Below are 113,789 nucleotides of genomic sequence, written 5' to 3'. Positions count from 1 at the left end.
GTAGGCGGCCTGGGCTTGCCAGAGCACGCCGTTGCGGCGGGTGAGGGCGGTGATCTCGACGGTGGCGCCGGGCGCGACGTGTTCGACGCGGATCTGGCGCGGGACGTCGATGAGGGCGTCCGCGGGGCTGATGTGCAGGGTCGGCGCCATGGCTTACTTGTCCGAGACCTTGGTGACCATCATGGCGGCCGTGCGGTCGCTGGTCATCGGGGTAACCTTCAGACCCTTCTTGGTGGCCCAGATGTTCTTGTAGTGGAACAGCGGAATGATGCCGACGTCGTCGGAGACGAGCTTGACGGAGTCGCGCAGGATGGCTTCACGCTTGGCCACGTCGAATTCCGAGGTGGATTGCTCCAGCGCGGTGTCGACCTTGGGGTTCGTGTAGTGGCCCCAGTTGGAGGCGCCCAGGCCCTTTTTGGCGTCGACGGTGGCCAGGATGTTGACCAGCGCGTAGCTGGCTTCGCCCGTGCCGTTGCCCCATGCCAGCATGCTGACGGCGAATTCGTTCTTGTTGGCGCGGCCCGAGTACACGGCCCACGGCACGACTTCCACCTGGGTCTTCACGCCAACGCGGGTCCAGAACTGCGCCACCGCCTGGGCCGTTTCCGGGCCTTGCGGGTAGCGGTCGTTGGGCACGTGCATGGTCAGCTTGAAGCCGTCGGGAAAGCCCGCTTCGGCCAGCAGCTTCTTGGCTTGCGCGACGTCGTTGGGGATGTCCTTGATCTCGGGGTTGTAGCCGAAGGTGCCCTTGGGCATCCACTGGTTGGCTTCGGTGGCGGCGCCTTGCAGGATGCGGTCGGCGATGGCCTTGCGGTTGATGGCCAGGTTCAGCGCCTGGCGCACGCGCACGTCCAGGAGCGGGTTCTTGTCCAGCGGCTTGCCGTTGTTGTCGGTGATGTACTGGTTGGGCGCGGGGTTGAAGCTGGGTTGCAGCAGCATGACGCGCAGGCCGTCGTACGGGTAGACCGAGATGTTGGCGGCCTTCTCCAGCTTGGCCAGATCGGACACCGACACCTTGTCGATCACGTCCACGTCGCCGGCCAAGAGCGCGGCGGTGCGGGCGGCGGCGTTGTTGATGTAGCGGTAGTTGACCTTCTCCCAGATCTGCTTGTCACCCCAGTAGGCGTCGTTGCGTTCCATCAGGACGCGGTCGCCGGGCGTGTAGGAGACGAACTTGTACGGGCCGGTGCCGACCATGGCCTTGCCCGAGTTGTAGTCTTCGGTCGAAGACTTTTCGCCGACGTGCTTGCTGACGACGTGGATGGACGCCAGGTTCAGCGGCAGGTCGGGGTTGGGGGCCTTGGTCTTGATGATGAGGGTCAGCGGATCCTTGGCGGTCATCGTGTCGATGGTGCGCAGGTAACCGGCGTAGGTGGCGACGCTGCCCGGCACGCCGCGGGCGCGGGTGTAGGAGTAGATCAGGTCGTCGGCGGTGAACGGCGTGCCGTCCTGCCACTTGACGCCTTCACGCAGCTTGAATTCCCAGGTGGTGTTGTCCAGCGGCTTCCAGCTCACGGCCAGGCCCGGCTGCAGCTTGTTCCACTTGTTCTCGATCAGGAGATCCCAGAAGTGCAGGGCCACCGAACGGTCGCCGGCGTGGTTGTTCAGCTGCGGGTCCAGCGACGACAGCGGGTCGGCAAAGCCGATCGACAGGTTGTCCGCGGAGGCGGCGGCCGAGGCGCCCAGGATGGCGGCGGTGAGGGTCGAGAGAATCAGGCGTTTCATTGTCCGGGATCCTTGGTGAAGGGGGAACGGTGTGGGTCCAGCGGCCGCGGCGGTCGTGCCGCGGCCAGTGATCGTCAGGCCATGTCGTTCAGGTGACAGGCGCTCAGGTGGTTGATGGCGATTCCCTTCAACGTGGGAACCTCGGTCTTGCAGCGCGGCATCGCGTGCGGACATCGCGGATGGAAATGGCAGCCGGTGGGCGGATTGAGCGGGCTGGGAATCTCGCCCTTGATCGCGGTGAAGATCTTGTGGCGCGATTTCAGGCTGGGGATTTCGGCCAGCAGGGCTTGCGTGTAAGGGTGGTTGGGACGGCGGAAGACTTCTTCCACCGTCGCCGTTTCCACGACTCGGCCCAGGTACATGATGACCACGCGATCGGACAGGTGTTCGACCACCCCCAGGTCATGGCTGATGAAAAGGTACGTCAGGTTCAGCTCTTCGCGCAGGTCCATGAACAGGTTCAGGATCTGCGCCTGGATCGAGACGTCCAGCGCGGCCACGGCTTCGTCGCAGACCAGCATCGACGGCTGCACCGCCAGCGCGCGGGCGATGCCGATGCGCTGGCGCTGGCCGCCGCTGAACTGGTGCGGGTAGCGCTGGCGCAGCGACGGATCCAGGCCCGCGCGTTCCAATTGCGCGCTGACGTAGTCGTCGAAGTCGCCGTTGCCGACCAGGCCGTGGATGCGGGCGGCCTCGCCCACGATCTCGTCCACGCGCAGGCGCGGGTTGAGACTGGCGTAGGGATCCTGGAAGATCATCTGCACCTTCAGGCGCGCGGCGTGGGCCTCGGCCGCATTCATGTCCGCAGGGCGCACGCCATTGATGCGGACCTCGCCGCCCGAGGGCGTGAGCAGCCCCGCCGCGATGCGGCCCAGCGTGGACTTGCCGCAGCCGGATTCACCGACCAGGCCGACGACCTCGCCGGGATTCACGATCAGATCGACGTGGTCCACGGCGCGCGTGATGGCGGGCGGCTTGGACAGGCCAAGCGACTGCATGGCGCGGCCGGCGGCGCCGACCTTGCGTTCGCCAAAGCGCTTGCTGACCTGACGCAGGTCGATCAGTGGCGTGGGGGCGTTGGCGGTGGAGGTGGCGCTCATGCCGCCACCTCGCGGTGGATCTGGATGGAAGGATGAAAGCAGCGCACGTTGTGTTGGGGTAAGGCTTCGGTGATGCCGGGTTGCTGGCCGCAGGCGGCGGTGGCGCGCGCGCAGCGCGCTGCGAAGGCACAGCCGGCCGGCAGGTGCAGCAGGTTCGGCGTCATGCCGGGAATCTGGCGCAGGCGCTGGCCGCGCGCATTGTTGCTGGGCAGGCTGTCGATCAGGCCCACGGTGTAGGGGTGCTGCGGACGGTCCAGCACGTCGTCGACCTTGCCGTGTTCGACGATGCGCCCGGCATACATGACGGCCACTTCGTCGGCAAGGCCCGCCACCACCGACAGGTCGTGGGTGATCCAGATAAGGCTGGTGCCGTGCTGCTGGGCCAGCTTCTGCACTTCGGACAGGATCTGCGCCTGGATGGTGACGTCCAGCGCGGTGGTCGGTTCGTCGGCAATGATGAGGTCCGGCCGGTGCAGCATGGCAATGGCAATCGCCACGCGCTGGCGCATGCCGCCCGACAGCTGGTGCGGATAGGCGAGCAAGCGTTCCTCGGGGCTGGGGATGCCCATCATGCCCAGCGTGTCGCGCGCCAGGATGCGGGCTTGGGCGCTGCTCATCTTGTTATGCGCGCGCACCGTCTCGATCATCTGCACGTCCACCCGCAGCACGGGGTTCAGCGTCATCATCGGATCCTGAAAGATCATGGCGATGCGGTTGCCCTGCAGGCGGCGCAGTTCGCGCGGGGGCAGCGTGGTCAGGTCGCGGCCCTGGAACAGGACCTGGCCGCCCACGATGCGGCCCGGCGCGTCGACCAGACCCATGATGGAAAAGCCCGTCACGGACTTGCCCGAGCCGGATTCGCCGACCAGACCCAGGATCTTGCCGCGTGGCAAGGTGAAGGAGACGTCGTCCACGGCGGGCAGCACGCCCGCGCGGGTGTGGAAGTGCGTGCGCAGGTTGCGCACTTCAAGCGTGGCCGGCGCGCCAGCCGAGGCAGAGCGGTCGGTCATTTGTGGGTCCTCGGGTTCAGCACGTCGCGCAGGCGGTCGCCAACCAGGTTGATCGCCACGATGGTGATGAGCAGCGCGATGCCGGGGTAGAAGCTGATCCAGTATTCGCCGGACAGCATGTATTGGAAGCCGTTGGAAATCAGCAGGCCCAGCGACGGTTCGGTCACGGGCACGCCCAGTCCCAGGAAGCTCAGCGTGGCTTCCAGCGTGATGGCGCGCGCAATCTGCAGCGTGCCGATGACGATCAGCGGCGGCAGGCAGTTGGGCAGGATGTGCTTCAACATGATCCGCCAGTTGGGAATGTCCAGGCAGCGGGCGGCTTCCACGTACTCGCGGCGGCGCTCGACCAGGGCCTGGCCGCGCGCGGTGCGGGCATAGTAGGCCCATTCCAGGATCACCAGCGTCAGCACCACGTTGCCCACGCCCTTGCCCAGATAAGCCAGGATCATCATCGCGACCAGGATCGACGGGAAGGACAGGATCAGGTCCACGAGACGCATGATGAAGGCGTCGACCTTGCCGCCGGCGTAGGCGGCCAACAGGCCCAGCAGCGTGCCGATGATGCCGGCGATCAGCGCCGAGCCCACGCCCACCATCAGGCTGATGCGCAGGCCATACAGGATGCCCGACAGCAGGTCACGGCCCTGGCCGTCGGTGCCCAGCCAGTAGTGGAACGTGTCCAGGCCATTCATGGAACCCGGCGGCAGGCGCGAATCCAGTACGTCGATCTGCAGCAGGTCATAGGGATTCTGCGGCGAGATCCACGGCGCCAGCACGGCGGCCAGGATCAGCAGAGTGGCGACAACCAGGCCCAGCACGGCCGTCTTGGACGACATGAACTCGGCAAGGTTGCGGCGCCACGGCGACTCGCGGCGCAGGGCGGGCGCCTGCGCGGTTTGGGATACGGAACTCATGCCGTGGCCTCCAGCCGCACCCGGGGGTCCAGCACTTTGTACAGAATGTCGACGATCAGGTTCAGCGTCACGAACAGGCACACCACCACGATCAGATAGGCCACGATCACGGGGCGGTCCAGCGCGTTCAGGCTGTCCAGGATCAGCTTGCCGGCGCCGGGCCACGCAAAGATGCTTTCGGTGATGACGGCAAATGCGATGGTCGAGCCCAGCTCCAGGCCCAGCACCGTCACCAGCGGAATCATGGTGTTGCGCAGCACGTGCACACAGACCACGCGAAACGGCGACAGGCCCTTGGCGCGCGCGAACTTCACGAAGTCCAGCGGCATCACGTCGCGCACGCCGGCGCGGGTCAGGCGGATCACCAGGGATATCTTGAAGAGCGACAGGTTGAACGCCGGCAGGATCAGGTGGCGCCAACCGTCTGCCGTGAGCCACGACCACTGAAAGCCCAGGAACTCCACCGTCTGGCCGCGGCCGCTGGCGGGCAGCCAGCCCAGCGACACGCTGAACGCCATGATGAGCATCAGCGCCACCCAGAAGGTAGGCAACGAGAAGCCGACGATGCTGCCCGCCATGATCATCTTGGCCGCGCGGCTGTCCGGATACAGACCGGCAAACAGGCCCAGCGGCAGGCCGATGATGACGGCGAAGGACAGGGCGGTGATGGCCAGTTCAAGCGTGGCCGGCAGGCGCTGGATCACCAGTTCGATCGCCGGAATGTTGTAGACGAAGCTGTTGCCCAGGTTGCCGTGCAGCGCGCCGTTCAGAAAGGCCAGGTATTGCTGCCAAAGCGGCTTGTCCAGCCCCAGTTCGGCGATGATGCGCGCGCGGTCCACCTGGTCCACGTCCTGGCCGATCAGGATGTCCACGGGGTTGCCGATGGCGTGCAGGCCCACGAAGACGATCAGCGTCATCAGGAACACGACCACCGCAGCCTGCGCCACGCGGCGTAGCAGCCATGCGGTCATTGCGCGGTCTCCGCCTGCGAAGCCGTGGCCGGTGCGGCGGCCGGCGTCCACTCGTCACCGAACACTTCGGGCTCCGAGAACGCTTCCATGTTGGCGTAGTGCGTCACCACGTCTTCGCGGTAGAACAGGCCGGCGATGCCTTGCGCCAGGCGCTTGGCGCCTTCGCTGATGGCGGGGATGTCGCCCGAGATCGTGCCGTGCGTCAGCGCGGCGGGGTACGAAAAACAGTGCACGCGGTCCAGGCCCGGGCAGGCGCCGGGGACTTTCTCCTGCAGTTCAAACACCGGTCCCAGATCGGGCGAGTCATGCAGTTCCTGGTCTTCCTCGCCGGGCGGCGGCGTGTAGCGGTCGCCCCAGGCGCGCACGTGAGGCGCCAGCGGCGCGAACTCCGGCCGCACGGTCCAATCGATGCGAAAGCCCGTGGAGAAGATCAGGAAGTCCAGCTTGAACACGCCCTTGGGCGTGGTGACATGGATCTCGTCATCGACCAGGGCCAGGTCCAGCACGCCACAGCCCAGGTTGAAGAACGCATTGGGATGGCGCGACACGCGCAGCGTGCTGCCGCGCGGGGGCGGCACTTGCGCGGCGTTGATGTAGTGGCGGATCTTCCACTTCCATTCGTCCGGCAGCGTCAGGTGGCCGTGGGTCAGGCCCGGGTTGCCCGCGCCCTTGCCCTTGTTGATGCGCGGGATGTCATGGCGGCGGATCAGCAGATCGACGCTGGCGGCGCCGGCTTCCAGCGCGGTCGCCGCGCTGTCCATGGCGGACGCGCCCGCGCCCACGACGCCAACGCGCTTGCCGGCCAGGGTGTTGTAGTCCATCACGTCGGACGAATGGGCCCAGCGGTCGCGCGGCAGCTTCTTTGCAAAGTCGGGCACGTACGCGCCGCCCAGGCCGTCGCGGCCGGTGGCCAGCACGACGCGGCGAGCCAGGACGGTCGTGCGTCCGGCGGGCGACTGGATGTCCAGCGCAACCAGCTGATCGGCGCGCGGCTGCACGGACAGGATGCGGTGTTCGTTGCGCACGTCCAGGTTCAGCACGCGGCGGTACCAGCGCAGATAGTCCATCCATTGCAGGCGGGGAATCTTGTCCAGCGCTTCCCAGGCCTCCTGGCCGAATTGCGCCTCGAACCAGGCGCGGAAGGTCAGCGCGGGCAGGCCCAGCGCGGGACCGGTCAGTTGCTTGGGCGAGCGCAGCGTTTCCATGCGGGCCGTCGTGGCCCACGGGCCTTCGTAGCCTTCGGGCGCCTGATCGAAGATCGGCGCATCGATGCCCAGGTGCTTCAGAGACGCTGCTGCGGCCAAGCCGGCCATGCCGCCGCCGATGATCGCCACATCCAGCACCTGCTGGCCGTCGACCAGCCGGGGCGTCACCCAGTTCTTGGCGGGAATTTCCAGCCAGGAGAGGTCTTGCCGAAGGCGCGCCTCCAGGGCGGGCAGGCCTTGCGGCGGGGTGGCGGTGGGCAGATTCATGATGCGGGTGTTTCCATGACAGGGGCGTCATCGCCGTAGATCGACTGCAGCAGCGCCGAATGCTCGGACGCGTCGTGCAGCACAAAGCCGGGCAGCAGGTCTGCGGCGGCTTCGGCCAACGCGTCGGCCATCGCCTGGCAGGCGGGCGACAGCGTTTGCGACTGCGGGGTGATGACCCCAAAGAAGAAAGGGATGTCCAGATCGATGGGACGGATTGCCACGCCCGCCATCGGCGAACCATAGGCGGTCACGGGTTCCAGCACCGATACGCCCAGGCCCGCGCGGACCGCGGCCAGGGCGTTGACGGACGAATTGGTTTCGATGGTGCCCAGCGCCTGCACGTTGTGCGCGAGGGCCGCGTCCAGCCGGCGGCGCAGGCGATAGGGGTTGGCCATGGTGATGAGGCGGCGTCCGGCCAGCGCCGATACCGGCACCACGGCGTGGCGCGCGGCGGGATCGTCTTCGGGCAATGCCGCCACGCAAGGCGCCTGTGCGATCCAGTGCACGGTCAGGCCGCGGTGCTCCAGCGGCAGGCTGGTCGCGCCCAACTGCGCGGCGCCCGACAGCACGGCGTGCACCACGCGCTCGGGCGAGGCGCTGCGCAACTGCACGCGGGCGGGTCCAAGCCGGTCTTCGATGCGTTTGAGGGCGGCCGGCACCAGGCCAGCGGCAAGGGCGGAAGTGGCCGCCATCAACAGCGGCTGCGCCTGACCGCGCGCAATTTCGTCGGCCCGGCTGCGGATCTGCTGCAGGCTGGACAACGCGCGTTCAACATCGTCGTAAAGCAGGAAGCCCTGTTCGGTGGGCGTCACGCGGGGACCGCTGCGGTTGAACAGGGGATAGCCGATTTCGGCCTCCAATTCCTGCAGCAACCGGCTGATCGCAGGCTGCGAGCGTCCCAGCAGCCGTCCGGCCGCGGTGACGCTGCCGGTGGACATGACGGCCGCGAAGGCCTCGAGTTGACGAAGTTCCATTGGTCTTGATTTATGCCAAGGACGAATTCTGGCCCGTCAAGTATGCGCCTTACAAATAATTAAAAGGCATAAGTAAATTCCCTAACTGGGAATTTCTTATGCCTTTTCATTACCTCGAGTTATTTCAAGCGCTTAGAGCGCTGGCGCTGGGTGCAACCCTTATTCGGGCTGAATGTTGGCGTCCTTCATCACCTTGATCCAGCGCGCGCTTTCGGCCAGGTTGAAGGCTTCGGCTTCTTGGTAGCTCATCGTGCTGGGCATCGTGCCCTGCGATTTCAGCGCGTCGACCACTTTGGGCGACTTCGAGGCCTGCACCATCGCCGCATTCAGCTTGGCGATGATCGGTTCAGGCGTGTCCTTGGGCACCCACATGCCATACCAGGTGACGATGTCGAAGTCGGGCAGGACGCTTTCGGCGATGGTAGGCACGTTGGGCAAGTCGGCCAGCCGGACTTTGGTGGTGACGGCCAGGGGGATGACCTTGCCGCTCTGGATCAGGGGCAGGGCGGGGGCAAGCGGCGCATACATCAGATCCACATGGCCGCCGGCAACGTCGGTCAGGGCCGGGCTGCTGCCGCGGTAGCCGACGTGCGAGATGGACGCCTTGGTGGAGGAATTGATCAGCTCGCCCGCCAGGTGAGGCAGGGTGGCAACGCCGGGCGACGCGAAGGTCAGCGTGCCGGGCTGCGCGCGGGCATGCTCGATAAGGTCGGCGAAGGTCTTGAACTTGGACGTGGGCGGGACGACGGCCACCATCGGCACCGTGCCCAGCACACCCACCATCCGGAAGTCTTTGATCGGATCGAAGCTCAGGCTCTTGAACTGGGCCGGATAGATGCCCTGGACCGACGGGTTCATCAGCACCGTGTAGCCATCTGCCGGCGCCTTGGCGACCTGCGCGGCGCCAATGGTGCCGCTGGCGCCTGCGCGGGTTTCGATGACCAGCGGCTGGCCCAGGATTTCACCCATTTGCACAGCGACGACGCGGCCGACGACGTCCGTCGGGCCGCCCGCCGCCCACGGCATGATCACGCGGATCGGCTTGTCCGGATAACTGCCCTGGGCCAGCGCCCCGGTGACCGGCATGGCGGCGAGGATGGCCGAGCAGGCCGCGGTAAGAAAGCTGCGCTTGTTCATCTACTGTCTTCTCCTACGAAGGTGAGGTTGGCCGAGGGCAGGGCGGCGTGCATCAGTGCCTTGACCTCTTCCAGCTGTTTTCCAGTGGTGGCTTCGTTCTTGAGCATGCGGCCCAGAGGGCCGGCCACCACGATGGCAAAGGGTTGTTCGTATGCGCGGAATCCGAGGGACATGGACATCACGTCTTCGACGTTCTCGCCGACCGAGCGCTGCCAGCCGCGCGCCACGCCCGCCTGCAGATCGCTGTCGAAAGCGGCGCGGGTGGTGATGGTGCGGTCGGTGAAAGCGGTAAATCCGCCATAGGCCTTGAACCATTTTTGGCGTTCTTCAGGCGACAGCACGGACAGCAGCGCCTTGCCCGAACTGGTGGCGTGGACGGCCTTGAAACCGCCGGGCTGGTGCGAGAAACGGATCGTCTGCTTGGATTCCGCCACGATCAGGTACACCACCTTGTCGTCCGCCAGTTTGGCCAGCAGGGCGGTTTCACCAGTCAGGTCGCGCACCCGTTCCAGCACGGGCTCGATCACGTCATTGAGCGGATCGTTGCGGCAAATCAGGGTGGCGACGTGGATCAGCTTCTGCGTCGGGTAATAGCCATGCTTCTTGCCGATTTCATACAGATAGCCGCGCGCCACCATGGTCTTGAGCAATCCGTGGCAACTGGACAGGGGGATCTGCATCTGCGTGGCGATTTCGCTGTACAGCAATGGCTTCTGCTCCTCGGCAAAGAGGTTCAGCACATCCAGAACTCGAGCTGCAGTTTTCACATCCATGATGATAGTATCCTATACGTGATAAATTTAAGTCAATCCGCTTTCAACGCCAAGGAGTTGCGACGCATGAGATGGAAGAACCGTCCCGAAGGATCGAACTGGGGGGACTTCGGTCCTGACGATCAGCGCGGTTGCCTGAATTACATCACTCCGGACAACGTGCTCAAGGGCATAAGCGAAGTCCGTGCGGGCGTGAGTTTTTGCCTGTCTCTGCCGCTGGACTATCCGGGCGGCAACGGCGTCAACGTCCGTCGCCATCCGCCCAAGCTGCGCCCCACCGAAAGAGACGGCGACCAGTACATGAATTTCCCGCTCGGCCGGTTGCGGCCGGGCTGCGTGGATGTGCTCAGCGACGACATCGTCGAGATGAGCTTGCAGTACTCGACGCAATGGGATTCGCTGGCGCACGTGGGGGCGCTATTCGATGCGAATGGCGACGGCCTGCCCGAGCGTGTCTACTACAACGGCTACCGGCCCAACGATCATGTGGTCGGGCCGGTGGATTACGACGTGGAGAATGGTTTCGCCAAGACAGACCTGGGCCACGGAGCCGCCTCCAACGCCAAGAAGCTGGACATCACGCACCTGGCCGAGTCCTGCCTGCAGAGCCGCGGCGTCATGGTGGATCTGGCCAGGCATTACGGCCGTGCGCAGAAATCGGTGGGTTACGACGACCTGATGCGGATCCTCGAGGCGGACAAGATCGAGATCGAGCAGGGCGACATCGTGCTCTTTCATACGGAATTCGGCGATGCCTTGCTGGAAAAGCAGCGCCAGCCGGACCCGCACACGCTGCATGAAATCTGCGCCGGCCTGGACGGCAGCGACGAGAAACTGCTGCAGTGGATCACGGACGCGAAAGTCGCGGCCATGGCGTCCGACAACCATGCGCTGGAGATTTATCCCACCCAGAAGCCCAATGCCTGCTGCGCGGCGCTGCCGCTGCACCATCACTGCATCTTCAAGCTCGGCATGCCGATAGGCGAGATGTGGTATCTGGGCAAGCTTGCCCGATGGCTTGAAGCCAACGGCCGAAGCCGCTTCCTGTTGACGGCCCCGCCCTTGAACCTGCCGGGCGCGGTCGGATCGCCGGCCACGCCGGTGGCAACCGTGTAAAGGGGCCTCACGCGAGCAAGTTCCGCCCCTTTTCCGTCAGCACCACCACCGCTTCCCCGCGCACCGAGCTTTCGCCCGGCGACATGTCGATCAGGCCATTCGCCGTGGCGTCTTCCCAAGCCGACAGCCGGGGGCAATTGGTGCGCCAGGCCTCCATCGTTTCGGCATAGGTGCGCGGCCGGGCGGCGATCCACATCAGGAATTGCACCAGGTTGCCCATCTGGGACGCGCCGGCTTCGATGTCTATTTCGGGTTTTTCAGTCATGGGCGCCTCCGTTCCTGGATCAGGGATGCGTCTTGACGATACTCCCGCGCCCGCCCGCGCTCCAGTCCTATCTGGGCGCCATTCCCTTGCGCAATCTGTTGGCGGGTTCCATGAGCGCGTCCTTCATGTCGTCGCGTTCCAGCACACAGGGTTCGTGGTGCAGGTCCCGCATGAAATCGTCGTAGAGCTCGCCGGTGATGCCAGCCGGACGCTTGAAATCGCCGGACAGCTGATACGCGCGCAAAAGAATCGAGCGCAGACGCTTGACCTCCCAGAGCAGGGCGATCACATCGGGATTCCAGGGCTGACGCTCGCGGATGGAGCGCAGGTCAGCGTGGGAGAGCGGGGTTTTGAACGGCATGGCGGAAAATACTGTTTATATATCCAGTATAATCCGCCAGCGTCCAAGGAGCGAGTGGGTGTTTTCCCAACTGCGCGCAGAATGGGCCACAGGGAGGTAGCGCAGGTCGCGCTGCGATCACACCACCCGCGTATGCACCTGGCCTTCGCGGAACCACGAATCCAGATTCGCGCGCATCAGATCCGCCATCGCGCGGCGCGTTTCGTGGGTGCCGCTGGCGATGTGCGGCAGCATCACCACGTTATCCATGGCGTTCAATTCCGGGGGCGTGGCGGGCTCATGTTCGAACACGTCCAGCCCCGCGCCCGCGATGCGCTTATTCTGCAGCGCCGCCACCAACGCGGCCTCGTCGACCACCGTGCCGCGCGCAATGTTGATCAGCCAGCCGTCGGCGCCCAGCGCATCCAGCACCTGCGCATTCACCATGTGCCGGGTGGCGCTGCCGCCCGGCACGGCCAGCACCAGGTAATCGCATTGCGAGGCCAGGTCCACGATGGTCGGGCAATAGCGATACGACTCCGGCGCGTCAGGGCGCGGCTTGCGGTTGGTGTAAAGAATTTCCATGTCGAAGGCCTGCGCGCGGCGGGCGATCTGCAAGCCGATGTTGCCCAGGCCGACGATGCCGCAGCGCTTGCCGGTCATGCGCGAACCCAGGCCGAATCCTTCGCTGGGCCAGCGGCCCGCGCGCACGAAGCGGTCGGCTTCGGCAATACGGCGCGAGACCGCCAGCATCAGGGCTAACGCGGTATCGGCCACGCAGGCGTCCAGCACGCCGGGCGTGTTGGTGACGACGACGTTGCGCGCCTTGGCGGCCGCGATGTCGATGGTGTCGTAACCCACGCCAAAGCTGAAGATGCCTTCCAGCGCGGGCAGGGCGTCGATCAGTTCCTTCGTCGCGCCAAACCGGCCGCTGGTGGCGATGCCGCGGATGGCGGCGCCGTGCTCACGCAGCAGCGCCGCCTTGTCCTGGGCCTCCCAGAGGCGATGGACGCGGTAGCGCGATTCCAGGTCGGCCACCAGGTCGGGCAGCAGGGGACCGACCATCAGCAGATCGGCGGCGGAAGCGGGAAGGGATGCAGTCATGGATACGGCTTATCTAATTAGAGGAAAAGGCCCGCCGAAGCGGGCCGGGACCGGAATCAGTTGGTCTGGATGTTGCGGGACTTGATTATCTGCCCATAACGTTCGCGCTCGCTGGCGGCCAGATCCTGCAGTTCCTTTGGCGTTGAGCCATGCGCCACGGCGCCCTGCGATTCCAGCTTGGCCTTGACGGCCGGATCGGCAGCGACGGCGCGGATGGCCTCGGAAAGCTTGTCGATCACGGCCTGCGGCGTGCCGGCAGGCGCCAGCACCGCCGTCCACGAGCCGCTTTGCGCGTTCTTCACGCCGGCTTCGTCGATGGTGGGCACGTCCGGCATGGCGGGCGAGCGGGTCGCACCCGTGACGGCCAGCGCGCGCAGCTTGCCGGCCGTGACGTACGGCATGGTCTCCAGAACCGACGCGAACAGCATGTCGACGCGGCCGGCCATCAAGTCGGTCATCGCCGGGCCGCCGCCCTTGTAGGGCACGTGCACCAGATCCACGCCCGTGGCTTGTTGGAAGATTTCGCCGGACAGATGGGGCGCGCCGCCCGTGCCCGAGCTGGCAAACGTGTGCTTGCCCGGCTGGGACTTGGTCAGCGTGACCAGTTCCGCGACGTTCTTGGCCGGCAGGCTGGCGGGCACCACCAGCACAAACGGCAGGTCCGAAAACAGCGATACGGGCGCAAACGCCTTCACCGGGTCGGAATGCAGCTTGTAGATCCAGGGGTTGATCGCCAGCATGCCCGAATTCGCGAACAGCAGCGTGTAGCCGTCGGGCTGCGAACGGGCCACCAGGTCGGCGGCGATCTGGCCGCCCGCGCCCGGCCGGTTGTCCACCACCACCGACGACGAGAATTTTTCACCCAGGGCCGCGGCCAGCAACCGCGCCGAGATGTCGGTGCCGCCGCCGGGCGAGAAGGGAACGATGAGATTGATCGGGCGTTCCGGATAGCCGGCGGCGCTGGCTGCGTGGGGCACGGCCGCGGTGGCGGCCAGGGCCAGCGCCGCGGCGAGGAGCCGGACGCGGATCCGGGCGGGGTTCTTTGTCTCCATGGATTTTCTCTTTTATGGCGTTGATGGCGGCGAGGCCGCAAAAAAAGGTGCTGCGGGTAAGGCTCCTGATGCTTGTCGGACCGGATTCGCGGCCCTGCAGGCGAGTATAGGGAGGCCTGTCCATGGATATCCGTTCGAGCTATAAATAGCATCAATCAATTCAAGGATTGAATCGATGGAATTCCGCCAGCTCGAATGCTTCATTGCGGTTGCCGAGGAACTGCACTTCGGCCGCGCCGCCGAACGGCTGTGCATGACGCAGCCGCCGCTATCGCGCCAGATCCAGTTGCTGGAGCAGGATCTGGGCGTCACGCTGTTCGAGCGCAACAGTCGTCAGGTCGTGCTAAGCGCCGCGGGCCGGCGCTTTCTGCGCGATGCTCGCCACCTGCTGGAGTTTTCGGCACAGGCGGCCGCCACCGCGCGCCGCACATCGGGCGGCGAGGCCGGCCACATTACGCTGGGCTTTACTGCCGTGGCGTCGTACCGCCTGATGCCGTCGCTCATCATGCAGGCGCGCAAGCTGCTGGCGGGCGTGGAGATCCAGCTTCGCGAAACCGTCACGACCGAACTCGCCCGTCTGCTGCTCGCCCACGAGCTGGACGCCATCCTGGCGCGCAGCGTGCCGCAGCAGGCCGGCATCGAATCGCGCCTGGTCGAACGCGAACCGCTGGTCCTGGCGCTGCCCGCCGATTCGCCGTTGTGCGAACACGCGACCGTGCCCCTGCGCTTGCTTCAAGGCCAGCCGTTCGTGCTGTATTCGCCGCGGGAAGGAAAGTACTTCTATGACCGCATCGTGGGCGCCTTCGGCCTGGCGGACGTGCAGCCGCAGTACGTGCAGCGCGCCGGGCAGACGCATACGCTGCTGGCGCTGGTGCGCGCGGGACTGGGCGTGGGCATCGTGCCGGATTCGGCGCGGGAACTGCGCTTTGAAGGCGTGGTGTTCCGGCCCATCGACCAGCGCAATCTGTACGCGGACATGTACCTGGCGTGGCACGCGCAGCACGACAACCCGGCGCTGGATGCGTTCCTGCAGCGCGTGGCAAAACTGGATACCCCGGACGCGGCCCGCCGCGGCGGACAGGGATGAACCCATCGGTTTTCTAGTGGTGGGGCGCGAGGTCCGGCGCAAATTGCATCGCCCCGTTCGCGTCGGCGCGGGCGCCTTGATCCTGCAACTGCTGCGCCTGGGTCGAGCACGCGGTCAGCACCAGCCTGCATTCGGATCCCGTCTTGTCGCGGCACAGGCCCAGAACGTACTCCCCGGTCCGCTGCCCGTCCCACGCACGCTCGCCAATGGCCACGACGTGCTGCGCGCCGTTCGCAGCCACCGCCACGCATTGGTTCTTGAAGCTGGCATACACCGCGCAGGTGGCGTGGGGCTCGTCTTCGCGGCAAGCGGCGAGCGCGCTGCCGCGAGCCGCTGCAGCGGAGCCGTACAGGATCGACGCGTAGTAGCGATACGTTGACGAGACGATCAGGGCGCCATGCAGATCGGGCGGGACCGGCTGTGCGCTGGCTGCGGTGGCGCATGCAGCAAACATGAGCAAGCCCGAAACAAGCCGTCGCGGCATAGGAATCCCCTGGGGTTCAAGACCACAGTAGCGGAGCGGCGCGCGCCTTGCCAGCATCAACGGGACCAGCGCGGATATATCAAGTTGAAACATCCATAGACCATCCAAGTGGATGGTTTATGATTCGATCCATGCCGCCTCGCACCTCACAACTCGCCTCCACCCCCAAACCTGCGGACGAGAAGATCACGATCAACCTGGGTTATGTCGACCTGGGCCAGATCGATCTGCTCGTCCAGGAAGGGTTCTATGCAAACCGTACGGACCTGATCCGAACGGCGATCCGCAATCAACTTGCCACCCATGGCGACGCGCTGCGTCAGGCCGTCAGCCGAAAAACGCTGGTGCTTGGCATCCAGCACTACACCGCCCAGGAGCTGCTGGCGGTTCAAGCCGCGGGCGAAATGCTTCAGATACGGGTGCTGGGCCTGGCGACCATCGCCTCCGATGTCACGCCCGAGCTCGCGCTTGCCACGATCGAATCTCTAACGGTATTGGGGGCGCTGCATGCCAGCCCCGCCGTCAAAGCCGCCTTGCGTCAGCGCATCCGCTGATCGTCCACGCCGCAAAAAGGTCACTCAATGCACCCTGAATTCCAACACCTCATGAACCGCGCCACCCAGCTCACGCAAGCCGGCGATCTGTCGGCTGCCACCGCCGCGATCCAGGCTGCGCTGCGCGGCTTGCCGGCCACTGCCGCGCCGAGCAACGACGATGCCGACGTCATCGACGTTGAGGCCTGGGAGGTTCCCGATTCCGGCCGGGCCTCTGGTGCGGCCCGGCCCGCGTTCGACGAAGCCGTCCCGCCCACGCACACCGCCGCTATCCCGGGCGATACGTTCACGTCGGGATCATTTCGCAATGCGTCCGGACAGCGCGGCTACAAGCTGTATGTGCCGCCCAACCCGGAGGGCGAGCCGCGTCCCCTGGTTGTCATGCTGCACGGCTGCACCCAGGACGCCGACGATTTCGCGGCGGGCACCGCCATGAACGACGCCGCCCGCGAACAGGGTTTTTACGTGCTGTATCCCGTGCAAGCGCGCGATGCCAATCCCCAGAAGTGCTGGAACTGGTTCAAGCACAACCACCAGCAGCAAGGGCGCGGGGAACCCGCCATCCTGGCGGGCATGACGCGCGAGGTCATGGCCACCCACAACATCGATCCGGCGCGCGTGTATGTCGCCGGACTGTCGGCGGGCGGGGCCATGGCCGCGATCCTGGCCGACGCCTATCCCGACCTGTATGCGGCGGCTGGCGTGCATTCGGGGCTGGCTGCTGGCGTGGCGTCGGATCTTCCGTCGGCGCTGTCCGCCATGAAGGGCGTGGGCCTGAAGACGGCCGCGCCGGCCAATGCCGGCGTGCCGGTCATCGTCTTTCACGGCGACCGCGATGCCACCGTGCACCCCGGCAATGCCGACAACGTGATCGCGGCCAGCGTGGGGCCCGGCGCGCGCGTTGAAACCGTGCGCGTTCCTGGCGCCGCCAATAAGCGGCACAGCACCCGGCATCTGTACCGCGACGCCACGGGCGACATCGTCGCCGAACGTTGGGACATTCACGGCGCCGGACATGCCTGGGCGGGCGGATCGGAGCAAGGGTCCTACACGGATCGGTCCGGTCCGGACGCCACGGCCGAGATGCTGCGATTCTTCTTCGTGCGCACCGCAAAGCAGTGACGTGCGATCCTGGCTGCCGGCGCTAAGCCGGCTGGCGAACCGCCACCGGCTTGCCGTAGAGGACCCGCGCGCACGCCAGGCCGGCCACCGCAGCGGGCAGGGCGCCCATGACCAACGGGAACCCCAGGGCCGCAAGGGACCGGTCGCGCGTGCCGAACGTCAGCAAGAAGACGAAGGCATACGCCGCGCCGATCAGACCCATGCGCAGGATTGCCAGCCAGGACGGCGCGGCAGGCTTGAGCGCGCCCGCGGTCATTCCGCAAAGCAGCGCCGGGATGCCGCCGAAAAAATAGGCCCACGGCAGCCCATAGAGACCGAACAAGAGCATCTCCGGATCCTGCGCACCGATGGATATGACGACGGCCATCACCACCATGCCGACGGCCGGCCCCATAAATGCAAAGATTGCCGCGCCCGCCAGCATGTCGCGGGACATGGCGCGGCCCGAGTCCGCGGGCCGGCGCTGCATGCGGCGATAGACGGCCGCGGCCAGCGTGCATGCGAGAAGCAGGGCGCCAACAAAGTAGATCATCAGGTCAGTTCCGGATTGATTGGATAAAACGGCGGGGCGGGCAAGCGTCCTGCCAGCAAAGCGCCGTTGCGAGGCCCGCGGCCAGCAGGCGTGGCCTTAGGGCGCGTAGCGTGTGCGAGTTGCGCGAGTTGCCTGGGTTGCGCGGCGCACGCATCAAGGCATCTTCTTCTTGCCCAGCAAGGCCAACGTCAGGCTGCGGCCCGTGCGCATGAACGGATATAGCGCCTTGGACAGGCAGGCGTTGCTGAAGATGGTGGCGTTCAGGCGGTTGAACACATCGCTGCCGGTACTGAGTAACGCCAGCCGGTGGATCGCGTCGGCGCCCCAGTAATCGCGACCGTCCAGGTGCAGGAGCATGCCCTGATTCAGGTCGTAGCCTTGCGCGCGATGGTGCGCGGCCAGCTCGGGATGGTCGCGCATGTTCAGCATGGCAATGGGCCCGGCGGCCTTGCGTAGCCGCATCATCCGCACGTAGTTTGAGCAGAAGGGGCAATCGCCGTCGTAGAGGAGGTAGTTTTCGTCGGACTGCATCGTGGGGATCCGTCGGGTGTTCCGAGAACATACCTCATAAATCCGGCGGGATGGTTGCGGGGCACGCCTTCGGCTTGCGCTGTAGTTTGCCGCGCGCGGGGGCGCCCATTGGCGCCGGGCAGCTCGCGGCCGGATTCAAACATCTTCGGCCGGCGCTTGGGCAGCGTCCCACGCCAGCGCCATTGCATAGCGCCGCACGTCGTGCGGCCATTGCCCCACATGCCGCGCGTAGGCGTCGCGATCGTTCGCGTAGAGCGCGCGCGTGGCTTCCTCGAAACCAGGCAGGTTGCCCGCGACACTGGTCATGAACCGGTACGCCGCCTCCTGGCGATGGCGTCGCGCGTCCTGCGCCTCGTTGTCGCGGCGGGCCTGCTCCACCAGTTTTCGCAGTGCCACGGAAGCGCCGCCTGGCTGGGCGGCCAGCCAATCCCAATGGCGCGGCAAGAGGGTCACCTCGCGCGGCACCACGCCCAGTCTCGGGCGGCCCCGGCCGCGCGGCGCCTCGTCGGGCTGCGTGTCTTGAACCACGGGGGCGGCAGTGTCCGTCCGGGCATACCGGTCAGCGATCTGCGCATCATCACCGCTTACGTCCAGATCGACCTGCTTGCCTGTCGAATCCTGGAACACCAGCACGGCGTCATTACGGCGCGCGGCCAGCGCCTGCTTGACCGCCAGCGCCACGTCGGCCAGCGAACCCGCCGCCAGCAGCCGATGGCCTTCGAAGGCGGTATGAGAGTCGGAAGGATTTGGAATCATTTTTTTGTCCGGGTAAATTTATGGAGTGGATTATTACCCCGTCAAAATTCCCTGTCAATATGACCCGGGTAAAAATAAGTCACTCAGGTTGTCGTGTCGTTGCGGTGTCATAAATATCCACCTCGACCTATGGTTAACACCTAGTCAAATCAGGCTGGCGGCGTATAATCTCGCTTTGCGCCCGGAGTTACCCATGCGTCTCGTACAAAAAGCGCTCACCTTCGACGATGTGTTGTTGGTGCCTGCGTATTCCGAGGTGTTGCCGCGCGACACCTCCCTGGCCACGCGCCTGACTCGCAACATCAGCCTGAATATTCCCCTCGTGTCCGCCGCCATGGACACCGTCACCGAATCTCGTCTGGCCATCGCCATGGCGCAAGAGGGTGGCATCGGGATCATCCACAAGAATCTCTCCGCCGACGCCCAAGCGCGTGAAGTGGCTCGCGTCAAGCGCCACGAATTCGGCATCGTGATCGATCCGGTCACCGTCACCCCCCAGATGAAAGTGCGCGACGCCATTGCGTTGCAGCGCCAGCATGGCATCTCGGGCCTGCCGGTCGTCGAAGGCCGCAAGCTGGTCGGCATCGTCACCAACCGCGATCTGCGCTTTGAAGAAAACCTGGATCAGCCCCTGCGCAACATCATGACGCCGCAGGAGCGCCTGGTCACCATGAAGGAAGGCGCCACGCTCGAAGAAGCGCAGGCCCTGATGCACAAGCACCGTCTGGAACGCGTGCTGATCGTGAACGACGGCTTTGAACTGCGTGGCCTGGCCACCGTCAAGGACATCGTCAAGAACACCGAGCACCCGATGGCCAGCAAGGACGGCCAAGGCCAGCTGCGCGTTGGCGCGGCCGTGGGCGTGGGCGGCAACACCGAAGAACGCGTGGAAAAGCTGGTCGCCGCCGGCGTCGACGTCCTTATCGTCGACACCGCGCACGGCCACTCCAAGGGCGTGCTCGAAGGCGTGCGCTGGGTCAAGCAGAACTACCCCAAGGTTGAAGTCATCGGCGGCAACATCGCCACCGCAGCCGCCGCGCGCGCGCTGGTCGAATACGGCGCCGACGGCGTCAAGGTCGGCATCGGCCCTGGCTCCATCTGCACCACGCGTATCGTGGCCGGCGTTGGCGTGCCGCAAATCCATGCCATCTCGCAAGTTGCCAAGGCGCTGGAAGGCACGGGCGTTCCGCTTATCGCCGACGGCGGCATCCGCTACTCGGGCGACGTCGCCAAGGCGCTGGCCGCCGGCGCGTTCTCGTGCATGATGGGCGGCATGTTCGCCGGCACCGAAGAAGCCCCCGGCGAAGTCGTGCTGTTCCAAGGCCGGTCGTACAAGTCGTACCGCGGCATGGGCAGCCTGGGCGCCATGACGGAAGGCTCGGCCGACCGCTACTTCCAGGACCCGGCCAACAACGCCGACAAGCTGGTCCCCGAAGGCATCGAAGGCCGCGTCCCCTACAAGGGCAGCGTGCTCGCCATCATTTACCAACTGGTCGGCGGCATCCGCGCCTCCATGGGCTACTGCGGCGCCGCCACCATCGACGACATGCGCACCAAGGCCGAGTTCGTGGAGATCACCTCCGCGGGCGTTCGCGAGTCCCACGTGCACGACGTGCAGATCACCAAGGAAGCGCCCAACTACCGCGCCGACTGATCCGCACAGTCAACTACAATGTCATGCATCACGCACCGGCAGAACCGCAACGATCAGCGGGTCTGCCGGTGCGGTTTTATTTCCAACGGGTAGAGTCTCCATGCACCAGCGCATTCTTATCCTCGACTACGGTTCGCAAGTCACGCAGCTGATCGCCCGCCGCGTCCGCGAGGCCGGCGTCTATTCCGAAGTCCACCCTGGCGACGTCGACGACGCCTTCGTGCGCGAACAGATGGCGCAGGGGCTGAAGGGCATCATCCTGTCTGGCAGCCACGCTTCGGCCTACGAAGAGGGCTCCATGCGCGTCCCGCACGCCGTGTTCGAGCTGGGCGTGCCCGTGCTGGGCATCTGCTACGGCATGCAGTCCATGGCGCAGCAACTGGGTGGCGTGGTCAGCTTCTCCGATCACCGCGAATTCGGCTACGCCGAGGTCCGCGCCCACGGCCACACCAAGCTGCTGGAAGGCCTGGAAGACTTCAGCACGCCCGAAGGCCACGGCATGCTCAAGGTCTGGATGAGCCACGGCGACAAGGTCACCGAGCTGCCCCCGGGCTTCAAGCTGATGGCGTCCACGCCGTCCTGCCCGATCGCCGGCATGGCCGACGAAGACCGCCGCTTCTACGCCGTTCAATTCCACCCCGAAGTCACGCACACTGTTCAGGGCAAGGCCATGCTGGCCCGCTTCGTGAACGAGATCTGCGAGTGCTCGGGCGACTGGAACATGCCTGACTACGTGTCGGAGGCCGTCGCCCGCATCCGCGAGCAGGTCGGCACCGACGAAGTCATCCTCGGCCTGTCCGGCGGCGTGGACTCCTCCGTTGCCGCCGCGCTGATCCACAAGGCCATTGGCGACCAGCTCACCTGCGTCTTCGTCGACCACGGCCTCTTGCGCCTGGACGAAGGCAAGCAGGTCATGCAGACCTTCGCCGAAAACATGGGCGTGAAGATCATTCATGTCGACGCCACCGCGCAATTCATGGGCAAGCTGGCCGGCGTCGCCGACCCTGAAGCCAAGCGCAAGATCATCGGCCGCGAATTCGTCGAAGTCTTCCAGGAACAAGCCGGCAAGCAAAAGAGCGCCAAGTGGCTGGCCCAGGGCACGATCTACCCCGACGTCATCGAATCCGCCGGCGCCAAGACGGGCAAGGCCACCTCCATCAAGTCGCACCACAACGTGGGCGGCCTGCCCGACACGCTGAACCTGCAACTGCTTGAACCCCTGCGCGAACTCTTCAAGGACGAAGTCCGCGAACTGGGCGTGGCACTGGGCCTGCCGCCGCAGATGGTCTACCGCCACCCGTTCCCCGGTCCGGGCCTGGGCGTGCGCATCCTGGGCGAAGTCAAGCATGAATACGCCGAACTGCTGCGCCGTGCCGACGCGATCTTCATCGAAGAACTGCGCAACACCAAGGACGAGGCCAGCGGCCTGACCTGGTACGAACTGACCTCGCAAGCGTTTGCCGTGTTCCTGCCGGTGAAGTCGGTGGGGGTGATGGGCGATGGCCGCACGTATGAGTACGTGGTTGCGCTGCGTGCCGTGCAGACGTTTGACTTCATGACGGCTGACTGGGCGCCGCTGCCGCATCCGCTGCTGGCTCGCGTTTCGTCGCGAATCATCAATGAAGTGCGCGGGATCAATCGGGTGGTGTACGACGTGTCGAGCAAGCCACCGGCGACGATTGAGTGGGAATGATCCTGCGATAGCGGGTTTCGCGAGGGCAAAAAAGGCGCTTCCGGCGCCTTTTTTCTATTGCATGACCCGTCCTGGAATTGGTTGACACCTTTTTGAGAGAAAAAAGGAGAGTCAATTGGAATCAAGGATCAAGCGAACCCAGCGGGACTACAGTCTGGCTTTTAAACTGTCGGTGGTCGAGCAGGTGGAAAAAGGCGAGCTGACGTACAAAGAGGCTCAGCGCCGCTATGGAATCCAAGGCCGGTCGACAGTGCTGGTGTGGCTGCGCAAACATGGCCGCCCGGGCTGGAGCGGCTGGAGCCTGCCGACGGTCAGAGGAGTGGACATGGATCGTCAAGGCAAAGTGCTTACCCCCGAGCAGCGGATCAAGGAACTGGAGATTCAGCTCAAGGAAGCCCGCGAGAAGGCGCAGTTGTTTGAGGCCGTGGTCAATGTGTTGGAGAAGGATTACGGGGTACGCGTCGTAAAAAAGCCTTTGGGCAAGTCCTCACGCAAAAGCTCGTCCAAGGGCTGAGCGTGGCAAGGGCTTGCCGTTACATGGGCCATAGCCGCCAGGCGTATTACAAGAGCAGGCACAGAGAGCGCGAGCGCCAGCAGCAGGCATGCCAAGTAGTATCGATGGTCACCGCGCTGCGGGTACGTCAACCGACGTTGGGTACGCGCAAGCTGCATCACATGCTGGGCCAGCCGCTACGCGAGGCGGGGATCAAGGCCGGGCGCGATGCGCTGTTCGACATTCTGCGCAGCGCCCGGATGCTGGTGCGGCCACGCCGGGCGTATCACAAGACCACCGACAGCCATCACCGCTTCCGACGCCACCCGAACCTGCTCAAGGAAGGCGAAGGCCAAGTGGTGCCGACGGGGCCCGAGCAGGTCTGGGTAGCCGATATCACCTACCTGCCGACCGCCCAACGGTGCACCTACTTAAGCCTGGTGACCGACGCCTACTCGCGCAAGATCGTGGGCTACCACGTGGCAGAGAATCTGCAGACCGAAGGGATGCGCCGCGCACTGGAGATGGCGTTGCGCTCGCGGCGCTCGAGCCAACCGCTGGTGCACCACTCGGATCGAGGCATCCAGTACTGCTCAACGTACTACCAGCGCCTGCACGCGCGGCACGGCATCCGTTGCTCGATGACTGACGGCTACGACTGCTACCAGAATGCCTTGGCTGAGCGGGTCAACGGCATCCTGAAGGGAGAGCTATTGCTCCACAAGCCCGCCGATCTGGCCCAAGCCCGGCTCATGGTCAAGCAGTCCGTCGAAATCTACAACACCGAGCGTCCGCACCTGTCCCTACAATGCAAAACACCCGATGAAGTTCACCGGGTGTTCAGTCCGTAGCCTGCTACGGATACCGTGCCGTAGGTGTCAACCTATGGCAGGACGGGTCAGCATCCTGCGTTAACCCTTGATGCTTGAGTGCATTAACGAAGGCCTAGCGCTACCAATATGTTATCGATCGTCGCGCGAAAGTCGGGCCTGGAAAAAAGCACTCCGCGCTCATCCCGGTTGTGCAATGGCTATTCGTCCGTCGTCGATGGGGCTCAGCGTCTGAGTTGCTAAAAGCACGCCTAACTGTGCTTCGATCCGGGCCGAGATATTCGCACTTGCGCGGTTAAATCCTAGCTGCCGAGCCACTTCAGCGATCAGCTGTGTGGACGATATTGAAAACGCAAGCAATGTCGTCTGAACCAACGCAGTTCGAATTTCCTCAGGAGCAATCAGTTCAATCTTCCGCTCAGCTGTCGGCAATGATGATCTATCTCGGACCGTAATCGGGGCACTTCCATCCAACTGCTCGGGCCGGATGATGAATCCTTCGTCCTGTAGCACGTATGCATGCTCCTTCATCGAGGCATCCACCGCTTCCTTGATGCGGGCAACAACTCTAGCCCCGGCTCTGCTGACGCCGAATGCAGCCATGAGCCGACGACCGATGATTTCTATGCTTACAGGCGCCTCGCCATCAACAACGGCCGATACCAATTCACGAAGGGTGTGCAGCGGCGCGGAGGCGATGTCGCTGCCGTTTTTTTGCACAGGCAGTTCGATCGAGACGTACCGAGTGGGGCGGAGGCTCTCTTCTGACAGGTCAGCAGCTTCTCGATCGAGTTCAATCCTTGCGGACGCTTCAGTCCGCTCGGGCGACGAGGCCTTAGACAATTGGGTGGATTCAGCCGCTGCTTTAAACGATTCTTGCGCCGCTTTGATTGCGTCTATGACGCGGTCCGTCTCGTGCCCTGCATTTCGGAACCAGTCCGTACTCCAAATACGATGGAAGCGCCATCCCAGGCCCTCGAGGACTCCTTGGCGAAGGCGATCTCGGTCTCGAGCTGATTTCGCGCTGTGATAAGCCGCGCCATCGCACTCAATTGCTAGCAAATAGCGCCCGGGAAGCTCAGGGTCGCGCACAGCAAGGTCGATGAAGTAACCGGCGGTGCCAACCTGGGGTTCGACACTGTAGCCCCGTTCCTGCAGGGCGCGCATAACCTGATCTTCAAAGGGGGAATCCGTCGCTTTTCCGGTTTCTACGCTGCATTCCAGTTCACGAGTTTCGGCGTACTTGAGCAAATTCTTCAATGCGCGCACGCCATGTTTGGCGCCTGCGTCGAGTTCGAGCTCGTCAGCACGGAAGTTGCTAAACACAGTCATGGCCATTTTGGCACGCGTAATAAGTACGTTAAGTCGACGATGTCCACCGTCTCGATTCAGCGGCCCGAACTCCTTCGCGATGCGACCGGATTCATTGCGGCCATAGCCGATGCTAATAAACATGACGTCTCGTTCGTCACCCTGAATATTCTCCAAATTTTTTACGAAGAATGGTTCATTGGGATGCGAAGCGAAAAATTCCTCGGTTTCAGGATGCGCCTTGCGCAGACGCTCCAGCTCTTCTTCGATACGATCTCGCTGCGCGACGCTGAAGGCTGCAACGCCCAACGAAAGATGTGGGGTAATGCGGGCGTGCTCAAGAACTGCGTTTGCGACTGCTTGAGCTTCGCCGGAATTGCTACGAGTCTTGCCGCGATCATATAGAGCATTGGGGTTGTGTCTGAAGGCAATACCCGTTGCATATCGGTTTTGACCAGCGGCGGGAAACACGACCAGCCTGCTGTCGTAAAACTCGACATTGGATACTGCGATTAGTGACTCGTGGCGGCTGCGGTAATGCCAGCGCAGGTACCGTTCGTTGCAGCCTTTGGCCTTAAACAGACTGAGAATGCTCTCGATGTCGGCAGTTTCCGTGTCTTCTTCCTGCTCAGCGTCTCGACTGAAGAAATCGGTGGGCGGCATCTGCCGCGTGTCGCCGACCACGATGACTTGCCGCCCGCGCAAAATCGCGCCCAGTGCGTCCACCGCTTTGACCTGCGACGCCTCGTCGAAGATCACTACATCGAAGGCCACTTTGGCCGGAGGGAGGAAGTTGGCAATTGACATCGGGCTCATCATGAACACAGGCTTTAACTGCTGGATCGCGCGTCCCGCACGGTCGATCAATTGGCGAATTGGCAGATGTTTACGCTTTTTATTGATCTCTCCTCTCAGTACGGCCATTTCACCAGGCTGATTTATCTGAGGCTTTCGTCTCCAAATGTCCGTAGCGAGTTTGGTCTGCGCATGTTCAATCGACGCGAGGTCTAGGCTCTTGAAGCGTTGAATTCTGTGCTCATGTTCCAGGCGATCAAACCCCGCTAACTCCGGGTGATCGGTATAGGCCTTTTGCACCAGAAAGTCGTACCAACTGATATCCAGCAGCGGACGCAGAGTGTCGGGTTGGTCGCAATTCTGGGCAACCTCCCGGATAGGCTCCAGCCCTGCCGCATTGAATCGCCCGGTCAGGGTGTTGAATCTTGCCATCTGGTGAAGTTGAGGCAACTGCTTAAGCCACGTGTTAAGGCGCTCACCGAGCTCCTGCAGAGGGTGTTCGGTCCAGGGGATTGGCTTCAGCGCCAGCGAAGTGGTTGCGGCCTCCACAGCGGTTTTGAGAGCACTAACGTTGGCTTCAGTGGAAGCTGCCAATTCTCCAAGACCACTTGCATCTTGATGTCCCGACAAGAAGTCTACGATGCCCTGAGGCATGTCGCCCTTGCCAACCTCATCGTGCAAGGTAATCACCCAACGCGAAATTCGGTCGAGCACGTCCCAATCAGACTTTTCGAATTGCCATTGCGCGCCGAATAGCGCTTCTCCTAGGGCCGCGTGAGAAATGTACGTCCTCTTATGCTGTTGATACGCGAGCACGCTATCCGCCAGCTCAACTAGATGCTGAGGATCGCTGGGCAAGTCGGATTTTGCAAGGCCCTGCATTTTTTTCTTTGCCGCACGCCATTCGCCCGCCAAGGATCGCCACCACTTGCTCCCATATCGGGCGAGGCTTTGACGGGTGGAAAGCAGATCCTCGTTCTCAGCCGCATCTATCAAACTCGTGGACCAGTGCAGCCGTGCCGAGCTCATTCCGGATCCAGCATCGGTCAACGCTTTTAATGCATCGCGGCGCGCTTGCCAGTCTCCTGTCGACAGGCGGATACCAGAAAGCTTGGGTGCCTCGGCTGCGCGCCTCGCGGCTCTGCAGACGACGTCGATATCATGCAGGCTCGCCGGCTCGGTAAGCTGCAGTCGTTGAGATAGGTCGTTCGAAGATTGCAGCAATGACTGGAGCGCCGCGCCGCCCCGGGTCAGCGCTTCGCTCGCTCGGCTCTCTTCGATTGGTGTGAAGACTGTGTGCTGGCTCCCCCACAATGCACTAGCTGTTGGACGACCCAGTGCGCCCAGCACCAGTGCCATGCTGTCTACGAGTTCTCGGGCGTCGATATGATCTTTCTCCTGCCACTTGGCCATGGCAGGCATCGCTAGCGCCGTCAGGTCGGGAAACTGCCGCTTCAGTGACAGCAGCCGCCCCAGCACTACAGAAAATGGCATTTTTGTTTTGCCCACAGGCGCTGCCACTGCTTCACAGTAAGCGTTCAGCTCAGTTTGGACCTTTCGCAACTGCTGCATTTCGCGCTCACCGCTCTCCACGACGGGCCGCCCTTGTTCCAGTGCGTTGGCCAGATCACGAAGTACGGCGGTTTTGGTGGCACGGTGGCTGTGCAGCTCAAGTACGGCATCGCCAAGATGGCATTCGTCTAGTCTGCGCTTTACCACCTCAAGGGCCGCCATCTTCTCAGCGACGAACAATACTGTCTTGCCTTGTCCAACGAGTTCGGCGATGAGGTTGGTGATAGTCTGAGATTTTCCTGTCCCCGGCGGACCTTGAATCACAAGATTGCGCCCCGCACGCACCTCGAGAATAGCCTGAGTTTGACTGCTGTCCGCATCCTTGACGAAATGCACTTCACCTGGGGTAATCACCTCGTCAATGTGCACGTCCTCGTGATACGCCGCGGATTCTCCTGCAAATCCCTCGCCGATCAGGCGGCGAACCACGGGGTGGTCGCTTGGTTGCTTTTCTTTAGGCCATGTTTCGGGATCCAGGTCCTTGTACATGAGGAATTTGCCGAAAGAAAAGAACCCGAGCATCACTTCGTTTGCGCACACGCGCCAGCGCGGCTGACGGGTGACAGCGCGCTCTACGGCTCCGAAATACTCCAGCCATGCAGCGGCATCCGATTCGGCCTCGGCATCGGGTGTTGGCAAGGTGATGCCGAAATCCGTGCGGAGCTTGGCGGCTAGTGACATATTCACTTGAATGTCATCACCGGTAGGCTCTAGGTGGAACGTCTCTTGGGCAGACTTACGCACTAAGTTGCACGGTACCAAGACCAGGGGCGCGCGCCTCGAATCTTTGGAAGAATCGCTCTCGTACCAATGAAGAAATCCGATAGCAAGGAACAGAAGATTTGCGCCTTGCTCTTCGACGAACGCCTGCGCGTCAGCGCGGATTTTCAAGAGTTGAAGAGAGAGCGAATCTTCGGTGCTGGCCACTTGCAGCTCGTGAGCGCGCTGACCAACGGTTTTGGTTTGGTGGTTCGGGAAGGGTTGTGCGTCTTCAAGTGCGGGGGAGCTGCCGGACGGCTTCGCCTCTAGACGTTCAACATTGCTGTCGGTAGCCTCGTCGCGGGAGCAGGCACGCGGAGCAGGCGTTTCCGCCTTCGTCTTTGCTTGAGAATCTGCGGCGTCTTGGGCGCTGTTTCGGCTGGATCCAATTGCTCGGAACGTGAGTGACTTTTGGTTATCCACCAGCGCAACTAGTAGGGACTCTGCCACTGCCGACTGAACAGTAATTGTTTTGCTAGTTTTTCTGGCGCTGATCAGATTATTGCGCAGCCCAATGTCTAATAATTCTTGGCGGCTTTGCAGCAACTTCGTATGGATGTCTGCGGTGGTTCCATCAATTACTGACATAACGGTGTTGGCTCAGGATGATATGGCTCGCATCAAGCGCGCTCTGTTTCGGAAACATGAACCAAACCCATGCCGGTGGTCCATCTGCACGTAAGGGGCGGCCGCAACGCCGCCGCGAACCTAAATACTACAATGGGTAACGATCATTAACGGGCAGGATCTGTTTTTTATCTTGATCTATTCCGGCGTTGGTAGCAGATTCGCGACAACGCTTTTCACCGATAGATGCAGGAATTCGGCTTATGCTCGGTTTCTAGAGAAGTAAACCGCCCCTTGCAGGGCTGTGCAAACGTATGCTTTTTTATTGGTGACCGACCATTGATATACTTCCCGGGCTTAGTTGAGCACCAACCCACGGGAGATATCGGATGCGCTTAAAGGCCCTTGCACTTGGCTTGATGACTGTTTGCGGTACGTCGATGGCAGCACAGGACAGCACGCAAACCTTGCAACAGGCCTTGAAGCAAGTACCGCAGGTGGTGTTGAGTGCCCCTGAAGCGATACAGATATCCTTCCTTGATGTGCAGGCGTGGCGCGGCCTTGAAAAAGATGGGCCCACCGCCGATGCGATGCGCCGATTGTCCATCGCGCAGGCGATCACGCCGCTGCAATCCATGGGCTACGGTCTGGATAAATGGTCCGACAGCGCGCATATCCCTCTCAATGATTTGTCCTATTTTGCAGGCTTCGGCCAGTCGCCCGGCAATGTCACCTACTGGGGTGTCAAGGACAAGCAGGCGGCGGACAAGTTTGCCGATCGTCTGAAGCAGGCGGACTTCAAGCCCGTGGACGGCGATGTGGCCGGATTGATGGCAAACGGCGAGCCCAATAAACCCGATCTGACCAAAGCCACGGGGCAGCAGCCTTGGCGGGGCACGATGGGTATGCCGACGTTTGTCTTGCCACTCGATACGGCATTGGTGCAGGCAGCGGCGCCCTCGGGCATGAAGGCGTTGTCTCAGCCCAAGCCTTCCGTTGCGGACAGCGAGATCGTTGCGGCTTCCATTGCGGGGCTGAAGGGGGCAGTGCCTACGGATGGCGGGCGGATCGTGCAGGCGGCTGTCATCTCGCCGGTCTTTGGCTTGCAAGGGGTGGATCCGGCAAAGGTGTTGATGTCATCGCCGGCCGACCTGGAGAGTGCGAAGCAGAAGCTTCAAGCAGCTGCGGCATCCAGCAACGAAGGCATTCCGCCTTACTTTGGCGGCATCATTGCGGACGTGCAGGTCAAGGATGTGCCTGCGGTGGTGCTTTCGCTGTCCTACTCGGATTGCGGCGTTGCGCAGCAGGCAGTCGATGGGGTTGCCGCGGCCTGGAAAAAAGCCATGGCGGCGACGGTGCAAGCCGATGTGAAGGGGCACACCGTTCAGGCGGGCAAGCTGTGCGCGGCCGTGGTCAGCCTGACGGCGCCGAAGGCGGAGAACGCGGGCAACCCAATTCTGAGCCAGATCATGAACCGGTACATGCAGCGCGACCCGTCGGTGCTGCAGATCGGTATGGCGCGCTAAATCCAACCAAGCCGGCAGACGCCGGTTTTTTTACGCCTCGACGTTTATTCGGTGGCGCAAATCCTCGAGGCAGCGCGGCTCGCGTGGCCTCGCAGTGATCTGTCATATGGTTGCGATAGTTAGCGGTTCAGTCATGCCAGGATAATCGCCAAGCGCCCGCAGCCTGACGGGTTGCCATTTAAACCGTTTTCAAAGCGTTCATGACCAACTATCCGCAACTCTTCAGTCTTCAAGGAAAAATCGCTGTCCTCCTGGGCGCCGCTTCCGGCATCGGTCAGGCGTCGGCGCACGCGCTGGGCGCGATGGGCGCCTATGTGATGTGCGCGGACCGCGACGAACTTGGCGTGCAAGCCACTGCGCAGCAGATCATCGACGGCGGCGGCGCGGCCGGCTGGATGCAGGCCGATGCGGCCAGCGGCGAGTCCATCGCGCAGTTGGCCGCCAGGGTTTTAACCGAGCAAAAAAGGATCGACATCGCGGTGTCCACACCAGCGCTGAACATCCGCAAGCTCATCGTCGATTACACGGAAGACGAGTTCAACCAGGTGGTGAACCTGAATCTTCGCGGCGCGTTTCACTTCATGCGCCACTTCGGACGGCCGATGATGAAGCAGGGCGCGGGCAGCATGATCCTGTGTTCGTCGATGCGTGCCGTGACGATCGAGCCCGGATTGGGCATTTACGCCGCCACCAAGGCGGGCATCGAGCAGATGGTCAAGGCGTTTGCGGCGGAGGTCGGCCCCTACGGCGTGCGCGTCAATGCGGTGATGCCCAGCATCATCGAGACCCGTCTGACCGAGCCGCTGAAGGAACGTCCCGACATCTACAACACATACGCCGGCCATACGGTGCTGAACCGCTGGGGTCAGCCCTCCGAGGTGGGCGCGGCGGTGGCGTTTCTGGCGTCGGATGCCGCGAGCTATATCTCGGGCAGCAGCCTGGCGGTGGATGCAGGGTGGACGGCAATTGACGGGCCGCCCACGGGGCTGACGCAGACGCGGCCATCTGAATGAACGCGATGGCGCGCGGCGGCGAGCCTGCTTACCCCTGACGGCCCATGATGCTAAGGGCCACAGCTTCGGCGATCTTGATCCCGTCCACCCCCGCCGACAGAATCCCGCCCGCGTAACCTGCGCCTTCACCGGCCGGGAACAACCCCTGCGTGTTGATGCTCTGCAGCGTGTCGTTATCGCGCTTGATGCGGATAGGCGAAGACGTGCGGGTTTCGACGCCGGTCAGTACGGCGTCGGGCATGTTGAAGCCCTTGATGGTCTTGTCGAACGCAGGCAGGGCCTCGCGGATCGCGGTGATGGCAAAGTCGGGCAGGGCGGTGGCCAGGTCGGTCAGGTGCACGCCGGGCGTGTACGAGGGCTTGACGGCGCCGAACTCGGTGGATGCCTTGCCGGCGAGAAAGTCGCCCACCAGCTGCCCCGGCGCGCTGTAGTCGCGGCCGCCCAGCTCAAACGCCTGCGATTCCCACTTGCGCTGAAAGTCGACGCCAGCCAGCACGTGCTCCGGATAGTCGACTTCCGGCGAAATCCCCACGACGATGCCGGCGTTGGCATTGCGTTCGTTGCGCGAATACTGACTCATGCCGTTGGTGACGACGCGGTTCGGTTCGGACGTGGCCGCGACGACGGTGCCGCCGGGGCACATGCAAAAGCTGTAGACGGAGCGGCCGTTGCTGGCGTGATGCACCAGCTTGTAGTCGGCGGCGCCCAGGATCGGGTGGCCGGCGTTGGGGCCGAAGCGCGCGCGGTCGATGAGCGATTGCGGGTGTTCGATCCGAAAGCCGATGGAGAAGGGCTTGGCTTCCATGAAGACGCCCTGGTCCAGCAGCATCTGGAAGGTGTCGCGGGCACTGTGGCCGATAGCCAGGACGACGTGGTCGGCTTCGATGTGTTCGCCGTTTGCCAACGTGACGCCGGTGACCTTGCCGTTCTCGCGGTGCAGGGTTTCAACCCGGCTGGAGAAGCGGACTTCGCCGCCCAGCTTGGTGATGGTGTCGCGCATGACTTCGACCATGCCGACCAGGCGGAACGTACCGATGTGGGGTTTGCTGACGTAAAGGATTTCTTCAGGCGCGCCGGCCAGGACGAATTCCTTCAGGACCTTTTCGCCGTAGTGCTTGGGGTCCTTGATCTGGCTGTACAACTTGCCGTCCGAGAACGTGCCCGCGCCGCCTTCGCCGAATTGAACGTTGGAATCGGGATTCAGGATGCGCTTGCGCCACAGGCCCCAGGTGTCCTTGGTGCGTTCGCGCACGGCCTTGCCGCGTTCCAGGATGATGGGCTTGAAGCCCATCTGCGCCAGGACCAGGCCGGCGAAGAGACCACAGGGGCCGGTGCCGATGACGATGGGGCGCTTGGCGAGTGTGGCGGGGGCTTGAGCGACGAATTTGTATTCGGTGTCCGGAGACGGCTTGACGTTGCGGTCGTCGTGAAAGCGCTCGAGGATTGCGGCTTCGTTGGCCACGTCCACATCCAGCGCATAGATGAGCAGGATGTTGTGCTTCTTGCGCGCGTCGTAGCTGCGCAGGAAGATGGTGAAGCCGTTCAGGTCGCTGGCCGGGATGCCCAGTTTCTTGAGGATTGCCGCGGGCAGTTCCTCGGGCGTGTGGTTCAACGGCAGCTTGATTTCAGACAGACGCAACATGCTTGGGGTCCAGACAGATGGGCGATCACAACGTCGCCAAACGCGGATTGTACTGGACGGCCGACGACGGTTTTTGTTCACCTTGCTGTCAGAAATCAATGCATTTTCGATGTTCTTACGTTGTCCTTAATGCAAAAGACTTTTCCACGTCAAGAAATTCCATCTGATACGGTCGAACGAGCGGATCAGAAGCGCATAATGCCGACACCTGCTCTTACGTCCCTTTTCAAAGAGCAGTCTTGATCTTGAGCAAGAAAAGAGCGTGTTGTCACTAGCTCGGGCAGTTCGTGTTTCCAGGTTGCATGTTCGGTAGCGCGCTAGGACAACTTGGAATATTCACGGAGATGTCCATGACTGATGACGCACAACCGCGCCGGCGGTTTCTGCAGGCGATGGCCATTGTGCCAGCGTCGACGCTGGCGGTCGGCGGCCTGACCGTCGGCTGTACCAACGCCGCCGACGGCGATGCCGCAAAGACGGCCAAGCCGTACGAGCCCACCTATTTCACCAAGGCCGAATGGGCCTTCATCGTTGCCGCGGTGGATCATCTGATTCCCGCCGACGAATACGGTCCTGGCGCCATCGCGGCGGGCGTGCCCGAGTTCATCGATCGTCAGATGGATACGCCCTTTGGCCACGGCAAGCTGTGGTACATGGACGGGCCGTTCCACACCGATCAGGCGCCGGAACTGGGCTATCAGCTCGACCAGAATCCCCGCCAGGTCTATCGCAACGGCATCAAGGCCTGTGACGCCTTCTGCGTGAAGACGCACGGCAAGGCGTATGCCGAGCTGGACAAGGCCTTGCAGGAGCAGATCCTGAAGGACCTGCAGGCCGGCAAGATCGCGTTCGAGTCCGTGCCGTCCAAGACGTTCTTCAGCTTCCTGCTTGCCAACACGAAGGAAGGCTTTTTCGCCGACCCGATCTATGGCGGCAACAAGGGCATGGTGGGCTGGAAGATGGTGGGCTTTCCCGGCGCGCGCGCCGACTTCATGGACTGGGCGGATCAGCCCAACGTCAAGTATCCCTATGGCCCCGTGTCGATCTCTGGGGAGAAGGGTTAAATCATGGCGATCAAGAAAGACAAAGTTGATGCGGTATTGGTCGGGTTCGGCTGGACGGGCGCCATTCTGGGCCAGGAGCTGACCGAAGCGGGCCTGCAGGTGCTGGCGCTGGAGCGCGGCGGCATGCAGGACACGCCCAAGGACGCCGAGTACCCCAAGGTGATCGACGAGCTGAAGTATTCGGTGCGCGGTTATCTGTTCCAGGACCTGTCCAAGGAAACCGTGACGATCCGCCATGGCGTGGATGACGTGGCCGTGCCGTACCGCCAGAACGGTTCGTTTCTGTTGGGGACGGGCGTGGGCGGCGCGGGCTTTCACTGGAACGGCATGCACTACCGCGTGCTGCCCGAAGAGCTGGAACTGCGCACCCGCTACGAAACGCGCTACGGCAAGAAGTTCATTCCGGAAGGCATGACGATCCAGGACTTCGGCGTGACCTACGACGAACTGGAACCGTACTTCTCGAAGTTCGAATACGTCTGCGGCACGTCGGGCAAGGCCGGCAACCTGAACGGCAAGATCGTCGAAGGCGGCAACCCGCTGGAAGGCAAGCGCAGCAAGGAATTCCCGCTGCCGCCGCTGGCCACGACCTACGGCGCGTCGCTGTTCGAGAAGGCCGCGCGCGAAGTCGGCTTCAACCCGTATCCCACGCCCGCGGCCAACGCCTCGGGTCCGTACACCAACCCGTACGGCGTGCGCCTGGGCCCCTGCAATTTCTGTGGCTTCTGCGAGAACTACGGCTGCTACATGTATTCGAAGGCCTCGCCGCAGACCACCATTTTGCCGGTGCTGCTGAAGAAGCCCAATTTCGAGCTGCGCACGCGTTCGCAGGTCATCAAGGTCAATCTGGATTCGACCGGCAAGAAGGCCGTGGGCGTAACGTACATCGACGCGGACGGCAACGAGATCGATCAGCCCGCGGATCTGGTGATCCTGTCGGCCTACCAGATGCACAACGTGCGCCTGTTGCTGCTGTCGGGCATCGGCAAGCCGTATGACCCGAAGACCAACGAAGGCGTGGTCGGCAAGAACTACGCGTACCAGATGAACGGCGCGGTCAACGTGCTGTTGCCCAAGGGTACCCAGCTCAACCCCTTCGTCGGCACCGGCGCGGGCGGCGTGGGCATGGACGACTTGAACGGCGACCAGTTCGACCACGGTCCGCTGGGCTTTTTGGGCGGCGCCAGCATCCGCCACGTGCGCTACGGCGGCCGTCCCATCAAGCAGACGCCGACGACGCCGGGCACTCCGACGTGGGGCACGGCCTGGAAGGCGGGCGTTCAGGACGCCTATCAGCGCTTCATGACGATCGGGATTTCCGGTTCGGTGATGTCGTACCGCGACGCCTACCTGTCGCTGGATCCGACGTACAAGGACGCCTATGGTCAGCCGCTCTTGCGCATGACGTTCGACTGGCATGACAACGAGTTCGACATGCTGGGCTACATGGGCAAGCGCATGGAGACCGTGGCCAAGGCCATGAATCCTGAAAAGCACTTCGTCGCCGTGCGCAAGAAGGGCGCCCGTTACGACACGCGCGTCTACCAGAGCACGCACAACACGGGCGGCGCCATCATGGGCTCCAATCCCAAGGAAAGCGTGGTCAACAAGTACCTGCAAAGCTGGGACGTGCCGAACGTGTTCGTGATGGGCGCCTGTGTGTTCCCGCAGAACATGGGCTACAACCCGACCGGTCTGGTCGGCGCGCTGGCCTACTGGGCGGCGCAGGCGATCCGCGAGCAGTACCTGAAGAACCCCGGCCCGCTGGTCCAGGCTTAAGGAGACGGAACAATGATCAAGCACACCATTGTTGCGGCCTTCTCGGCCCTCGTTGCCAGCGCCGCGTTCGCGGCCGACGGCACGCCGGCGTCCAGCGACGCGCAGATGATCAAGCAGGGCGAATATTTGTCGCGCGCCGGCGACTGTATCGCCTGCCACACGGCCAAGGGCGGCAAGCCCTTTGCCGGCGGCCTGGGCATCGATTCGCCGCTGGGCATGATCTATTCGACGAACATCACGCCGGACAAGGAAACGGGCATCGGCAATTATTCGTACGAGGACTTCGACCGGGCCGTGCGCCACGGCGTGGCCAAGGACGGACATTCGCTGTACCCGGCCATGCCTTACACCGCGTACGCCAACGTCACGCCCGAGGATGTGAAGGCCCTGTACGCCTACTTCATGCACGGCGTGGAACCGGTGAAACAGGAGAACAAGGACACCGACATTGTTTGGCCGATGTCCATGCGCTGGCCGCTGACGGTGTGGCGCTGGATGTTCGCGCCTGACGTTGCGACGGCGCCTGTCACGGTGAACACGAGCGGCGCGGACAAGCAGGCGCTGCTGCGCGGCCAGTATCTCGTCGAGGGCCTGGGCCATTGCAGCACCTGCCACACGCCGCGCGGCGTGGCCTTGCAGGAAAAGGCGCTGACCGACGCGGACGGCTCGGCCTTCCTGTCGGGCGGCGTGGTGGAAGGCTGGTTGGCCAAGAACCTGCGCGGCGACGCGACCGACGGCCTGGGCAGCTGGAGCAAGGAGGATATTGCGACCTTCCTGAAGTCGGGCCGCAACGGCCATTCGGCGGCGTTTGGCGGCATGGCCCAGGTGGTGGAGGACAGCACCCAGCACCTGACCGATGACGACCTGAACGCCATCGCGGTGTACCTGAAGAGCCTGCCACCCGTGAACAAGGACGCGACCAAGCCGCTGGCCTATGACGAAACCGTGGCGCAAGCGCTGCGGTCCGGCAAGGACAAGAGCGACGGCGCGATGGCCTTCCTGAACAACTGCGCGGCCTGCCATCGCAGCACGGGCAAGGGCTATACCGAAACGTTCCCGCAACTGGCATTGAGCTCGACGGTCAACTCGGCCGATCCGGCCTCGCTGATCCACATCGTGCTCAAGGGCGCGCAGATGCCGGGCACGGCCTCGGCGCCCACCGCGTACGCGATGCCGGGCTTCGACTGGCGCATGACCGACAAGGAAGTTGCCGATGTCGTGAGCTTCGTGCGGTCGAGCTGGGGCAACAAGGGCGCGGCGGTCAGCGCGTCCGACGTGGCCAAGGTCCGCAAGGACATCGGCGCGGCGCCGCAACCGGTGCGCGCGCAGTGATGTGACGATGTCGTGATTGTCTGTCCCGCCTTGTGATGGGCGGGACGCAAACGGCGCTGGAGAGCACAGGCTTTCCGGCGCCGTTTTTCATGCGTGAGTTGATGAGCCGCCGACCTGCCGAGTTTTCCCTGCGCGAAAGGCGGTGCGGGCAGTTCGGGACGGGCGGCGGGTTGCCGGGCGGCCCCGGGCCTGCGGTTCAGCGACGACTGCCGGCCTGCTATGATTACTGGATAAATAAACAGTCCAGCCGGCCGCCGCCGATGTTGCCCCCGCACCGTTACTACTATCTGCACAATTTCCAGCGCGCGCTGGCGTGGGTCTCGGACCGTTACGCCGATCTGCTGGACGAGGAAGATTGCCGCTTTCTGGCGGACTTCGCGGCGTTGCCTCAGGCGTCGCAGGCGTTGATGGTGCGCATGCTGATGCGGCGCGGACCATGGTTTCGCGCCAGCCGGCTGGTGTACGAAGAGATTCCGGCCGTCGAGGCAGCCGCCCGGCCGCTCGAAACGTTGGGGTGGCTGGATGCGCGGGCACCCATGTCCCTGGATGAACTGTTCGCGCTGTTGACCAAGCCCGAACTGTGCCGCGTGTTCGCCTCGCACGCGGCGGCCAGGCCGGGCGTGCGCAAGGCCGACATGCTTGAATCGCTGCGCGCCGATCTGACGCAAGCCCGGCCATTCTGCGAGTGGGCGCCGCAATCCGCCGAAGCCGTCTGGCGTGTGCTGGTGGCGGACCGTTGCGAACGCCTGCGCCTCATGTTCTTCGGCAATCTGCATCAGGATTGGTCGGAGTTCGTGCTGGCGGACCTGGGCGTGTTCCAGTACGAGACCGTGCCGTTCGATGCGGCGTCGCGGGCCTTTCAGACGCGGGCGGACGTGGATTGCTATCTGGCGCTGCACGCCTGCCGCCAGGCGCTGGACGAGGGGGCGGCGGTGGACGATCTGTTGCAGGCGGCGCAGGCGTGCATCAGCGGCAACGCATGGCTGGAAAAGCGCCGCGCCAAGGTGTTGCTGCGCATTGGACAAGCCTGCGAACGCGCTCAGGACTGGGAAGCCGCTCAGCGCGTGTACGCGGCCTGCGGCTATCCCGGCGCGCGGCATCGGCGCATCCGCGTGTACGAAAGGATGCAGCGCTTCGAAGACGCCATGGCATTGGCCCAGCAAGCCGCCAGCGCGCCCGAAAGCGAGGAAGAAAGCCAGCGCGTGGCACGCATGATGCCGCGGTTGCGGCGCGGGCTGGGGCAGGGCGCGGCGGCACGCGCCGCGGCCCCCATCCTGCCGCGGACGGAGCTGGCGCTGGCCCGCCCGGCGCAACCGTCCGCGGTCGAATACGTGACGCGCGATCACCTGCATCACGACGACGCGCCGGTGCACTATGTCGAGAACGCGCTGATCAATTCGCTGTTCGGATTGCTGTGCTGGCCGGCCGTGTTCGCACCGCTGCCGGGCGCGTTCTTTCACCCGTTCCAACGCGGTCCGGCGGATCTGGACGCGCCGGACTTTCATGCCCGGCGTCAGGCGCAGTTCGAGGCCTGCCTGGCCCTCCTTGATACGCCGGCTTACCGGGACGTGATTCTGCAGCGTTATGCGGATAAGGCCGGCCTGCAGTCGCCGTTCGTGTTTTGGGGCGCCTTGTCAGATACGCTGCTGGCGCAGGCGCTGGATTGCGTGCCGGCCGCGCACCTGAAGCTTTTCTTCACGCGGCTGCTGCGCGACGTGAAGGGCAACCGGACCGGTCTGCCGGACCTGGTGCGCTTCTGGCCCGCCGAGCGCCGCTATGAACTGATCGAGGTGAAGGGGCCGGGCGATAAGCTGCAGGACAACCAGATCCGCTGGCTGCAATATTGCGTCGCGCACGGCATGCCGGTGCGCGTGTGCCACGTGAGCTGGTTGCAGGAGGCCGCATGAGCTATGCGGTGGCGGTGCGGGCATTGTGCGAATTCACGGCGCGGGCGGGGAATCTGGACTTGCGTTTCACGCCCGCGCCCAGCGGCCTGGAAGGCATGGCTGGCCATGCGGCCGTGACAGGGCGCCGTGGGCCGGACTACGAAACCGAAGTGTCGCTGTCGGGCGTGTTCGGTGACCTGCTGGTGCGCGGGCGTGCTGATGGCTACGACCCTGCCGCCAACCAGCTCGAAGAGATCAAGACCTACCGCGGGCAGTTCGACAGCGTGCGCGAAAACCACCGCGTGGTGCATTGGGCGCAGGCAAAGGTGTACGGCCATCTGCTGTGTCAGGCGCGTGGCCTGGCCGACGTGCGGGTGGCGCTGGTGTACTACAACGTGGCGACCGAGGAAGAGACCGTGCTGGTGGAGACCCACCAGGCGGCCGACCTGGCCGCGTTCTTCCAGCTGCAATGCGAGCGTTTTCTGGCGTGGGCCAAGACCGAACTCGCGCACCGGCAGGCGCGTGACGCCGCGCTGGAGACGTTGTCGTTTCCGCATGGCGAGTTCCGCGCCGGGCAGCGCGATCTGGCGGTGGCCGTGTACCGCACTGCGCGCGATGGGCGCTGCCTGATGGCGCAGGCGCCCACGGGCATCGGCAAGACGCTGGGCACGATCTTTCCGCTGCTCAAGGCCAGTCCGGGCACGGGCCTGGACAAGGTGTTCTTCCTGGCGGCAAAGGGGTCGGGCCGGGGGCTGGCGGTCGAGGCGCTGGAAACCATCAATGCGCAACCCGCCAAGCCTGGCTTGCGCATTCTGGATCTGCAAGCGCGCGATAAAAGCTGCGTACATCCGGATCTGGCTTGCCATGGCGATTCCTGCCCGCTGGCGCGCGGCTTCTACGACCGCCTGCCGCAGGCCCGCGCCGCGGCGCTTGAATACACGCGGCTGGACGCGCCCGCCGTGCGCGCCACCGCGCTTGCGCACGACGTGTGTCCCTACTACCTGTCGCAGGAGCTGATCCGCTGGAGCGACGTGGTGGTGGGCGACTACAACTACTACTACGACGCCACGGCCATGCTGCATGCGCTGACGCAGGCGCATCAATGGAAGGTGGCCGTGCTGGTCGACGAGGCCCATAACCTGGTGGATCGTGCGCGGCGCATGTACACCGGCGAACTCGACCAGAGCCGGTTGACCGCCGCGCGGTACGCGGCGCCCAAGGCACTGAAGAAATCGCTGGATGGACTGCACCGGTCGTGGAACGCGCTGAACAAGAAGCAGGCCGAACGCTATCAGGCCTACGATGCCGCGCCGGCCGGCGTGCTGACGGCGGTGCAGAAGGCGGTGGCCGCCATTACCGAATTCATCGGCCAGACGCCGCTGCCGCAGGACGACCCCTTGCTGGGGTTTTATTTCGAGGCGCTGCATTTCATGCGGTTGGCCGAGCAGTTCGGCTCGCACGCGCTGTTCGATGTGACGCTTGGCGACGCCGGCGTCAGCAGCGCCAAGACTCCGCCTTCGACGCTGTGCGTGCGCAATGTGATTCCCGCGCCGTATCTGGCCGCCCGGCATGCCGCGGCCCACGCGACGGTGCTGTTCTCCGGCACGCTGAGTCCGCAGCAGTTCTACCGGGACACGCTGGGCTTGCCCAAGGACACCCCGTGGATGGATGTGGCCGCGCCGTTCAAGGCCAACCAGCTGGCGGTGCGGGTCGTGGGCAACGTGTCCACGCGCTTTCGCGATCGCGAACGTTCGCTGGCGCCCATCGCGGACCTGATCGCGCGCCAGTACGCCGAGCGGCCGGGCAATTACCTGGGCTTTCTGAGCAGCTTCGACTATCTGAAACGCGTGGCCGACCTGATGCGGGAGCGCCATCCGCAGGTGCCGATCTGGTTGCAGACGCCGGGCATGGACGAGCCGGGGCGGGCGGCCTTCCTGGCGCGGTTCACCGAAACGGGGCAGGGGGTGGGGTTTGCGGTGCTGGGCGGCGCGTTCTCGGAAGGCGTGGACCTGCCGGGCAAGCGGCTGATCGGCGCCTTCATTGCGACGCTGGGCCTGCCGCAGGTCAATCCGGTGAACGAGAACATGAAGCGCGCCATGGACATGCGCTATGGCGAGGAGAACGGGTACGACTACACGTACCTGTACCCGGGCATGCAGAAGGTGGTGCAGGCGGCCGGCCGGGTGATCCGGACCGAACACGATGAGGGCACGGTGCACCTCATCGATGACCGCTATCGGCGCGCCAAGGTGCGCGGGCTGTTGCCGGGGTGGTGGCGGGTGGACTGACCTTGCAAGGCGTCAGGCGGGCCGCAGTTCGGTCAGCGGCTGGTTGGGGTCGCGAGACAACTGGTAGCCGTACCACAGGCTGCGGGCCATGCGCCTGGCCATTTCCTGTGCGGCGTCGGCCAGGGCGCGATTGGGCAGGGCGTCGGTGGTTTCGCCAAAAAGGACCAGCCAGCGTTCGAAGAGTTCGGCCTTCAGGTTGGGCATGGCCGCGTGCTTGGGCATGGGCATGCCCGTGAAGCGCCGGGTGCCCAGAATCACGGCGGACCAGAAATCCGAGAGTGTGGACAGGTGTTCGTCCCAGTCGTGGACCATGCCATTGAAGATGGGGCCCAGGGCTTCGTCGGCGCGCGCCTTGCCGTAAAAGGTGTGGACCATGTCCTGGATTTCGGCTTCGGTGCAGATGTCGTCGGGGGCGCTAGTGGTCAAGAGGATCTCCGGGCGGGATGGCAGGAGGCGATGTTAGGACGGGGGGCGAATCGCTTGGTTTGACCTGGCGCAATTGTCAGCAGGGTTGCTTGAGCCAATCGTTAAGACTCGCCTGGCGGAAATTGCCAGGATGGAGCCGTGCGGGCTGGCACCTTGGCGGCGTCCGCCGCGCCTGACATCCGGCGCTTTTCCCAGGCGCGGCGCCGCCGATTTGCGTAGTATTGTCGCGATGCGCGCGGCCGGCCGCCGCGCTGCGCCCCATGACAACATGCGCGCCCGGCGGATCCGTGGCGCGCGCCCAGGAGACGAAAAGCCATGCCGACTTCCGCCCCGCTCAATGACATCGTGGCCATGCCCGCGCATGCGCTGTCGGACGCCATCCGTGGCCGCCGGGTGTCCTGCCGCGAAGTGATGCAGGCGTATTTGGCGCATATCGACCAGGTCAATCCCAAGCTGAACGCCATCGTCGCGCGCCGCGACAGCGACGAGCTGCTGCGCGAAGCCGATGCGCGTGATGCGCAGCTGGCGGCGGGGCAGTGGCAGGGGTGGCTGCATGGCATGCCGCAGGCGCCCAAGGACCTGACCGCCGTGCGCGGCATGGTCACGTCGATGGGCTCGCTGGTCTACAAGGACACGGTGACGCAGCATGACTCCATCCTGGTCGAGCGCATGCGCGCCGCCGGCGCGATCTTCATCGGCCGCAGCAATGTGCCGGAGTTCGGTCTGGGCTCGCACACCTACAACCGCGTGTATGGCGCCACCGGCAATCCCTACGACGCCACCAAGACGGCGGGCGGCAGCAGCGGCGGGGCGGCGGCGGCACTGGCCGCGCGCATGCTGCCTGTGGCGGACGGCAGCGACTTTGGCGGTTCGCTGCGCAACCCGGCGGCCTTTTGCAACGTGTACGGCATGCGCCCCTCGGCCGGCCGCGTGCCGTCCGGCCCGTCGCCCGAAGTCTTTCTCAAGCAACTGTCCTACGAAGGCCCCATGGGCCGCACGCCGCGCGACGTGGCCCTGCTGCTGTCGGTGATCGCCGGCCACGACAAGCGCGCGCCGCTGTCGCTGACGGACGATCCGGCTCTGTACGCGCAGCCGCTGGACGTGGACCTTGCCGGCAAGCGGGTGGGCTGGCTGGGCGATCGGGACGGCTACCTGGCGATGGAGCCGGGCATCCTGGACCTGTGCGAGCAGGCGCTGAAGGATCTGGAGACGGCCGGCTGCCAGGTCGACGCCTACCGGGTGCCGTTCGCGGGCGACCGCCTGTGGCGCATCTGGCTGGCGCACCGTCACCTGATGGTGGGCGGGCAGTTCCACGACCTGGTCCACAATCCCGACACGCGAAAGCTGGTCAAGCCCGCGCTGATCTGGGAGGTCGAAGGGCTGGAAGGCATGACGGCCCGGCAGGTCTATCAGGCCACGGAAGAGCGCAGTGCGTGGTATCAGGCCGTGCTGCGCATGTTTGAAGACGTGGACTTTTTGGCGGTGCCGTCCGCGCAGGTGTTCCCGTTCGACGTCAACCTGGATTGGCCCAAGGAGATCGCAGGCCGGCCCATGGATACGTATCACCGCTGGATGGAAACCGTCACGCCCTGGACGCTGGCCGGTTGCCCGGTCATCAGCGTGCCGGTGGGTTTCAATGCCGATGGGCTGCCGATGGGCATGCAGCTGATCGGTCCGCCCCGGGGCGATTTGGCTGTGCTGCAACTGGCGCACGCCTATGAAAAGGCCCGCGACTGGGTGCAGGACCGGCCGCCGGTCGCGCTGTGGCGCGCCGCTGGCTGACCGCAGATGTAACCGTTCGGACACGCGCGCGATTGATTTTATGTAAGAGACCTTTGCTTTTTTCCGACAAGGCCGCCATGTTTCGCGTTTTCCCGCGTTTTTCATGGCTGCGGCGCGGCACCTTTGTAATAATTGTCGAAATTTCCCATATTCCCGTAAAAAGCGCCGGTTGTGGCGTGGCTGGCGCGGGAATAACCCAGGGGCGTCCCGGCAGGGCGTCGACGAGTCGATTTAGGACAAAGGTCTCCCGGTATGAAGAATGTGACGCTCCGCCAAAGAATCCTGGTCAGTTTCCTGGCCATTCTGGCCATCATGACGCTGATGGTGGTGGTGGACTACCGGCGGCTCCTGCATGTCGAAGCCGAAGCCCAGATGATCAACGACGACGCCGTGCCTGGCATCTACTACAGCACGTCGATCCGGGCGTCGTGGTTCGCTGGCTTCGTCGTGGTGCAGGACGCGTTCAATGCGCCGACCGAGGCCGACCGTCGTGTCGCGCTGGAAGCCCTGCCGCGTAACGACCAGCAGCTTGACGAGCACATCGAGTTCTACCGGCGCACGATTTCCCGGCAGGACGATCAGCAGATGTTCGACGCGTTCCAGAAGGAACTGCAGGAGTACAAGCGCATTCGCGCCGATATTCTTTCGCCGGCCATGCTGGCCGAACCGGCCCGCGCTCAGGCACGCATTGTGACCGAGCTGCGCCCCTCGTTCTACCGGGGGCGCGACGTCCTGGCAAGGATGGTGAGCGAAAACAAGAAGCAGGCCGACGATGCCGCGGTCAGCATTCAGCAATCGGTGGAAGCGGCCGAAACCGGGATGCTGGTGTCGCTGGTGATGGCCATTGCCGCGTCGATCGTGTGCGGCTACCTGCTCATGCGCGCCATCGCCAATCCCATGCGCGACATCGTCAAGACGCTGGAAGCCACCGGCAGCGGCGATCTGACCCGGCGCTTGAAGCTGGCGCGCAAGGACGAATTCAACGCCATCGAAACCGGTTTCAACGGCATGGTCGACGAACTGACCGGCCTGGTGGGCAGGACGCAGCGGTCGGCCGTGCAGGTGGCCACGTCGGTGACGGAAATTGCCGCGACGTCCAAGCAGCAGCAGGCGACCGCGTCGGAAGTGGCCGCCACCACGACGGAAATCGGCGCCACCTCGCGTGAGATCTCGGCAACGTCGCGCGAACTGGTGCGCACCATGACCGAAGTCTCCAGCGCGGCCGAGCAGACCGCCACGCTGGCGGGCAGCGGCCAGGTGGGGTTGGCGCGCATGGAAGACACGATGCGCAACGTTGTCGGGGCGGCGGGTTCGGTCAACGCCAAGCTGGCGGTGCTGAATGAAAAAGCCGGCAACATCACGCAGGTGGTGACCACGATCACCAAGGTTGCGGACCAGACCAATCTGTTGTCGCTGAACGCGGCGATCGAAGCCGAGAAGGCCGGCGAGTACGGCCGCGGGTTTGTCGTGGTGGCCACCGAGATCCGCCGGCTTGCGGACCAGACGGCCGTGGCCACCTACGACATCGAGCAGATGGTGCGCGAGATCCAGTCGTCGGTGTCGGCCGGCGTGATGGGCATGGACAAGTTTTCCGAGGAAGTGCGCCGCGGCATGGCCGACATGCAGCAGGTGGGCGACCAGCTGTCGCAGATCATCCAGCAGGTGCAGACGCTGGCGCCGCGCGTGCAGATGGTCAACGAAGGCATGCAGGCCCAGGCCACCGGCGCCGAACAGATCAACCAGGCCTTGCAGCAGCTCAGCGACGCGGCCCAGCAGACAGTTGAGTCGCTGCGGCAGTCCAGCCTTGCCATCGAAGAACTGACGCTGGTGGCCAATGACCTGCGCAGTGGCGTGTCGCGTTTCAAGGTGTGATTGCGTCCATGACTGCTTCCGCCGTCCGCCCACGTGCCGCCGCGGGCCATGCCGGCCCGGCGCGCCGGCTGTACCTGCTATTCAGGATTGGCGCAGACCGCTATGCGCTGGACGCCGCGGACATCGCCGAAGTGCTGGGGCTGCGCGTCTTCAAGCAGGTGCCGGGCGCGCCGCATTGGGTCGCGGGCATGATGGCGCGCCGCGGCACGGCGGTGCCGATCATCGACATGAGCGCGCTGGCCGGTGCAGGGGCGTGCGCCGCAGTGACCAGCACGCGGCTTGCGCTGGTGCGTTACCGCGCTGGTCCCGCCAGCGCCGAGCGCCTGCTTGGACTGATCCTGGAGCAGGCCACCGAAACCGTCCACTACGACCCGGCGGCGTTTCAGCCGCATGCGCTGGACAATGCCGAGGCGCGCTACCTGGGTCCCGTTCTGTCCGACGCGCACGGCATGGTGCAAGCCGTCAGCGTGGATGACCTGTTGCCCGATTTCGTGCGGGCAATATTGTTTCCGGCTGGCGGCGAGGCTTCGATGACTGAGGCGCAGCCATGAGCCTGATCGAGGAGTTCAGCGGGCTGCTCAAGCGCCGCATTGGGCTGGACAGCGGGTCCATCGGCCAGGCGGCCGTCGAGCGCGCCGTGCGGCATCGCATGCACGCGGCCGGCGTGGACGACGAGCAGGACTACCTGATGCGCGTGCAGGCCTGGCCCGACGAGATGCAGCAGCTGATCGAAGCCGTGATCGTGCCGGAGACCTGGTTCTTCCGCTATCCGGAATCCCAAGTCGCCATGGCGACGCTGGCGCGCGAGCGCCTGTTTGCGCCGGGCTGCGAGGGCCGTGTGCTTCGCGTGTTGAGCGTGCCGTGTTCCAGCGGCGAAGAGCCGTATTCCATTGCGATGGCGCTGCTGGATGCGGGCGTGCCGGCGCATCGGTTCCAGGTGGATGCGGTGGACATCAGCGTGCGCATGGTCGAATTTGCCCAGCGCGCCGTGTACGGGCGCAATTCGTTTCGCGGGGGCGATCTGGCGTTTCGCGACCGCCATTTTTCCGAAGTGCCGGAAGGCCATCAGCTGGCGGCGCGGGTGCGTGGACAGGTCCGGTTCCAGCCCGGCAACCTGTTCGATCCAAACCTCCTGGCAGGGGCCGCGCCGTATGACTTCGTGTTCTGCCGCAACCTGCTGATCTACTTCGACATGGCTACGCAGGAACGCGCCGTGCAAGTGCTCCGCCGGTTCGCGCGCGAGGACGGCCTGCTGTTCGTGGGACCCGCCGAAACCAGTCTTCTGACGGGCCGCCGCCTGCCGGCGGTGCCGCTGGCGCGGTCCTTTGCATTTCGCGCCACGCCCGCGCCGGCGCCGGCCGGGTTGCCGACCCCCGCGCGCGCGCCGCTGACCGGCCAGCGGCCGCTCGTGCATGCCTGGACGCCGCCGCGCCGCCCGGTGGCGCAGACGCCCGCGCCCCGGCTGCCCGTGCCGCATGCCGCGATAGCCGACGCGCCGTCCGCCCAAGGCGCGGGACAGGCGGCCCAGGCATCGCTGCGCGAGATCGCCGCGCTGGCCGACCTGGGCAGGGTGCGCGACGCGATGGCGCAGTGCCAGGCGCATCTGGACATTCATGGCGCCAGCGCCGAGGCCCTGCATCTGCAGGGCTTGCTGCTGGATGCGCAAGGTCAGTCGCGGCAGGCGCAGGCCGCCTACCGCAAGGCGCTCTACCTGGATCCGAACCACCGCGAGGCGTTGCTGCATCTGGCCGCGCTGGTGGCCTCGGACGGGGATCAAGAGGGCGCCCGCCGCCTGCAGGCGCGCGCAGCGCGCGGGGAGGCGCGACGTGACTGACGCAATGGCATCGCTTTCTGGCGTGGACGACTGCTGGAACCGCATCGGCATCCGCGGCGACAAAAGTTGCGGGCAACTGGCCGAACACGTGCATTGCCGCAACTGTCCGGTGTATGCCGCGGCGGCCAAGCGCATCCTTGACCGTCTGCCGCCCGCCATGCAGGAAGACGAGGAAGCCGCGCCACCGCAGCACGCGGCCAACCTGTCGTCGCTCCTGGTGTTCAGGCTGCATCGCGAATGGATAGGCCTGCCGACGCGATCGCTGGACGAGGTTGCCGGCACGCGGGGCATCATCAGCCTGCCGCACCGGCGTGATCCCGCCGTGCTTGGCATGACCAACGTGCGCGGCACGCTGACTGTCTGCGTATCGCTGACGCGCCTGTTGGGACTGGACGCCTCGGCGCCGCAGGCCCGCGAGCGGCCTGCCACGGCGCGCATGCTGATATTCGGCGGCGCGGGCCGTGCCGTCGTGCTGCCGGTGGACGAGGTGGAGGGCATGCACGAGGTGGACCTGGACGCGCTTGAGCCGCTGCCCTCGACGGTGCAAGGCGCCAGCCTGAAGTACTCGCGCGGCGTGGCGCGCTGCGGCGGCCGCGCGGTGGGCGTGCTGGATGAAACCCTGCTGATGCAGGCATTGGAACGGAGCCTCGCGTGAATCCCGATCAGATGCGCGATGCCTCGCTGCTCGAACTGTTCCAGATCGAGACCCGCACCCAGGTGCAGGTGCTCAACGACGGGCTGCTCGCCCTGGAGAAAAATCCCACATCCGCGCCGCAGCTCGAGGCCTGCATGCGCGCCGCCCACTCGCTCAAGGGCGCCGCGCGCATCGTGGACCTGCATCCGGCCGTGCGTATCGCGCACGCCATGGAAGACTGCCTTGTGGCCGCCCAGGAGGGCCACCTGCGTCTGCAGGCCGGCGACATCGACGCCTTGCTGCTGGGCACGGACCTGCTGCAACGCGTGGCCACGCCCGGCGTGGAGCTCGATGCCGAGATCGGCGACCTGGTGGCGCGGCTGAGCAGCGCGCCCAATCTGCCCGCCACGTCGTCGGCGGCGGTGGCGCGTCCTTCCCGGCCGAGCGGCCATCTGCCGCCGATACGCCTGACGGAAGATGCGCCCGTCCCGGCAGCCCCGGCGCCCGCAGACAAGCCCCAAGTGGTGGACGCGGCCGCCGCGGTGCCGCCCGCGCGCCGCAGTTCGGACCGCAGCGCGGGCGAGGGCGAGCGGGTGCTGCGAGTCACGGCCGATACGTTGAACAAGCTGCTGGGCCTGTCCAGCGAAACGCTGGTGGAGTCGCAATGGGTAGGCCCCTTCAGCGCCGCCATGCTGCGGCTGCGGCGGCTGCAGGCGGGCGCGGCGCACGCGCTGGACGGGGTGCGCGCCGTGCTGGCCGAACAGCAGCTCGATGCGCGCGGCCAGGCGGCGCTGGACGATGCCCACCGCATCCTCGAACAATGCCAGCGGGAACTGACGCTGCGCGCCAGCGAAGTCGACGAATTTGGCTGGCGGATGAACCACCTGACGCGGCGGCTGTACGACACCGCGCTCGCGTGCCGCATGCGGCCCTTTGGCGACGGCGTGGGCGGCATGGCGCGGATGGTGCGCGACCTGGGCCGCTCGCTGGGAAAGCAGGTCCGCCTGGAGATCGAGGGCGAAGACACGCAGGTGGACCGGGACATCCTGGAAAAACTGGATGCGCCGCTCATGCACCTGTTGCGCAACGCCGTGGACCACGGCATCGAATCCCCCGCGCAGCGCGAACTGACGGGCAAACCGGCCGAGGGCTTGATCACGCTGTCCGCGCGCCACTCGGCGGGGATGCTGCTGGTCGAACTGGCCGATGACGGCTCCGGCATATCGCTGGATCACCTGCGCGAGGAAGTGGTCGAACGCAAGCTGACCAACGCCGAGACCGCGGCGCGCCTGAGCGAAGCCGAACTGCTGGAATTCCTGTTCCTCTCGGGCTTCAGCACGCGCGACGAGGTGACTGAAATCTCCGGGCGCGGCGTGGGGCTGGACGTGGTGCAGACGATGGTGCGCCAGTTGCGCGGCGCCGTGCGGGTCCACCAGCAGCAGGGGCGGGGCACGCGTTTCGTGCTGGAGATGCCGCTGTCGCTGTCGGTGGTGCGCAGCCTGCTGGTCCAGGTGCAGGACGAGATCTACGCATTTCCGCTGGCCTACGTCAGCCACGCGTTGCAGGTGGACGCCACCGACATCGAGCAGCTGGAAGGCCAACAGCACTTCCGTTTCCAGGGGCGGCAGATCGGCCTGGTGTCGGCGCGGCAGATCCTGCGCGCCGGCGAGGCCGCCCCGGCCGCCGATACCTTCTCCGTGGTGGTGGTGGGCGATCATGACCGCCTCTACGGCATCGCCGTCGACCGTTACGTGGGCGAGCGCACGCTGGTCGTGCAGCCGCTGGACCCCCGGCTGGGCAAGGTGCAGGACGTCATGGCCGGCTCGCTGATGGACGACGGCACGCCGCTCCTGATTCTGGACGTCGAGGACATGCTGGTGTCCGTTCAGAAGCTTATCGAGGGCGGGCGCCTGTCGCGGGTGGACAGCGGGGCGGGCGCGACGGCCGCGCGCCGCCGCAAGCGCGTGCTGGTGGTGGACGATTCATTGACGGTTCGCGAGCTTGAGCGCAAGCTGCTGCTGAACCGCGGGTTCGATGTGGCAGTCGCCGTGGACGGCATGGACGGCTGGAACATGTTGCGCAACGAGGACTTCGACCTGATCGTGACCGATGTCGACATGCCGCGGATGGACGGCATCGAACTGGTGACGCGCATCAAGGCCGACCCCAGGCTGCAGGCGCTGCCCGTCATGGTGGTGTCGTACAAGGACCGGGAAGAGGACCGGCAGCGCGGGCTGGACGCCGGCGCCGACTATTATCTGGCCAAGGGCAGCTTTCACGATGATGCGCTGCTCGACGCCGTGGAAGACCTCATCGGGAAGGCTCGGACGTGAGAATCGGGATCGTCAACGATATGCCGCTTGCCGTCGAAGTCCTGCGGCGCGTCATCGCGCTGGAACCGGGGCTGGAGATTGCCTGGACGGCGTCCGACGGCCTGGAGGCTGTGCAGCAATGCGCGCGCGACCGTCCCGATGTCGTGCTGATGGACCTCATCATGCCCGTCATGGACGGCGTCGAGGCCACTCGCCGCATCATGGCGGAAACGCCCTGCGCCATCGTGGTGGTGACCTCCGACGTGGCGGGCCATACCTCGCGCGTCTTCGATGCCATGGGGCACGGCGCACTGGATGCCGTGGACACGCCCATGGTGGGCGCGACGGACATGCGCACGGCGGCGGCGCCGCTGTTGCGCAAGATCCGCAACATCGGCTGGCTGATCGGCCGCTACGGCAACCGGCCGGCGCTCAGCCCGGTCAGCAAGCCCGCCGCGTCCGCCGGCGCGCGGCGCCTGCTTGCCATCGGCGCTTCGGCCGGCGGCCCGGCCACGCTGGCGCAGCTGCTGCGCGATCTTCCCCTGGATTTTCCGGCCGGCATCGTGCTGGTGCAGCATGTGGACGCCTCGTTCGCGGCCGGCATGGCCGACTGGCTCAATGACCAGGTGCCGCTGCCCGTCAGGCTGGCGCGCGAAGGCGAGTCGCCGCTGCCCGGCCAGGTGCTGCTCGCGGGCACGGATGATCATCTGGCGCTCTGCGAGGATGGTACCCTGCGGTACACCGACTGCCCCCGCGAAAGCCTGTATCGGCCTTCCATCGATGTTTTCTTCCATAGCGTGGCGCAGCACTGGCGCGGCATTGCGGTCGGCGTGCTGCTGACCGGCATGGGCCAGGACGGGGCGCGCGGCCTGAAGGCGCTGCGCGAACGCGGATGTCTCACCATCGCGCAGGACCAGGCCACCAGCGCAGTCTATGGCATGCCGAAAGCGGCTGCCGCCATGAAGGCCGCGGTCGAGATTCGGCCGCTCGATCAAATTGCGTCTCGCGTCATCCGGGCGTTTGCCTGAGGCGCGGCACAACGTAGGACATCAAGGACCCACTATGCTGCCATCCCCTGAAGACACGGTTTCCGCGGATCTCAATTCGCACGGGGCGATGGTGTTGCTCGTCGATGACCAGGTCATGGTGGGAGAAGCCATCCGGCGCGCGCTGGTGCCCGAAGCCAACATTGATTTCCACTATTGCTCGGATCCCTACAAGGCGCTGAGCGTGGCGATCCAGACGCGGCCCACGGTCATCCTGCAGGATCTGGTGCTGCCCGGCGTGGACGGCCTGTCCCTGGTGCGCGAATACCGCGGCCATCCCGTGACGCGCGACATCCCGATCATCGTCCTGTCCACCAAGGAAGATCCCGCCATCAAGAGTGCAGCCTTCGCGGCGGGGGCCAACGACTACCTGGTGAAACTGCCGGATTCGATCGAACTCATTGCGCGCATCCGCTACCACTCGCGTTCCTACATGGCGCTGGTGCAGCGCGACGAAGCCTATCAGGCATTGCGCCAGAGCCAGCAGCAACTCTTGGAAAGCAACATGGAACTGCGCCGGCTCACCAATTCGGACGGCCTGACCGGGCTGGGCAACCGGCGCTATTTCGATGAGTATCTGAATGCCGAGTGGCAGCGCGCTGGCCGGGACAGCCGAGAGATCAGCATGCTGATGATCGACGTGGATCACTTCAAGTCCTACAACGACACCTACGGCCACATTGCGGGCGACGAAGCCCTCAAGCGCGTCGCCAACACCATCTTCGCCAGTTGCGACCGGTCCACCGACCTGGCGGCGCGTTTTGGCGGCGAGGAATTTGCGCTGGTGCTGCCGGGCACGCCCGGCGGCAGCGCGCGCCTGGCCGCCGAAAAGCTGCGCCGCGCAGTGGAAGCCATGCAGATTCCCCAACGCGACGCGGGCTTCGGGCCGTGGCTGACGGTGAGCATCGGCCTGGCGACCGCCGTGCCGCTGGACGGGCAACCGTGCACGGAGCTGATCCAGGCGGCCGACCGCGGCCTGTATGAAGCAAAGCGGCAGGGCCGCAACCGGGTGGTGCCGGGACAGATCTAAGGCGTCTGGCCGCCGGCCTGCGCGAGCCTATCCGCCCGTCTTCCCGTCCTTCCGGTGCGAGCGGAACAGTAGATGCGTTGAAGCCAGGTGAAAGCGCACCGCGATTTGCGCGCATTCGGGGTCGCGCGCGCGGATCGCGGCGATGATCTGGCGGTGGTGTTCCACGCTGCGCAGCATGTCTTCGCGGCCGTAGAAATAGAACGAGCCGATGATGATCGGCATGTCCAGCAGGTTCTCGACCAGGGAGCGCACGCGCGCGGACTGCGCGGCCTCGAGCAGGGCGTGGTGGAACAGGTTGTTGTAATGCTGGACCTGGGCGACGTGGTCGGGCGCGGCGGAGTTCACGGCGTCGAGCATGCACTGGTTGATGCGTTCCAGCTCGTCGATCTGCTCGGGCGTGGCGCGCTCGGCGGCGGTCTTGGCGGCGTAGGGTTCCAGCAGCATGCGCAGCTCGAAGGCTTCGTCGATGTCGCGGTCCTGCCAGCCCAGCACGACCGCGCCGCGCCGGCCTTCGCGGGTGACCAGGCCGTCCGCGATCAGGCGTTCGATCGCGTTGCGCACGGGCGTGCGGCTGACCGAGAGCTGGGCGGCGATGTGTTCCTCGCGCAGCGGTTCGCCGGGCAGGAACGATCCGGCCATCAGGCGGCGGCGCAATTCGCCGTAGACGTAATCACTGGCGCTCGACATGAGGAGGCTGGCTCTTCCCGGTTTTCAAAGCTGCGACTATACCAACGGCGGACGCTACACCTTCACCCCGTGCTCGGCCAGACGCGCCAGAAAGCGCGGCCAGACCTCGGGGTTGAGCAGGCGCGCGGGCTTGCGTCCGGCCAGCATGTCGATGATCTGCGTGGCCGAGCCCTGCGCCACCTTGCGTCGGCCTTCGTGCGTGACGCCGCCCGTGTGAAACGCGGCGGCCACGTCGTGGCGTTGCAGCAGGCCGCTGCCCGGCGGGGGCGGCTCCACCTGCCAGACGTCCAGGCCCGCGCCGGCAAGATGGCCGGACTCAAGTGCGGCAAGCAGCGCGTCCTCGTCATGAATGCCGCCGCGCGCGGTGGAAACGAAGAGCGCGCCGCGTTTCATCCGGCGCAGCGCGGCCGCGCCGAACATGCCGCGCGTCACGGCATTCAGCGGGCAGTGCAGGCTGACGATGTCGGCCTGTTCCAGCAGCGCATCAAAGCTGACGGGCGCGGCGCCGCGTTCGGCGATCTGCGCGTCGGCCAGCAGCGGATCGTAGGCAATGACCTTCAACCCGAATCCCGCCGCGATACGGGCGACGCGGCGCCCGATCTCGCCGATGCCGACAATGCCGATCACGCGGCCTTCGATCTCGCGGCCCATCAGCGCCTCGCGGCTGACAGCGGTGCCCGCCCTGAGCGCGGCTTCCGACTCGCCCAACCGCTTGACCAGCGACAACAGCAGGGCGAAGGTCATCTCGGCCACCGACGCGGCGTTGGCGCCGGCCTGGTTCACGACGGCGACGCCCGCACGGGTGCAGGCGGCGACGTCGACCGTGTCGTAGCCGGCGCCGCCGGACGATACGCACAGCAAATGAGGGCACTGGGCCAAAAGGTCGGCGGACACCTGCCACCGCGCGGGGACTTCGTCCTTGGCCGCGCTGACGTGGTCGGCGTGGGCGCCGGCCAAGCCGGCCGCGGTCACCGCGTCGCCTTGCGCCGGCAGCACGCGCAGGTCCAGCGTGGCGTCCCGCGTGATGGCCTCGTCAAACGCGGGATCGATCCACAGATCCAGGCGCACGACGCGCAGATCGGGCCTGCTGACTGCCGCATCGCGCATGGCTAGACTCCCGTGCAACCCAGCGAGCGCAGGCGGGCGTCGATCCACGACGTGTCCAGCGTGCCGGCGGCGATATCGGCCAGCATCTTGGTTTCCACGTCGTGCTTTGCGGCTGCCGCCTGATAGATGGCTTCGGCCTGTTCGTACGGCACCGCGAGCAGTCCATCGTCGTCACCCAGGATCAGGTCGCCCGGCGCGATGGTCATGCCGTCCAGAGCGACGACGCAGTTGATCTCGCCCGGGCCGTCCTTGTACGGCCCGCGGTGGGTGACGCCCGCCGCATAGACGGGGAAGGCGCTGCGGCGGATGGTGCCGCAGTCGCGGATGGCGCCATTGATGATGATGCCCGCGATGCCGCGCGACTCGGCATAGGTGGTCATGATCTCGCCGATGATCGCATTGGTCAGGTCGCCGCCGGCATCGACCACGATGACGTCGCCCGGCTGCGCGAGGCTGAGCGCCTTGTGCACCAGCAGGTTGTCGCCGGGACGTGTGCGCACCGTGAGGGCCGGCCCGGCCAGGGGCGTGCCGTCGTGCATGGGCCGCAGGCGTGCGCCGCCGGCCGTCATGCGCGACATGCAGTCGCTGACATTGGCCACCGGCACCTGGCGGAATTTCTCGACGAGTTCCTTGCTGACCGCGCGTTGGCGGGCGTGGATTTCAAAACCTGTCATCTTTGCTCCTGATCGCTGGATGGATACGTGTCGGGCTTACTGCTTGGGAATGCCGGCTTCTTGCACGACCTTGCCGAAGGCGTCGTGATCGGCGCGGTGGCGGCGCGCCAGGTCCTCGGGCGAGCCCTTCAGGACGCTGTAGCCGGCCTCTTCAAGCTTCTTGATCAATTCGGGGTTGGATTGCACCTTCTGCAATTCGGTGTTCAGCGCGGCGACGACGTCGTCGGGCGTCTTGCCCGGCGCCATCAGGCCCCACCAGATCGATTGGTTGATGGTCGGAAAGCCGCTTTCCGGGAAGGTGGGCACGTCCGGGAGGGCGGGCGAGCGCTCATTGGCGACCACGCCCAGCGCGCGCACCTTGCCGCCGCGGATCTGCGGCAGCAGCGACGCCACCGAACCGACGTACATGTCGATCCGGCCGCTGGCCAGATCGGGGAAGGCCTGGCTCCAGCCACGGTAGGGCACGTGCATCAGTTCCATCTTGGCCGCCTTGCGCCACAGATAGCCGGTCAGGTCACCGGTGCCGCCGATGCCGGGGATCCCCAGCGAAACCAGGTTGGGCTTGGCCTGGGCGGCCTTCACGACGTCGCCGAGCGACTTGAAGGGCGAGTCGGGCAGCACGACGAAGACGCTGGGCGAGGAGGCCACGGGGCCCACCGGCTTGAAGTCCTTGAAGGTGTCGTAGCTGAGCTTGCTGTAGAGCCACGGGTTCAGCACGACGTTGTCGGTCTGCGCCATGACGAGCGTGTGGCCGTCCGGGCGGGCGCGGGCCGTGGCGTCCAGCGCCAGGTTGCCGCCGGCGCCGGGCTTGTTCTCGACCACGATGTTCCAGCCGGCGTCCTGGCTGATCGCGCTGCCGATCATGCGCGTCAGCGTGTCGGTGCCGCCACCGGGCGGGAAGGGCGAGATCAGGGTGATCGGCGCCGAGCCCAGGTCGGCGGCCTGCGCCGCGGCGCAGCCCAGCACCAGGGATGCGGCCAGCAGTTTCTTGAACAGTTTCATTGTCTTCCTCACTAAGTGTTATTGTGGATTCGGTCCGCGCTCTGGGGCGCGGTGGGATGTCAGGACTGGCGGGCCAGCGTGGTCAGCCAGGCAAGGCGCGCCTGGACGGTGTCGGCGGCTGGGGCCTCGCCGTTCGCGCGCGCGGCCTCGATGCCGCGGGCGGACCGGGCAAAGAGCGCTTCGACGCCGTTGAGCGCCAGCGGCTCCAGACCCGCTTCATGCAACTGGTCGCGCGCTTCGCGCACCTCGGCCAGACGGCGCGGCGCATGCAGCACGTGCGAGCGCACGAACGAATCCATGAACGCCGTCAGCGGCGTGCGGTCGATGTCGGCCAGCACTTCGTAAAGCGAATCGCGCAGGCCCATGCGTTCGGCCGCCACCAGGCATTCGACCGCCAGGCTTTCCATGCCCTTGGTCATGATGCTGCGCAGAAGCTTCAGGCGCACCGCATCGCCGGGCTTTCCTTCGATGATCCGGACCGTCGCGCCCGCGCTTTCGCCCAGCGCCGTCACAACCGCCGCGCCATCGCCGGCGCACAGCAGCGGCGTCTTCTCGCCCAGCAGGGCGATGGCGCCCATGATGGCGACGTCCATGAAAGCAATGCCGTGCGCGGCAGCGGCGGCTGCGGCCTTCTGCATGTCGGGGGCGCTGGCGGTGGTGAAGTCGGCGTAAACCGCATCGGCGCGCATATGCGGTAGCGCCTGGGCCGCGACCTCGGCGGCGTTGTAGCCGTACACGGCGGAAACCACGACGTCCGCCTCGGCCAGCCAGGGGCCAGGTTCGGTGTGCAGGGCGGCGCCGGCTTCCCGGGCGCGCGCTGCCATTTCTTCGTCCGCGCGCAGTTCGCAGATGCCGACGATGCGGTGACCTGCGGCGGTCCAGGCGCGGGTATAGCAGTGCCCGACTTCGCCGCATCCAATCAGTGCGATTTTCATCTTAAAAACACATAAAAAAAACAATGTGTGTTTATAGATCGCCAATTTGTTGGGGAATAGAAGGTGTTTACCCTAGGTTTTTGTCATTCTGGGTACATTAAAAAAACATTCGCTCCCGGGGGTCACAACCTGCAACCCCTCGCTCGCGCCCCGGCGTTATTGTCTGAAAGATGCGTGACGCGCCTGCCCGCTTGGCTGGAACACCAGAAAGAGGCACACCATGACGTACTCGAGCTACCACAAGAAGGACATCTTCGGCCGTCCCCTGCATGCCGAAACCCAGATGATGTCCTATGGCTACGATCCCTATCTGTCCGAGGGGGCGGTCAAGCCGCCGGTGTTTCTGACGTCCACGTTTGCGTTCCGCACGGCCGAAGACGGCGCGGCGTTCTTTGACCTGGTGTCGGGCCGCAAGCCCTTGCCGCAGGGCGAGACGGCGGGGCTGGTGCACAGCCGGTTCAATCATCCGAACCTGGAGATCGTGGAGGACCGGCTGTCGCTGCTGGACGGCTCGCAGGACGCGGCGGTCACGTCCAGCGGCATGTCCGCGATCAGCGCGGTGTTGATGGCTTTTTTGCGGCCTGGCGACCAGTTGGTGCAGTCCGTGCCGCTTTATGGCGGCACCGAGACGCTGATCGGCAAGATCTTTCCGGAGTGGGGCATTGGGTCGCACCCCGTCGCGGACGGGTTGTCGCCCCGCAGCATGCGCACGGCGCTGGAAGCGGCTGCCGAGAAAGGGCCGGTCAAGCTTTTTTATGTCGAGACGCCCGCCAATCCGACCAATGCGCTGTTCGATTTCGAGGCAATGAAGAACGAGCTGGATGCGTTCGAAACGCGGCATGGTTACCGGCCAATCTCGGTATGCGACAACACGCTGCTGGGGCCCATCTTTCAGAAGCCGGCGGAACACGGCGTGGACCTGTCGGTGTACTCGCTGACCAAGTACGTCGGCGGCCACAGCGATCTGGTGGCGGGGGCGGTCACCGGCAGCAAGGCGCTGATCAAGAAGGTGCGCGCCATCCGCAGCGCCTTCGGCTCGCAACTGGACCCGCATTCATGCTGGATGATCACGCGGTCGATGGAGACGGTGGTGCTTCGCATGAAGCAGGCGGCGCGCACGGCGACGCGCGTCGCGCAGTGGCTGGCGGAAAACCCGTACGAAAAGGTGCAGGTGTTCCACCCTGAACTGATTGCGGACCGCGCCTATCAAGAGGTCTACAAGCGCCAGTGCACCGGACCGGGTTCGACCTTCGCCTTCGTGCTGGAAGGTGGCCGCGAGCGCGCGTTCCGGTTCATCAACGCCCTGCATCTGTTCCGCTCGGCCGTCAGCCTGGGCGGCACGGAAACGCTGGTGTGCCACCCGGCATCGACGACGCATTCCGGCGTGCCCGCCGAGGAACGCGATGCGGCGGGGGTGTCCGAAGGGCTGATCCGGGTGTCGATTGGCCTGGAACACGAGGAAGACCTGATCGCGGACCTGGATCACGCGTTCCGCAACGGCTGAGCGGCGCGGGCCGTGCGGTGTGCTGACGTTGTGGCCGGGCGGGCGCGCCTTCAGCCCGGTTGCGCTGTCCGCCGGGTGCGGTTCAGCAGCACGAACGCGGCCGTGCCCAGCAGCATGATCGTGGCGGTGGCGATCACCGCGGCGTAGCCGGTCTCGAAGGCGCTTCGGGCCAGCGACGCCAGCGTCGCCGCCAAGTCAGCGGGCAGGCTGTCGGCCACGATGAGCGCTTCGTCCAGGCTGTCGCGCGCCGCGCCGGTGGCCGTCACGCCTGCCGGCACGGAAAGCGATTGCGCGTAGACGCCAGACAGGATGGACCCCATCAAGGTCACGCCCAGCGCGCCGCCCAGCTCGTACGAGACTTCCTCGATCGACGCGGCCATACCGGCGCGCTCGGGGGTGGCGCTTTGCATGATGGTGCTGGAGGCGGCTGTCATGGTGGCGCCAATGCCCAGGCCCAGCACGCACAGGCTGATCAGTTGCGGCATCACGGCCCCGTCGTAGGTCAGCAGATAGCCGCCCATGCCCAGGCCCGACACCAGCAGCGCCAGGAACAGCAGGCGCCGGCTGCCGATGCGCCCCAGCAGCAGGCCGGCCAGCGGCCCGGCCACGAACGCGGCCAGCGGCAGCGGCAGGATGAAGAGCGCGGACTGGATCGGAGACATGCCCAGCACCAGTTGCAGCCGCTGGCTGAACACGAGTTCCATGCCCAATAGCGCCGCTGCGGCAAACAGCGCGGCCGCCACGGCAGAGCTGAAGGACGCATTGCGGAAGATCGAGAAGTCGATCAGCGGGTAGGGACGCCGCCGCTGCCGCCGCACGAAGATGGCGAGCATGGTGGCGCCTGCCGCGCAGGCCAGCGCGGCGTGCAGCCAGGAAGGCGACGCGCGGCCCAGCTCCTTGAGCGCGTAGGCGCACAGCACCATGCCTGCCATCACTTGCAGCGAGCCGGCCAGATCCCAGGGGCGCGACGCGTCAGGCCGGCTGGCCGGAATGAAGCGCCATGCCAGCGGCAGCGCCAGCAGCACGATGGGCACGTTGATGAGAAACACGGAACCCCACCAGAAATGCTCCAGCAACAGGCCACCCACGACGGGCCCCAGCGCCGCGCCGCCCGAGGCGACCGACGCCCAGACGCCGATCGCGACAGCGCGCTCGCGCTCGTCGGCAAACGCAAGACGAAGGATGGACAGGGTGGCGGGCATCATCATCGCGGCACCCACGCCCAGCAACGCGCGCGCGGCAATCAGGACGATTGCGCCGGGCGAGTAGGCGGCAGCCAGCGAGGCCGCGCCGAACACGGCCAGCCCCATCATGAACAGGCGCTTGTGCCCCAGCCGGTCGCCCAGCGTGCCCATGCCCAGCAGCAGGCCGGACACGACAAGCGCGTAAACGTTCACGATCCACAGCTTGGCGGAGGCCGTGACGCCCAGTTCATGGGTGAGCCGCGGCAGGGCGGTGTATAGGACCGTCATGTCCACGACGATCAGCAGCAAGGCGCTGGACACGATGGCCAGCACGAGCCAGCGGCCGGGGGCGGCCGCGGCGACAGCGTTCGAATGAGTCCGCTGCATGGTTCTACTCCTTATTGAAAACCATGATCCCGGCGCGTCGGGCGCGCTCGGGATCACGGACCGCATTATCCATCTAGATATTGACCATAAAAAGTTGGATTCCATCTATAAAATAGATGGTTAATCAGGAGCACCGCATGCAGTGGACGTTGGATCAATTACGGCAATTCGTGGCAGCCGCGGAAGCGGGTTCGTTTTCGGCAGCGGGGCGGCGCATCGGGCGCGCGCAGTCGGCGGTCAGCACGGCGGTGGGGCTGCTGGAGGCGGATCTTGGGGTGGAACTGTTCGATCGGTCGCGCCGCAACGCGGTGCTGACGCCGGCCGGCGAGGTGATGCTGCTGGAGGCCAAGGAACTGCTGCGCCAGGCCGGCGGGTTGTCGCAGCGGGCGCTCGCGTTCGCCGGCGGCCAGGAGGCGCGCCTGTCCATTGCGCTGGATGAAGCCTTGCCTTATCTCGTGCTGGGCGCGCTGGTGGTGGAACTGGCCGAGCGGTTTCCGGCGCTGGAACTGACGCAACTGAACGGCACCGCGACTGAGGTCGCCGATTACGTGCGCCAGGGCCGGGCAAGCATCGCGTTCCACTTCGACCGGGGCGATCCCGGCAGTGACTTCGCGCACCAATCCCTGGGCAACGTGGCGCAAGGGATTTTCGTGGCGTCCGGCCATCCGCTGGCGGGCTTGCCGCAGGTGTCGCGCGAGGACCTGGCGCGTCACCGCCAGCTGGTCATGCAGATGGAAGGCGTGGAGGACATGGTGCTGAGCCCGACGGTCTGGCGCACCGACAGCTTCTACAGCATTGCGGGCATGGTGGCCGACGGGCTGGGCTTTGCGATCCTGCCCCTGAACATTGCGGAGTACGAGAGTTTTCGCACCACGCTCAGGCCGCTGCCCTGCGCGGAACTGGCGCTGCCCATGCTAGCCGTGCGCACGCTATGGATGCAGGGGGCGGTGCTCAACGAGACCGAGCGCTGGCTGCAGCAGCGCATGGAGCAATTGCTGCGCGCCGGATAGCGGCACGAAAGGGCGTCAGCTCAGCAGCGCGGCGACGAGGTCGCTGCCGGCCTGCTTGTCCCCGTTGAAGTCCAGCGCGGTCAGCACGTGCTCCAGGTGTTCGTCCATCAGGGCGCAGGCCCGCTCGGCGTCGCCCGCGCGCGCCGCCTCGATGAAGGCGTGATGCTCGCGCGACGAGCAATTTGCGTCGTGCGAGGTCTGATACAGCACGGTAATCACCGCGCTGCGCGCCGACAGTTCGCGCAACATGCCGGTCAGGACGGAATTGCCGACGGCTTCGGCGAGCAGGATATGGAAATGGCTGAGCAGGCGGTTGCGCGTCTGCACGTCGCCGCTGTCGAGCGCGCGGCGTTCCTCGGCCAGGTGGTCGTCGATGCGCTTGTAATCGTCAGGTCCGGCGCGCGCCACGAATTCGCGGGCCAGCGCGGCCTCCAGAATCCGGCGCACCGCATAGACCTCGCGCGCCTCGTTCGCATCCGGCTTGCTGACGAAGGCGCCCTTGTCCGGCACGATGTTGATGAGCTTGTCCTTGGACAGCATCAGAAGCGCCGCGCGGATCTTGGTGCGGCTGACCTTGTAGACCCGGGCCAGGGCCTCTTCGCGCAACCGGGTGCCGGGCGGAAGCTTGTGCGCCACGATGGCGGCGGACACTTCCCTTGCGATGTCGTCGGCGCTGGGGTCTGGCTGGACGTCCTGGATCATGAGGCGCGGCAGGGGCTGCCGGTGTGGAAAATCATCGGGCAGCCAGTCTAACAAAAGGCAGGCGCGGCGGTGGACATTTCTTGCATGCAAAATCTGTCCGCACGCCGCGCCGGCTGCCGGGCCCGAACGAGCGCCACCCCCTGCGCCCGGTCAGGCCACTGTTACTTGGCCATCAGCCCCAAATGCTCGATCAGGTCCTTTTCCTTGACGAAGGTCGCCTGCGCCCACGCCTTGTAGTCCTCGCTGCTGCGATAGGCCGGCTCCTGATTGAGCTGCTTCATGACGTCCATGCTGGCCTGATCGAAGAGGGCCTTCTTGAACGCGTCATGCAGGATCTTCACGACCGCCGGGTCCATGCCCTTGGGACCGGCCAGACCGTAGGGGGAAGTGGACACGACCTTGTAGCCCAGCTCCTGCGCGGTGGGCACGTCGGGCCAGCGGGTCGTGCGCTTGTCGCCAAAGGTGACCAGCAGGCGCATCTTGCCGGAATCGACGAACTGGTCCCAGCCCGTGGCGTCGCTCTGCGCCATGACGTGGCCACCCAGCAGCGCCTGCTGCATGTCGGCGTTGCCCTTGAACGGCACATGGTTCAGCTTGACGTTCGCGTTGATGGCGATCTCTTCGATGATCAGATGCGGCGACGAGCCGATGCCGGTCGAGCCGTAGTCGATCTTGCCGGGCGCCTTGCGCGCGGCCTCGATGTACTCGTTGAACGTCTTGTAGGGCGAATCCGAGCGGACGGTGAAGCCGAACGTATAGCCCGACAGGCCCAGGATGAAAGTGAAGTCGTTGATCGGATCCCAGCTGCTTTTCTGCATGTAAGGCATGCGCAGCATTGCCAGCGTGTACAGGGCGATGGTGTAGCCGTCCGGCTTGGCGGTCTTGGCCATGGTGGCGGTGCCCAGCGTGCCGCCCGCGCCGGGGCGGTTCTCCACGATGACGGGCTGGCCCAGATACTTCGAGGCATCCTGCGCCACGATGCGCAGATGCCGGTCGGTCGAGCCGCCGGCCGGGAAGGGCACGATCAGCGTGATGGGTTTGGTGGGAAAGTCGGTCTGCGCACTGGCGGAAAAAGGCAAGGCGGCGCTTGCCAGGGTGAGCGTGAGGGCGGCGAGGCAAGCGCGTCGCAGGGGCAGTCGGGCCATGGGTGTTGTCTCCTGGTGGGTGTTGTTATGGGATGCCAGTCAATCGCGTACGTCGACTTTGACAGGCAGCCGGGACAGCGCCTCGCGCAGGCTGGCGATCAGCGGCGCGGGCGCACCGGCGCCGGCTTCTACGGCGACATCCGGTTGCGCATCGGCCAGCACGCGAAAGACGGGATCGTCTTGGGCGCGGCCAGCCGCTTGCAGGGTGCGCGCCACCACAGCCTCGACCGACACGGCGGTCGCCAGGCGGCGCAAATCGGGTTTGTAGATCTTGCCCACGTTGGTCATGGGCATGCTGTCCAGAATCACCACGCGCTTGGGCCGTGCGGGCCCTTCGTCCACGTGCGCGGCGGCGTAGGCCACCAGTTCGGCCTCGGTCGCCTCACGGCCTTCGGCCAGTGTGACGAACGCGATCGGCAATTCCCCCGCGTAGGCGTCGGGGGCGCCGACCGCCGCGCACAGTTGCACGGCCGGATGCGTGGCCAGGGCGTCTTCGATGGTCTTGGGATCGATGTTGTGGCCGCCGCGGATGATCAGGTCCTTGGCGCGCCCTTGCAGATGCAGGCGGCCCTCGGCATCCATGAAGCCGACGTCGCCGCTGATCAGCCAGCCGTCCTCGGTGAAGGCGTGCGCGGTGTCTGCGGGATCCAGAAAGCCCGGGATGACGTTGGGCGCCTTGATGAGCACCATGCCCGGCGTGCCGGCGGGCAGGTCGCGCGCGGGCTGGCCCGCGGGCATGTCCAGCCCCACGATGCGCACCTGTACGTAGGGCAGCGGAAACCCCACGCAGTTGACCGGAAATTCGCAGCCCGGCGGCGAGATCGACGTGATGCCGGCCATCTCGGTCATGCCCAGGCTTTCGCTGACATGCAGGCCAAACAGGCGCTTGAAGCGCGCGGCCAGCTCGGCGGGCAGGGGCGCCGCGCCCGTGCGGCAGTAGCGCAGGGACGAGATGTCGGCGCCGTCCAGCGGCACCTCGGCCAGCGCGGCCAGGATGGTCGGCACGCCTTGCAACGAGGTGGCGCGGTGCTTTTCGACCAGACGCCAGTAGTTGCGCAGCACATCGCGGTTGCGCAGCAGCAGGGTGGTCGGGATGACGGTTTCGACGCCAGCCGACAACGCTGCCAGCGACGCCGGCAGCACCCCCGCCACGTGAAAGAGCGGATAGCCGTTGATGACCACGTCGCCCGGCCCGGCGTTTTGCAGCTGCACGGCCGCCCACGCGGAGAACACCTGGTTGGTGTGCGTGTGGATGGCCAGCTTGGGCGCGCCCGTGGTGCCGCCGGTGTGGAAGTAGGCAGCCACATCGCTGGCGCGGATGACGCGTTCGCTGACCAGGCGGTCGGCGGGCTGGGCCGCGCGGGCCGCGTTGAAATCGCGCGCGAAGTCAGGCAGCGCGGGGCGGTCGGCTTCGGGCTCGTGCCACGGGGCCACGCGGAGCAGTGTTTTCAGGGTCGGCACGCGTTCCATCAGGCGCAGCGCCTTGGACCACGAGCCGCATTCCACGTCGGACCCATAGGCGATCAGCGCCTTGGCGCCCGCCGTCGTCATCAAGGACGCCAGCTTGTCGTCGGTCAGAAGGGGATTGAGCGGCTGCACGATGCCTGCCGCCTCGCCGCCCCACAGCGCCAGGTGGTATTCCAGGCAGCCGGGCAGCAGCACGCCCACGGCGTCGCCTTCGCGGATGCCCAGGCTGTGCAAGAGGTTGGCGGTCTGGTGGATGCCGGCCAGCAGTTCACGGTAGGTCCAGCTGATGGCATCGTCAGCCGGGTCGGCGCTGCGCAGGAAGGTCAGCGCCCGCCTGTCGCCGAACGCGGCGGCGGAATTGCAGAAGATCTCGTACGTGCTTTGTACCGTCAGCGTGTCCGCCAGCGGCCGCGCCTGCAGCCGCTGGACGTCCTGCGCTGTGCGTACCGGAAACGGCGCGGCAAAGGGCGCGGCAATGGGGCGGGCGCGGGTCGAGGTAGGGGAGTCGATCATGGCCGTGCCTGCGCGCTCAAGCCTGCCCCAGCGCGATGTAGCGCCGCAGGTGGTGGTCTTCGTCGCCCAGTTGGTGATCGATCATGACCAGGCGCTTGGCGTAGTGCGCCAGCGGCAGTTCCCACGTCATGCCGATGCCGCCATGCAACTGGATGCATTCCTCGGCCACCAGCGTGCCGATGCGGCCGATCGTGACCTTGGCCGCGGACAGCGCGCGTTCGCGCGTGGCGCGATCCGGATGGTCTACGGCGGCTGCCGCGTTGATGACGGCCGAGCGGGCCTGCTCGATTTCCAGCAGCACGTCGGCCATGCGGTGTTGCAAGGCCTGGAAGCTGCCGAGCGGCGCGCCGAACTGGCGGCGCGTGCGCAGGTATTCCAGCGTGGCGTCGCGCGCGCAGTCCATGGCGCCCACGGCTTCCGCGCACAGCGCCAGGATGCCGCGGCCCACGGCGCGTTCCAGCAGCGCGTGACCGGCGTGCGCCTCGCCCAGCAGGGCGTCAGGGGCGAGCTTGACGTTGTCCAGCACCAGTTCCGCTGCGCGGCCGCCATCGATCAGTCCGTAGCCCCGCAGCGCCAAGCCCGGCGTGCCTCGGGTCACCAGGAACAGGCCGATGCCCGATTCGTCGTCAACATTGCCCGCCGTGCGCGCCGACACCAGGAACAGGTCGGCATGTTCGCCCGCGTAGACGACGGCCTTCGCGCCGTTCAACACCCAGCCGTCGGGGCTGGGTTCGGCGCGCGTGGCCACCTGATTCAGGTCGTAGCCCGACGCCGGTTCAGCGTGGGCCAATGCGGCGGTCAGGCTGCCGGCGATCAGGCCGTCGAGCGCCTCGCGCTGCGCCGGCGAGCCCGCCGCGGCGATGGCGCTGCCGACCATCACGGCGTCCAGGAAGGGCTCGACCACCAGGCCCCGTCCCAGGGCTTCGAAGACGACGGAGATATCGAAGCCCGCGCCGCCCAGGCCGCCATCGGCCTCGGTGAACAGTGCGCCGATGGCGCCCAGCTCGGCGTAGCGGCGCCAGAACTCGGGGCTGTAGCCCTCGCGCGATTCGGCGTGGCGCATGCGCGTGGTGAAGTCGTATTGCTCGGCGACAAAGCGGCGCAGCATGTCCGAGAGCATGCGCCGGTCTTCGGTGTGTTCGAAATTCATGGCCAGCCCTTACAGTCCGAGGATCATCTTGGAGATGATGTTCTTCTGGATTTCATTGGAGCCGCCGAAGATCGACAGCTTGCGGTTGTTGAAGTACTGCGCCGCGGCGCTATTTGCGCCGTCCGGACCGATGGCGGGCGCGTCGTAACCGTCGTGCAACGCCTCAGGCACGAAGGGGCGCGCGTACGGGCCCATGGCGCGGCGGTTCAAGGCGCTGATCTCCTGGCGGATCTGCGTGCCGCGGATCTTCAGCATCGAGCTCTCCGCGCCGGGCGCGCCGCCGCCAGCCACCGCCGCGACGACGCGCAGGTTGGTCGTGCGCATGTTGGCCAGCTCGATCTCCACGCGCGCCAGGCGCGCGGCAAAATCCGGGTCTTCGGCCAGCGGGCGGCCGTGCCGTTTCTGGCGCGCGGCCACGGCCTTCAGGCGTTCCAGCGCGGCCGTGGACTGGCCGACGCCCGCGATGTTGGTGCGTTCATAGGTCAGCAGGTACTTGGCGCAGGTCCAGCCGCGGTTTTCCTCGCCCACCAGGTTTTCGGCAGGAACCCGCACGTCCGAGAAGAACACCTCGTTAACCTCGTGCTCGCCGTCCAGCGTGATGATCGGGCGCACTTCGATGCCCGGGCTGTTCATGTCGATCAAGAGGAAACTGATGCCTTCCTGGCGCCGGCCTTCCTGCGAGGTGCGCACCAGGCAGAAGATCATGTTGGCGTACTGGCCCAGCGTGGTCCACGTCTTCTGGCCGTTGACGACATAGCTGTCGCCGTCGCGCACGGCCGTGGTCTTGAGCGACGCCAGGTCCGAACCCGCGCCGGGTTCCGAGTAGCCCTGGCACCACCAGTCCGACCCGTCCAAGATGCGGGGCAGCCAGTAACGGCGCTGCGCCTCGGTGCCGTATTTGATCAGCACGGGTCCCAGCATGCTCAGGCCGAAGGGCACGATGCGCGGCGCGTTGGCCAGCGCGCATTCGTTATCGAAGATGTACTTCTGCGATGCGCTCCAGCCCGTGCCGCCGTATTCCACGTGCCAATGCGTGGCCAGCCAGCCTTGCGCGTTCAGGATGGCATGCCACTCGGTCATGTCGTCGCGTGTCAGCAGCTTGCCTTCGCTGACCTTGTCCGACAGCCGCCGCGGCAGCTTCGCGTCCAGGAAGGCGCGCACCTCGTCGCGGAAGGCAATTTCTTCGGGGGTGAATTCCAGATCCATGCGGGTCTCTCAGTAGATTTCAAACAGGCCGGCCGCGCCCATGCCGCCGCCGATGCACATCGTGACGACGGCGTAGCGGGCGCCGCGGCGGCGGCCCTCGATCAGGACGTGGCCTGCCAGCCGCGCGCCCGTGACGCCAAAGGGATGGCCCAGAGCGATGGAGCCGCCGTCCACATTCAGGCGATCCATGGGGATGCTGAGCTTTTCCTGGCAATACAGCGCCTGTGAGGCGAATGCCTCATTCAGTTCCCACAGGTCGATGTCCTGCACCTTCAGGCCGTGGCGGGCCAGCAGCTTGGGCACCGCGTACACCGGGCCGATGCCCATTTCGTCGGGCTCGCAGCCGGCGATGGCCAAGCCGCGGAACGCGCCCAGCGGCCGGATGCCGGCGCGCTGCGCTTCGGCGGCTTCCATCAGCACGCAGGCCGCTGCGCCGTCCGACAGCTGCGAGGCATTGCCCGCCGTGACGAACTGGCCCTCGCCCCGGACAGGGGCCAGGCCGGCCAGCGCCTCGTAGGTGGTGCCGGGGCGGTTGCAGGTGTCCTTGTCCACCGTCACTTCGCGCTCGGTGACGGCGCCCGTCGCGCGGTCCGTGACGGACATGGTGGTCGTGACCGGAACGATCTCCTCGCGATAGCGGCCGGCGGCCTGCGCGGCCTCGGTGCGCGCCTGGCTTTGCGCGGCAAAGCGGTCCTGCGCCTCGCGGCTGATGCCGTAGCGCGCGGCCACGATGTCGGCGGTCTCGATCATGGGCAGATACAGCGCGGGCTTGTTGGCCACGATCCACGGGTCCATGCCGCTGACGCCGTCGTCGCGCGTGCGGATCTGCGATACCAGTTCCACGCCGCCGGCGATCACGGCGGGCGCACCATCCATCACAATGCGGCTCGCGGCCGAGGCGATCGCCTGCAGGCCGGACGCGCAATAGCGGTTGATCGTGGCGCCGCCGACGCTGACAGGCAACTCGGCACGGATGACGGCCTGCCTGCCGATGTTGCGGCCGGTGGCGCCTTCCGGATAGCCGCAGCCGATGAACGCGTCTTCGATCAGCGCGGGGTCGATGCCGGCACGCTCCACGGCGGCGCGCACGGCGTGCGCGGCCAGCGTGGGCCCGGCGATCAGGTTGAATTCGCCGCGCCCCGCCTTGGTGATGGGGGTGCGGGCAGTGGAGACGATGACGGCTTCGCGCATTGGGGTTCCTAAAAGGTGTTTGGATCAGGCGGCGTTCAGGCTGCCAAAGGTGCGGCCGGATTCGGCCAGCTGCACGAGCAGCGGCGATGGCTTCCAGAACGCGGGGTCTTCGGCCGCGTAGCCGCGGATGTCGGCCAGGATTTGCGCCAGGCCCACGCTGTCGGCGTAGTGCATCGGGCCGCCGCGATGGCGCGGAAAGCCGTAGCCGGACAGGAACACCACGTCGATGTCGGAAGGGCGCAGCGCGATGCCCTGATGCAGCACGTTGGCGGCTTCATTGACCATGGCGGCCAGATAGCGCCGCAAAATGGCTTCCTGCGTGAATGGGCGGGGCGTGACGCCGGCGCGGCGGCGTTCCTCGTCGATGATGGCCAGCACCTCGGGGTCGGGCGTGCCCTGGCGGGCGCCGTCGGGATACAGATAGAACCCGCGGCCGGTCTTCTGCCCGAACCAGCCGCGCTCGCAGAGGCGGTCGGGAATCTGCACATAGCGCAGCGCGGGATCGCGCGTGGCGGCGCGGCGCTTACGTGTGGCCCAGCCGATGTCGCCACCCGCCAGGTCGGCCATCTGGTAGGGACCCATCGGATAGCCGAACGCGCGCACGGCGGCGTCGATGTCGTACGGCGAGGCGCCATCCTCCATCATCATGTCGGCCGCCTGCCGGTGCACGGCCAGGATGCGGTTGCCGATGAAGCCGTCGCAGACGCCCGCGCGCACGGGAATCTTGCGCAGCCGCCGCGCCAGCTCGAAGCCGGTGGCCACGGTATCCGGCGCGGTGTGACGGCCGACCACCACTTCCAGCAGCTTCATGATGTTGGCGGGCGAAAAGAAGTGCAGCCCCAGCACGTCGGCGGGCCCGCGCGTCGCTTCGGCGATCCGGTCCACGTCCAGATAAGAGGTATTGGTGGCCAGCACCGCGCCGGGCTTGGCCACGCGGTCCAGTTGCGCAAAGACGGCCTGCTTGACGGCCATGTCCTCGAACACGGCTTCGATGATGAGATCGGCCTGGCCGAGCGCGTCGTAATCCGTGGCGCCGGTAAAGCGCGCCAGGCGGGCCGCGCGTTCGTCAGCGGTGATGCGGCCTTTCTTGACCAGCAGGTCGTACACCTGTTCGACGCGGGTGCGGCCGCGCGCCAGGGCCGCATCGTCCTGTTCGACCATCACCACCGGCAGACCGGCATCCAGCACCGCCACGGCGATGCCCGCGCCCATCGTGCCGCCGCCCACGATGCCCACGCGTTCCAGACGGCGGGAACGGGCTTCCTTGAGCTCGGGAATCTTGGCGCTGTCGTGCTCGGCGAAGAACGCGTGGATGAGCGCGGCGCGTTGCGGGCTGTCCAGGCATTGCATGAACAGGGCGCGTTCGGTGCGCAGGCCCTCGTCGAAGGGCAGGTCGATGGCGGCGCGCACGGCTTGCACGATCTTGGCGGGGGAATACAGGCCACGGGTGGTGTCGGCCACGCGTTCGGCCGCGGCGTCCAGCGCCGCGCGTTGCGCAGTCTGGTCCGCCAGCGCATGACCCGCGTCGCGCGTGCGGCGCGGGCCTGCGTTCAGCGCCAGCAGCTGCCGCGTGTAGGCCAGGCCGGCGTCCAATGGATCGTCCTCGGCGGCCAGGGCGTCGACCAGCCCCGCTGCCAGGGCTGCATCGGCGGACAGGGGCTTGCCGCTCAGCATCAGGTCCAGCGCCGCGGCGGCGCCCATCAAACGGGGTGCGCGTTGCGTGCCGCCCGCGCCGGGCAAAAGGCCCAGGTTCACTTCGGGCAGGCCCAGCTTGGCGCTGGCCAGCGCGACCCGGTAGTGCGCCGCCAGCGCAATCTCCAGCCCGCCACCCAGTGCCGCGCCATGCAAGGCGGCAATGACCGGCTTGGCGCTGGCTTCGATCTGGTTGCACAGGTCCGGCAGCAGGGGCGGTTGCGGCGGCTTGCCGAATTCGCGGATGTCGGCGCCCGCGATGAAATTCTTGCCGGCGCCAATCAGCAGGATCGCGCGCACCCGCGTGTCGGTCTGCGCCTGCACGATGGCCTCGGACAACGTGCGGCGCACGGTGGCGCTCAGGGCGTTGACGGGAGGATGGTCGATGACGACGACCATAATGTCTTCATGGCGGCGCGTCTGGGCCGCGCCGGTGCTTGCGCTGTCTGTCATGGACAGTGTCTCCTTAATGGCTTCCGGCTCGCGCGCCGCGCCGGCATGCCGGAGCGCCGACGGCTGCGCGAGCGGAGCCTGGGGCGGGCCAGGCGTGGCCCGTCTGTTATGGCTTTATTCTTTCCCAGCAAAGATGTCTTGACAATGGCATCGATAATTGACACTCCGGATAAGAAAATTTGACAATGCACGGCAAGGAGCGCCGTCATGGACACCAAATCCCTCACCCTGCTGGTCGAAATCCTGGACGCGGGCAATCTCAGCGAAGCCGCGCGCCGCCTGAAAATGACGCGGGCCAACGTCAGCTATCACCTGAGCCAGCTCGAGCGATCGGTGGGCATGCAGCTCGTGCGGCGCACGACCCGGCGCGTGGAGCCCACCGAGATTGGCCTGAAGCTGTACAAGCACGGCCGCAGCATTCAGGACGAACTGGCGGCCGCGCGCGAGTCGATCGAAACGCTGGGCAAAACGCCGCAGGGAAAGGTGCGCCTGAGCGTGCCCAGCGGGTACGGGCAGTTCGTGATGACGCCCTGGCTGCTGGAATTCAAGAAGACCTACCCCGACATCGTGCTGGACGTGCTGTTCGAGAACAGCGTCGAAGACCTGCTGCGCGACGAGGTCGACATCGCCGTGCGCATCATGTCCGACCCGCCGCAGCATCTGGTCGCTCGCGAACTGGGGCAGGTGCGCTACGTGGCCTGCGCGTCCCCCGACTATGCGGCAAGCCGCGGCCTGCCGCAGCGGCCGGAAGACCTGGCCGGCACGCCCGTCATCAGCGCCGCCGTGATCGGGCGGCCGCTGCGCCTGTCTGCCTACTACGGCGGCCAGCCCCGCCAGCATGTGGTGCTGGAACCCACCGTCATTTCCCGCAACTACGCCTTCCTGCGCGACGCCATCCGCGCGGGGTTGGGCGTGGGTGTGGTTCCGGATTACGTGGTGCATGAAGACATCGCGCGCGGCGAGCTGTTACCGGCGCTGACGGACTGGCGGTTGAGCATTTTCGGGCGCGGCATGTATATGCTGTACATGCCCAACCGCCATCATCCGCGCGCGCTGGCGATGATGATCGAATTCATCCTCGAACGCGCGCAGCGGCGGCATGACGGCGAACCCGGTCTGCTGGCGGTAAGCCCTGGTTGAACCGCGCGGGCACGAGACTTGCTGAAGGCCTTCGCAAATTGGATGTGAGGGGAATGATGGACAGCGCGACGCCAGTGGACACCTCGACGCCGAGGCAGGGCCCGGAGCCGGTGACGGCCCCGCCGGCCGACGATAAACCCGAACCGCCAGAAGAAAAGGTCACGGCCCAGGACGCCGGCCTTATCAAGCCGCCCGCGCCGACACCGCTCGTGCGCGTCAGCGGCTTTTGCCTCGTGACGCTAACGGTGCTGGCGGTGCTGTTCGGCCTGAAGGCTGCGCAAGAATTCATCGTGCCGGTGGTGATGGCGATCGTGGTCGCCTACACCCTGGACCCCGTGGTGGCAATGCTTGAAAGGTACCGCGTGCCCCGGTCGCTGGGCACGGTGGTCGTCATGGGCGCCATCGCGTTCGGAATAGGCTGTGTGATCTATTTCACGAAGGACCAGGTCACCGACATCATCAATGCGTTGCCCGAGATATCGAGCAAGCTGTCCCGCACGCTGGGCGGCCTGTTGAGCGGGGACGGGTCGTTCCTGGAAAAATTGCGCAATGCAGCAAGCATTCTGCAGGAATCCGGCGCGCCCAAGGCAGGCGGGCGGGTCGTCGTCGCCAACCCGGACGCGGGCCTGAGCGACATCTTGCTGTGGGGCTCGAAAGGCCTGGCGACCTTCGTAGGGCAGGCGACCATGTGCGTGTTCCTGGTCTTTTTCCTGCTGCTGTCGGGCAACGCGTTCAAGCGCAAGTTCGTGAAGATGGCGGGCAATACGCTGTCGCAGAAGAAGATCAGCGTGCACATGCTGGACCAGATCAACAACTCCATCCACATGTACATGGCGATGATGCTGGTGACCAACGTGGCGCTGGGTCTGCTGTCGTGGGTGGCGTTTCGCTGGCTCGGGCTGGAAAACGCCGCGACGTGGGCGGTGGTGGCCGGCGCGCTGCACATCATTCCTTACTTCGGTCCGCTGATGACGGCGGTCGGCACGGGCATTGCCGGCCTGGTCCAGTTCGGAGAACTTGGCCCGGCGCTGGCGATCTCGATGAGTTCGGTCGCGATCGCGCTCTTGATCGGCGTGCTCGTCACCACCTGGATGTCGGGGCGGATCGCCCGCATGAACGCCGTCGCCGTGTTCATCGTGCTGCTTCTCTTCACGTGGCTGTGGGGCATCTGGGGCACGCTGCTGTCGGTGCCCATTGCGTTCATCGCAAAGGTGGTTTCCGACCATATCGAAGGGCTGGAGGCATTGTCCGAGTTCCTGAGCGAGTAGGCCTTTCGGGCAGGCCCGGCCGCAATGGCCGGGCGGCGTGCGATTGGTATGCTTGCACCTCGAATCACCGGATTCTCCATGACCGACACTTTCCGTTCCGACCGGCTCTCCGGCGTGCGCGCCGCGCCATCCCTGGATGCGCGGCGCACGCAATTGCGCCGCATGAAGATCGCGGCGCTGGCGCTGCTGGCGGCCATGGTCAGCGGCTTCATCACCAGCCATGTCATGGGCGGGCAGGGCGCGTGGGCATGGGTGCGCGCCTTTTGCGAGGCCGCCACCGTGGGCGCGCTGGCCGACTGGTTCGCCGTGGTGGCGCTGTTCCGGCGGCCCATGGGCCTGCCCATTCCGCACACCGCCATCATCCCCAGCAACAAGGACCGTATTGGCGACAGCCTGGCGGTGTTTGTGCGCGATCACTTCCTGGACCCCGATACCCTGATCGAGAAGCTGCGCGTCTTCGACCCCGCCGCGCGGCTCAGCCGCTGGCTGGCGCGGCCCGCCCAGGCCCGCGCCCTGAGCGACGGCGCGCGCCGGGTGGCGTTGCAAACGCTGGACCTGCTGGACGACCGCGCCGTGCGGGGCGTCATCCAGGAGATCGTGGTCAGCAATCTGCGCCGCTGGGACGCGGCCGCCACGGCGGGCGAGGTCCTGGGCCTCTTGACCCGCGACGGGCGGCACCAGGAATTGCTGGACGCCGCGCTGGAACGCCTGGGCGGCTATCTGGCCGAGGAAGACGTCAAGGAGCGGGCATCGACGCTGCTCGTGAAGTTCGCCCGCAAGGAATGGCCGCGCATCATCGCCGCTGTCGACGTGGTCAAGTCCGTCGACAACATCGCCGACAACCTGGCCGACCGCCTGGCGCGCGCGCTGGTCGAAGAGCTGCGCGATGTGCTGTCCCAGCCCGATCATCCAGTGCGCCGGGACTACGAGGCCTGGGTGATGAACTACATCGAACGTCTGAAGACGGATCCCGCCCTGGCCGGCCAGGTCGAAGCGCTGAAGCAGCGGGCCATCGACCATCCCAAGGTCCAGGAGTATGTCCAGGGTCTGTGGGACGACATCCATGCGGCGCTGCGGCGCGACTTGGCGGACGAACACTCCGCGCTGGCCGCGCACCTGGAAAGCGCGCTGCTGGCGCTGGCCCGCAAGCTGGGCGAAGACCCGAGGCTGCGCGAGGCCATCAACAACCACATCCTGGGCGGCGCGCGGCGGCTGACCGGCCGGCTGCGCGTGGGCGTCACCGAGCACATTTCACGCACCGTCAAGAATTGGGACGAGCGCCATTTGGTCGATGAACTTGAGCTCAGCGTGGGGCGCGACCTGCAATACATCCGCTTTAACGGCACGCTGGTCGGGGGGCTGATCGGCGTGCTGCTGCACGCGGTGATCCTGCTGGTGAACGGATAAACGGCGCGGTGTCCTACGCCGTGTCAAACCTTGTATCAGGAATGAAGTTTGCTGGCGGACCGCCCGGCGCCGGTGCTATCTTCATTGGCGCCACCCATCGCGCGAGGCGCGCGTCTCGCTCCGTTGGCCGCCCGCAGTTCGCGGGCATCTTTCCAGGAGGCAATTCATGAAGAAATTCTCGATGCTTGTCACGGCGCTGGCTTTGGCGGGCGCGTCCAGCGCGGCGCTGGCCGAAGACGTCTCGATGTCGTTCCTGACGCCAGAAGGCGTGGGCAAGAGCGCCGGCACCATCACCTTGAAAGACACCAAGGAGGGGCTGCAATTCACGCCGCACCTCAAAGGCCTGCCGCCGGGCGAGCGGGGTTTCCATGTCCACGAAAAAGGCTCCTGCGAGCCGGGCATGGTGAACGGCAAGACCGCCCCGGGTGGCGGCGCGGGCGGCCATCTGGACCCGAAGGGCACCAAGGCCCACAAGGGACCGATGGCTACCGACGGACACCAGGGCGACCTGCCATTCCTCACCGTTGCGGCCGACGGCAGCGCGACGAAAACCGTACTGGCGCCGCATCTGAAGCTGGCCGACGTAAAGGGGCACGCGCTGATGATCCACGCGGGCGGCGACAACTACAGCGATAAGCCCGAGCCGCTGGGCGGCGGGGGCGGACGCCTGGTTTGCGGCGTCGTGAAGTAGCAAGGATGACTGCGCCGGCCCGGCCGGCGCCGGTCTCGCCCCGTTCTCAGGCCGTCCCGTTGCGGCCGTACTGCCGGTAGCCGTCGCGCTCGGCCAGGCGGTCGTAATAGGCCGCCACCGACGGCAGCGCGGGCTTGCTGAAGGGCGTCTCGAACCAGCGGTTCACGGACAGCCCAACGGGAATGTCGGCCAGCGTGAAGGTGTCGCCCGCCACGTACGCCCGGGTGTCGGCAAGGCGTTGGTCCAGGATCCCCATGAATCGCGCCCATTCCTTGCACGACGCGTCGATGGCAGCGGCGTCCTGGTGCGCAGGCGACTGCCGGGCCAACGCCATGAACGCGTAGCTCCAGGACCGGTTCAGGTCCGTTGCCTGCCAATCCATCCACTGATCCACCCGGGCCCGCGCCTTGGGCTCGGCCGGATAAAGATGCCGCCCGTCATACTGGCCCGCCAGATAGCGGATGATGGTGTTGGACTCCCACAGCACGAAGTCGCCATCCTGGATCACCGGCACCATCGCATTCGGATTGCACGCCAAAAATTGCGGATCGGACGTTGGCCGGAAACCGCTGCCCCAGTCTTCGCGATCGAAGGGCAGGTTCAGCTCGGCACACGTCCACAGCACTTTGCGCACGTTGATGGACGAGGCCTTACCCAGAATTTTCAGCATGGCAGCCAGCCCGGCGGGGCGTTCGGAAGTACAGGATCGCCGCAGTCTAGCGGGCGGCAAGGGCCACCGCCAGATACAGATCGGGGAATGCGCAGCCAGAACAGAAGTCCGTCAAACCACACGAGGCCGGCTGCACCGGTAAGCGTGGGGAGCCGGCGTCGCGCACGCGGCCTCGGGCGGGCTTCGGTGTATGCTTGCCGCGCCATTGCACTGTGACGGTGCATGAACCTCTGTCTACCCACCATGACCAAGGCCCTGTTAGTCGAAGACGATACGAAGCTGGCGCGCCTGATCGCGCAGTTTCTGGAACAACACGGTTTCAATGTCGCCCAGGCTTATCGCGGCGATCACGCGGTGGATGCGTTCCGCCGCCACGAGCCGGCCATCACCATCCTGGACCTGATGCTGCCGGGCCGCGACGGCTTGCAGGTCTGCCGCGACCTGCGTGCGTTCTCGACTGCGCCGATCCTGATGCTGACGGCGCGCGAAGACGACCTGGATCACATCCTGGGCCTGGAGTCCGGCGCGGACGATTACGTCATCAAGCCCGTGGAACCGCGCGTCCTGCTGGCGCGGATCCGCGCCTTGATGCGGCGCCACAACCAGACCGAGCTGCAGCCTGAACGCCTGGATTTCGGCGCGCTGTCCATCGACCGCCAGACGCGCGCGGTGATGGTGGCCGGGGTCGAGGTCGACCTGACGACACTGGAATTTGAAATGCTCTGGGCGCTTGCCAGCCAGGCTGGGCAGGTGTTGACGCGCGACGATCTGCTGAACGCGGTGCGCGGCGTCGAATTCAATGGGCTGGATCGCACCGTGGATGTGTGCATCAGCAAATTGCGCCGCAAGCTCGATGACGATCCGCGGGATCCGGCCCGCATCAAGACCATTTGGGGCAAGGGTTACCTGTTCTCGCCCAAGGGTCACGAGCAGGACGATGCTTAAGTTCGTCCTGCGCATCTTCGTGGTGCTGGCCATTGGCTTCGTGCTGTCCAACGAAGTCGTCGACCGGGCGGCAAACTATCTTTTTGAGTCGGAGACGGCCAATTACACGCGCGAAGCTGTCCGAGGCCAGTTGCATAGCCTGAAGCAGGAGCTGGCCCACGTGGCGCCGGACGCGCGCCCCGACTACGTGCGCAACACGCTGGCGCCGCATTACGGACTGGCGTTGCAGGTGCTGGAGCCGGCCGACTACAACGCGGCGGATTTCGCGCTGACCCGCGATGAGCGGCGCACCATCGATGCGGGCGGGTTCTTCCTGCGCGACAACCTGATGAGCTTCGTGGCCGCCATACCGGGCCCGGGCGCACAGTGGCTGATGGTCAAGCTGCCGCCCGAGCCGCTCGTCGGCACGTGGGTGATCGTTGCAATCTACGCTGCCCTGGGCGTGCTGTTGTGCGCCTTCATGCTGGTGTGGGCGCTGCCGGTCTGGCGCGACCTGGAGGCGCTGAAGACCGCCGCGCAGCGGATGGGGCAGGGCGACCTGCGGGTGCGCGCCCAGCTGTCGCGGTTTTCCAGCATCCGTGGGCTGGGCGACACCTTCAACCAGATGTCCGAACGCATCAGCGCGCTGATCAGCAATCAGCGCGAACTGACCAACGCGGTATCGCACGAACTGCGCACGCCCATCGCCCGCTTGTCGTTCGAGCTGGACATGATCGAGCAAGAGGCCGATCCCGCGGCGCGCCGGCGACTGGTCGAGGACATGAAGAACGATGTCGCCGAGCTGGACAGCATGGCGTCGGAATTGCTGATGTACGCCCGCCTGGAACACAAGAGCGACGACATTCCGCTTCAAGCCCAGGACGCCCGCGGGTGGCTCGATTCCGTTGTGCAGCATGCGTCGTTCGAGGCCGAATTGTCGGGGGTGCAGTGCGTGGTGACGCACTGCGATGCAGGCGACGTGCGGCTGCACCCGCGCTACATGACGCGCGCCTTGCTCAACCTGCTGCAGAACGCCATCCGCCACGCCGGCGGGCAGGTGCAGGTCGGACTTGCCAGCCCCGCGCCACGGCAGTACGTGCTGACGGTGGACGACGACGGGCCGGGCGTGCCGCCCGCCGACCGCGAGCGCGTGTTCGATCCCTTCATCCGGCTCGACGAAAGCCGAGCGCGCGGCACTGGCGGTACCGGGCTGGGCCTGGCGATTGTGCGCCGCGTGGCGCGATGGCACAACGGCGAGGCGCTGGTGTCCGAGAGCCCGCTGGGCGGCGCCCGCTTCGTGATTCGCTGGCAAGCGGCCTGATCCGACCCGCCCGCCGCGCGCGGCCGCCGGCGTTGTGCAGTGGTATGCCGGGCCGCTTAATGCTTCTTCACAATTGTTAAAGAGATCCGGGAAATTTGCCTGACGCCTCCCGATACATTGCCGGCCATCGGCCAACTGGCCGTCAATACGGAGGCCGCAGGTGTCGGAGATCGTTGTGTATGTCAGAAGCCAGCCGCAGCTGGGCGACCAGATCGTCGCCATGCCAACGCTGTATCAGCTCAAGACATGGTGGCCATCGCGCCGGCTGAAGGTGGTCGCCCGTGACGACGTGGGCAATTTCTACCGGGCGCTGCCGTGGGTCGACGAGTTCGTACGTGCCTCGACATTCATCGATTACCTGCGCAGCCTGAGATCCGAGACCCGCATGTCCGTCAGCCTGCATCACAGCAGCGAGCGATTCGGCGTGGTCAATCTGCTGCGCCGTCCGGCGATCCGGTTGGGCTTTCGCAATGCCCGATTCAGCGACGTGGCCTGGACGCATTGCCATCGCAAGGACATCACCGAATACATCGGCCAGGCCAATCTGCGCTTGCTGGCGTCGTACCGGCCATTCGACCTGGAAGGGGCGACTCGCGCCTGTTTCTATACGCTGGCGCGTCCGCACCTGCGCGTGCCGTTGGGCGGCGACGTGGTGATGATTCCCGGGGGCGGCGCCGGCGACTTCAAGCGCTGGAGCCTGTCGAACTACCTGCGGCTGGCCGACAGGCTGAAACCGCTGCTGGGCGCCGGCACCCGCTTTCTCTTTGTGCTGGGCCAGCAGGAAGGCGCGGAGCGGGATGCCCTGCGCGCGATGCAGCGGCCCGACTTCTCCATTGCCTATTGCCGGCCCATCGCCGAGCTGAGCGCCATCATGCTGCGCGCGCGGCTGGTGGTGGCCAACGATTGCGGCCCTTCGCACATCGCGCAAGGCGCTTGCGTGCCGTATGTGGGCGTTTTCAACGAAGCGAATCCCGAGTGGTTCTGGCGCCGGCGCGGTTCGGCGTTCGTGGTGCCGCGGCATCCGCCAAGCGGCATCAACTCGATCACGCCCGGCGAAGTGCTGGCGGCCTGTCTGAATGTATTGGATCATCATGCGCATACTGCACACGCTGGCTGAGCGCAGTCTGGGCGGATTGGAATTCCGCACGCTGGAGCAGGCGAGCTGGCTGCACCTTCACGGCTACGAAGTCGCCATTGCGTCGCCCTCGGGCAGCGCCGTGAGTCACGCCGCGCGCGAGCGCAAGCTGACGACCGTGGATATTGACTTCAACCCTGCCTACTCGCCCAGGACCGTCCTGGCGCTGCGCCGGGCCGTCCAGGCGATGCGCATCCAGGTCATCGATAGCCATAGCCGCGCCGACGCCAAGACGGCCGCGCTGTGCCGGGATCTGTGTGCCGTCGTGCGCACGCGTCATTTTGCCAAGCCCATGCGTTCATCCTTGCGCCGCCGGCTGGAATGGAAACTCGGCTGCGACCACGTCATCGCCACCAGCGACGTCGGCAAACAAGAACTGCTGGCGGCCCGGCTGGTGCCGGACGACCGGATCAGCGTGGTCGGGGAGTGGGCCGGCGACGCGTTCTTTCGGTCCGGTGACGCGACGGATGCCATCCTGCGGATCCGTCGCGGCTTGGGGATACCGGTGCCCAAGGCGTCTTACGTCATCGCTACCGTGGGGATGCTGCGCCCGGAGAAAGGCCAGGCCGATCTGCTTCACGTGGTGCAACGCCTGCGCATTCAAGGCGTGCCCGCGGTGGCCCTGGTCGTGGGCATGGCAACCGCGCGCACACAACCCTATGCGTATTCGCTGTACCGCCTGGCCGTGGATCTGGGCATCGCGGAGCATGTTGTGTTTGCAGGTCACCGGACCGACGTGCCCGACATGATCCGCGCCGCGGACGTGGTGCTGGTTCCGTCCGCAACCGAAGCCTGGTCGCGCATCGTGCCCGAGTCCTTCGCCGGCGAGCGGCCCGTCGTTGCCAGCAATGTGGGTGGGCTGCCGGAGATCGTCGTGCCGGGCCGTACCGGCTGGCTTGCCGCGCCCGGTGACGTCGCGGCGTATGCCGACTGCATCCTGCAGATCCGGAACCGGCCGTGGCATGCGCAGACCATTGTGGCCAACGCGCGGGCGTTCGCAGATGCGCATCTGCGCCTGGGAGAAAAGATGTTCCGCACGCTTGAGGCGTATCGCGTCGCCGTGGGCGCACGCTTGCCGCCCGAACGCTATCAGCGCGGCGGGGCGTCGGCATGACCACGATCGACAGGGTCTGCAAGGTGGCGGCGTGTCCGGACCCGTGCGCGACGTCCGTCATCCGGACGGCGACGGCATGCGACGGCCCGCTGCCGCCGTTGGCGCCCCAGGCCGGCGAGCAGTTGCTTGTGGGCCAGGGCGAGCGCGCGCGCACGGGAATCCTGCTGATCCACCGTCTGGGCGGCGCACCCTGGGAAATGCACGAACTGGCGCGCGGTCTGAATGAACAGGGCTACAGCGTCATGGCGGTCAAGCTGGCGGGCCATTGCGGGTCGCTGCAAGAATTGGCCGGCGCAGGGTGGATGGATTGGCTGGCCAGCGTGCGCCGGGGGGCAGACATGCTGGCCTGCCGGACCGATCGCATCGTCGTCGGCGGAATCGCCACGGGCGCCGTGCTGGCCCTTGCCCTGGCGCAGGAGCGGCCGTTCCACGTAGCCGGCGTCCTGGCGTTATCGCCCGTGCTCCGTCATGACGACCGTGCGGGTCCGCGCCGGGCAAGCACGGCCTTCCTGCTGCCGGTGTTGCGTATGCTGGGCATCGCCCGGCATCGCGCGGTGCCGGGACGGCTGCGCCGCGCGGGCTTGCCTGGCACGCCGTTGGGGGCGCTGGGCCAGATGCGTAAGCTGGCGGCCGCGGTACGGCGCCGGATGGACATGGTGCGAGCGCCGTGCCTCGTTATCCATGCACGGCACGACGACGTCGCGACCGTATCCGGCGCGTTCGAGATCGCGAAAACGGCGCGCAACACGAATGTGCACTTGCAGCTGCTGGCAGACCGTGAGCATGTGATCACGATGGGCCGCGGATGCGGCGATGTTGTCTCGCGGGCCACGGCGTTCGTCAGCGGGATTGCTTGGCCTTGATCGCGGGTTTCGCAGGAACCGACATGTTGCGCAACCGCGGAAAGTTAGAATGTTGCCCGTAGCCCTTTCAAGAAGCACGCACATGGGAGCAGGCCCCTCCACGGATCGCTGAGCCGCAACGACGTTATCAATCGTTGTTGCGGCGGTCACTCCTCGATCTTCATTCAGGTCAAAGCAGGCAGATCGCCGCCAGATTATTTTTCTGTGCGGAGGCTTTCTCATGCCTGTCAAATCTGCGCCTGCGTGGGCGTATTCCCTGTCATATTCCCTGGTCCTGATGGTCCCCTTCGATCTGCTCGCATCGTTGGCCATGGACATTTATTTGCCGGTAGTGCCGTCGATGCCGGCCGCGTTGGGCGCCGGTCCCGCGCTCATTCAATTGACGCTGACCCTTTACATGCTGGTGCTGGGTGTGGGCCAGTTGATATTCGGGCCGTTGTCGGACAGAGTTGGCCGGCGGCCGGTCGTGCTGGGCGGCGCGGCGACGTTTGCCGTGGCGTCCTTCCTGCTGGCGGGCGTTAGTGGGGGCCACACGTTTCTCGGCCTGCGGATCCTGCAGGCGCTGGGTGCATCGGCAGCGCTGGTGGCCGTGTTTGCCACGGTCCGCGATGTCTACGCGGACCGGCCGGAAGGCGCCAGCATCTACGGATTGTTCAGCGCGATGCTGGCGTTCGTGCCGGCGGTCGGGCCGATACTTGGGGCGATCGTCGCGCTTGCGTGGGGCTGGCGCGCGATCTTTCTCTCGCTGGGCGTATTGGCGTCGCTTGCGCTTATCCATGCCTGGCTGCGATGGCCGGAGACCCGTCCGGCGGCTGGCGCGCCGCAAGGCCGGCGTGTCCTGACCATTCTCGGCAGCCTGTCCTTCTGGGTCTATACCGGCGGGTTTGCAACCGCGATGGGCGCGTTTTTCGTGTTCTTCTCGATTGCGCCGCGCATATTGATCGGCAGGGCGGGGTGGGGCCAACTGGCATTCAGCCTGGCCTTCTCGTCAGTCGCGCTGGTCATGATTTTCGCGACACGCTTCATCGGGACGTTGGTCAACCGGTGGGGCATTGCCGGCTGCTTCGTCCGTGGCGTCTGGGTCATCGCAGGCGGGGCGGGTGTGCTGGCGCTGTCATCGGGGCTGATTCCGCCCGGGTTCACCGCCGTCGTCCTACCCATGTGGCTGATCGCCGTGGGCATTGTGATGGTGGCCGGCGTAACGGCCAACGGCGCACTCGAAGGCTTCTCGGACGTGGCCGGGATGGCGGTGGCGCTGTACTACGGCATCCAGAGCGTGATCGTCGGCGGCTTGGGGACGTTGGTGGTGCTGATACTGGATGGCGATACGGTCTGGCCATTGGTGGCGTATTGCCTTGTCATGGGCTGCTTCAGCCTGGCGGGACATGCCGTCCTGAAGCGCCGATGACGGCCGCAACCTCAAGACTTCCCCCGGCCTCAGGACGTCACCGGCTCCGGCTGCCTTTCCAACCGCAGCACCGGCGACGTGAACAGCACGGCGAACTGGATGAAGAAGCCGGCGGTCGACACCCAGAGGCAGGCTTCCACGCCGAATTTCGCAGCCAGGGTGGCGCCGATCAGTGCGCCAACGGGCCGAGCGCCGAAGTTGGCCGTCACGATGACGGATGACACACGGCCCAGCAAGGCGTTGGGCGTAACCGATTGGCGCAGGGTGGTCGTGGTGATGGTCCACAGGATGGGCCCTGCGCCGAACAGGAAGAAGCCCGCGGCCGCCCAGGCGCCCGACGGAAAGACCAGCGTCGTCAGCAGGATGATGCTGGCCAGCAATGCGGATAGCGGTCCCGCGCCGATCATCGCGCCGAACGACAGCCGGCGCGCGAGCCACGGTGCCGCCAGCGCGCCGGCCAGCATCCCCGCGCCGTAGATGCCCAGCGTGATGCCGACACCCGCGGCCGACAAGCCCAGCCGGTCCACGGCGTACGCAACATAGATGGCCAGCAGGACAAACCACGCGGTATTGAAGAAGAGGGCGGTCAATAGGACCGGGCGCAACAAGGGATGCGTGACGACGAATGCCGCGCCTTCGCGCAGTTCGGTCAGCGGATGGCGCCGCATGGCGGGCTTGGGCGCATCTTGCGGCAGGCCGGCAAGAAACACGGCGGCCAGCAGCGACAGCGTGGTGGCAAGCACGTAAGCGGTGGATGCGCCCATCCACCCGACCAGCGCGCCGCCCGCGGCCGGACCGGCGGAGAAGGCGGCGCTGCGCGCCAGCTCCAGCCAGCGATTGGCGTTGGACAGTTCAGCAGGAGGAACCAGCCTGGGCACCAACGCAGGGGCCGCGACGTTGTAGGCGACGGTGCCCACCGCCCCGGCAAAGCCCAGCGCCGCGAGCCATTGCAAGCTGAGGCCGCCCGTCCACAAAAGCGTCAGCAGTGCGATCAGGCTTGCCGCGCGCACGCATTCGGCGCCAGTCATGAGGGACCGGCGCGACATCCGGTCGGCCAGCACACCGGCGGGCAGGGAAAGCAACAGGAACGGCAGCGTTTGCGCGGTCTGCAGATAGCCGGTCTGCGCCGCGGTGGCGCCCAGGGTCAGCACGGCGTACAAGGGCGCTGCCGCCAGCGCGATCTGCTCCGAGAATTGCGCGGCAAGGTTCGACGCCGCAAGGCGGCGGAAGGCGGAGGGCAGGGCAGGCATGGGAAGCGAGCGGCGGGCGCCGCGCAAACGGCAAGGGCACGATGTTGATCGTACCCTTGCGGCCCCGCACTCCGGTCCTTGCTGTGCGGCAAGGACGCGCTTCGGTCAGGGAATGGGTGGGTAGTCGCCGAAGCCGTCGGGCCAGGTGGTCAGCACGTCGTAGCCGGTCTCGGTGACGACGACCATGTGTTCCCATTGGGCGGACAGCGAGCGGTCCTTGGTGACGACGGTCCAGCCGTCAGGCAGTTGCTTGGTCTGCGGCTTGCCGGCATTGATCATGGGTTCGATCGTGAACATCATGCCGGGCTGCAGCACCAGGCCTTCGCCGGGCCGGCCGTAATGCAGCACCTGCGGATCGTCGTGGTAGATCTGGCCAATGCCGTGCCCACAGTATTCGCGCACGATGCTGAAGTGCTCGCGGTGCGCGACGGTCTGGATGGCGTGGCCGATGTCGCCCAGCGTGGCGCCGGGCTTGACGGCCATGATGCCGGCGCGCATGGCTTCATACGTGGTGTTGACCAGGCGGCGCGCCAGCGGGCTGGGCTGGCCAACGTAGTACATGCGGCTGGTGTCGCCAAACCAGCCGTCCTTGATGACCGCGACGTCGATGTTCAGGATGTCGCCGTTCTTGAGCACCTTGGCCGACGGAATGCCGTGGCAGATCACGTGATTGACCGACGCGCAGATGGTCTTGGGAAAGCCGTGGTAGCCCACGTTGGCGGGCGTGGCTTTCAGCACGTTGACGATGTAGTCGTGACAGACGCGGTCAAGCTCGTCGGTGGTGACGCCGGGGCGAACGTGTTCGCCGATCATGTGCAGCACTTCGGCCGCCATGGCGCCCGCCTTGCGGGCCATTTCGATGTCGGCGGGCGATTTGATGGAAACCTTCTTGGCCATTTATGCGGCCTCCTGCTGCGCGGGTTGCGGCAACCCTTGCGAGAGGGAGGCGATGGTGAAGCCTTCGGCCTGGTCGATGCGGATCAGCAATTGGCAGATGTCGGCATGGCGCAGTTCGGGATAAAGCTCGGAGAGCATGCCGATGCGCATCCAGTGTTCGGCCTGGGAATTGATGGAGCGGCTGAGGGCGCCGCTGGCAACGCGCAGGTTCTCGTGCATCTGCTCGGAAATTTTGACGATACCCATGGTGGATGTGTTCCGTATATGTTTCGTATATGGAACGTATCGTACTGCGCCGAGCCGCCGCGTGCAAATCGGGCTCAGGCGGATTCCTTGCTTTCCTTGGCTTGCTTGCGGGGCTTACTGCGCGCGGACTTCTTGGCGGCGCCGGCGCGGGGCGCTTCCTTGGGCGCCGGGGCGGCTGCCGCGGTCATCTGCTCCATCCACATCAGCGCGTCCGTGTACGACAGGAACTGCTGCAGGTAACCGGGCGACATTTCGCGCATCAGGGAGAGCGCGCGGTGCACGAGTTGATTAGAGTTGAGCGGGCCAGCGTTCTTGTGGACCTGTTCCTGCGACTGGCGGACCTGGCGGTCGGCGCTGAAGCGGGACCAGAGCGTCTGGAATTCGTCGAGGAGCGGCAGCTCGGGATAGGCGGCGCGCAGGCCTAGCGGGTCGAGCCGCTCGGCGCACGCGCGGTGGGCTTCCGCGTCCGCAGCCTGCGGTTGGCCGGGTGCACCGGGGTTGTCCAGGTAGGCGACCAAGCCGGCGAGGGGGCCGCATTCGGGGACAGGCGGTGAACCAGGGAGGTCCTCGGCGGCGCCCGCGTTCGTCAGCGCCGATTCGTACGCCTGGATCAGATCGGCCAGCCGCCCATCCATCCGCTCGCGGGCGGGGCCGTTATAAGCAGCCGCGCGGCGTGCCAGCGCGTCGATCAGATGAAAACGCAGCGGGTCGGCGCGGTCGGCGCCGCTGGCGCGCCAGCCGTCCAGCACGGCGCGCGGGTCCAGGACCGCCTCGCGGCTGCCGTCACTGCTCACCGGGCTTACCCGCTTCGTTCGAGGGTTTGGGGACGGGCGTGATTTCGACGCGCCGGTTCTTGGCGCGGCCTTCCTCGTCCGCGTTGGACGCGACCGGCTGCTCGGCGCCGAAAGCCGCGGCAAAGACCACTGACGACGGTACGCCTTCGTCAATGAGGGCCCGCGTCACGGTGAGGGCGCGCTGCGCGGAAAGATCCCAGTTGTCGGCAAAGCGGCGGTTGCCCTCGCGTACCTGCTGGTCGTCGGTGAAGCCGCTGACCATCAGGATTTCGTTGTGACTCTTCAGGTAGGCGGACAGCGGTTCGATCAGGCTTTTCAGGATCTCGCGGCCTTCGGGTTGAAGCTGATCGGAGTTCAGGGCGAAGAGCACGCTGCCGCTGATGCCGATGCGGCCGTTCACGAGCGTCACGCGGCCAGCGGCAAGCGGGCCGGCCAGCGCTTGTTCCAGCGTCTCGCGGCGCTGCGTTTCTTCCTGGCGCTGCTTGACCTCTTCCTCAAGCTGCGTCGACAACTGCAACTGCACGGCGACGACGCTGACCAGGATGAGGACGAAGGCGCCCAGCAACACCGACATCAGGTCGCCAAAGACGGCCCAGGCCGGCGCCGTCGGCTCCACGCCGCCGTCGATATCCTCGCTCATGCCGTTTCCGCTCCGGCCGTGGCGCGCTGGGCGGCAAGCTGCTGCAGGTTCTCGATGATCTGCTTTTGCGACATGAGGCTCAGGTCGACGACCTCACGGGCCTGCGCCACGTAGTAGGACAGTTGCTCGTCGCCGCGCGCGATGGATTTGTCCAGCGCCGCTTCGATGCGTTGCAGATGCGCCGTGAGCTTGTCGTTCGATTCGCCGAAGGCCTGCACGGCGGCGCCGAAGGATTCGCCCAGGCTGGCGACCTCGACCGCGCTGCTGGTGACCAGCGAGGCCACTTCGGTGAGCTTGCCGGTTTCGGACTCGACCTTGTCGGTGAACTGCGCACCCACGCGTTCCAGCATGTCCGCCGACGACGCCACCAGGGCATCGACGGCCGTGCGCTGCTCGGCCGCGGTGTGGTTGACGGCGTCCAGCAGCGTGCCGAGCGTCTCGAGCAGGCGGTTGCGCTCCTCGAGCATGTCGTTGTCGCGCACCATGCTGTCCGACAGCTTCTGGCGCAGTTCGCCGATGACTTCGGCGGCGGCGCGCGGCGCCTCGGACGCGGCCTCGACCAGACGGCCGATCTCGGCGATGGTTTCGCTGGCGTGGGCCTGCGTCTGCGCGGTGATGTCCTGCGCAGTGAGGCTGAGGGTGTCGCAGATCTCTTGTTGCAGGCCGGCCGCCTGCGCGCCTGCCTGCTGCCATTCGGCGCGCAGCGCATTGGCCATGTCCGCCAGCTTGGCCGTCCAGGCGGTCAGGCGTTCCTCGTCGTTGGCGGCCAGTGCCGCTTGCAGGGCGGTGTGCGATTGTTCCAGCGTCTGCAGCAGCTCGGCCGAATGCGCGCCGAAGGCAGCGGACGCGGTTTGCAGCGCGTCGCGGTTGTCGTCAGCCAGTTGCTTGCCGACGGTTTCCTGGCGGGTCTGCGCGTCTAGCCAGGCTTGCGTGACGCCGCCGGCGGCCGTCTCCAGGCGAGAGGATACGGTTTCCAGAAGCGCGGCCTGTTGCTGCGTCTGGGCGGTGATGTCGCGGGCGGTCTGGCTGAGCGCGTCGCTGATTTCCAGCTGGCGCAGGGCGGCCTGCGTGCCGGCCTGTTCCCATTCTTCGCCCAGCTTGGCGGCCATCGCCGTCAGCGAGCCGGTCCAGGCGGCCAGGCGTTCCTCGTCGCGGGAAGCCAGCGCGGCCTGCAGGTCGGCGTGCGACTGGTCCAGCGTGCGCAGCAGCGCGTCGGCATGCTGGCCGAAGGCGGCCGCCGCTGTTTCGAGGGCGCGCTGGTTGTCGGCGGCCAGTTGCTTGCCCAGGTCTTCCTGGCGGGTCTGGGCGTCCGTCCAGGCTTGCGTGACGCTGCCCGCCGCCGTTTCCAGCCGGGTCGACACGTCTTGCAGCAGCCGGGCCTGCGCTTCGGTCTGGCCGGCGATGCCGCGCGCGGTCTGGGCGAGCGCGTCGTTGATTTCCTGCTGGCGGGCGACGGTGTTCGCGCCGGCCTGTTCCCAGTCCTGGCCCAGCTTGGCGGTCATGGCGCCCAGCGTGTTGCTCCACGCAGCAAGGCGTTCTTCGTCGCGCGCGGCCAGGGCGGCCTGCAATTCGGTGTGCGACTGGTCCAGCGTGCGCAGGAGCGATGCGGCGTGTTGCTCGAATGTCGCCGTGGCGGCTTCCAACGCGGCCTGGTTGCCGGCAGCCAGCTTGCTGCTGGCTTCTTCCTGGCGGGCAAGCGCGCGGGTCCATTGGTCCGACACGCCGTTGGCGGCGGCCTCCATGCGGGCCGACACGCCTTCGAGCAGGGCGGCCTGCGCGGCGGCTTGTTCGGCAACGTCGCGCACGGTCTGCGCCAGGGTGTCGTTGATTTCCTGCTGGCGGACGGCGGCCTGCGCGCCGGACTGCTCCCATTCCTGGCGCAGCGTGGTGCCCATCGCGCCCAGCGTTTCGGTCCAGGCGGCCAGACGCTGCTGGTCGCGCGAGGCAAGGTCGGTTTGCAGCGCGGCGTGCGACGCGTTCAGGGTGCGCAAGAGCGACGCCGAATGCTGCTCGAAGCTGGCGGCCGCGGCGGTAAGCGCCTGAAGGTTGTCGCCGGCCAGTTTTTCGCCGGCCTGCTGCTGGCGTGCCAGCGCGTCGGTCCAGGCTTGCGACATGTCGCCCGACGACGCCTCCAGACGCGCGGACACGCTGTCCAGCAGGCTGGCCGAGCGTTGTTCGAAGGTCTGGGCAAAGCGGTCGAGCGATGCGCGCAGGTCTTGGGCCATGGCCTCGCTGGCGCGTTGCTGGCCAGCGACCGCCTGGCTCCAGATGCCGGCGACGTCCGTCGTCGCGGCTTGCAAGCCTGCCGTCAGGCCTTCGAGCTGCTGGCGCACGGCTTGGGCGACGGTGTCCTGCAGGGTGGCGGTTTCGCGGGACAGGCTGTCCATCGTGGCCTGCACGACAGGCTGCAGGGCCTCGCCGGCGGAGCGCGCGCTTTGCGCCACGCTGTCCTTCATGGACTGCTCCATGACGGACGCCAGCCGGGCGTAGGCGGCTTCGGCCTTGCCCTGAAAGGCGGTCTGGCTGGCGATCTGGCGTTCGTTCAGCGCCTGGTTCTGCTGTTCCATGCTCTTCATCATGGATTCCAGCTGGCCGACGATGGCGGGCATGGCTTCGGCCTGCCGCTGCATGATCTCGGCCTGGCGCTGGAGCAGCTTGAAGGATTCTTCGCGCTGGTAGCCTTGCGAGTACACGCGCAGCGTGGTTGCGGTCTTGGTATCGAGAAGCTGCGCCGCGTGGACGCGGTCGCGCCGCGACAGCGCGGCCAACAGGCCCAGCATGGCGGATGCGGCAACGCCGGCGATCGAGGTGCCGAAAGCAAAGCCCAGACCCTTGACGGGGGCGGCCAGCGACGCGCGGATCGCGGCCAGATCGGTCGAGCTTTCAAGCGCAAGGCCGGTGCCGCGCAGCGTGACGACCATGCCAAGAAAAGTGCCCAGCATGCCCAGAAGGACCAGCAGGCCCACCAGATACGGCGTGAGCGACGGGCCGGGCAGGCCCACGCGCTCGCCTTCGATGCGCAGGCGCACGGCGTTGCGCAGTCCGGCCGGAAGCTTGTCCAGCCAGGCGCCAAGGCTGCCCGGCGCTTCGTTCAGGTCCGATACGGCGCGCGTCAGCGACGACGTTGCCTGCTGGTAGCGCAGCAGTTCCAGCGCGCCCGCCAAGTAACAGACGCCGATCAGCAGCGTCACGGCCAGCGCCAGCGGGTTCGTGCCCGCGTAACCCGCGCCGATCCAGCCAACAACGGCCAGTCCGGCCAGGAAAACCACGATATTGATCAGATTCTTGGACATAGTGTCCTAATTAGCTGGTGCGAAGGGCGGCGAGCAGCCCTTCGACCGGTTGTAAACGAACATCCAATTCGGCCAGCAGAACGGCGCGCATGTCGGCACGGAACGTGTCCAGCCACGCGCCGGCGGTAATGGCCGGGGCGGGCGGCGACGTCCCGGCCTGCGCGGCCTCAACGGCGGGCGCCTCGGTATCGCCAGGCACGTCGGCCGCCGCATCGGCCGGCGCGGCCGGTTCAGCCAGGGCCTGCTCCGCAGCCTGCGCAAGCGCCGCTTCCTCGGCCTTGCGCAGGCGGTCGAAGTGCACCTGCAGCAGTTTCGGGATTGCGCCCAGCAGGGCCCGCTCCTTGGGCAGCAGCGCGCGGTCCATGATCGCGTCCACGACGGCCAGACGCGTCCATTCCCCGTTGCGGGCGGCCACCATTCCGCGCAGCCGGCTGCGCAGGTTGCCGATGCTGGTTTCCATCGTGTGCTGCAACGACAGATACCGCTGGCGAAAACTCGAATAATCGAACTCATCCTCGGCCAGGACGGCCGCCAGCTTCTTGGCGGGCGCCCGAGCCGGGGCAACCCCCGGGGCAACCCGCTTGGCGGCCGTGGCCGCCGTGTCGCTGACGATGGCGTCGGCAAGCGTGGTGCGCACCCGCACGCATTCGCGTTCTTCGGCGCTGCTGAACATGCGGGCGCCGGGCGCAATCACGGGCGGAGCGGTATTGAGCGCCGCCGACAGGGCGATCGCGTCCGTCCAGCCAAGCCATTGGCTCAGATGGTCGGATAGCGACTGCCTGGACTGCTGGACTTCCGCGTCCGTCAGGCGAGTCAGCAAGCGAATGAGCGTCGGGCCGCTTAAACCTGTGCGCTGGGGGGCTTGCAACATACCACCAGAGTCAAAAAGGGGGGAGTTTACACGCTGCGACGGCCCCGGAGGGCCTGTCGGGACGCCCGGACCGGGGACAAGGCGCAAAATGGGGTCGCATCATGGGCGGCGTATTGCCGCTGTCGCAACACTGTGTCGCGACCCGGCGGGCAGGAACCCTCGGCCCGTCCGTTCGTCGAACCCTGCATGGATGCCCGCACCCCCTGGCGATTTACCCGACGACTCCTCATGCTTGCCGCGCTGGCCGCCTTGGCGGTGTGGGCCTGGCCGCGCCTGCCCGAATCGGCGCGCGCACCCTGGCACATGGCGCGGCTTTCCTGGCAGGACGCGCCGCTGTCGTTGCCCGTACCCGTTGAGGGCGTCGCGCCCCGGCGGCTGGCCGACACCTGGGGCGCCGCGCGGTCGGGCGGGCGCACGCATCAGGGCATCGACATCTTCGCCAAGCGCGGCACGCCGGTGCTGTCGGCAACCGAAGGCGTGGTCACGCGCATCGGCGAGAACACACTGGGCGGCCAGGTGGTCTGGGTGATGGGGCCGGGCCGGCAGATGCACTATTACGCGCACCTGGACGGCTATGCGGATATCCGCCGCGGCCAGCTTGTTGCGCCGGGCGAGGTGCTGGGCTTTGTCGGCAATACGGGCAACGCCAAAGGCACGCCGCCGCATTTGCACTACGGCATCTATGCCGGGGGCGGGGCGCTCAATCCCTATCCGCTCCTGATCTCGCCCGGCGGTTCCCCCATGCCGGTGTCGTCCCCGCAATAAGCGCGCGGCGCGCCGGTGTAGATTTGTGTCCTGGCCAGAATAATGGGGCAAGGCGTGGCGCACTTTCCATGGACTTTCTGATCTCGGCTGCGGCGCGCGCGCTGGCGGCGGGCGACCCGCTGGGCGCGTTGAACCACGTGGCGCTGCGTAGCGACGCGCCCGCGCTGGCCTTGCGCGGCATCGCCATGGCGCAGCTGGGCGATCTGGCGCGCGCGCGTAGCCTGCTACAAGGCGCCGCCCGCGCTTTTGGGCCGCGACAGGCCGTGGCGCGGGCCCGCTGCGTCGTCGCCGGGGCCGAAATCGCGCTGGCTTCGCGCGACCTGGGCAACGGCGAGAAGGCGCTGGATGCCGCGCGCGCCACGCTGCAGGCGCACGGCGATGTGGTCAATGCGGCGCATGCCGGTCACCTGGCGGCTCGCCGCCAGTTGCTGCTGGGGCGTCTTGACGAAGCCGAGCGCACGCTCGCCGGATTGGACGTGGCCGCGTTGCCGTGGGCGTCGCGGGCCATTCATGAACTCATCGTCGCGGGCATCGCCATCCGACGCCAGCAGGCTGCGGCAGGCCGGGCCGCACTCACGCGCGCGGCGCAGTGGGCTGGCCAGGCAAGGATCCCGGCGCTGATGGCGGAAGTGGAACACGCCGAACAGGCGCTGGACGCGCCGGCGGCGCGGCGCATCGCACACGAAGGCGAAAGGACCTTGTCGCTGGACGAGGTCGAGGCGTTGCTCGCGTCCGGGGCGGTGGTCGTGGATGCCTGCCGGCACGCCGTGCGCGCAGCGCAAGGGACCATCGCGCTGGCCGGCCGCCCCGTGCTGTTTGCGCTGTTGCGGGCGCTGGCGCAAAACTGGCCCGGCGAGGCGACGCGCGAGGCGCTCATCGCCCAGGCCTTTCGCACGCGTTATTTCGACGACACGCACCGCGCGCGCCTGCGTGTCGAAATGGGCCGTCTGCGTGCCGTGATCGGCCCACTGGCCGGCGTGCAGGCCACCCGGCACGGCTACGCGCTCAAGCCCCGTGTGGCGAGCGACGTGGCGCTGCTGGCGCCCGCGGGCGAGGAATCGGATCCGGAGGCGGGCGCACTGCTTGCCTTTCTGGCCGACGGCGAGGGCTGGTCGAGTTCGGCGCTGGCGCTGGTCGTCGGGTCCAGCCAGCGCACCGTGCAGCGCGCGCTTGAGACGCTGGCTGCGTCCGGCAAGGTGCAGGCCTTCGGCCAGGGGCGCGCGCGGCGCTGGATGCTGCCGCCCGTGCCGGGATTCACGACAAGCTTGTTACTTCCGGTGATTCTGCCGGGCCATTAGCATGAACGGACCCCTACAAAAGGAAGCCGACATGAAACGATCTCAAGCCGAAATCCTGCGTGAATATGGTCCGTTCCCCGGTGTCGATGCGGTCCACGGGCTGACGTACGACGGCGAACAGGTGTGGTTTGCCACGGGCGACCGCCTCGTCGCCATGGACCCCGTGACCGGACAGACCTCCCGCGCGCTCGACATCACGGCCAACGCGGGCACAGCCTTCGACGGCACCTATCTCTATCAGATTGCCGATGGCCACATCCAGAAGGTGGACCCCTCGAGCGGGGAAATCCTGTCCACGATCCCCGCGCCCGGCGGCGAGTGTGTGTCCGGCATGGCGTGGGCCGAAGGCAGTCTGTGGGTCGGCGCCTACCGCGACCGCAAGATTCACCAGGTCGATCCCGCCACCGGCAAGGTGCTGCGCACGATTGATTCAAACCGCTACGTGACAGGCGTGACGTGGGTGGACGGCGAGCTGTGGCATGGCACCTGGGAAGCGGAGGAAAGCGAGCTGCGGCGCCTGGAACCGCGCACCGGGCAGGTGCTGGAGGCCGTGGAGATGCCGGCGGGCGTGGGCGTGTCGGGACTGGAATCCGACGGCGGCGGCACGTTCTACTGCGGAGGCGGCGAGAGCGGCAAGGTGCGGGCGGTGCAGCGCCCCGCAAAAGCGTCCAGTTGACCCAGGGCGATTGGAAAAATATAACATTAGTGGATATGAGAAGTATTTGCATTTAAACTTCGTGCCGATTTGTCACTCTTATTCCAATTCGGTAGGAAGCCACAATGCAAGATCAGAGACGCGTCGCGCGCGGCCCCCTTGTTCACCCTCGTTTTGTGCTGCGCCGCACGTCGGCGATGGTTTTTCTGGCGTTGGCCTCGGGAGGCGCGGTCGCGCAGGAGGCCGCTGTCGCGACGCTGCCGTCGGTGCAGGTGGTGGGCGACACCGCCAACGCGAACACGACCGAGGGAACCGGTTCCTACACGCCGCGCGCCACGGCGGCCAGCACCGGGCTGTCGCTGACGCTGCGTGAGACGCCGCAGTCGGTCACCGTCATGACGCGCCAGCGCATGGACGACGAGGACATGCGGTCGCTGGCGGACGTGATGGCCAGCACGCCCGGCATTTCGGTGCAGAACTTCGATAGCGAGCGCTACACCTTCAATTCGCGCGGCTTCAGCATCACCAACTACATGTACGACGGCGTGCCCACGGCGTTCGACGTGGGCTATGCGGCAGGCGAGTCGTCCGTCGACCCGATCATCTACGACCGCGTGGAAGTCGTGCGGGGCGCCACGGGCCTGATGACGGGCGCGGGCAATCCGTCGGCCTCGATCAACCTGGTGCGCAAGCACGCCGACAGCCGCGAGTTCAAGGCGGACCTGAGCGCGGGCGTGGGCACGTGGGACACCTATCGCGCCACGGCAGACCTGTCCACGCCGCTCAATGCCGAGGGCAGCGTGCGCGGCCGCATCGTGGCGGCGTACCAGGACAACCATTCGTTCCTGGACTACTACCAGAACAAGAAGAAGGTTTTCTACGGCGTGGTGGACGCCGACCTGACCTCGCGCACGACGCTCAGCGTGGGCTACAACTACCAGGACAACGAGCCAAAGGGCAGCACGTGGGGCGGCTTTCCGCTTTGGTACGCGGACGGCGGGCGCACCGATTGGCGCCGGTCGCTGAACACCGGCGCGCGCTGGTCCTCATGGGGCAGCACCACGCAGGGCGCGTTTGCCAGCCTGGAGCACCGCTTCGACAACGACTGGCGTGTGCAGGCCGTGGGCTCGTATTCCAAGAATGAAATGGACGGCAAGCTGTTGTACCTGTACGGCTGGCCGGATCGGGAAACCGGACTGGGCATGGGCGCCTCGCCGGCCTGGTATCTGGGCGACCGCAAGCAGAACGCGCTGGACCTGAAGGCAAACGGCCCGTTCACATTGTTCGGCCGCTTCCACGAAGCCGTGGTGGGTGCAAGCTTCAACCGTCAGAAGGGCGACTTCAACTACCGGTCTGCCATCGGCGCCGCCGCCGTGGGCAATTTCCTGGACTGGGACGGCTCGTATCCTGAACCCGACTGGAACGATTCGATCATTGCCAACCGCTACACCACCACGCAGACCGGCTGGTACGGCGCGCTGCGCCTGAACCTGGCCGACCCGCTCAAGCTGATCGTGGGCGGGCGCTACAGCACCTGGAAGACCAACTCGGTCGGTTTTGGCGGCGAAGGGCGCACCGAGTTCGACAAGAACGACTTCACGCCATACGCCGGCCTGCTGTACGACATCAATGACACCTATACGGCGTACGTCAGCTACACAGGCATCTTCAATCCGCAGACCTATCAGGACCGCAACGGCAACTGGCTGGACCCGCTGGAAGGCAAGTCGTATGAAGCCGGCATCAAGGGCGAATGGCTGGACGGCCGCTTGAATGCCAGCGCCGCCGTCTTCCAGATCGACCAGGACAACGTGGCGCAGGCGGATCCCGGCCAGATGGTGCCGGGCACGACCAACCAGGCGTACACGGCAGCGCAAGGCACGCGCAGCCGCGGGTTCGACCTGGAACTGTCGGGCGAAGTGACGCCGGGCTGGAATGTGGCGGCCGGGTGGTCGCACTGGACCGCGCGCGATGGCGACGGCAACGCGATCCAGACCGACCAGCCGCGCAGCCTGGTGCGCGTCTTCACGACCTACCAACTGCCGGGAGACTGGAACCGCCTGACCGTGGGCGGGGGCGTGAACTGGCAAAGCCACGTCTACACCATCGCCAGCGGCCCCAACGGCGACGAGCGCGTGGGGCAGGGCAGCTATGCCGTGACCAACCTCATGGCGCGCTACCGTTTCAACCGCAATCTGTCGGCGCAACTGAACGTGAACAACGTGTTCGACCGCAAGTATTACAGCCAGATCGGCTTCTACAGCCAGGGCGCGTGGGCCGCGGGCCGCAGCGCGATGCTGACGATGCGCTACCAGTACTGATCGCAGGCGCGCCTAGGCGGGGCCGATCGGCCCCGACGCCGCCCGCGCGGCCTCGGCAATGCTGGCAATGAAGGCCTTGGCGGCTTCTGGCATGATGCGCCCGGCCAGTGTCTGCACCTCGAAGTGGCGCTCGTTCATCTCGCGGTCGCGCAGGGGCACGGCGACGATTTTTCCCCACGCCAGACGGTTGCGGATCGCCAGTTCGCCGCAGAAGGCGACCCCGCCGCCCGCGCTGGCAAAACCCACCAGCGCGTCGATGCTGCGGCTGGTGAACGCCGGCTCGCAGTGCAGCTGCTGGCGGCTGCAGCTGATGTCGATCAGCTGGCGCAGCGTGGAATCGGGTGTGGGCAGCGCAAGCGGATACGCCATCAGTTGCGCCAGCGCCAACTCGCGGCGGTCGGCCAGCGGATGGCCGGCCGAAAGGATCGCGCGCACTGGCGCGGGCACGCGCGCTTCCACGCGGATATCGCGCTGAGACGTCAGGCTGAGCGTGACGCCGATGTCCGCCGAGCCGTCCCGGATGCGCTGGGGAATCTCCTGCTGCGAGCAGACATCCAGTGAAAACCGGATACCGGCGTAGTGCTGCCGGAACGCCGCGATGGCGGCCGGGACGAATTCCGACGCATAGCCCTCGGTGCTGACGATGCGCACATGACCCTGGCGCAGCCCGCGCAGCGCCAGGATGTCACCCGCCACGCGCTCCACGTCCTGCTGCATGCGTTTGGCATGCGCGGCCAGCAGTTCGCCGGCGGCGTTCGGGACCATGCCGCGCGCACGGCGCTCGAACAGCAGCGTGCCCAGTTCGCGTTCGACGCGGGCAATCTGCCGGCTGACGGCCGACGGGGCGACATCCAGGCGGGCGGCGGCTTCGCTGACCGAGCCGGTGCGCACGACTTCCAGGAAATAGCGCAGGGAAATCTCCTGCAGGACACGAGGGTTCATGGTCGGATCCAAGGTTTGCGGAAAGCGCAAAGAAGAATTCTAACCATTGATATTGCTGCAAAGCGTCGGGCGCCTCTAGGATGTGGGCATTCCTTGCGCTCTCATTCGCTAGCACAGACATGTTTCAATCCGACGCTCCCTCCAATTCCCCCGTTCTGGACTCGCTCCGTCAAGCAAAGCCGGTGCTGTGGACCGGCTCTGAAACGCGTGCGGCTGCTGGGCCGGGCGCGCACTTCCTGATGGACCAGGTGCTGTCCGCGCAAGAGCGCTTTGCGCGGTTTGCGCCGCTCTTGGCGGAATTGTTTCCCGAGCTGGCCGCGACGGGCGGCGTGATCGAGTCGCCGCTGTTGCCCGCCGCCGCCATGCAGGCGGCCATGGGCCTGCCGCAGGACGCGGGCCGGTTGTGGATCAAGGCAGACCACGCGCTGCCGGTGGCCGGGTCGATCAAGGCGCGGGGCGGGATCCACGAGGTGCTGGAATTTGCCGAATCCTTGGCCATGCGTGAGGGTGTGCTGCGCCAGGGCGACGACTACCGCAAGCTGGCCGGCCCCGAGGCCCGCGCCGTGTTCGGCCGTTATCAGGTCGCCGTGGGGTCCACGGGCAACCTGGGCTTGTCGATCGGCGTGATCGCGTCGGCGCTGGGATTCCGCTCGGCGGTGCATATGTCGGCCGACGCGAAGGAATGGAAAAAGGCGCGGCTGCGCGCGCGCGGGGTCGAGGTCGTCGAGCACGCGGGCGACTACGAAAAGGCCGTGGCCGCGGGCCGGGCGCAGGTCGAAGCGGATCCGTTCGGTTATTTCGTGGACGACGAGCGGTCGGCGTCCCTGTTCATGGGCTACGCCGCCGCCGCGCTGCACCTGCGCGTGCAATTGGGCGAAGCCGGCGTGCGTGTGGATGCCGAGCATCCGCTTTTTGTCTACCTGCCTTGCGGCGTGGGCGGGGCGCCGGGCGGCATCGCGTTCGGCCTGACGCAGCTTTTCGGGCCCCACGTGCATTGCTTCTTTGCCGAGCCGGTGCAGTCGCCGTGCTTCCTGGTGCGAATGATGGCGGGCCGCGGCGAACTGCCGGGCGCGCCGGCGTCCGCGTCGGTGTACGACGTGGGTCTGACCAACGTGACCGAGGCCGACGGCCTGGCGGTGCCGACGGCCTCCGAACTGGCCTACGCGGCCGTGGGTGCGCAACTGCGCGGCGTCTACACCGTGGAAGACGACACCTTGTACGCGGACCTGGCGCGCTTAAAGGACAGCGAAGGCCTGCGCATCGAACCGTCCGCCGCCGCGGGCTTCAGCGGCCCCCGCCATCTGTGCGGCACCGATGCCGGCCGCGCGTGGCTGCGGGCGCAGGGCCTGCAGGCGCACCTGCCGCAGGCCACGCATCTGGCCTGGACGACGGGCGGGCTGTTCGTGCCCGACGAAGAATATGACCGATTCCTGAGCCGTGGGCGTTCGCTCACGGCCGGCAACTAGGCGCCGGCAGACGCGCCGCATCTCCACCACCTACCATCGAGCACCGCCATGAAAACCTCGTTTCTTGCAGTCAGTCTCGCTTTTGCCAGCACCCTCGGCGCGGCCGCGCCCGCCGTGGCCCAGGACGCCTATCCCTCGCGTCCGCTCACGATGATCGTCCCGTTTCCGCCGGGGGGCGCCACGGACGTGCTGGGCCGCGTGGTGGCCCAGAAGCTGGGGCAGGAACTGGGACGCACGGTCGTGGTGGAAAACCGCGCCGGCGCGGGCACGGTGATCGGCGCCAGCTACGTGGCCAAGGCCGCGCCCGACGGCTACACGTTGCTGGTGAGTTCGGGCACGACCTTCACGGTTAACCCGGCCATCCAGGCCAACCTGCCGTATGACCCGGTCAAGAGTTTCGAGCCCATCGGCATTGTCGGCCGCACCGGCCTGGCCCTGCTGGCCAACCCCAAGGTGCCGGTCAAGGACTTGAAGGAGTTCGTCGCGTACGTGAAGGACCCGGCGCATGACCAGCCGCCGTACGGCTCGTTCGGCACGGGTACGACCGCGCATTTCGTGGGCGAGGCGTTCATCTCCGCCGCCAAGCTGAAAATGACGCACGTGCCGTACAAGGGCAGTTCGCCCGCGATGACCGACCTGATCGGCGGGCAGATTCCGTTCTCGGTCGACACCGTGGCCGCAGCGTTGCCGCAAAGCAAGCAGGGCAAGGTCCGCGTGCTGGCGGTGTCCAGCCCAAAGCGTTCGGCCTTCCTGCCCGACGTGCCCACGTTCGCCGAACAGGGCTATCCCTCGGTCGCGATGGACACGTGGCTGATGGTCGCCGCGCCGCGCGGATTGCCCGCCGACGTGAAGACGCGTCTGGAGCAGGCGCTCAAGGCCACGGTGGAATCGCCCGAAGTGGTCAAGAGCCTGGAGGCGCAAGGCTTTGAGGCCGCCTTCGCCAGCGCCGCGGAAGGCGAGGCGCTGATCCAGAAGGAACTGCCCATCATGCGCGAGGTCGCGCAACGGGCCAACATCAAGATCGACTGAAGGAAGACGACGATGGCTTTGGACGACTCCCTGGTATCGCTGACCGCCGTTGAATTGCGGCGCATGATCGGCGCCCGCCAGCTTTCCCCGGTGGAACTGCTGGAAGCGTGCATCGCGCGCATCCAGGCCGTGAACCCGTACATCAACGCCGTCACCGCCACCGCCTTTGAACGGGCGAGGGCGGAGGCCCGCGCGGCCGAGCGCGCGGTGATGGCGGGCGAGCCGTTGGGCCTCCTGCACGGTTTGCCGATGGGGGTGAAGGATCTGGAGCCCACGGCCGGCGTGCTGACCACCTACGGTTCGCCTCTGTATCGCGGCCACGTGCCGGACGAGGACATCGAGCTGGTGGCGCGCCTGCGCCGCGCCGGGGCCATCGTCGCCGCCAAGACCAACGTGCCCGAGATGGGCGCGGGCGCCAACTCGCGCAACACGGTGTGGGGCGCTACCGGCAACCCCTTCAATCCCAACCTGAATGCGGGCGGTTCGTCGGGCGGTTCGGCCGCCGCCCTGGCCAGCGACATGCTGCCGGTCTGCACGGGCTCGGACACGGGCGGCTCGCTGCGCATTCCCGCGTCCAAGTGCGGCGTGGTCGGATTCCGGCCATCCCCGGGCATCGTGCCCAGCGTGCGCAAACCGCTGGGCTGGACGCCGATCTCGGTGGTGGGACCGATGGGCCGCACCGTGGCTGACGCCTGCCTGCAGATGGCGGCCTCCGCCGGCCCGCACGCTGGCGATCCGCTCAGCTATCCGCTGGACCCGCTGCAATTTTTGAACCCCGGCATCGCCGATCTGGGATCGCTGCGCGTGGCCTATACCGAAGACTTCGGCGCGTGCGACGTGGACGACGGCATCCGAGCCACCTTCCGCGAAAAGATCGCAGCCATGCGTCATCTGTTCGCGGCCTGCGATCCGATCGACCTGGATGTCGGTGAGGCCCATCGATGCTTTGACGTGCTGCGCGCCGAGGCCTTCGTCGCCGGCATGCGCGACGCGTACGAAAAGGATCCGTCCAGCCTGGGCCCCAACACCCGCGCCAACTTCGAGATGGGCGCGGCGATGAGCCTGAAGGATTGCGCATGGGCGCAGGCCGAGCAGACACGCCTGATCAAGCGCTTTCAACGCGCTTACGACGATTACGACCTCATCCTTTCGCCCACGACGCCCGTGTCGCCCTTCCCGTGGACGCAGTTGTATGCGGACAAGATCAACGGTGTCGCCCAGGAGAACTATTACCGCTGGCTGGCGCTGACCTATGTCGTGACGCTGACCACGCACCCGGCGCTTACCTTGCCTTGCGGGCGCGATGCGAACGGCATGCCGTTCGGCCTGCAGATCGTGGGCCGCTTCCGTGGCGACCTTCAGGTGCTGGCGGCGGCGCAGGCGATGGAGCAGGCCTTCGCGGGCACGGACGCGCTGCGTCGTCCGCGCCCCGACCTGGCCGCGCTGCGCCCGGCGGAACCGGCGCTGACGTCGATCGTGACGGCGCCGCCGCTGCGCGATGGCGGCGGTGAGGCGGGGTCGGTGTCGGCGGTGTAGCGCACCGTCGTCACGCTGCGGGCCTCGCACGGGGCCGCGCCTAGTCAGCAACAAGGCCAGCACGCCGCAACACGCGGTTTGCTGGCCTTTCGCTATTACGGCCTAGTCCGTCTTCTAGGGTTATTCCTGACTAAAAGCTGATTGTCAGCCGTTTGTCAGGCAGGTTTAATCACTCCAAAGTTGCGCATCAGACGCATCAGACGGCAGACGAAAGCCCACCGCAGGCCGTTCGCGCCGCACCCTTGCAGCCGTAGTAACTACACGCTGGTCCATGTAGTCCACCCCAGGAGACAACAAGCCATGCAACACGTTACAAAGCCCCGCCGCCGCAAGTTCATCTCCGGCGCCGCCGCCGCCGGCGCTGTGGCGCTAGGATTTCCCGCCATCACCAAGGCGCAGAACGCGCCCATCTCCTTCCGGTTCCAGAGCACCTGGCCCGCGAACGACATCTTCCACGAATTCGCCCGCGACTACGCCAACAAGGTCAACGAAATGGCCGGCGGCCAGTTGAAGATCGAAGTGCTGCCCGCGGGCGCCGTGGTCAAGGCGTTCGATCTGCTGGACGCGGTTTCGGCGGGCACGCTGGACGGCGGTCACGGCGTGGTGGCGTACTGGTACGGCAAGAACACGGCCGTGGCGCTGTGGGGGTCGGGTCCGTCGTTCGGGATGGACGCCAACATGCTGCTGGCCTGGCACGAATACGGCGGCGGCAAGGAGCTGCTGGTCGAGATCCAGAAGGCCATGGGCGTGAACGTGCAGTCGCTGATGTACGGACCGATGCCGACCCAGCCGTTCGGATGGTTCAAGCGGCCCGTCACGAAGGTCGAAGACGTCAAGGGCGTGAAGTTCCGCACCGTGGGCCTGGCCATCGACATGTACACGGCGATGGGCGCGGCCGTGAACGCGCTGCCCGGCGGTGAAATCGTGCCGGCGCTGGACCGCGGGTTGCTGGACGGCGCGGAATTCAACAATGCCTCGTCGGACCTGGCGCTGGGCTTTCAGGACGTGTCCAAGATCTGCATGCTGCAGAGCTTTCACCAGAGCGCCGAACAGTTCGAGGTGCTGTTCAACAAGGCAAAGTACGACGCCTTGCCGGAACACCTGAAGCACATCCTGAGCTATGCCGCGCAGGCCTCCAGCGCGGACATGTCCTGGAAGGCGGCGAACCGCTATTCGCAGGACTACATCAAGCTGCAGAAGGATCACAACGTCAAGTTCTACAAGACGCCGGACGCGATCCTGCAGCAGCAGCTCAAGATCTGGGACGAGATGATCGCCAAGCGGTCCGCCGAAAATCCGCTCTTCAAGAAAGTCCTGGATTCGCAGCGCGCGTTTGCCGAGCGGGTGGGGCGCTGGCACGGCGACACCACGGTCAATTACCGCATGGCCTACAACCACTACTTCTCGCGAAGCACCAAGCCAGCCTGACGCGGTTTCACGCAGGCCACGCGCGCCGCCTAGCCGGCGCGCGGCGCCTCGCCATGCGTGTCCAGGGTCCGTGCGCGCCTGCGGCAGGACAGCCGCTGCGTGAGCGGACCCGACTCCAGGACCATCGATGATCCGAATCGTACGTTTCATAGACAGCATTTCCACCCTGGTGGGCAAGACCTTTGCCTGGCTGATCGTGGTGCTGACGCTGCACGTGTGCTGGGAAGTCGCCGCACGGTACATCCTGAACCAGCCCAGCGCCTGGGCCTTCGACCTGCAGATGATGTATTACGGCATCCTGTTCATGATGGCGGGCGCCTACACGCTGGCCAAGAATGGGCATGTGCGCGGCGACATCCTGTACGGCTTTCTGCCGCCGCGCGTGCAGGCCGGCCTGGACTTGCTGCTGTTCATCGTCTTCTTCTTTCCCGGCGTGATCGCCCTGGTGTGGGCCGGCTGGTATTACGCCGGCTATTCCATCGCCATCCGCGAACACTCGTCGCTGATGGCCAACGGGCCGCCCATCTATCCCTTCAAGGCCTTCATTCCCGCCGCCGGCGCGGTGCTGCTGCTGCAGGGCGTGGCCGAGGTCATGCGCTGCATCCTGTGCCTGAAGCAGGGCGCCTGGCCGTCGCGTGAAGAAGACGTCGAGGAAGTGGACGTCGACAAGCTCAAGGAGATGGTGCACGTGAAGGACGAAGACATCGCCAAGCTCGATCGTTACGTCAAATCCGGGGAGTCCCAGCGATGAAAATTCACAAGGCTTTGTGGTTCGGCCTGTCGTGCATCGCGCTGGTGCTCCTGATGATCGCGTTCCTCACGCCGTGGGACGACCTCACCACCGGTCATATCGGGCTGCTCATGCTGGCCCTGATCGTGGTGGCGATCATGCTGGGATTTCCGACCGCGTTCACGTTGATGGGCATGGGCGTGCTGTTCACGTTCCTGGCGTATTACATGCAGAGTTCGGACCCGGGGCGGTCCCTGGGGCAGACGCTGGATCTGATGGTGCAGCGCACATACGCCACCATGACCAACGACTCGCTGATCTCGATCCCGCTCTTCGTGTTCATGGGCTATCTGGTCGAGCGCGCCAACCTCATTGAAAAGCTCTTCCGGTCGATGCACCTGGCGCTGGCGCGGCTGCCGGGCGCGCTGGCGGTTGCCACGCTGGCCACCTGCGCCATCTTCGCGACGGCCACGGGGATTGTCGGGGCGGTGGTCACGCTGATGGGGCTGCTGGCGATGCCGGCGATGCTCAAGGCCGGCTACAGCGTGCGCCTGACGGCCGGTTCCATCACGGCAGGCGGGTGCCTGGGCATCCTGCTGCCGCCGTCAGTGATGCTGATCGTATATGGCGCGACCACCGGCGTGTCGGTGGTGCAGCTGTACGCGGGCGCGCTGTTTCCCGGCATCATGCTGGCCATCCTGTACATGGTCTACGTCATCATCGTGGCCAAGCTGCGGCCCGACATGGCGCCGCCGCTGCCCGAGAACGAACGCGGCGTGCCGCTGCCGCCCGGAACGGCGGCGCTGGCGGCAGGTCAGTACACGCGCGCCGTGTCCGGCATGCTGGCCGCGATGTTCAAGGGCCGGCGCAACAGCGCGGTGTCGTTCGCGTACCTGACGCGCAACATGGCCGTGGCGTTGACGCCGCTGGTCGTCACCGTGCTGATGCTGGCGGTGGTGCACCACGCGCTGACCAAGCCGCCCGAGGTCTACGAGATTCCCGCTGAATTGCGCCTGGGCTCCAGCGACTTCGATTCCGGCTCGGGGTTGAGCGAGCCACCCGTCGATGGGCTGGCCGAGCCGCCCTCGAACGACCTGCCCGAACCGCCTTCCAACGAGCTGGCCGAACCCCCAGGCAGCGCGCCCGCGGCGTCCGGGCTGAGCGAGCCACCCGGCACGCCCGCCTCCCAACCGCCAGCCGGCGCCGCAGCACCCGCGCAATCCGGCGCGGCTGCCGAGGCCGAACCCCGAATCGCGGCGCCCACGGGCTTCTGGATCTTTGCCGGCATATGCGCAGTGATTCTGGCGGTGTTCTACGCCGCGCTGACGTGGGCGCGGCTGGAAATCTTCAAGATGCTGATGGGCTCGTTCTTCCCGCTGGCGGTCATGATCGCGGCCGTGCTGGGGTCGATCGGCTTCGGCCTGGCCACCCCCAGCGAGGCTGCCGCCATGGGCGCGATGGGCGGGGCCTTGCTGGCGTTGGCCTATCGCCGGTTGAACCTGCCGGTGCTGCGCGAATCGGTGTTCCTGACGGCCAAGACCAGCGCCATGGTCTGCTGGCTGTTCGTGGGCTCGTCCATCTTCTCGGCGGCGTTCGCCCTTTTGGGCGGACAGCGCATCATCGAGGAATGGGTGTTGTCCCTGGGACTGACGCCGATCCAGTTCCTGCTGCTGGCGCAGATCATCATCTTCCTGCTTGGCTGGCCGCTGGAATGGACCGAGATCATCGTGATCTTCATGCCGATCTTCGTGCCGCTGCTCAATACGTTCGGCATCGACCCGCTGTTCTTCGGCCTGCTCGTGGCGTTGAACCTGCAGACCGCATTCCTGTCGCCACCGGTGGCCATGTCGGCCTTCTACCTGAAGGGGGTGTCACCGCCGCACGTGACGCTGAACCAGATCTTCCTGGGCATGATGCCGTTCATGGGCATCCAGGTCGTCGCCATCTTCCTGTTGTACATGTTCCCGGGAATCGGCATGTGGCTGCCGACGGTGCTGTACCGGTAAGACACGGTACGGTGTCTGACACCCGCGAGATGTCGTCGCACATTGACGACGCGCTTGCCTGGGTGTCAGACACCTTGAATTTTTACTGCCCGGACGCCGCCGACAGCGACACCTGGCCGAACGTCATCCACACCTGCGCGGTACCCGATGCCTGCGCGCGATAGGTGCCGGAAGCTTCGCCCAGACGCATTGCGACGGCGGCGAACTCCCAGGCCTGGGCGTCATCGCAATCGACCTTGCGCCCACGATCTGCACCGGCGCGGTGGCAGCGACGCCACCCGGCAGCTGGAACACGATCAGCCCACTGTCCATGTCCACCGACCACTGCTCGGCCGCATCCAGATGTCAGGTCGCGCAATGCGCCGTGGTGGCGGCCTCGTGCGGCATGCGCGCATCCTGGCACCACGCGGCCATCGCCCCGGCCGCCTGGCTTACAGCTGGCTCATGCCGCCGTCCGCGATGATCTCCGTGCCCACGATGAAGGCTGACTCTCGCGCGGCCAGGTGCAGCACGGTCGCCGCGATCTCCTGCGGCGTGCCGAAGCGGCCCAGCGGCACCTGCGCCTGGATGCTGGCGGCGGTCTTTTCCAGCGTGGCGGGATCCAGCCCCAGCTTGTTGTAGATGGGGGTGGCGACCGGACCGGGGCTGACGACGTTGACCCGGATGCCGCGCGGCAGCCATTCGGCCGACAGCGTCTTGGCCAGGGAGATCAGGGCGGCCTTGCTGGCGGCGTAGATCGACGATGCCGGCATGCCGATATGGGCGTTGATGGACCCGTTGAGCACGATCGACGCGCCCGAGTTGAGCAAGGGGTCCAGCGCCTGGAGCTGGAAGTAGACGCCCTTGACGTTGGTATTGAACGTCTGATCCCAGAGATCTTCCGTGGCGTCGGTCAGCGTCGCGAACTTGGCGATGCCTGCGTTGACGAAGACCGCATCCAGGCGCACGCCTGCCGATGACAGGGCGCCCGCCAGCGCGGCAGCCGCGCCGGGTGCGCCGGCCGTGTTCTGGATGGCCAGCGCGTTTGCGCCCAAGGCGGCGCGGGTCTTCTCCAGGGCGGCGGCGTCGCGCCCGGTGACGATGACGCGGGCGCCTTCGGCGGCAAAGGCTTGGGCAGCGGCAAGGCCGATGCCGCTGGTGCCGCCGGTGACCAGGACGGTCTTTTGTTCAAAACGGTTCATGATGGGTTCCTTGGGGAGTGGGGATGAGGTGTAGCCATGTTGCGCCTTGCCCGGCGCTTTGTCGTACGATCTGGCGCATGAACACGTTCGAAGGAATCGCACATGTTGAGCCCGAATGAACTGGCGCTGCTGGAAGCCATCCGCGACAGCGCCAGCCTGTCCCGGGCAGCCGCCAAGCTGGGCAAAGCCCCGTCGTCGGTGTCGCACGCCGCCCGCCAGCTTGAGGAGCGCTTTGACGCGCTGCTATTCGACCGCCGGGGCTACCGGATGCAACTCACGCCCGCGGGGCAGTTGCTGGCCGACGAAGCCGGGCGGCTGGCCCAGGACGTCAGCCGGCTGACGCAGCGGGTGCGGCAGGTCGCCAGCGGTTGGGAGGACCGGCTGCGCATCGTCAGCGACGAAATCCTGGAGTTTGAGCTCATGGCGCCGCTCATCCAGGCATTCGACAAGCTGGACTCGGGCGTGCGGCTGCGGTTCACGCACGAGGTGCTGGGCGGCACGTGGGAGGCGCTGCGCGAGGGCCGTGCGGACCTGATCGTGGGCGCCACCAACGAACCGCAAACGATGCCGAACCTGCAGTGGGCGGCGCTGGGCGAAATGGAGTGGCTGTTCGCCGTGTCGCCGCGCCATCCGCTTGCGGGCGCCAAGGCGCCGCTGCGCCAGGACCAGATCCAGCAGCATCGTGCCGTCGTCGTCGCCGACACGGCGCGCGGCGCGGCGGCTCGCGGCTACGGCGGGGTGGGCGGGCAGGCCACGCTGGCGGTGCCCAGCATGCGGGCCAAGATCCTGGCGCAGCGCGCCGGACTGGGGGTGGGCTGGGTGCCGCGGCACCGCGCGGCATCGCTCCTGGCGCGAGGCGAACTCGTGGAAATGGCCACGGAAACCCCGCGCGAACCGAACCTGCTGTACCTGGCGTGGCGCAGCGATCACGATGGACGCGCGCTGCGCTGGTGGCTGGACCAATTGCGCCAACCCCGGATGGCGGCGGCGCTGATGCGGGGCATCGACGGGTTCGCCTGACGCGTTGTAGTCTTAGCCGCGTGCGGCAGCCCCGGCGGACGGCCGGCCAGACCGCGTACAACAGTCCCAAGGACGAACATGGAAGAGACAAGACAGGAACCCCCGCTCGATTGGGCGTCGCTGGTCGACGACCTGAACCGGCTGCTGCGCCTGAAGACCACAGTCATCGGCATGAAGCTGTACGAGCACGAGGCGGACATGGCAGGCGTGAAAGGCCTGCGCCGGCCCCAGGCCACCCACACCACGGACCAGATCGTGGGCATGGCCGCGCGGCTGGGCTGGACGGTGGGCATCACGGGTGACGATCTGGTCGGCGCGCAATGCCGCGCCGTCATCGGGCTGGGCCCGCAGGACGAGGCATGGAAGCAGGGCAAGGAATACGTGGGCGTCTGGCACGCGACCGAAGCGGACGCTCGGGCGCGCCAGGAGGCCCTGTCCTGTGTGCCGGCCGGCAAGTACCGGGCGATGGTGGTGTCGCCGCTGGCATCCGGACGCCTGGACCCGCCCGACATCTGTCTGGTGTATGCCACGCCGGGCCAGATGATCATCCTGATCAACGGCCTGCAATGGAAGAACTACCGGCGTTTTGACTGGAGCGTCGTGGGCGAGACGGCCTGTGCGGATTCCTGGGGCAGGGCGCTCGCCACGGGCGAACCCAGCCTGTCGCTGCCCTGTTTTGCCGAGCGCAGATATGGCGGGGTGCCCGATGAAGAAATGCTCATGGCCCTGCCGCCGCGCTATCTGCCCATTGCCATCGAAGGCATGAAGGCGTTGTCGGCCAACGGCCTGCGCTATCCCATTGCGCCGTATGGCATTCAGAACGACGTGCGTGCAGGCATGGGCGTGAGCTACGCCCAACCGCCCAAGGCTCAGGGTTGAGCGCCGGCTTGCAGCGCCGCCGCCAGCGCGCGCGCGGCCGGCCCCAGCGGCCGGTCGATGCGGTGCGCGAGATAGGTTTCCATGGCGATCTGGCTGTCGCGGCCCAGGCTGGCGGCGGGCACGCGCAGCAGGCGGCCTTCGGCCAGATCGCGCGCCACCTGCCAAAGCGGCAGGCGGCCCCAACCGAGTCCGGACAAGATCAGCGCATGCTTGGTGTCCTGTCCGCTGACGCGGCAGGTCTGCGGCGACAGGACGGCGAAATCGCGGCCTTCGGACAGGGGCGACGGATCGGCTTGCACGATCTGCAGGTGATCCGCCAGGTCCGCCGCCGCAAGCGCCTGCCCGGCACGCGCGTTCTGCGCCAAGGGGTGCGAGGCGCCGACGACGGCCACCATCTGTACGGCGCCCAATGCCTGCACGGCGATGCGCGGATGCCTGAAATGCTCGCCGGCCAGAATGCCCAGCGTGTGCGTGCCGGCGAGCAGCGCCTCTACCGGCCCGCCCAGCGGCAGCACCGACACGCGCAGCGATACCGAGGGATACGCGGCGCGCATCCGGTTGAGCGCCGCGCCCGCCTGTTCGATGGGAAAGAGCGTATCGATGACCAGCGACAGTTCCAGTTCCACGCCTTCGCCCAACCCCTGGGCGCGGGCGCGCATCGCATCGACCCGCAAGAGGATGTCGCGGGCGTTGGCAAGCAGGGCCTGCCCCTGCGGCGTCATGACGGGACGATGGCCGGAGCGGTCGAACAGCGGCACGCCCAATTGCGCTTCCATGTTGGCGATGGCGTGGCTGACGGCGGACTGCACCCGCGCCAGGCGGCGGGCGGCCGCACGAAAGCTGCCAGTGTCCGCCACGGCGGCGAATACGCGCAGTTGGTCCAGGGTCAGGGCATCAATCATGTTGATCTATTTCTTCGATCAGAAACGTCAAAAGGTTATCACTTCGCGGGATCGGCTTTGCGCGCCATGATGCCGGAATTCCGGCAAAAACGAGGGCAGGATGGACAAGGTTGATGGGGTGGCGGCAGATAGCCGCGCAGCGGGACAACATTGGGGCGCGGTGCTGGCCATCGTCGGCGCGGGCGTCGTGGCGGCGTTGCAGGTGGGCAAGGTCATCATTGCCGCGCCGCTCCTGCGCAAGGACATGGGACTGGATCTGGCCTCCATCGGCACATTGACGGCGGTGTTCTCGGTGCTGGGCATGGTGGGCGGCATCGCCGCGGGCGGGGTGATTGCACGCTTTGGCGCGCGGCGCATGCTGATACTGGGCCTGGCGGCCACGGCCGCCGGCACCGCGGCCGGTGCCCTGGCGCCGACGTACGGCCTGCTGCTCGGGTCGCGGATCGTCGAGGGACTGGGTTTCCTGCTCGTCACGGTAGCCGGCCCCGCGGCGTTGCAGCGCATCGTCGCGGGCGGCAGGCGCGACTTCGCGTTCGCGCTCTGGAGCTGCTACATGCCGGCCGGGATGGCGATCGCCATGCTTGCCTCGCAGGCGTTTGACGATTGGCATGCCTATTGGTGGTGCGCGGGCATTGCCGCCGGCGTGGCGCTGGTCAGCATCGCCGTGCTCGCGCCGCCCACGCCCCGGGGAGCCAGCCTGTCGTGGCAGGGCCTGCGCCAGGACACCGCCGACACCATGGGCGCGGCCGGCCCGGTGCTGCTGGCGCTGTCCTTCACGCTCTACAGCCTGATGTTCTTCGCGCTCTTCACGTTCCTGCCGGTGCTGCTGATGGAGCAATTGGGGCTGACGCTTGCCAAAGCCGGCTTGTACAGCGCCATCGCCAGCGCCGCCAATGTGGTGGGCAACCTGGGCGCGGGCGTGCTGCTGGCGCGCGGACGGCGCCGGTCCACATTGATCGCGCTGGCCAGTTCGGTGATGGCGGCCGTGGCGCTCCTGATCTTCGGATCGGCGCTGCCCGCCATGACCACCTTTCTGCTGTGCGTGCTGTTCTCGGCCGTGGGCGGACTGATCCCGGCCACGCTGCTGGGCACCGCGCCGCTGGTCGCCCCGCGTCCGGCGCTGACCGCCGCATCCGTGGGACTGGTCATGCAGGGCAGCAACCTGGGGCAGGTGATCGGACCGGTGGCCGTGGGCGGGGCGATCGACCGCTTTGGCTGGACGTCCGCCTCGTTCATCGTCGCGGCCGCGGGTCTGGCGGGCGTGGCGGTGGCCTGGCGTCTGCGGCGCGTGAAAGGCGTCCGTCTTTGACGCGCGCTGGCCGGCTCGCGCGCGCCGGGCCTCGCCTGCTTGCGCCGCCAGGCGCAGGACATCCGGCCAGGTCGGCGCGGTAACCCGGCTGGCCTATCATGGAGCGCACGACACGATGGAGGTTGCATGTACACGTCCGCTCCTCGCCTGGTGATCTTCGATTGCGATGGCGTCCTGATCGACAGCGAAATCATTGCCGCGCGCGCCCAGTCCCGCGCGCTGGCCGAACACGGCATCGCGATCACGCCTGAAGAGGCCGCGCAGCGCTTCGCCGGCATTCCCGATGCGGACATGTGGCGCACGTTGCAGGCCGAAAACGCCTGCTCGCTGCCCGACGAATTTGCCCGGCAGTATGCAGACCGGCTGGAACGCACGTTCCGCACCGAGCTGCGCGCGCTGCCGCACGTGCATGAAACCTTGAAGGTCTTGCGCGAACGCGGCCTGGACCTGTGCGTGGCGTCCAGCAGCATGCCCGCCAAGCTTGAGGCGGCGTTGAAGATGGTGGGTCTGTGGGAGATGTTTGCGCCCCACGTGTTCAGCACGGCGCAGGTCGGCAAGGGCAAGCCAGCGCCCGACATATTCCTGCATGCAGCGCGGCAGATGCGGGCCGCGGTGCTGGACTGCGTCGTGGTCGAGGACAGCGTGCCGGGTGTACGCGCCGCCCGGGCGGCGCGCATGCGGGCGGTGGGATTCGTCGGCGCCTCGCACAACGGGCCGCAACAGCGGCAGCGGTTGCTGGACGAGGGCGCCTTCGAAGTGATCGATGATCTGCGGCGCCTGCCGGAGATCATCTGAGGGTTGCTGAGGCCTTAGGCCGCGGCGGGCATTTCGCCGTGCAGCAGGTAATCCATCAGCTCGCGCACCGAGCGCATCGCGTTGCCGAACGGCAGCTTGGATGCGCCGCGGAAGAACAGACCGCGGCTGACTTCGCCGCGCATGGCGGCTGCGAGCTTCAGGTCGATGCAGAACTGGCCAAACTTGGCGATGCCGTCGCGCAGGCCGCATTGCGTCAGGCAGTCCATGCGCTGGCTGCAGCGGCGCGGATCGGCGCGGGTGTTGGCCTGAAGCGTGACTTCCTGGCGCAGGTAGCGCGTGAGCCACGGCGTGGCGACCGCGCGGGCCGGCAGGCCGGCCACGCTGGTGAATTCCGCCAGTTGGGTGGGATCGGCGTCGATCAGCACGCGCTTGAAGTTCTCGTGGGCGTCGCCTTCGTGGGTGACGGCGAACGCGGTGCCGACCTGCACGCCGTCGGCGCCGTTGCTGAGCCAGTGCCGGACCTGTTCGTGGCTGCCCACGCCGCCCGCGACGATCAGGCGGGGCGCATCGCGGCCCAACTGCAATTCACTGAAGAGGGCGTGACATTCGGCCAGCACCTTCTTGAAATCGAAACGTTCGCTGTGCAGGTCGTCGAGCCGGGCCGCGCCCAGGTGGCCGCCCGCATAGCCGGGGTGTTCGATGACGACTGCGTCGGCCAGGCGCCCCTTTTTCATCCATTTCTTCAGGACGGCGGCGACGCCCCGGGCCTCGGACAGAATGGGCACCAGCGCGACTTTGGGGAAGTCGGCGGTCATTTCGGGCAGGTCCAGCGGCAGGCCGGCGCCCATGACGATGGCCTCGGCCCCGCTTTCGCAAGCCTGGCGCACCAGCGCGGGGTGGTCGCGCACGGCCTTCATGACGTTCACCGCCACCAGGCCGCGGCCTTGCGCGGTGTCCAGCGCGGCGCGCACTTCACGATGCAGGGCTTCGCGGTTGGCCGTGTCGATCGTGTCGCGGTCATTGCATTTTTCGGTTTTTTCCACGAGATCGGCGTGGTGATGGCGCAAATCGACGCTGGCAATGGTGCCCACGGCGTTCTGGCTGGCAACCGCGCCGGCCAGGCGATGGGCGGATACGCCAACGCCCATGCCGCCCTGCACGATGGGCAGCAACTCGCGTCCGGCGAGGGTGAGTGATTTGAACCACGTCATGATATGAGTCTTTCCTCTGGTCAAGAGACCAGAGGCTAGAGCAAGGTGGGGAGCGCCGCCTTGCGAAGGATCAAGTGGTGCGGCAATGGGCGGGGCTAAATGCCCGCCCATCCGTCACGCTTTATCCCAGCAGCTTGACGATCGCCGGCACCGAGAGCACGGCGGTGTAGTAGCCCATGAACTGCACGCCGGTGTTGAAACCGAACAGGCGCGACAGCAGGCCGCCAATGAGGCCCATGGTCAGGATGACGAGCAGGCCCAGGAATTGGCCTTCCCAGACGCTGATCACGATGATCAGTCCCACGAACGTGGCGATGATGGCTTCGTGGCTGACCCGGCGCGAGACGAACAGCGCGGCGCGGCGCGCGAAGTTCATGGCGAAGGGGTAGGAGACGACCGCCGCCAGCAGCACCGCCAGCATGCCGTATCCCAGGAATTCCCAGTGATTCAGCAGGTTGTGCAGGTTGTGCGTCTGGCCCGTTGCCGCATCCACCGTAAAGCGCGGCGGCGCGTTAAAGAGCGGCGCCGCCGGTCCCGCGGCCACGGGGCTCAGGGGCAGCCCGAACGCGATCAGCGGAATCAGGGCCTCGGCAATGTAGGTGGCTTCGGTCACGCCGTTGCGCGCGCTCAGCACCGTGGTCAGGCGGTGATAGGCGTGCTTGACGCGCGAGCCCACCAGTTCGCCCAGCACGACGGTCATGGCGACCGGACTGAACACGAACGTGGCGCTTGAGACGGCCGCGGTGGCAAGCGTCCAGCGGGTCTGCACCCGGTCCATGACCTTCAGCGGGTTCGGGAAGTAGCCCGACCAGCCCTTCACATCGGGCGCCAGCGAGAACGTGCGCACCTTGTCGCGCATCATCTTGCCGCGGCCTTGCGGCGAGAGGACAGTGAACAGGTCGGCGATCAGCGGGCCGATCGCAATGCCCAGGAAATAGCTGATGCTCAGCTTGACGCCGTATTTGGCCGTCAGGCTTTGCAGCGCAATGATGACCATGACGAACGGCACCAGCAGCGCCACGGCGGCCCAGCGTCCCGCGGAAAAATACGCGATCAGCAATGCGGCCGCCAGGAAGATCCAGGGGGCCGACTTGGTGATGGCGGCGCCGAACGGCGCAAGCAGCACGGCAAACAGCACCGCCAGCGGCACCGCGACAAAGGCCGCCACGATGGCGCCGGACACCATCTTGCGCAGCGCAATGTGCGGCACGCCCAGTTTGCGCAGCATGTTTGCATCCTGCAGCAATGGCGTGGCCAGCGTGTCGCCCGGGATGCCCAAGAGCGCGGTGGGCACGGCGTGCGTCATGTGCTTGGCCACCGCGCCCGCCAGGAAAAACGTGAAGACGCCCGCCGGCGGCACGCCCAGCAGCACCACCAGGAGGGTCAGCGGGGCCAGCGTGGTGGTTTCGTCGGTGCCGGACACCAGGCCGATGGCGGCGAACACGACCGCACCCAACAGGCCCATGCCGGCGGCCACCATGATTTGTTCAAGCAGTGCGGGGTCGCTCATGCCAGTGCCTCCTTGGCGGCGCCGCGCCGCGCGGCGGCGGCATTGGCGGCGCTGTCTGTGATGCCACCGGTGATGCCATCACCGGCACCAGAGCCGGCTGCGGCAGCAGGCTGTGCGAACAGGTCGTACAGATCCAGTTCCTTCAGTTCGCGCACGACCGGCTCGGGCAGGTCCGCCAGTGTGCCCAGGCCGCCCGGCTGTTCGGCCAGTTCGGCCAGCACCTCGGCGCGCCAGGCGGGATCGTGCGTGGCGCTGCGCTCGATGACCTCGCGCTTGGGCGGAAACAGCCGCGCGCAGATCACGCCGGCCAGCACGCAGCCCGCCAGCCCGGCCAGCATGGCGTAGGCGTGCGCGAGCTCGGGCGAGGCGACCATGCCGCGCAGCCAGCGGCTGGCGGCAAAGAAGCCCGCGACGCTGATCGTGATGCCGATGCCGATGGCCCAGGCCAGATGCCTGAGATCCACCGTGTCGCTCCAGACTTCAGCCAGGCGCGTGGAGGGCGCCGGGAGGCTTTGTTTCATGTCTCTCTCCTGTGTTTATCGGACGGCGCGCGTGGGGGGGCGGCGCCGTCTCGGATACCTGCTTTGCGGGTTATCGGGCTGCGCGCAGTTCCTCCAGCAAGGCCAGCGCGCGATCGGTGCGGACATCCTTTTCCGCCGCCATGCGCTTGGCAACTTCGTCAATCTCCGCGCCGGTGGCGCCGGCCACCAGGGCAATGTTGCGGGCATGCAGCGCCATGTGGCCG

General features: G+C 66.2%; 97 protein-coding genes (2 of these 97 running past the window's edge). 48 read left to right on the top strand and 49 right to left on the bottom strand.

Annotated elements, in window-relative coordinates; all coding sequences use genetic code 11:
* From QEP15_RS14450 to QEP15_RS14405, 10 genes are all read right to left on the bottom strand, one after another.
* Window positions 1–150, bottom strand: partial view of an acyl-CoA thioester hydrolase/BAAT C-terminal domain-containing protein gene (locus QEP15_RS14450; RefSeq protein ID WP_280147619.1) — the 5' portion only. 1,200 nt of this gene lie to the left of the window's left edge; the window shows 150 of its 1,350 coding nt (coding positions 1–150); the start codon lies at window positions 148–150; its stop codon lies off the left edge, out of view.
* 3 nt (window positions 151–153) lie between these two features.
* Window positions 154–1,725, bottom strand: coding sequence for an ABC transporter substrate-binding protein (locus tag QEP15_RS14445; RefSeq protein WP_056319159.1), 1,572 nt, complete (start codon window positions 1,723–1,725; stop codon window positions 154–156).
* A gap of 74 nt (window positions 1,726–1,799) precedes the next feature.
* Window positions 1,800–2,825 carry an ABC transporter ATP-binding protein gene (locus QEP15_RS14440; RefSeq protein ID WP_175155696.1) on the bottom strand — a complete coding sequence of 342 codons (1,026 nt, stop codon included), beginning with the start codon at window positions 2,823–2,825 and terminating at the stop codon, window positions 1,800–1,802.
* Window positions 2,822–3,835, bottom strand: a complete 1,014-nt coding sequence (locus QEP15_RS14435; RefSeq protein WP_152384673.1) for an ABC transporter ATP-binding protein — start codon at window positions 3,833–3,835, stop codon at window positions 2,822–2,824. The genes QEP15_RS14440 and QEP15_RS14435 overlap by 4 nt, the downstream gene beginning before the upstream one ends.
* On the bottom strand, window positions 3,832–4,749 hold the full coding sequence (locus QEP15_RS14430) for an ABC transporter permease (protein WP_056319169.1): 918 nt from the start codon (window positions 4,747–4,749) through the stop codon (window positions 3,832–3,834). The genes QEP15_RS14435 and QEP15_RS14430 overlap by 4 nt, the downstream gene beginning before the upstream one ends.
* Window positions 4,746–5,720 (bottom strand): ABC transporter permease, encoded by a 975-nt coding sequence (locus QEP15_RS14425; protein WP_152384672.1) that lies wholly within the window; start codon window positions 5,718–5,720, stop codon window positions 4,746–4,748. The genes QEP15_RS14430 and QEP15_RS14425 overlap by 4 nt, the downstream gene beginning before the upstream one ends.
* The gene (locus QEP15_RS14420; RefSeq protein ID WP_280147618.1) at window positions 5,717–7,192 is read right to left on the bottom strand and encodes a SidA/IucD/PvdA family monooxygenase; all 1,476 of its coding nucleotides are present in this window, start codon (window positions 7,190–7,192) and stop codon (window positions 5,717–5,719) included. Before QEP15_RS14420 ends, QEP15_RS14425 begins: the two co-directional genes overlap by 4 nt.
* Window positions 7,189–8,166 carry a LysR family transcriptional regulator gene (locus QEP15_RS14415; RefSeq protein ID WP_142054871.1) on the bottom strand — a complete coding sequence of 326 codons (978 nt, stop codon included), beginning with the start codon at window positions 8,164–8,166 and terminating at the stop codon, window positions 7,189–7,191. The genes QEP15_RS14420 and QEP15_RS14415 overlap by 4 nt, the downstream gene beginning before the upstream one ends.
* Before the next feature lie 159 nt (window positions 8,167–8,325).
* Window positions 8,326–9,303: a Bug family tripartite tricarboxylate transporter substrate binding protein gene (locus QEP15_RS14410; protein ID WP_280147617.1), complete on the bottom strand. Its 978-nt coding sequence runs from the start codon at window positions 9,301–9,303 to the stop codon at window positions 8,326–8,328.
* Window positions 9,300–10,076: an IclR family transcriptional regulator gene (locus QEP15_RS14405; RefSeq protein WP_128828244.1), complete on the bottom strand. Its 777-nt coding sequence runs from the start codon at window positions 10,074–10,076 to the stop codon at window positions 9,300–9,302. Before QEP15_RS14405 ends, QEP15_RS14410 begins: the two co-directional genes overlap by 4 nt.
* 66 nt (window positions 10,077–10,142) lie before the next feature.
* Here QEP15_RS14405 and QEP15_RS14400 point away from each other — a divergent pair, with 66 nt between their 5' ends.
* Window positions 10,143–11,192 (top strand): cyclase family protein, encoded by a 1,050-nt coding sequence (locus QEP15_RS14400; protein ID WP_152384669.1) that lies wholly within the window; start codon window positions 10,143–10,145, stop codon window positions 11,190–11,192.
* Between the two features lie 7 nt (window positions 11,193–11,199).
* Here QEP15_RS14400 and QEP15_RS14395 read toward each other — a convergent pair whose 3' ends face one another.
* The 4 genes from QEP15_RS14395 to QEP15_RS14380 form a co-directional block, all read right to left on the bottom strand.
* Window positions 11,200–11,457 carry a hypothetical protein gene (locus QEP15_RS14395; protein ID WP_227741244.1) on the bottom strand — a complete coding sequence of 86 codons (258 nt, stop codon included), beginning with the start codon at window positions 11,455–11,457 and terminating at the stop codon, window positions 11,200–11,202.
* 67 nt (window positions 11,458–11,524) lie between these two features.
* Window positions 11,525–11,818: a hypothetical protein gene (locus QEP15_RS14390; protein ID WP_152384668.1), complete on the bottom strand. Its 294-nt coding sequence runs from the start codon at window positions 11,816–11,818 to the stop codon at window positions 11,525–11,527.
* A 117-nt stretch (window positions 11,819–11,935) separates the two neighbouring features.
* Window positions 11,936–12,901: a 2-hydroxyacid dehydrogenase gene (locus QEP15_RS14385; RefSeq protein WP_152384667.1), complete on the bottom strand. Its 966-nt coding sequence runs from the start codon at window positions 12,899–12,901 to the stop codon at window positions 11,936–11,938.
* Window positions 12,902–12,957: 56 nt separating this feature from the next.
* Window positions 12,958–13,953 carry a Bug family tripartite tricarboxylate transporter substrate binding protein gene (locus QEP15_RS14380; RefSeq protein WP_056319185.1) on the bottom strand — a complete coding sequence of 332 codons (996 nt, stop codon included), beginning with the start codon at window positions 13,951–13,953 and terminating at the stop codon, window positions 12,958–12,960.
* A gap of 175 nt (window positions 13,954–14,128) precedes the next feature.
* Here QEP15_RS14380 and QEP15_RS14375 point away from each other — a divergent pair, with 175 nt between their 5' ends.
* On the top strand, window positions 14,129–15,040 hold the full coding sequence (locus QEP15_RS14375) for a LysR family transcriptional regulator (RefSeq protein ID WP_152384665.1): 912 nt from the start codon (window positions 14,129–14,131) through the stop codon (window positions 15,038–15,040).
* 13 nt (window positions 15,041–15,053) lie between these two features.
* Here the strand turns inward: QEP15_RS14375 and QEP15_RS14370 are convergent, their stop codons facing one another.
* Window positions 15,054–15,617 (bottom strand): DUF4189 domain-containing protein, encoded by a 564-nt coding sequence (locus QEP15_RS14370; RefSeq protein WP_226846113.1) that lies wholly within the window; start codon window positions 15,615–15,617, stop codon window positions 15,054–15,056.
* A gap of 38 nt (window positions 15,618–15,655) precedes the next feature.
* Between QEP15_RS14370 and QEP15_RS14365 the strand changes: the two genes are divergently transcribed.
* A complete protein-coding gene (locus QEP15_RS14365) occupies window positions 15,656–16,078 on the top strand; it encodes a CopG family transcriptional regulator (RefSeq protein ID WP_280147616.1) in 423 nt (140 codons plus the stop codon).
* Between the two features lie 27 nt (window positions 16,079–16,105).
* Window positions 16,106–17,200: an extracellular catalytic domain type 1 short-chain-length polyhydroxyalkanoate depolymerase gene (locus tag QEP15_RS14360; RefSeq protein ID WP_280147615.1), complete on the top strand. Its 1,095-nt coding sequence runs from the start codon at window positions 16,106–16,108 to the stop codon at window positions 17,198–17,200.
* Between the two features lie 22 nt (window positions 17,201–17,222).
* Here the strand turns inward: QEP15_RS14360 and QEP15_RS14355 are convergent, their stop codons facing one another.
* The 3 genes from QEP15_RS14355 to QEP15_RS14345 form a co-directional block, all read right to left on the bottom strand.
* Window positions 17,223–17,732, bottom strand: coding sequence for a hypothetical protein (locus tag QEP15_RS14355; RefSeq protein ID WP_280147614.1), 510 nt, complete (start codon window positions 17,730–17,732; stop codon window positions 17,223–17,225).
* Window positions 17,733–17,885: 153 nt separating this feature from the next.
* Window positions 17,886–18,263, bottom strand: coding sequence for a DCC1-like thiol-disulfide oxidoreductase family protein (locus QEP15_RS14350; RefSeq protein ID WP_152384661.1), 378 nt, complete (start codon window positions 18,261–18,263; stop codon window positions 17,886–17,888).
* Between the two features lie 135 nt (window positions 18,264–18,398).
* Complete coding sequence (locus tag QEP15_RS14345) at window positions 18,399–19,019, bottom strand: DUF2239 family protein (protein ID WP_152384660.1); 621 nt, start codon at window positions 19,017–19,019, stop codon at window positions 18,399–18,401.
* A gap of 193 nt (window positions 19,020–19,212) precedes the next feature.
* Here QEP15_RS14345 and guaB point away from each other — a divergent pair, with 193 nt between their 5' ends.
* The 3 genes from guaB to QEP15_RS14330 all read left to right on the top strand — a co-directional run bounded on the left by guaB (window position 19,213) and on the right by QEP15_RS14330 (window position 23,710).
* A complete protein-coding gene (gene guaB, locus QEP15_RS14340) occupies window positions 19,213–20,673 on the top strand; it encodes an IMP dehydrogenase (RefSeq protein WP_056319209.1) in 1,461 nt (486 codons plus the stop codon).
* Between the two features lie 100 nt (window positions 20,674–20,773).
* Entirely contained in the window at window positions 20,774–22,366 is a 1,593-nt protein-coding gene (guaA, locus tag QEP15_RS14335) for a glutamine-hydrolyzing GMP synthase (RefSeq protein ID WP_062841038.1), read from the top strand.
* A gap of 115 nt (window positions 22,367–22,481) precedes the next feature.
* A protein-coding gene (locus tag QEP15_RS14330) for an IS3 family transposase (protein WP_280147613.1) occupies window positions 22,482–23,710 on the top strand; the annotation gives its coding sequence in 2 pieces (ribosomal slippage) (window positions 22,482–22,829 and window positions 22,832–23,710; 1,227 coding nt in all).
* 159 nt (window positions 23,711–23,869) lie between these two features.
* Here the strand turns inward: QEP15_RS14330 and QEP15_RS14325 are convergent.
* Window positions 23,870–28,714 (bottom strand): DUF3320 domain-containing protein, encoded by a 4,845-nt coding sequence (locus QEP15_RS14325; protein ID WP_175155654.1) that lies wholly within the window; start codon window positions 28,712–28,714, stop codon window positions 23,870–23,872.
* A 368-nt stretch (window positions 28,715–29,082) separates the two neighbouring features.
* Between QEP15_RS14325 and QEP15_RS14320 the strand changes: the two genes are divergently transcribed.
* The gene (locus QEP15_RS14320; protein ID WP_227741243.1) at window positions 29,083–30,219 is read left to right on the top strand and encodes a hypothetical protein; all 1,137 of its coding nucleotides are present in this window, start codon (window positions 29,083–29,085) and stop codon (window positions 30,217–30,219) included.
* A 200-nt stretch (window positions 30,220–30,419) separates the two neighbouring features.
* The gene (locus QEP15_RS14315) at window positions 30,420–31,232 is read left to right on the top strand and encodes an SDR family NAD(P)-dependent oxidoreductase (RefSeq protein WP_280147612.1); all 813 of its coding nucleotides are present in this window, start codon (window positions 30,420–30,422) and stop codon (window positions 31,230–31,232) included.
* A 28-nt stretch (window positions 31,233–31,260) separates the two neighbouring features.
* Here the strand turns inward: QEP15_RS14315 and QEP15_RS14310 are convergent, their stop codons facing one another.
* Entirely contained in the window at window positions 31,261–32,874 is a 1,614-nt protein-coding gene (locus tag QEP15_RS14310; RefSeq protein WP_142054900.1) for an NAD(P)/FAD-dependent oxidoreductase, read from the bottom strand.
* Window positions 32,875–33,224: 350 nt separating this feature from the next.
* On the opposite strand from QEP15_RS14310, the gene QEP15_RS14305 reads away from it, so the two are divergent.
* From QEP15_RS14305 to QEP15_RS14285, 5 genes are all read left to right on the top strand, one after another.
* On the top strand, window positions 33,225–33,938 hold the full coding sequence (locus QEP15_RS14305; RefSeq protein ID WP_062841033.1) for a gluconate 2-dehydrogenase subunit 3 family protein: 714 nt from the start codon (window positions 33,225–33,227) through the stop codon (window positions 33,936–33,938).
* A gap of 3 nt (window positions 33,939–33,941) precedes the next feature.
* Window positions 33,942–35,717, top strand: a complete 1,776-nt coding sequence (locus QEP15_RS14300; protein WP_280147611.1) for a GMC family oxidoreductase — start codon at window positions 33,942–33,944, stop codon at window positions 35,715–35,717.
* A 12-nt stretch (window positions 35,718–35,729) separates the two neighbouring features.
* Window positions 35,730–37,049 (top strand): cytochrome c, encoded by a 1,320-nt coding sequence (locus QEP15_RS14295; protein WP_280147610.1) that lies wholly within the window; start codon window positions 35,730–35,732, stop codon window positions 37,047–37,049.
* Between the two features lie 260 nt (window positions 37,050–37,309).
* Window positions 37,310–38,956 carry a VRR-NUC domain-containing protein gene (locus QEP15_RS14290; protein ID WP_280147609.1) on the top strand — a complete coding sequence of 549 codons (1,647 nt, stop codon included), beginning with the start codon at window positions 37,310–37,312 and terminating at the stop codon, window positions 38,954–38,956.
* On the top strand, window positions 38,953–41,223 hold the full coding sequence (locus tag QEP15_RS14285) for an ATP-dependent DNA helicase (RefSeq protein ID WP_280147608.1): 2,271 nt from the start codon (window positions 38,953–38,955) through the stop codon (window positions 41,221–41,223). The genes QEP15_RS14290 and QEP15_RS14285 overlap by 4 nt, the downstream gene beginning before the upstream one ends.
* Window positions 41,224–41,235: 12 nt before the next feature.
* On the opposite strand, the gene QEP15_RS14280 is transcribed toward QEP15_RS14285, so the two are convergent.
* Window positions 41,236–41,598 carry a group III truncated hemoglobin gene (locus QEP15_RS14280; RefSeq protein ID WP_062841103.1) on the bottom strand — a complete coding sequence of 121 codons (363 nt, stop codon included), beginning with the start codon at window positions 41,596–41,598 and terminating at the stop codon, window positions 41,236–41,238.
* Window positions 41,599–41,964: 366 nt separating this feature from the next.
* Here QEP15_RS14280 and QEP15_RS14275 point away from each other — a divergent pair, with 366 nt between their 5' ends.
* The 8 genes from QEP15_RS14275 to QEP15_RS14240 all read left to right on the top strand — a co-directional run bounded on the left by QEP15_RS14275 (window position 41,965) and on the right by QEP15_RS14240 (window position 52,159).
* A complete protein-coding gene (locus tag QEP15_RS14275) occupies window positions 41,965–43,431 on the top strand; it encodes an amidase (protein WP_280147607.1) in 1,467 nt (488 codons plus the stop codon).
* A 252-nt stretch (window positions 43,432–43,683) separates the two neighbouring features.
* A complete protein-coding gene (locus tag QEP15_RS14270; RefSeq protein ID WP_280147606.1) occupies window positions 43,684–45,303 on the top strand; it encodes a methyl-accepting chemotaxis protein in 1,620 nt (539 codons plus the stop codon).
* Window positions 45,304–45,311: 8 nt separating this feature from the next.
* A complete protein-coding gene (locus QEP15_RS14265; protein ID WP_280147605.1) occupies window positions 45,312–45,854 on the top strand; it encodes a chemotaxis protein CheW in 543 nt (180 codons plus the stop codon).
* Window positions 45,851–47,137, top strand: a complete 1,287-nt coding sequence (locus QEP15_RS14260; protein ID WP_175155644.1) for a CheR family methyltransferase — start codon at window positions 45,851–45,853, stop codon at window positions 47,135–47,137. The genes QEP15_RS14265 and QEP15_RS14260 overlap by 4 nt, the downstream gene beginning before the upstream one ends.
* 4 nt (window positions 47,138–47,141) lie before the next feature.
* Entirely contained in the window at window positions 47,142–47,792 is a 651-nt protein-coding gene (locus QEP15_RS14255) for a chemotaxis protein CheW (protein ID WP_152384646.1), read from the top strand.
* The gene (locus QEP15_RS14250; protein ID WP_280147604.1) at window positions 47,789–50,104 is read left to right on the top strand and encodes a hybrid sensor histidine kinase/response regulator; all 2,316 of its coding nucleotides are present in this window, start codon (window positions 47,789–47,791) and stop codon (window positions 50,102–50,104) included. The genes QEP15_RS14255 and QEP15_RS14250 overlap by 4 nt, the downstream gene beginning before the upstream one ends.
* Window positions 50,101–51,111, top strand: coding sequence for a chemotaxis response regulator protein-glutamate methylesterase (cheB, locus tag QEP15_RS14245; RefSeq protein ID WP_056318132.1), 1,011 nt, complete (start codon window positions 50,101–50,103; stop codon window positions 51,109–51,111). The genes QEP15_RS14250 and cheB overlap by 4 nt, the downstream gene beginning before the upstream one ends.
* A gap of 34 nt (window positions 51,112–51,145) precedes the next feature.
* Entirely contained in the window at window positions 51,146–52,159 is a 1,014-nt protein-coding gene (locus tag QEP15_RS14240) for a response regulator (protein WP_056318137.1), read from the top strand.
* A 27-nt stretch (window positions 52,160–52,186) separates the two neighbouring features.
* On the opposite strand, the gene QEP15_RS14235 is transcribed toward QEP15_RS14240, so the two are convergent.
* Genes QEP15_RS14235 through QEP15_RS14215 form a run of 5 tightly spaced genes read right to left on the bottom strand, consistent with a single transcriptional unit; the run spans window position 52,187 to window position 56,564 of the window.
* Window positions 52,187–52,846 (bottom strand): GntR family transcriptional regulator, encoded by a 660-nt coding sequence (locus QEP15_RS14235; protein ID WP_175155642.1) that lies wholly within the window; start codon window positions 52,844–52,846, stop codon window positions 52,187–52,189.
* 54 nt (window positions 52,847–52,900) lie between these two features.
* Window positions 52,901–53,953 (bottom strand): NAD(P)-dependent oxidoreductase, encoded by a 1,053-nt coding sequence (locus QEP15_RS14230; protein ID WP_280147603.1) that lies wholly within the window; start codon window positions 53,951–53,953, stop codon window positions 52,901–52,903.
* A 2-nt stretch (window positions 53,954–53,955) separates the two neighbouring features.
* Window positions 53,956–54,627: an RraA family protein gene (locus QEP15_RS14225; protein WP_056318150.1), complete on the bottom strand. Its 672-nt coding sequence runs from the start codon at window positions 54,625–54,627 to the stop codon at window positions 53,956–53,958.
* Window positions 54,628–54,663: 36 nt separating this feature from the next.
* A complete protein-coding gene (locus tag QEP15_RS14220) occupies window positions 54,664–55,629 on the bottom strand; it encodes a Bug family tripartite tricarboxylate transporter substrate binding protein (RefSeq protein ID WP_152384642.1) in 966 nt (321 codons plus the stop codon).
* Window positions 55,630–55,688: 59 nt separating this feature from the next.
* Complete coding sequence (locus QEP15_RS14215; protein ID WP_175155640.1) at window positions 55,689–56,564, bottom strand: NAD(P)-dependent oxidoreductase; 876 nt, start codon at window positions 56,562–56,564, stop codon at window positions 55,689–55,691.
* A 220-nt stretch (window positions 56,565–56,784) separates the two neighbouring features.
* Between QEP15_RS14215 and QEP15_RS14210 the strand changes: the two genes are divergently transcribed.
* Window positions 56,785–58,068, top strand: coding sequence for a cystathionine gamma-synthase family protein (locus tag QEP15_RS14210; protein WP_280147602.1), 1,284 nt, complete (start codon window positions 56,785–56,787; stop codon window positions 58,066–58,068).
* A gap of 50 nt (window positions 58,069–58,118) precedes the next feature.
* Here QEP15_RS14210 and QEP15_RS14205 read toward each other — a convergent pair whose 3' ends face one another.
* A complete protein-coding gene (locus tag QEP15_RS14205) occupies window positions 58,119–59,639 on the bottom strand; it encodes an MFS transporter (RefSeq protein WP_175155638.1) in 1,521 nt (506 codons plus the stop codon).
* Between the two features lie 137 nt (window positions 59,640–59,776).
* On the opposite strand from QEP15_RS14205, the gene QEP15_RS14200 reads away from it, so the two are divergent.
* Window positions 59,777–60,649 (top strand): LysR family transcriptional regulator, encoded by an 873-nt coding sequence (locus QEP15_RS14200; protein ID WP_152384638.1) that lies wholly within the window; start codon window positions 59,777–59,779, stop codon window positions 60,647–60,649.
* Between the two features lie 15 nt (window positions 60,650–60,664).
* On the opposite strand, the gene QEP15_RS14195 is transcribed toward QEP15_RS14200, so the two are convergent.
* From QEP15_RS14195 to QEP15_RS14165, 7 genes are all read right to left on the bottom strand, one after another.
* Window positions 60,665–61,351 (bottom strand): GntR family transcriptional regulator, encoded by a 687-nt coding sequence (locus QEP15_RS14195; protein ID WP_062841011.1) that lies wholly within the window; start codon window positions 61,349–61,351, stop codon window positions 60,665–60,667.
* Between the two features lie 161 nt (window positions 61,352–61,512).
* Window positions 61,513–62,496 carry a tripartite tricarboxylate transporter substrate binding protein gene (locus QEP15_RS14190; protein WP_056318169.1) on the bottom strand — a complete coding sequence of 328 codons (984 nt, stop codon included), beginning with the start codon at window positions 62,494–62,496 and terminating at the stop codon, window positions 61,513–61,515.
* Window positions 62,497–62,535: 39 nt separating this feature from the next.
* Window positions 62,536–64,476: an acyl-CoA synthetase gene (locus QEP15_RS14185; protein WP_280147601.1), complete on the bottom strand. Its 1,941-nt coding sequence runs from the start codon at window positions 64,474–64,476 to the stop codon at window positions 62,536–62,538.
* A gap of 16 nt (window positions 64,477–64,492) precedes the next feature.
* On the bottom strand, window positions 64,493–65,626 hold the full coding sequence (locus QEP15_RS14180) for an acyl-CoA dehydrogenase family protein (protein ID WP_062841009.1): 1,134 nt from the start codon (window positions 65,624–65,626) through the stop codon (window positions 64,493–64,495).
* Between the two features lie 9 nt (window positions 65,627–65,635).
* On the bottom strand, window positions 65,636–66,832 hold the full coding sequence (locus QEP15_RS14175) for an acyl-CoA dehydrogenase family protein (RefSeq protein ID WP_280147600.1): 1,197 nt from the start codon (window positions 66,830–66,832) through the stop codon (window positions 65,636–65,638).
* A 9-nt stretch (window positions 66,833–66,841) separates the two neighbouring features.
* Complete coding sequence (locus QEP15_RS14170) at window positions 66,842–68,023, bottom strand: acetyl-CoA C-acyltransferase (RefSeq protein ID WP_217617605.1); 1,182 nt, start codon at window positions 68,021–68,023, stop codon at window positions 66,842–66,844.
* A 24-nt stretch (window positions 68,024–68,047) separates the two neighbouring features.
* On the bottom strand, window positions 68,048–70,168 hold the full coding sequence (locus tag QEP15_RS14165) for a 3-hydroxyacyl-CoA dehydrogenase NAD-binding domain-containing protein (protein WP_217617606.1): 2,121 nt from the start codon (window positions 70,166–70,168) through the stop codon (window positions 68,048–68,050).
* Window positions 70,169–70,375: 207 nt separating this feature from the next.
* On the opposite strand from QEP15_RS14165, the gene QEP15_RS14160 reads away from it, so the two are divergent.
* From QEP15_RS14160 to sodC, 4 genes are all read left to right on the top strand, one after another.
* Window positions 70,376–71,308 carry a LysR family transcriptional regulator gene (locus QEP15_RS14160; RefSeq protein WP_152384631.1) on the top strand — a complete coding sequence of 311 codons (933 nt, stop codon included), beginning with the start codon at window positions 70,376–70,378 and terminating at the stop codon, window positions 71,306–71,308.
* Window positions 71,309–71,361: 53 nt separating this feature from the next.
* Window positions 71,362–72,576 (top strand): AI-2E family transporter, encoded by a 1,215-nt coding sequence (locus tag QEP15_RS14155; protein ID WP_280147599.1) that lies wholly within the window; start codon window positions 71,362–71,364, stop codon window positions 72,574–72,576.
* A 78-nt stretch (window positions 72,577–72,654) separates the two neighbouring features.
* Window positions 72,655–73,983, top strand: coding sequence for a DUF445 domain-containing protein (locus QEP15_RS14150; RefSeq protein WP_280147598.1), 1,329 nt, complete (start codon window positions 72,655–72,657; stop codon window positions 73,981–73,983).
* Window positions 73,984–74,149: 166 nt separating this feature from the next.
* On the top strand, window positions 74,150–74,674 hold the full coding sequence (gene sodC / locus QEP15_RS14145) for a superoxide dismutase family protein (RefSeq protein WP_063951900.1): 525 nt from the start codon (window positions 74,150–74,152) through the stop codon (window positions 74,672–74,674).
* 46 nt (window positions 74,675–74,720) lie between these two features.
* On the opposite strand, the gene QEP15_RS14140 is transcribed toward sodC, so the two are convergent.
* A complete protein-coding gene (locus QEP15_RS14140) occupies window positions 74,721–75,344 on the bottom strand; it encodes a glutathione S-transferase family protein (protein WP_280147597.1) in 624 nt (207 codons plus the stop codon).
* 243 nt (window positions 75,345–75,587) lie between these two features.
* On the opposite strand from QEP15_RS14140, the gene QEP15_RS14135 reads away from it, so the two are divergent.
* From QEP15_RS14135 to cml, 6 genes are all read left to right on the top strand, one after another.
* Window positions 75,588–76,289 (top strand): response regulator, encoded by a 702-nt coding sequence (locus tag QEP15_RS14135; RefSeq protein WP_152385515.1) that lies wholly within the window; start codon window positions 75,588–75,590, stop codon window positions 76,287–76,289.
* On the top strand, window positions 76,282–77,589 hold the full coding sequence (locus QEP15_RS14130) for an ATP-binding protein (RefSeq protein ID WP_280147596.1): 1,308 nt from the start codon (window positions 76,282–76,284) through the stop codon (window positions 77,587–77,589). Before QEP15_RS14135 ends, QEP15_RS14130 begins: the two co-directional genes overlap by 8 nt.
* A gap of 160 nt (window positions 77,590–77,749) precedes the next feature.
* Window positions 77,750–78,706 (top strand): glycosyltransferase family 9 protein, encoded by a 957-nt coding sequence (locus QEP15_RS14125; RefSeq protein WP_280147595.1) that lies wholly within the window; start codon window positions 77,750–77,752, stop codon window positions 78,704–78,706.
* Window positions 78,681–79,838 (top strand): glycosyltransferase family 4 protein, encoded by a 1,158-nt coding sequence (locus QEP15_RS14120; protein WP_280147594.1) that lies wholly within the window; start codon window positions 78,681–78,683, stop codon window positions 79,836–79,838. Before QEP15_RS14125 ends, QEP15_RS14120 begins: the two co-directional genes overlap by 26 nt.
* The gene (locus QEP15_RS14115; protein ID WP_280147593.1) at window positions 79,835–80,701 is read left to right on the top strand and encodes an alpha/beta hydrolase; all 867 of its coding nucleotides are present in this window, start codon (window positions 79,835–79,837) and stop codon (window positions 80,699–80,701) included. Before QEP15_RS14120 ends, QEP15_RS14115 begins: the two co-directional genes overlap by 4 nt.
* Window positions 80,702–80,921: 220 nt before the next feature.
* A complete protein-coding gene (cml, locus tag QEP15_RS14110) occupies window positions 80,922–82,109 on the top strand; it encodes a CmlA/FloR family chloramphenicol efflux MFS transporter (RefSeq protein WP_425285955.1) in 1,188 nt (395 codons plus the stop codon).
* A 29-nt stretch (window positions 82,110–82,138) separates the two neighbouring features.
* On the opposite strand, the gene QEP15_RS14105 is transcribed toward cml, so the two are convergent.
* The 7 genes from QEP15_RS14105 to QEP15_RS14075 all read right to left on the bottom strand — a co-directional run bounded on the left by QEP15_RS14105 (window position 82,139) and on the right by QEP15_RS14075 (window position 90,100).
* Window positions 82,139–83,359, bottom strand: a complete 1,221-nt coding sequence (locus QEP15_RS14105; RefSeq protein ID WP_280147592.1) for an MFS transporter — start codon at window positions 83,357–83,359, stop codon at window positions 82,139–82,141.
* A gap of 105 nt (window positions 83,360–83,464) precedes the next feature.
* Window positions 83,465–84,256 (bottom strand): type I methionyl aminopeptidase, encoded by a 792-nt coding sequence (gene map / locus QEP15_RS14100; protein ID WP_142054945.1) that lies wholly within the window; start codon window positions 84,254–84,256, stop codon window positions 83,465–83,467.
* On the bottom strand, window positions 84,257–84,502 hold the full coding sequence (locus QEP15_RS14095) for a ParD-like family protein (RefSeq protein ID WP_056318213.1): 246 nt from the start codon (window positions 84,500–84,502) through the stop codon (window positions 84,257–84,259).
* A gap of 74 nt (window positions 84,503–84,576) precedes the next feature.
* On the bottom strand, window positions 84,577–85,296 hold the full coding sequence (locus tag QEP15_RS14090; RefSeq protein WP_280147591.1) for a DUF2894 domain-containing protein: 720 nt from the start codon (window positions 85,294–85,296) through the stop codon (window positions 84,577–84,579).
* Entirely contained in the window at window positions 85,286–85,936 is a 651-nt protein-coding gene (locus tag QEP15_RS14085) for an OmpA family protein (protein WP_280147590.1), read from the bottom strand. Before QEP15_RS14085 ends, QEP15_RS14090 begins: the two co-directional genes overlap by 11 nt.
* The gene (locus tag QEP15_RS14080) at window positions 85,933–89,229 is read right to left on the bottom strand and encodes a DUF802 domain-containing protein (RefSeq protein WP_280147589.1); all 3,297 of its coding nucleotides are present in this window, start codon (window positions 89,227–89,229) and stop codon (window positions 85,933–85,935) included. The genes QEP15_RS14085 and QEP15_RS14080 overlap by 4 nt, the downstream gene beginning before the upstream one ends.
* Window positions 89,230–89,239: 10 nt before the next feature.
* Complete coding sequence (locus tag QEP15_RS14075) at window positions 89,240–90,100, bottom strand: DUF3348 domain-containing protein (RefSeq protein WP_280147588.1); 861 nt, start codon at window positions 90,098–90,100, stop codon at window positions 89,240–89,242.
* A gap of 186 nt (window positions 90,101–90,286) precedes the next feature.
* Between QEP15_RS14075 and QEP15_RS14070 the strand changes: the two genes are divergently transcribed.
* From QEP15_RS14070 to fhuE, 4 genes are all read left to right on the top strand, one after another.
* Window positions 90,287–90,865 (top strand): M23 family metallopeptidase, encoded by a 579-nt coding sequence (locus QEP15_RS14070; RefSeq protein ID WP_280147587.1) that lies wholly within the window; start codon window positions 90,287–90,289, stop codon window positions 90,863–90,865.
* A gap of 68 nt (window positions 90,866–90,933) precedes the next feature.
* Window positions 90,934–92,163 carry a helix-turn-helix domain-containing protein gene (locus tag QEP15_RS14065; RefSeq protein ID WP_280147586.1) on the top strand — a complete coding sequence of 410 codons (1,230 nt, stop codon included), beginning with the start codon at window positions 90,934–90,936 and terminating at the stop codon, window positions 92,161–92,163.
* A gap of 31 nt (window positions 92,164–92,194) precedes the next feature.
* Window positions 92,195–92,839: a Vgb family protein gene (locus QEP15_RS14060; RefSeq protein ID WP_152384618.1), complete on the top strand. Its 645-nt coding sequence runs from the start codon at window positions 92,195–92,197 to the stop codon at window positions 92,837–92,839.
* 104 nt (window positions 92,840–92,943) lie between these two features.
* Window positions 92,944–95,139 carry a ferric-rhodotorulic acid/ferric-coprogen receptor FhuE gene (gene fhuE / locus QEP15_RS14055; protein WP_152384617.1) on the top strand — a complete coding sequence of 732 codons (2,196 nt, stop codon included), beginning with the start codon at window positions 92,944–92,946 and terminating at the stop codon, window positions 95,137–95,139.
* A gap of 12 nt (window positions 95,140–95,151) precedes the next feature.
* Here fhuE and QEP15_RS14050 read toward each other — a convergent pair whose 3' ends face one another.
* Window positions 95,152–96,081 (bottom strand): LysR family transcriptional regulator, encoded by a 930-nt coding sequence (locus tag QEP15_RS14050; RefSeq protein ID WP_056318235.1) that lies wholly within the window; start codon window positions 96,079–96,081, stop codon window positions 95,152–95,154.
* Between the two features lie 119 nt (window positions 96,082–96,200).
* On the opposite strand from QEP15_RS14050, the gene QEP15_RS14045 reads away from it, so the two are divergent.
* The 6 genes from QEP15_RS14045 to QEP15_RS14020 all read left to right on the top strand — a co-directional run bounded on the left by QEP15_RS14045 (window position 96,201) and on the right by QEP15_RS14020 (window position 104,276).
* Window positions 96,201–97,547, top strand: a complete 1,347-nt coding sequence (locus QEP15_RS14045) for a D-serine ammonia-lyase (protein ID WP_280147585.1) — start codon at window positions 96,201–96,203, stop codon at window positions 97,545–97,547.
* A 48-nt stretch (window positions 97,548–97,595) separates the two neighbouring features.
* Entirely contained in the window at window positions 97,596–98,576 is a 981-nt protein-coding gene (locus QEP15_RS14040; protein WP_175155617.1) for a Bug family tripartite tricarboxylate transporter substrate binding protein, read from the top strand.
* A gap of 12 nt (window positions 98,577–98,588) precedes the next feature.
* Window positions 98,589–100,112: an amidase gene (locus QEP15_RS14035; RefSeq protein ID WP_280147584.1), complete on the top strand. Its 1,524-nt coding sequence runs from the start codon at window positions 98,589–98,591 to the stop codon at window positions 100,110–100,112.
* A gap of 300 nt (window positions 100,113–100,412) precedes the next feature.
* Entirely contained in the window at window positions 100,413–101,540 is a 1,128-nt protein-coding gene (locus QEP15_RS14030; RefSeq protein WP_279988784.1) for a TRAP transporter substrate-binding protein, read from the top strand.
* A gap of 127 nt (window positions 101,541–101,667) precedes the next feature.
* Window positions 101,668–102,291, top strand: a complete 624-nt coding sequence (locus tag QEP15_RS14025; RefSeq protein ID WP_175155616.1) for a TRAP transporter small permease subunit — start codon at window positions 101,668–101,670, stop codon at window positions 102,289–102,291.
* Window positions 102,288–104,276: a TRAP transporter large permease gene (locus tag QEP15_RS14020; RefSeq protein WP_280147583.1), complete on the top strand. Its 1,989-nt coding sequence runs from the start codon at window positions 102,288–102,290 to the stop codon at window positions 104,274–104,276. The genes QEP15_RS14025 and QEP15_RS14020 overlap by 4 nt, the downstream gene beginning before the upstream one ends.
* A gap of 431 nt (window positions 104,277–104,707) precedes the next feature.
* Here QEP15_RS14020 and QEP15_RS14015 read toward each other — a convergent pair whose 3' ends face one another.
* Window positions 104,708–105,457, bottom strand: coding sequence for an SDR family oxidoreductase (locus QEP15_RS14015; RefSeq protein ID WP_175155614.1), 750 nt, complete (start codon window positions 105,455–105,457; stop codon window positions 104,708–104,710).
* A 102-nt stretch (window positions 105,458–105,559) separates the two neighbouring features.
* On the opposite strand from QEP15_RS14015, the gene QEP15_RS14010 reads away from it, so the two are divergent.
* Window positions 105,560–106,477 carry a LysR substrate-binding domain-containing protein gene (locus tag QEP15_RS14010; RefSeq protein ID WP_280147582.1) on the top strand — a complete coding sequence of 306 codons (918 nt, stop codon included), beginning with the start codon at window positions 105,560–105,562 and terminating at the stop codon, window positions 106,475–106,477.
* A gap of 78 nt (window positions 106,478–106,555) precedes the next feature.
* A complete protein-coding gene (locus QEP15_RS14005; protein WP_175155613.1) occupies window positions 106,556–107,356 on the top strand; it encodes a DUF169 domain-containing protein in 801 nt (266 codons plus the stop codon).
* Here the strand turns inward: QEP15_RS14005 and QEP15_RS14000 are convergent.
* A complete protein-coding gene (locus tag QEP15_RS14000; RefSeq protein ID WP_279988777.1) occupies window positions 107,347–108,258 on the bottom strand; it encodes a LysR family transcriptional regulator in 912 nt (303 codons plus the stop codon). The genes QEP15_RS14005 and QEP15_RS14000 overlap by 10 nt on opposite strands.
* Window positions 108,259–108,358: 100 nt before the next feature.
* Here QEP15_RS14000 and QEP15_RS13995 point away from each other — a divergent pair, with 100 nt between their 5' ends.
* Together QEP15_RS13995 and QEP15_RS13990 are read left to right on the top strand one after the other, a co-directional pair.
* Entirely contained in the window at window positions 108,359–109,567 is a 1,209-nt protein-coding gene (locus QEP15_RS13995; RefSeq protein ID WP_280147581.1) for an MFS transporter, read from the top strand.
* Window positions 109,568–109,693: 126 nt separating this feature from the next.
* A complete protein-coding gene (locus QEP15_RS13990; RefSeq protein WP_280147580.1) occupies window positions 109,694–110,362 on the top strand; it encodes an HAD family hydrolase in 669 nt (222 codons plus the stop codon).
* A gap of 14 nt (window positions 110,363–110,376) precedes the next feature.
* Here the strand turns inward: QEP15_RS13990 and QEP15_RS13985 are convergent, their stop codons facing one another.
* From QEP15_RS13985 to QEP15_RS13970, 4 genes are all read right to left on the bottom strand, one after another.
* A complete protein-coding gene (locus QEP15_RS13985) occupies window positions 110,377–111,534 on the bottom strand; it encodes an NAD(P)H-dependent flavin oxidoreductase (RefSeq protein ID WP_152384610.1) in 1,158 nt (385 codons plus the stop codon).
* A 121-nt stretch (window positions 111,535–111,655) separates the two neighbouring features.
* Entirely contained in the window at window positions 111,656–113,044 is a 1,389-nt protein-coding gene (locus QEP15_RS13980; protein WP_056318279.1) for a tripartite tricarboxylate transporter permease, read from the bottom strand.
* Window positions 113,041–113,565: a hypothetical protein gene (locus QEP15_RS13975; RefSeq protein ID WP_152384609.1), complete on the bottom strand. Its 525-nt coding sequence runs from the start codon at window positions 113,563–113,565 to the stop codon at window positions 113,041–113,043. Before QEP15_RS13975 ends, QEP15_RS13980 begins: the two co-directional genes overlap by 4 nt.
* 70 nt (window positions 113,566–113,635) lie before the next feature.
* Window positions 113,636–113,789: the end of a hydroxymethylglutaryl-CoA reductase, degradative gene (locus tag QEP15_RS13970; RefSeq protein ID WP_217617676.1), read on the bottom strand. It continues 1,136 nt past the right edge of the window; only the last 154 of its 1,290 coding nucleotides appear in the window; its start codon lies beyond the right edge, outside the window; the stop codon is at window positions 113,636–113,638.

Source organism: Achromobacter mucicolens (assembly GCF_029866465.1).
Lineage (GTDB): Bacteria > Pseudomonadota > Gammaproteobacteria > Burkholderiales > Burkholderiaceae_B > Achromobacter > Achromobacter mucicolens.
The sequence above is the reverse complement of the archived record's forward strand: the minus strand, read 5'-3'. Positions and strand labels throughout refer to the sequence as shown.

What these genes read in the sequence shown, in the direction of transcription:
- QEP15_RS14445 (WP_056319159.1), bottom strand. Translation starts at nt 1,725, where the DNA reads ATGAAACGCCTGATTCTCTCGACCCTCACCGCCGCCATCCTGGGCGCC.
- QEP15_RS14440 (WP_175155696.1), bottom strand. Translation starts at nt 2,825, where the DNA reads ATGAGCGCCACCTCCACCGCCAACGCCCCCACGCCACTGATCGACCTG.
- QEP15_RS14435 (WP_152384673.1), bottom strand. Translation starts at nt 3,835, where the DNA reads ATGACCGACCGCTCTGCCTCGGCTGGCGCGCCGGCCACGCTTGAAGTG.
- QEP15_RS14430 (WP_056319169.1), bottom strand. Translation starts at nt 4,749, where the DNA reads ATGAGTTCCGTATCCCAAACCGCGCAGGCGCCCGCCCTGCGCCGCGAG.
- QEP15_RS14425 (WP_152384672.1), bottom strand. Translation starts at nt 5,720, where the DNA reads ATGACCGCATGGCTGCTACGCCGCGTGGCGCAGGCTGCGGTGGTCGTG.
- QEP15_RS14420 (WP_280147618.1), bottom strand. Translation starts at nt 7,192, where the DNA reads ATGAATCTGCCCACCGCCACCCCGCCGCAAGGCCTGCCCGCCCTGGAG.
- QEP15_RS14415 (WP_142054871.1), bottom strand. Translation starts at nt 8,166, where the DNA reads ATGGAACTTCGTCAACTCGAGGCCTTCGCGGCCGTCATGTCCACCGGC.
- QEP15_RS14410 (WP_280147617.1), bottom strand. Translation starts at nt 9,303, where the DNA reads ATGAACAAGCGCAGCTTTCTTACCGCGGCCTGCTCGGCCATCCTCGCC.
- QEP15_RS14405 (WP_128828244.1), bottom strand. Translation starts at nt 10,076, where the DNA reads ATGGATGTGAAAACTGCAGCTCGAGTTCTGGATGTGCTGAACCTCTTT.
- QEP15_RS14400 (WP_152384669.1), top strand. Translation starts at nt 10,143, where the DNA reads ATGAGATGGAAGAACCGTCCCGAAGGATCGAACTGGGGGGACTTCGGT.
- QEP15_RS14395 (WP_227741244.1), bottom strand. Translation starts at nt 11,457, where the DNA reads ATGACTGAAAAACCCGAAATAGACATCGAAGCCGGCGCGTCCCAGATG.
- QEP15_RS14390 (WP_152384668.1), bottom strand. Translation starts at nt 11,818, where the DNA reads ATGCCGTTCAAAACCCCGCTCTCCCACGCTGACCTGCGCTCCATCCGC.
- QEP15_RS14385 (WP_152384667.1), bottom strand. Translation starts at nt 12,901, where the DNA reads ATGACTGCATCCCTTCCCGCTTCCGCCGCCGATCTGCTGATGGTCGGT.
- QEP15_RS14380 (WP_056319185.1), bottom strand. Translation starts at nt 13,953, where the DNA reads ATGGAGACAAAGAACCCCGCCCGGATCCGCGTCCGGCTCCTCGCCGCG.
- QEP15_RS14375 (WP_152384665.1), top strand. Translation starts at nt 14,129, where the DNA reads ATGGAATTCCGCCAGCTCGAATGCTTCATTGCGGTTGCCGAGGAACTG.
- QEP15_RS14370 (WP_226846113.1), bottom strand. Translation starts at nt 15,617, where the DNA reads ATGTTTCAACTTGATATATCCGCGCTGGTCCCGTTGATGCTGGCAAGG.
- QEP15_RS14365 (WP_280147616.1), top strand. Translation starts at nt 15,656, where the DNA reads ATGCCGCCTCGCACCTCACAACTCGCCTCCACCCCCAAACCTGCGGAC.
- QEP15_RS14360 (WP_280147615.1), top strand. Translation starts at nt 16,106, where the DNA reads ATGCACCCTGAATTCCAACACCTCATGAACCGCGCCACCCAGCTCACG.
- QEP15_RS14355 (WP_280147614.1), bottom strand. Translation starts at nt 17,732, where the DNA reads ATGATCTACTTTGTTGGCGCCCTGCTTCTCGCATGCACGCTGGCCGCG.
- QEP15_RS14350 (WP_152384661.1), bottom strand. Translation starts at nt 18,263, where the DNA reads ATGCAGTCCGACGAAAACTACCTCCTCTACGACGGCGATTGCCCCTTC.
- QEP15_RS14345 (WP_152384660.1), bottom strand. Translation starts at nt 19,019, where the DNA reads ATGATTCCAAATCCTTCCGACTCTCATACCGCCTTCGAAGGCCATCGG.
- guaB (WP_056319209.1), top strand. Translation starts at nt 19,213, where the DNA reads ATGCGTCTCGTACAAAAAGCGCTCACCTTCGACGATGTGTTGTTGGTG.
- guaA (WP_062841038.1), top strand. Translation starts at nt 20,774, where the DNA reads ATGCACCAGCGCATTCTTATCCTCGACTACGGTTCGCAAGTCACGCAG.
- QEP15_RS14325 (WP_175155654.1), bottom strand. Translation starts at nt 28,714, where the DNA reads ATGTCAGTAATTGATGGAACCACCGCAGACATCCATACGAAGTTGCTG.
- QEP15_RS14320 (WP_227741243.1), top strand. Translation starts at nt 29,083, where the DNA reads ATGCGCTTAAAGGCCCTTGCACTTGGCTTGATGACTGTTTGCGGTACG.
- QEP15_RS14315 (WP_280147612.1), top strand. Translation starts at nt 30,420, where the DNA reads ATGACCAACTATCCGCAACTCTTCAGTCTTCAAGGAAAAATCGCTGTC.
- QEP15_RS14310 (WP_142054900.1), bottom strand. Translation starts at nt 32,874, where the DNA reads ATGTTGCGTCTGTCTGAAATCAAGCTGCCGTTGAACCACACGCCCGAG.
- QEP15_RS14305 (WP_062841033.1), top strand. Translation starts at nt 33,225, where the DNA reads ATGACTGATGACGCACAACCGCGCCGGCGGTTTCTGCAGGCGATGGCC.
- QEP15_RS14300 (WP_280147611.1), top strand. Translation starts at nt 33,942, where the DNA reads ATGGCGATCAAGAAAGACAAAGTTGATGCGGTATTGGTCGGGTTCGGC.
- QEP15_RS14295 (WP_280147610.1), top strand. Translation starts at nt 35,730, where the DNA reads ATGATCAAGCACACCATTGTTGCGGCCTTCTCGGCCCTCGTTGCCAGC.
- QEP15_RS14290 (WP_280147609.1), top strand. Translation starts at nt 37,310, where the DNA reads ATGTTGCCCCCGCACCGTTACTACTATCTGCACAATTTCCAGCGCGCG.
- QEP15_RS14285 (WP_280147608.1), top strand. Translation starts at nt 38,953, where the DNA reads ATGAGCTATGCGGTGGCGGTGCGGGCATTGTGCGAATTCACGGCGCGG.
- QEP15_RS14280 (WP_062841103.1), bottom strand. Translation starts at nt 41,598, where the DNA reads ATGGTCCACACCTTTTACGGCAAGGCGCGCGCCGACGAAGCCCTGGGC.
- QEP15_RS14275 (WP_280147607.1), top strand. Translation starts at nt 41,965, where the DNA reads ATGCCGACTTCCGCCCCGCTCAATGACATCGTGGCCATGCCCGCGCAT.
- QEP15_RS14270 (WP_280147606.1), top strand. Translation starts at nt 43,684, where the DNA reads ATGAAGAATGTGACGCTCCGCCAAAGAATCCTGGTCAGTTTCCTGGCC.
- QEP15_RS14265 (WP_280147605.1), top strand. Translation starts at nt 45,312, where the DNA reads ATGACTGCTTCCGCCGTCCGCCCACGTGCCGCCGCGGGCCATGCCGGC.
- QEP15_RS14260 (WP_175155644.1), top strand. Translation starts at nt 45,851, where the DNA reads ATGAGCCTGATCGAGGAGTTCAGCGGGCTGCTCAAGCGCCGCATTGGG.
- QEP15_RS14255 (WP_152384646.1), top strand. Translation starts at nt 47,142, where the DNA reads ATGGCATCGCTTTCTGGCGTGGACGACTGCTGGAACCGCATCGGCATC.
- QEP15_RS14240 (WP_056318137.1), top strand. Translation starts at nt 51,146, where the DNA reads ATGCTGCCATCCCCTGAAGACACGGTTTCCGCGGATCTCAATTCGCAC.
- QEP15_RS14235 (WP_175155642.1), bottom strand. Translation starts at nt 52,846, where the DNA reads ATGTCGAGCGCCAGTGATTACGTCTACGGCGAATTGCGCCGCCGCCTG.
- QEP15_RS14230 (WP_280147603.1), bottom strand. Translation starts at nt 53,953, where the DNA reads ATGCGCGATGCGGCAGTCAGCAGGCCCGATCTGCGCGTCGTGCGCCTG.
- QEP15_RS14225 (WP_056318150.1), bottom strand. Translation starts at nt 54,627, where the DNA reads ATGACAGGTTTTGAAATCCACGCCCGCCAACGCGCGGTCAGCAAGGAA.
- QEP15_RS14220 (WP_152384642.1), bottom strand. Translation starts at nt 55,629, where the DNA reads ATGAAACTGTTCAAGAAACTGCTGGCCGCATCCCTGGTGCTGGGCTGC.
- QEP15_RS14215 (WP_175155640.1), bottom strand. Translation starts at nt 56,564, where the DNA reads ATGAAAATCGCACTGATTGGATGCGGCGAAGTCGGGCACTGCTATACC.
- QEP15_RS14210 (WP_280147602.1), top strand. Translation starts at nt 56,785, where the DNA reads ATGACGTACTCGAGCTACCACAAGAAGGACATCTTCGGCCGTCCCCTG.
- QEP15_RS14205 (WP_175155638.1), bottom strand. Translation starts at nt 59,639, where the DNA reads ATGCAGCGGACTCATTCGAACGCTGTCGCCGCGGCCGCCCCCGGCCGC.
- QEP15_RS14200 (WP_152384638.1), top strand. Translation starts at nt 59,777, where the DNA reads ATGCAGTGGACGTTGGATCAATTACGGCAATTCGTGGCAGCCGCGGAA.
- QEP15_RS14195 (WP_062841011.1), bottom strand. Translation starts at nt 61,351, where the DNA reads ATGATCCAGGACGTCCAGCCAGACCCCAGCGCCGACGACATCGCAAGG.
- QEP15_RS14190 (WP_056318169.1), bottom strand. Translation starts at nt 62,496, where the DNA reads ATGGCCCGACTGCCCCTGCGACGCGCTTGCCTCGCCGCCCTCACGCTC.
- QEP15_RS14185 (WP_280147601.1), bottom strand. Translation starts at nt 64,476, where the DNA reads ATGATCGACTCCCCTACCTCGACCCGCGCCCGCCCCATTGCCGCGCCC.
- QEP15_RS14180 (WP_062841009.1), bottom strand. Translation starts at nt 65,626, where the DNA reads ATGAATTTCGAACACACCGAAGACCGGCGCATGCTCTCGGACATGCTG.
- QEP15_RS14175 (WP_280147600.1), bottom strand. Translation starts at nt 66,832, where the DNA reads ATGGATCTGGAATTCACCCCCGAAGAAATTGCCTTCCGCGACGAGGTG.
- QEP15_RS14170 (WP_217617605.1), bottom strand. Translation starts at nt 68,023, where the DNA reads ATGCGCGAAGCCGTCATCGTCTCCACTGCCCGCACCCCCATCACCAAG.
- QEP15_RS14165 (WP_217617606.1), bottom strand. Translation starts at nt 70,168, where the DNA reads ATGACAGACAGCGCAAGCACCGGCGCGGCCCAGACGCGCCGCCATGAA.
- QEP15_RS14160 (WP_152384631.1), top strand. Translation starts at nt 70,376, where the DNA reads ATGGACACCAAATCCCTCACCCTGCTGGTCGAAATCCTGGACGCGGGC.
- QEP15_RS14155 (WP_280147599.1), top strand. Translation starts at nt 71,362, where the DNA reads ATGATGGACAGCGCGACGCCAGTGGACACCTCGACGCCGAGGCAGGGC.
- QEP15_RS14150 (WP_280147598.1), top strand. Translation starts at nt 72,655, where the DNA reads ATGACCGACACTTTCCGTTCCGACCGGCTCTCCGGCGTGCGCGCCGCG.
- sodC (WP_063951900.1), top strand. Translation starts at nt 74,150, where the DNA reads ATGAAGAAATTCTCGATGCTTGTCACGGCGCTGGCTTTGGCGGGCGCG.
- QEP15_RS14140 (WP_280147597.1), bottom strand. Translation starts at nt 75,344, where the DNA reads ATGCTGAAAATTCTGGGTAAGGCCTCGTCCATCAACGTGCGCAAAGTG.
- QEP15_RS14135 (WP_152385515.1), top strand. Translation starts at nt 75,588, where the DNA reads ATGACCAAGGCCCTGTTAGTCGAAGACGATACGAAGCTGGCGCGCCTG.
- QEP15_RS14130 (WP_280147596.1), top strand. Translation starts at nt 76,282, where the DNA reads ATGCTTAAGTTCGTCCTGCGCATCTTCGTGGTGCTGGCCATTGGCTTC.
- QEP15_RS14120 (WP_280147594.1), top strand. Translation starts at nt 78,681, where the DNA reads ATGCGCATACTGCACACGCTGGCTGAGCGCAGTCTGGGCGGATTGGAA.
- QEP15_RS14115 (WP_280147593.1), top strand. Translation starts at nt 79,835, where the DNA reads ATGACCACGATCGACAGGGTCTGCAAGGTGGCGGCGTGTCCGGACCCG.
- cml (WP_425285955.1), top strand. Translation starts at nt 80,922, where the DNA reads ATGCCTGTCAAATCTGCGCCTGCGTGGGCGTATTCCCTGTCATATTCC.
- QEP15_RS14105 (WP_280147592.1), bottom strand. Translation starts at nt 83,359, where the DNA reads ATGCCTGCCCTGCCCTCCGCCTTCCGCCGCCTTGCGGCGTCGAACCTT.
- map (WP_142054945.1), bottom strand. Translation starts at nt 84,256, where the DNA reads ATGGCCAAGAAGGTTTCCATCAAATCGCCCGCCGACATCGAAATGGCC.
- QEP15_RS14095 (WP_056318213.1), bottom strand. Translation starts at nt 84,502, where the DNA reads ATGGGTATCGTCAAAATTTCCGAGCAGATGCACGAGAACCTGCGCGTT.
- QEP15_RS14085 (WP_280147590.1), bottom strand. Translation starts at nt 85,936, where the DNA reads ATGAGCGAGGATATCGACGGCGGCGTGGAGCCGACGGCGCCGGCCTGG.
- QEP15_RS14080 (WP_280147589.1), bottom strand. Translation starts at nt 89,229, where the DNA reads ATGTCCAAGAATCTGATCAATATCGTGGTTTTCCTGGCCGGACTGGCC.
- QEP15_RS14075 (WP_280147588.1), bottom strand. Translation starts at nt 90,100, where the DNA reads ATGTTGCAAGCCCCCCAGCGCACAGGTTTAAGCGGCCCGACGCTCATT.
- QEP15_RS14070 (WP_280147587.1), top strand. Translation starts at nt 90,287, where the DNA reads ATGGATGCCCGCACCCCCTGGCGATTTACCCGACGACTCCTCATGCTT.
- QEP15_RS14065 (WP_280147586.1), top strand. Translation starts at nt 90,934, where the DNA reads ATGGACTTTCTGATCTCGGCTGCGGCGCGCGCGCTGGCGGCGGGCGAC.
- QEP15_RS14060 (WP_152384618.1), top strand. Translation starts at nt 92,195, where the DNA reads ATGAAACGATCTCAAGCCGAAATCCTGCGTGAATATGGTCCGTTCCCC.
- fhuE (WP_152384617.1), top strand. Translation starts at nt 92,944, where the DNA reads ATGCAAGATCAGAGACGCGTCGCGCGCGGCCCCCTTGTTCACCCTCGT.
- QEP15_RS14050 (WP_056318235.1), bottom strand. Translation starts at nt 96,081, where the DNA reads ATGAACCCTCGTGTCCTGCAGGAGATTTCCCTGCGCTATTTCCTGGAA.
- QEP15_RS14045 (WP_280147585.1), top strand. Translation starts at nt 96,201, where the DNA reads ATGTTTCAATCCGACGCTCCCTCCAATTCCCCCGTTCTGGACTCGCTC.
- QEP15_RS14040 (WP_175155617.1), top strand. Translation starts at nt 97,596, where the DNA reads ATGAAAACCTCGTTTCTTGCAGTCAGTCTCGCTTTTGCCAGCACCCTC.
- QEP15_RS14035 (WP_280147584.1), top strand. Translation starts at nt 98,589, where the DNA reads ATGGCTTTGGACGACTCCCTGGTATCGCTGACCGCCGTTGAATTGCGG.
- QEP15_RS14030 (WP_279988784.1), top strand. Translation starts at nt 100,413, where the DNA reads ATGCAACACGTTACAAAGCCCCGCCGCCGCAAGTTCATCTCCGGCGCC.
- QEP15_RS14025 (WP_175155616.1), top strand. Translation starts at nt 101,668, where the DNA reads ATGATCCGAATCGTACGTTTCATAGACAGCATTTCCACCCTGGTGGGC.
- QEP15_RS14020 (WP_280147583.1), top strand. Translation starts at nt 102,288, where the DNA reads ATGAAAATTCACAAGGCTTTGTGGTTCGGCCTGTCGTGCATCGCGCTG.
- QEP15_RS14015 (WP_175155614.1), bottom strand. Translation starts at nt 105,457, where the DNA reads ATGAACCGTTTTGAACAAAAGACCGTCCTGGTCACCGGCGGCACCAGC.
- QEP15_RS14010 (WP_280147582.1), top strand. Translation starts at nt 105,560, where the DNA reads ATGTTGAGCCCGAATGAACTGGCGCTGCTGGAAGCCATCCGCGACAGC.
- QEP15_RS14005 (WP_175155613.1), top strand. Translation starts at nt 106,556, where the DNA reads ATGGAAGAGACAAGACAGGAACCCCCGCTCGATTGGGCGTCGCTGGTC.
- QEP15_RS14000 (WP_279988777.1), bottom strand. Translation starts at nt 108,258, where the DNA reads ATGATTGATGCCCTGACCCTGGACCAACTGCGCGTATTCGCCGCCGTG.
- QEP15_RS13995 (WP_280147581.1), top strand. Translation starts at nt 108,359, where the DNA reads ATGGACAAGGTTGATGGGGTGGCGGCAGATAGCCGCGCAGCGGGACAA.
- QEP15_RS13990 (WP_280147580.1), top strand. Translation starts at nt 109,694, where the DNA reads ATGTACACGTCCGCTCCTCGCCTGGTGATCTTCGATTGCGATGGCGTC.
- QEP15_RS13985 (WP_152384610.1), bottom strand. Translation starts at nt 111,534, where the DNA reads ATGACGTGGTTCAAATCACTCACCCTCGCCGGACGCGAGTTGCTGCCC.
- QEP15_RS13980 (WP_056318279.1), bottom strand. Translation starts at nt 113,044, where the DNA reads ATGAGCGACCCCGCACTGCTTGAACAAATCATGGTGGCCGCCGGCATG.
- QEP15_RS13975 (WP_152384609.1), bottom strand. Translation starts at nt 113,565, where the DNA reads ATGAAACAAAGCCTCCCGGCGCCCTCCACGCGCCTGGCTGAAGTCTGG.